Below are 115,343 nucleotides of genomic sequence, written 5' to 3' on the forward strand. Positions count from 1 at the left end.
AACGGACTTAACACCTTGCTGAGCCCAATCTTGTAGCAGCTGGTCTGTATAAGGTTTCACCCATTCTTGTTTTCCAAAACGTGACTGGAAGCTAATTGCCCATTCATCATCTTTTAAATGTAAGGCTTCGGCCACCAGCTTTGCTGTGATGCGACAACGATCTGCATAAGGGTCACCTTTGTCTGCATATGGCTGTGGAATACCATGAAAAGACATCAACAGTTTTTCAGATTTGCCATGCTGCTCTTGGTAGGCTAAAACGCTTTCTGCCAAGGCTTGAATAAACATAGGATGCTGATAATAGTCTTTAATAATGGTCAAGCCAGGCAAATTCCGCTGTTTGGGAATCCATTTGGCAAACGCGTCGTATAACGGCGCTGTAGATGTTGCGGAATACTGAGGAAATAAAGGTAATAAAATGACATGCTCTTGCGGGTTAGCCGCCAGTTTTTCTAAAACTGCATCAATACCCGGATTTCCATAAGTCATTGCTGGCAATACAGTTAAATCAAACTGTTTATTTTCACGCTCTAAATAAGCCTGCACACGTTTGGTTTGTTCAAACACAATTTCACGCATTGGCGAATCTGCGGACCATACCGAAGCATAGGCATGCGCCACTCTTTTGGGGCGAAAAGGCAAAACAAACAGATTTAAAATCATCCACCAGATCAGTTTCGGTATTTCAATCACGCGTGAATCAGATAAAAACTGTTTTAAAAAACGGCGCACCGCAGGCACAGTCGCCTCATCTGGTGTGCCTAAATTCGCTAAAATGACAGTAACTTTCGGTTTTTGTTCAAACGACATGTGTAAATGCCTTTCAGTTCATCTTATGACACTAATGTAACAGTTTTCATTGTCATATATAAATTGAATCGCTCTAAGCTTTTAATCGAACGCCCCGATGATTCCATTTATAGCTCAGCAATATCTTTTGAGCTTTAGTGGTTAGTTTCCATAGGCCATATGATTGTTCAGTCTGGGTTGGAACAATCCAGCCTTGTGATTGCATTTGATTTTTAATTCGGAACAGTGCCTTGTGATTAATCTGTGCACAGGCAACCGCATGCGCACGAGGTAATTCCTGACGAGCATCTTCTAAGCCAGCCTGATTTAAATATTCATTCAGACAAGCTGCAAAATTCTCTTCTGGCATCGCTGTTTCAAAGCGCTTTGCCAGCACACTTAATAACTGAGACCACGTCATTTGTCGTTGACGTTTAAGCTCTTTAAAGTTGCCATCCTGAAATGCTTGAATCTGATATTCAAATGCAAAAATATCTTGCGGTGCAACTTCATTTAACTGTGTAGATGGCTCGGTTACTCGCTGTTCTAACTGTAAAATTTTACTTTTTAACAGCCTAATTTCATCTTGTAACTGCTGAGCTTGATGAGCAGGAACCCAACCTTGTCCTATATGTTGCTCAACCATTAAAGGAATATTTAAACGGACAGCCAACTCCAATTCACGTGGAGTTTTAAAGTAAAAAATATGCTTTGCTTCGTGTAATAACTTTTTTCTAAATGCGAGAAATTTATCTTTAAGTTGTGGATGTGTTTCTTGTAAATCTATTTCACGATTTTCAGGCTGCTCATGCATGAAAACAATAATCGGTTTCGCCTGACTTAACGCATATTCATATTCTAAAGACAGATAACTCACACCAGAAATCGCTTGTTCTCCATACTGGCTGCCTAAAAGTAGGATTACATAATCACATTCATCAATCTGTCGACGTGCAAGTGTAGTGGTTAAAGGTGTTCGATGCTCTAATCCCCAAGCAAAGAAACCCATCCCCACCAAGGTTTGAGACAAAACCATTCGCTCTGGCTGCATATCGCGGCCAGACGTTGAAATAAAAATCTGATAGCGTGTATCGAGCATAACAACACCCTTTCGCCCCATGACCTGTACGTGACTTAAAATCAGCCAAGATCATGAACCGCCCCAAATAAAATAATAAATCTAAAAAACACTACTTTCTAAACGATGCAAAAAAACTAGTTCAGATTATGAAGTGTCCAAGTTAACTCTTGTGGAATCATATGTTGTAAAACAGGTTGCAGTGCCTCAGCATTATTTCCGCTGACATAACATTCAATACGTGCAACATTCTGACCTATTTGGTCACATAATAACGCATTTTTTATTAAAATACGGGCTGTTTGTCGGGCTACTGCTAATCCCGAATCAACCAGTGTGAATTGGTTATCAAAAAGATGATGAATTGCTTCATTTAAGAAAGGATAATGAGTACAACCGAGCACTAAATAGTCTGCACCTTGCTCAGCGGCAGGCTGTAAAACCTCTTTTAATGCGTTTAAACATGCCTCCCCCATTTGCTGCCCTGCTTCCACACAAGGAACAAGTTCGAGATTGGTTAAAGTCATCACTTTAACACCTGCTGGAACAGCAAACTTTTCAACAACATCTTTAATGAGTTGTCCTCGAAAAGTAGCAGGTGTCGCCAATACAGCAACCACTTTAGAGCGTGTTTGCAAGACTGCAGGTTTTAATGCTGGAACTAACCCAACAATTGGAAAGTGTTCACCATAATGCTCGCGTAAATGATCAAGACTAAATGCTGAAGCAGTATTGCATGCTACAACCGCAATTTTGCAACCCTGACGGTATAACCAATCGACAGCACGAGCAGTGAGTTCCCTAATTTCATCATCGGAACGTGGACCATAAGGAACGTAAGCAGTATCGGCATAATACACAATACGTTCGTTTGGCAAATATCTGGCAATTTCTGCTGCAACTGACATTCCTCCAATTCCCGAATCAAAAATACCAATTGGAGCATCAGCAGATGCGTTAGGCATAGGTTCTAGATCGGTAAATAGAGGTTGTATGGCTGTCATGGCTGTACTGAAGTGTCGGAAATTTTCACTTCCTAAAGCTTAAACCTCAAGTGCCTAATTGCAAGAGCAAATTACCACTTTTTAACTCTAAAATGGTTTCACCATTCTCTTTTTCAATGAGTGTTCCATAGTTCACTAAATGATAAAAAGACTGGCGTTGAATAAGGGCATTAATTCCAAAACGCACATGCACATAAGGACGCAATTCCCCGTCATATTCACGCATAAAAATTGGATGTTCAGCATCGACCAAAATCACATCTTGATTAGTCGTAGTCAGTTGTAAAAACTGATCACCTGAAATTTCAACCTGATCTACCTGATTGACTAATAAAGGTTCATCTTCGACCTCAATTTCAATTTGTTCTACGGGGGTTTTCAGGTAGAATTTACCCTCTTCTTTCCATAGGACTTTGGTAAATAGATCTAATAGGGCTTGGCGCTTAATCAATTGACCTTCGTGCCACCATTCTCCATTGGCTTTAACCGTCAAATCCATTTTGCCGCAATGCTTTGGATGCCACTGCTCTAAAGGTGGAATTGACCTTTTGTGACTTTGCTGTACACCTTTTAAGTATTGTGCAATGTTCATTAAGTTTTTATCATCAGATAACGGTATTTTTCCCATATCCGATGGGGAATTATTTTGATTTACCATAGTTTATGCCTTGCTGACGAAAAAATATGACGACTCAGCCAATTGGCTAGATCATGGTTTAAAACTATACTAGCCAAAACGATAAAAGGCACAATAGCATATTTGCGCCTATGGATTAAAACACTCACGGCAGCACCGAATTTCTGAATATGACGGTTGCCACCTTTAAGTATTGAGGAGTCCTACATGGAACACATCGAACGTGAATCGATGGAGTTTGACGTTGTCATCGTAGGTGCAGGACCTGCAGGTCTATCTGCTGCGATTAAGATCCGTCAATTAGCGATTGAAAATAACTTACCCGATCTTTCTGTTTGTGTAGTTGAAAAAGGCTCTGAAGTAGGTGCGCATATCTTGTCTGGTGCTGTGCTTGAGCCACGTGCCATCAACGAACTTTTCCCGAACTGGAAGGAAGAAGGTGCGCCTTTAAACGTACCTGTAACTGAAGACAAAACTTTCTTCTTGTTATCAGATACCACATCTAAAGAAGTGCCTCACTGGATGGTTCCTAAAACCATGCATAACGATGGCAATTATGTTATCTCTTTAGGTAACGTGGTTCGCTGGTTAGGCCAAAAAGCTGAAGAATTAGAAGTATCTATCTTCCCGGGCTTTGCTGCATCTGAAGTGCTTTACCACGAAGACGGTACTGTAAAAGGTATTCAAACTGGTGACATGGGTATTGGTAAAGATGGTGAACCAACACATAACTTTACACCAGGCTATGAACTTCACGCTAAATACACCCTCTTTGCTGAAGGTTGCCGTGGTCACTTAGGTAAACGCCTGATTGCAAAATATAACCTCGATAAAAATGTTGATCCTCAGCACTACGGTATCGGGATTAAAGAGCTTTGGGAAATCGACCCTGCAAAACATAAACCGGGCTTAGTCATGCACGGTGCAGGCTGGCCATTGGCTGAAACAGCTTCTTCTGGTGGCTGGTGGTTATATCACGCTGAAAACAACCAAGTGACTTTGGGCATGATCGTGGACTTGTCGTATGAAAATCCACACATGTATCCATTTATGGAAATGCAGCGCTGGAAAACTCATCCACTGATTAAACAGTTTTTAGAAGGTGGGAAGCGTATTTCTTACGGCGCACGTGCTGTAGTGAAAGGCGGTTTTAACTCACTGCCTAAATTGACTTTCCCAGGCGGTTGCTTGATTGGTGATGATGCAGGTTTCTTAAACTTTGCAAAAATCAAAGGCTCACACACTGCCATGAAATCAGGCATGTTATGTGGTGAGGCTGTGTTTGAAGCCATTGCTGCCGGTGTAGAAAAAGGCGGTGACCTTGCCATTGCACGTGTTACTGAAGGCGAAGATTTATTCACTAAAGAATTAACTTCATACACTGACAAATTTAACAATAGCTGGTTAAAAGAAGAGCTTTACAACTCTCGTAACTTTGGTCCAGCGATGCATAAATTTGGTCAGTGGATTGGTGGTGCATTTAACTTTATCGACCAGAATGTCTTTAAAGTGCCATTTACTTTGCATGACTTGAAGCAAGACTTCGCTGCATTGAAAACGGTTGATGCAACCAGCTTCAAGCTAAACTATCCAAAACCAGATGGCAAGTTGACTTTTGACCGCTTATCTTCTGTGTTTATTTCAAACACGGTTCATGAAGAAAACCAGCCAGCTCACTTGAAGTTGACCGATGCTTCAATTCCAGTGAATGTGAACTTACCGAAATGGGATGAGCCTGCACAACGCTACTGCCCAGCTGGTGTTTACGAAATCATGGAAAATAATGATGGCTCTAAACGCTTCCAGATTAACGCAGCAAACTGTGTTCACTGTAAGACCTGTGACATTAAAGACCCATCTCAAAACATCACATGGGTAACGCCAGAAGGTGGTGGTGGTCCAAACTATCCGAATATGTAATAGAACAGCCACCTTCTCTGCAAAAGCATGGCTTTTGCACTTGCGGCAGGACAAAGCGCTGCTTTGTTCTTCCTGCCTCAGGTGGGGGTGGTCCAAACTATCCGAACATGTAATATAAAAAGCCCCGATTATTCGGGGCTTTTTTAATCTAGAAAACCTTATCCTTTCTGTACCAGATAACGGTATTCTTTATGGTTCTGGTCATCCAGAACTTCTTCTTTTAGCAATAACTCATGCCCCAAATGCATACAAAACTTTGGAATATCCCACGAAGTCGAAGGGTCAGTTGCTAATACTTCAACAACATCTCCTGATTTTGCTTTACGAATCGCTTGATGCAACATCATGACAGGTTCAGGACAACGTAAACCACGTGTATTAATTTGGACAGTAGGTGAAATGGATTGTTCCGACATGACAAACTCGAACAAATAGAATTTTCACATTTTAGCATAAACAAATTACTGAGCTGTTAACTGTAACTGGCTTTTACATAACAATATGCGTTTTGTCTTTTAGCTTGTTTTATAGATGCATAAGCATCTTTTCTTCGGTATGATTCAAAGTATTCATTTGATAGATTGAGTCTTTAGGAAAGATCATGCAAGAGGAACCAAGTCCGTCGTGGGGAATGCGCGGCTTACGAAAATGGTTAGGTACAGCACCAGAAACCCGTGATGAATTATTAAAATTAGTCCAAAATTCACGTCGCTTTTTAGAACCAGATACTGTTGCCATGCTTGAAGGTGTTCTTGACCTTCCTGCTACAAAAATTCGTGAAGTCATGACACCACGAACAGCAATGATCAGTTTGCAAGAAGATGATCAGTTACTTGATATTCTTGATGTACTGGTCGAGTCTGCTCACTCACGCTTTCCAGTCTTCTCTTCTGATCAGCCTGATAATGTTGTCGGGATTTTGCTCGCAAAAGATTTGTTGCCATTTCTAACCGAACCGAATACCAAAGTCGATATTCGAGTTCTTATGCGTCAACCCTTATTTGTTCCAGAAAGTGCACGTTCCGATCAGGTACTACGCATGCTGAAACATACTCAGACTCACATTGCCATTGTGATTGATGAATATGGTTCAACAGCGGGTATTGTTACTCTTGAAGATATTCTTGAAGAGATCGTTGGCGAAATCGAAGATGAACATGACACTGCGGATGAAGATGCTCAGTACATTGTTCCTGACAATGACCATACGGTAGCAAATGCATGGATGGTGCAAGCACTTACACTAATCGAACATTTCAATACTGTTTTAGATGCTGATTTTTCTGACGATGAAGTAGAAACTGTCGGCGGTTTATTGCTTCAAGAGATTGGTCTGGTAAGTGATTTACAAGGTCAAACTGTTGAGCTTGGAAATTGGTTATTTACAATTGTTGAAGCAGATGCCCGCACTATTCATCTGATTCGAGCTGTACGTCAATGAGAGCATACTTTGAAAAGCTGTTAGATTCTTCGCAACAACAAAAACAGCTTCCTTTAATTTTTCCTTTACTCATTGCTTTATTTTCAGGTGCCGTATTCAGTTTTTCACTGGCACCTTATTATTGGTGGTGGTTAGCAATATTATCACCAGCCCTACTCTATGCATCATTACATAAACGTTCAGCCAAACAAGCATTTGCTATTGGCTTAAGCTATGGCTTCGGTTTATGGTTTGTAGGCGCTTTCTGGCTCTACACGTCCATCCATGTCTATGGCGATACCAATGCATTTCTAAGCGTTTGTATGATTGCCATTATGGCCCTTGTGATGGGCCTGTTTACCGCATTCCAGACTTGGGTTTACCGACGTTTCTTCCCTGAAACACCACTGACTTTCGCACCACTCTGGATTGTTTTTGAGTGGGCAAAAACTTGGGTATTTACAGGTTTTCCATGGCTGTTTGTAGGTTACGCGTTTACCGAACGTTTACTAGATGGTTATGCGCCTTTATTCGGTATTTATGCAATTTCCTTTGTCGTCATTGTATTAGCCTGTGCTTTAGTTGAAGTTCTACGTAAGCGTATTTTTTGGGTTATCCCTTCTGCCCTGTTGGTTTTAGGCGCATGGGGAGCATCATATATACAGTTTGTAAAACCTAAAGCTGCCAAGCCGCTTAGTGTTTCTCTCATTCAAGGTAACATTCCACAAGATTTAAAATGGCTAACCGAATATCAAGTTAGAACATTAGAAATTTATGCAGGTTTGACTCAATCTGAATGGGGTCGTGATTTGATTGTATGGCCTGAATCTTCAATTCCACTCTTCCAAACTGACATTGAACCATTTTTGGATGCAATGGATGCACAAGCTAAAAAGAACCACACTGCATGGGTAACCGGAATTCCTTACTGGGATGTTACCAAATCACATGAAGTCGGTAGTCCACTGTATTACAACAGCATTATGGCTTCTGGAAGCGATGCCAGTGGTCTATATAAAAAGCAGCGTCTTGTACCGTTTGGTGAATACATCCCTCTTTCAGGTTTACTCTCTTGGGTACTACCGGCCATGCAAAATGATGTGAGCATGAGCGGTTTTACACGTGGTGCAAGTGACCAAAAACCACTTATGATTAAAGGGCATGCGCTTGCTGCTGCAATTTGCTATGAAGTGGCTTATCCGAACCTCACCCGACGTAATGCAAAAGACAGCGACTTTTTAGTGACTGTATCTAATGACGCTTGGTTTACTGGCACTGCTGGACCATTGCAACATTTACAAATGGTACAAATGCGAGCTAAAGAAAATGGCCGCTGGTTTATCCGTGCAACCAATACGGGTGTAACAGCGTTTATTGATCAAAATGGTCATATCACTGAACAAGCACCGATCGATAAAGAGTTTGTCTTGAGAGGTGATTTACCAGCCATGCAAGGTCAAACCCTTTATAACCGTTTAGGTGATTATCCAATTTTAGGATTTGCAGTATTACTGCTGATTTTAGGTTGGGTTTATCGTCCACGTAAAGTTGACGTTTCTTTTAAATCCCGCCGCTAACTTACAATAACTTTGTACCCAGAGGCACTTCAAACTCTGGGATACAAAGGGCTACATCACCATCTGCATTATGAAATCCTGTCACCAAACATTCTGACTGAATAGGTCCGATTTGTTTTTTAGGGAAATTCACTACAGCAACCACCAACTTACCAACTAAATCTTGTGGCTGATAGAGTTTAGTAATCTGCGCACTCGATTTACGTACCCCTAACTCTTCACCAAAATCTACATGCAAAATATAAGCAGGTTTACGTGCCTTTTCGAAAACTTCAGCTTCAATAATTTTACCCACGCGAAGCTCTACTTTTAAAAAATCATTCCACTCGATTTGTTCCATTTACTTTTTCTCATGTTCTTAAACATCTGATTTGAAGCATATAATATGTACAAATAAAGAAATACCCTCTTTTTATTTCCAGTTTGAAAAATTCATGCTAAATTAAATCTGCTCATCAAAAAGCCGTAAACGTTTACGTCAATCAACGTGCCAACATACCTCCAACAATGCTTGGAGCTATTTGTTCAAAATATTTTTATATTTTTGAATGGCACTGGCGTTTGTTGGTTTACGGAGTCAAAAATGCAAAACTCAAAATCTTTGTTTAGTTTTAAAAAACTTCCAAATCGCTATACATCTATCGTTTTACCCTTTCTTCTATCGATCATTATGACGTTTGTGGTTTCAATGATTAGTACATTACGAAGTTTGGGATTAGAAGAATTTTCCATTTATGTATGGATGTCTGCATGGGCTATTTCTTGGTTAATTGCTTTCCCAACGCTACTTTTCATCCTGCCTATCGTTCGTAAAATTACAGCAATGCTAGTACAACAGCCTGCTTAAATTAAAAAAATAAAACGTAGATATTCAGTCTACGTTTTATCTAAAAATTTGGTTTTAAAATATTATTAAAAAGCGATCGATAATTGCAAAGATAAATAAGCAACTAAACTCGATAAAAAGACCATTGGTACATAACGATAGGCTTTAAAAAGCAATTGCTCATATTTAGTGGAGATTTGTTTAGCTTGCCAGACACTCGCTTTTAATGCAGTAAAGAAGCTCACCATTAACCATGCACTCACAATACTTAATGCAAAGAAACCAATCATAATTTGGCTACTTCCTTCGGTATTAAGCCATAGCTTTAAAAAAACTTCGGCAATCGGCAATAAACCCAAAATCAATAGGACAGACTTCAGCATTACCCAATGAAACTGAGTCAGTTCATCTACTATGAGAAATGCTTTCATTTAATCTCTCCTTTTAATGTAATAAAGTGCTTTTTATTTATTATGCAAAGCTTTTATTTAAATATATAGCTTATTTTTCTCTACATTTTAACTTTCTTGTAACTATTAAATATGGGAATAATTCTTATTATAAGTCTCAAATATAATTATTAACTTTATTTCATATTTTTCATAAACTTACTATATTTTTTGTGATTAAGAAAGATTATCAATTCGTATTTATCGGTTTATATTTTTAAACGAATTGATAATCTCCATTACATTTTAATTAAGGTTGGTAATAAATATCTGCATCATTACCTTCACCGCCCTCTTTGCCGTCTGCACCAAACGAGTACAAATCAAAAGCTCGGCTATCTGCACCTGGAATTACATATTGAACATCATTTTTCCAACTATCTTTAGGATAACCACCTTTAACATATCCACCCGGCATCCAGTTTTTTGCTGTAGCAGGCTGATTCACTAAAGCATCTAGTCCACCTTCTTGCATTGTTGGGAAATGACCGTTATCGAGCTTGTACTGATCTAAAGCACCAGCTACACCTTTTAATGTAATTTGGGTTGTATCAATTTTAGCTTTTTCACTACGCCCCATAACATTTGGTACGATGAGCGCTGCTAACACGCCTAAAATTACAATCACAACCATAACTTCAATGAGGGTAAAGCCTGAGGCACGTTTCATTCGAACACCGTTCGAACGTGCTGCACGTCCGAAAGCTACGCTTGAGGAGCAGTCATTTAATAAAGAGCTATGCTCGGAATGGCACGTTGGCTCAAACTGATTTGAAACCGCAGATTCACTATGTTGTTCCATCGCTGTTTCGCTTTGAATATTTTTTACTTTCATCATTATCTCTAATATCAAAGTTATTAAATCATATTGTTCATATTTACGATTGGCAGCATAACCGCGATTACAATAACCAGTACAATGCTTGCCATTAAAACCAGCATAAGCGGTTCAAGTAATGCCAGTAAGGTTGAAATAAATGTTGTAACCTCACGGTCTTGCATGGTCGATGCTCGTTCTAACATGCGGTCGAGCTCACCTGATGCCTCACCACTTCGAATCATTTGTACCATCATTGGTGGGAAATAACCACTGCGCTCAAGCTGCGTACCCAAGTTACCACCTTCTGTAACACGCTCAGCCGCATGGGCAATTGAATCGCGGATGACCCAGTTATTGGTCACTGCTGCACCAATTTTTAATGCGTCCACCAACGGTACGCCTGAACGGGTCAAAATAGATAAGGTACTTGCAAAGCGTGCAGAATTAATACCACGTGACAGTTTACCGAATAATGGCAATTTGAGTGTTAATCGATCAAAAGCATAATGCCCAGCCGTTGTTTTTAAAAACCGTACAAATGCGACAATTCCCACAACTGCAAAAATAATAATAAACACCCACGCATGACGAATAAAATCGCTCGCTTTCATTAAAGCGACCGTAATCCACGGTAGTGCATCTTTGTTCTGATCAAAGGTTTTAACAATTTCTGGCACAACAAAAGTCATTAAGCCCATGACAATAGCAAATGACATCAGCATTAAAATGATCGGGTAAATCATGGCACCCTGAACTTTCTTTTGCATGGCAAAACGGTTTTCGGTGTAATCCGAGAGCTGATCTAAAATCAGATCTAAATGTCCAGAACGCTCACCTGCAGCAACTGTTGCAATATAGAGGTCTGGAAAACGTCCAGATTGCTGCATACCTTGAGCCAATGAGTGTCCTTCCATGACTCGCGAACGAACAGACGATAAAAGATTTTGCACATGCGCTTTTTCACTTTGCTTGCTCACCGCACGTAAAGCTTCTTCTAAAGGAATTGCGGCTGCAACCAAAACAGAAAGTTGTCTGGTCATGAGTGCCAAATCATAGGCACTGAACTTTTTTTGAAATAACCCCTGACTCTGATGTTTATCTTTTTGTTCAACAGGGTCAACGCTAATTGGTGTCCATGCTTTATCGCGTAATTGTTGGCGAATCTGGCGTGCTGAGTCTCCCTCAAGCACTCCTTTTTGCTGCTTCCCTGAAGCATCAATGGCAGTAAATTGATATGCAGGCATGGTAATGTTCTAATTTTCCAAAAATAATAGTCGCTGCTGTTGCATCTATGCTACGCAATCATTCATATTCATTCTATAGCCTGTGTAGAATACCCAAGTCCTCTTCACGACGCTATGCCGTTTTTTAAAATTGACGAAATGAGCCTCTATGACCATAACGCCAAAGCCTGATTCAGTTGTTTATCGTGTGCGTGTTGCCGTACCTGTGCATCTGTACGACACTTTTGACTATACACTCACCGAAGCACAATATGAACGGGCTCAAGTAGGCTCACGCGTCGCTATTTCATTTGGGCGACAAAACCTGATTGGTATCATCACTGAAAAAGTGAATCCACATGAGCCATTTACAGGCAAATTTCAGCTTAAAGCCATTTCTGAACTTTTAGATGAACAACCTATTTTAGATGAACAAGTTTTAAGTTTATTGACATGGTCCGCACAATATTACCAATTCCCAGTTGGCGAGGTCATGCAAACCGCCCTTCCGGCTATACTGCGTCAGGGCAAACCGATGGACGTTTTGTTCCATCTCTGGAAAATTACTCCATGCGACAATGTTGAGGCACTGCTTAAACGTTCGGTGAAGCAACAAGATGCTTATCAGATTTTAAAGCTACATCCTGCTGGAACAACAGAGAACATTCTCAATTTAAGTAGCGTAGAAACTGCAACACTTAAAGCGCTAGAAAAGAAAGGTTTAGTTGAGTGTACGCTTGAACCACACGACTTTAGCCCTACACCTGTTCAATTGGCACAAATGCCGCTCACGCTAAATGAAGACCAAAAGCAAGCAACCCAACAGGTTATTAAAGCACAGCATCAATACCAAGCATTTTTGCTAGATGGCTTAACTGGTAGCGGTAAAACCGAAGTTTATCTACACATCATGCATGAGGTGCTAAAGCAAGGTAAACAAGTACTGGTTTTGGTGCCTGAAATTGGTTTAACTCCTCAAACCATTTCTCGTTTTAAGTCTCGTTTTAATTGTGATATTGCTTTATTGCATTCTGGCCTCAACGACTCCAAACGTTTACAAGCATGGCAACAAGCACAGACCGGAAAAGCATCTATTATTTTAGGGACACGCTCTGCCATCTATACACCGCTGCCACGTTTGGGCTTAATCATTTTAGATGAAGAGCATGACCTGTCTTATAAACAGCAAGAAGGCTTCCGTTACCATGCACGTGATGTCGCACTGTACCGAGGGCACTTACAAAGCTGCCCTGTGATTTTAGGTTCGGCAACACCAAGTATCGATAGTTATTATTTGGTCGAAACTGGCAAGTTAACTTCACTGCAACTCAACAAACGTGCTGGACATGCACTTTTGCCCAAAATGCATTTGATTGATCTTAAAATTGTCAAAAAACAGCATGGAATTAGCCAGCCTCTTATTGAACAAATCAAACATACATTAGCTAGAAAAGAACAGGTTTTAATCTTTTTAAACCGTCGTGGCTATGCACCTGTACTGGTCTGTGAAAGCTGTGGATGGCAAGCCAATTGTCCACATTGTGATGCACATTTTACTTTGCATACCCAGCCTTATTCTTATTTACATTGCCACCACTGTGGAACCATTCATCGCTTACCAGATCATTGCCCTGAGTGTCAGCAAAAAAGCTTAAAAACTTTAGGTGCAGGAACCGCAAAGGTTGAAGAGCACTTACAAGAACTATTTCCAGAGCATGACGTGATTCGGGTTGATCGTGACAGTACCAGTCGTGTCGGAAGCTGGCAAAAAATCTATGATCGTATTCATCAAAACAAACCAACAATTTTGCTCGGCACTCAAATGTTGGCAAAAGGTCACCATTTCCCACATGTGACTTTGGTTGCCATTTTAGATATTGATGCGGGTTTACTCAGCGTAGATATCCGTGCACCAGAACGTACTGCGCAATTGATTGTTCAAGTGGCTGGCCGTGCAGGCCGTGGTGAGCATAAAGGCCATGTTTATTTGCAAACATTAAGACCCGATCATCCGTTACTCACCACTTTAATTGAAAAGGATTATCGTGCGGTTGCCAAACAAACATTGGCTGAACGTAAAGTTGCTTTGCTACCGCCTTATCGCTATGCAGTACTGATACGTGCTGAGTCGAAAGATCGGGACTATACCTTGCATTTTTTAAATGAAGCTGCTGAGCAACTTCGTCAAGTCGCTGGTGAGATTGTTGATATTTGGGGACCTATTCCAGCCCCTATGGAGCGTAAAGCTGGGCGGTATCGTGCACACATGGTGATTTTATCTGCCGACCGCGCTCGTCTACATTTTTACTTAAGACAATGGTGGTCTCAATTGGTCCATGCACCAAGGCAGCATCAACTCAGGCTATCAATTGATGTTGATCCGCAAGAATTTAATTAGATGATTTGAATATCCATGGTGTGAAGACGTCTTTTTCGTTTTACACTTAAAAGAGACTAATACATTCGAGGCAATGGATGTCATTCCTACTGCAAGCAACTATCTTTCTTGGAGCTTCTCTGATTTTAGTCCCTCTTGGCAAACGCCTAGGGATTGCAACAGTTTTAGGTTATTTATTTACAGGAATACTTCTGGGTCCTAGTGTTTTAAATATTGCTCATGACCCTAAAGCAATTATGGAACTTGCCGAATTCGGTGTCATTCTATTGATGTTCCTGATTGGCTTAGAATTAAGACCACAGCGTTTGTGGGAAATGCGTGACTCTATTTTTGTAATGGGAAGTCTGCAAGTCCTGATTAGCGGTGGCGTTCTTATGCTGATCGTACTCTTTCTATTTCAACAGCAACTTGCTGTCAGTTTTGTGATTGGTTTTGCGCTGGCACTGTCTTCTACAGCCTTTGTATTACAGCTTCTGACTGAAAAACAGCAGCTCAACACGACCTATGGTCAGCAGTCTTTTTCAATTTTATTATTTCAAGATATAGCTGCGATTCCGTTACTTGCAATTATTCCATTACTCGCAGGAACAGAATCTACCCATCATGGTGTGGCTTATTTTGCGGCTATCACCGCAACATTCACTGGTCTATTTCTATTTAGTCGTTATGTGATGCGTCCATTTTTCCGTTTTGTTGCCAAAAGTGGAGCAACTGAACTCATTACGGCGGTAGGATTATTTATTATTCTAGCTGTCGTTTTGCTGATGGATACATTAGGAATTAGCACGACATTAGGAGCTTTCCTCACAGGCGTATTATTAGCAGATTCTGAATTTCGCCATGAGGTTGAAGCCAGTATTGCCCCATTTAAAGGCTTACTGCTTGGCTTATTCTTTATGACCGTGGGTATGACTACTCAACTGTCACTATTGATTGAAATGCCGTGGCTTATTATTGGTGGAGCAATCGGCTTACTGGTGATCAAAACGCTGATATTGACCGCCATTGCACGCTATAAAAAGTATAGTTGGAATAACAGCCTACTATTAGGAACTTGTTTAGCTCAAGGCGGTGAGTTTGCTTTCGTCATTTTAAGCTTAGCTAAAAGTGAAAAGATTTTAACTCAAGCTTTATTAGAACCTGTGACTCTTATTGTGACTTTGTCGATGGTACTCACACCAGTGATTTACTGGTTGATGGCATACAAGGTCATTCCGCTTTTTAATAAAGAACGCCCGCCTGAGTACGATGAAATTCCTCAGCAGGACAACCCGATTATCATTGCTGGTTTTGGTCGCTTTGGACAAATTATTGCGCGTATTGCCCGCCTGCAACATCTAGGGTTTACCGCAATTGACAACAATCTTCATCAAGTTGATTTTGTCAGACGATATGGCGGATCACTTTATTATGGTGATGTGACCCAACCAGATTTACTGCGTTCTGCGGGTATTGAAAAAGCCAAAGTATTTATTTTAGCGATTGATGATGTTGAAGATTCTATGAATGTGGCACGTCATCTCAGATTAAATTATCCCAACTTAAAGTTATTGGCTCGCGCTCGTGACCGCCATCATGTACATCTTTTAAGAGATTTAGGTGTTGAATATATTTGGCGTGAGACGTATTTATCTTCATTAGGAATGGCTTATCAAGCCTTACGAGAACTCGGTATCTCTGACGAGCAAGCGTATAACAATATCGAAATCTTTCGGGATTATGATGAGAAATTGCTCATACAACAGCAAAGTATTTATACTGATGAACAAAAGATCTTTGAAACGCATCGTAACGCTTTAGCCGAACTTGAACATCTATTTGAAAGTGATGCCCAACAACAGGCCACATCGAAACACGATGTGAATTTAAAGCGTCATTTACAGCCAAATCGCATCGACATTACACGAGATCATCTAGAATAACTTGAGATTTCAAAAAATGGCTATATTAAGGACTTATTCACATTGCCTAAATAATTGGACAATGGACACCAAGCTGTCCTTTGTCCTACTTGCGGCTTCGCTGCATTCCCTAAGCTTGCTTAAAACTAAATTGTTATAATCTACTTAGGGCCCTGGAGAATATTATGTCTGATTTACGCCAACGCTTTTATATAGAGAACTTTCCAGTTCGTGGGGAAGTAGTTCATCTAGAAGAAGCACTACAAACTATCTTAGCTCAACGTGACTATATGCCTGCCGTTAAAATTCTGCTAGGTGAAATGTTGAGTGCGACTGCATTACTTGCAAGTACACTAAAAATCAAAGGCCGTATCAGCTTGCAAATCCAGGCTAGCGGCACCTTTAAATGGGCAATGGCTGAATGTAATCATTTAGGTGAAGTTCGTGCTTTAGCCGATTATGAAACCGATCCACGCTTCATTGAAGCAACAGACAGCAGCACAGTTCTCGGCGCTTTAGTTAACCCAGTTTTATTTATCAATATTGAACCGGAATTTGGCGAGCGTTACCAAGGCATTGTACCTCTTGATCAGGCAAATTTAGCGGGTTGCCTCATGCAGTATTACGACTTATCTGCACAAATTCCAACTCGAATTGTGCTAGCGAGTACTGCTAAGCGCTCTGGTGGTTTACTCATTCAGCTTTTACCACGTCATGATGACGAAGAGCAAAAGCTGGTTGATGAAGATTTATGGCCACGCTTGACCATGTTGACCGAAACATTAAAAGCTGAAGAGCTCACCAATTTAGATGCAACCGAAATCTTATATCGTTTATATAATGAAGAAGAAGTTCGTTTACCAGAAATTGAAACACTCAAATTTGGCTGTACATGTTCAAAAGAACGCTGTGCTAATGCGCTGATTCAAATTGGTGTAGACGCTGTTCATGAAACATTAGAAGACCAGAACCCTATTCGTATGGATTGCCAGTTCTGTAACACGCAATATACCTTTACCGCTGAAGAAGCTTTAGCGTTATTTGGTGAGCATTTGAGTTAATCGTTAAGCTTTATAAAAAGGCGGATATACCGCCTTTTTATTTATCCTTATTTTTTTAATGATCATTTTCAATATCTTATTTTAAATAAGATAATATAAGATTACTTTATAGCCCAATAAATAAGATACTTATATTCCATGAATTATTTTGATTATTTTCTATTTTTTTTTAGCGTCATTATTATGATTGCTACCCCCGGCCCTGTCATGATTTTAGTTGCAAGCGCTGGACTTAAAGGTGGATATAGAAAAGCACTTGAAACGATTTTTGGGACCAATTTAGCCTCACTTATTTTAATTTTTATTTCGGTACTCGTTTTAAAGGGAGTACTGAGTGTTAACGATAGTTATCTCAATATTATCCGTATCTTAGGCTGTCTATATATTGGATATTTAGGTTTCACTATTCTTAAAGAAGTGATTCAGGCGCCTCATCAAGAAGCAATACAAACAGTTTCAGCACAAAATGGTGGCTTCAAAAAGGGCTTTTTTGTCGGAATCTCCAACCCCAAAGATATTATTTTTTTCTCGGCTTTCTTTCCGCAATTTGTTTCTATTACACCACAGCTCAACCTAAGTTTAACCATACTCACGCTGACATGGATTGTTTTAGACTTCTTAACTTTATCTCTGGTTTATGTATTTTTCCGCCGTCTTTCTAATAGCCATTTATATCCAAAAATATTAGGACTTTGCGGCCTATTACTTCTATTGATTGCTATTTACGGCTTGTACCAAACTTTTATCTAACTAATGAGAGGTATAGGTATAGTCTTAATTTATCTATACCTCTTTCTCTCAATTTTATTTTTTAATAGAACAACTCTTATACAATCTAGCTTATTGAAAACTCTAAAAATCGTTTCATAATGAAATAAACCACACCATCCTGATAAAACATTATGGCTAAAAATTATTATGAAGAATTAGGGGTTACACGCAAAGCCTCTGCTGATGAAATTAAGAAAGCTTATCGAAAATTAGCTCGTAAATATCATCCTGACATCAGCAAAGAAAAAGATGCCGAAGAAAAGATGCAGGCAATTAATGTTGCCTACGACACGTTAAGCAATGCAGAAAAAAAAGCTGAATATGATCAGTTGTTAGATCATCCACAAGGTTTTAATAACTTTGGTCAGGGTGCTGCGCAAGGTGGTTTTGATGGAGCACAGTTTTATCGCCAAGGCTTTACAGGTGGTGAGCAAGCAGACTTTAGCGGTTTTGAAGATTTATTTGGTCGCTTTGGTGCAGGATTTGGTGGTGGTCAACAGCAACATCAGAGACAACAGCGTAGTTATCGCGGTGAAGATCAACATGCCAGCATAGAAGTCGATCTTGATATTGCCTATCATGGATCAACGCAACAAATTACCCTGCAAATTCCGACCGTGAATGCTTATGGCGAACCTGAAGTTCAACGTAAAACCCTTCAAGTCAAAGTACCAAAAGGTATGAAAGAAGGTCAGCAAATCCGATTAAGTGGACAAGGACAAAGTGGTATCAATGGCGGTGCTAACGGCGATCTCTATATTGAAATCCAGTATAAAGATACAGACCGCGTTCATGTCGAAGGCAGTGATGTATATTTGACTGTAGATGTCGCTCCGTGGGAAGCAGCGTTAGGTCAAGGTATTGAAGTAAAAACACCAGCTGGACCTTTAAACGTTAATTTACCTCACAATGCAAAACAAGGACAACAGCTACGTTTAAAAGACAAAGGGATACCTAATAAAACACCAGGGCATCTATACTTAATCTTAAATATTGTATTTCCACCTGCACATTCTGAAAAAGAAAAACAAGCATATCAGCAACTGGCAGAAGCCTTTGCTTCATTCGAACCTCGTTCATCTCATTAGGGAGCAAGATTATGACAACCATTCATTATCGAGAAATTGTATATGACGGCCATACCTTTAGTGCTGAGGTCGTTGATGAACAATCCACATTTGATCTACAACAATTCGCTCAAGCTTGTGGTCAAAGTCCAGACTGGATTATTCAGTTAATTGAATATGATATTTTATCGGTCAATACCGCACCTGAAACCCATCAGTTTATGGGCGAAGATGTCTCTCGTGCTCGTAAAGCTTATCGTCTACAACGTGACTTTGACGCAAGTTTGGCAGCAGTTGCAGTGATGTTAGATTTGATTGATGAAGTACAGCAATTAAGGAAAGAGTTGAAGCATTTTCATTAGATTAGATAGTCACGACGGAGTCCTACTGGCACTCACTATCTATTCCGTCAGCTAATTACGTTACTTTTGTTTTGGCATGAGTAGCGAGGCCAAAACCAGAGATATTGAAGTGCGTACTAAGGTCAAAGTTATATTTGAACGCAAGCTACGCACTTCGCTTGTCTTGCGCTCGAAGCAAACGATGTTTGCTTTTTCTCACTCAGGTTGTGGATGACGCTTAGCTCAAGCAAATTTGGAACAAAATTCAATAAAAAAATGAAGAACTATTTCAACCGAGTAATCTTCTCCACTTCCTTCAATGTCTGCTTAATCGGTTCATATTCCAAAAACCAAAATAAATTCATCCGATCTTGACGGTGTTGCTGGGCCAACAAATCAATGACACTTCGTTCACCTCGCCCCACCAAATGCTGCCGATAGAAATAGTACAACAGTACAATGGTGCTCAGCAGCATGACCCCGAGCATAATCCAGAAACCAACTGGCGATTTAAGACCAGGAATAAACTCAAAATTCATTCCATAAATACCCGTTAAAAGGGTAAGAGGTGCAAAAACGGCGGTGATAATGGCAAGAATCCGCATGTTTTCATTGGTCTGGTTCGCAATGGCTGAAAAATGCAGATCAATTGCAGACTGAATTGCGCTACGCAATCGCAAAGTATGTTTTTGAATACGTTCAACATGACTCATCAAATCATTTAAACGCACCAGTAAAATATCTTGTGAATTGTGGATATGCTTACCAACGACATGATGGTAGTTTTCTACGATTTCATCTCTAAACTCTTGCAAGCTTTCAATTTGCTCCTCGCACAGATTTTCCACTTGCTGAAATGCCATATTTTCATGGAATAGTTGATGCCATTGTTTAAAACGACGATTACCCTGAAGCAATTGCTGTTGCCAATGCTCGACTCTTCTCGTCAATGGCGAGCGGATATCAAGATAGCCATCAATCATACTGTTTAACAGCCGTAACGATAAATCAATCGGTGAATTTGGTAATTTACGGGTTTTATTTTGTTCTTCTAAAGTTCTACATAAAATATTATCAAGACGTTGAATATAATTTTCAATCGACTTGTTTCCCTGCTCACGCACACTAATCAGCACATCTGGCATCAAAATAAAGCTAATTGGTGTAGTCGCCAAACCAAAAACACTGTCTTGGGATTCAGCAGGTTTAATTTCATCATCAGGCGTAACCAGCTTTTTAAAAATCAGTAAGTCATATTCTTCAAGCGTGTCAAAGGCGCAAGGATGTTCAATATTCGAGATATCCCGCATATGAAACTCATTAATAACTACGCCTGAAAGCTTTTGAATCTCTTGTTGCCATTCTTCATTATGATTGACCACATCCGTTCTGAGACTATCAATCCAGAAAAACTCTAGAACATGTTCACTATGCTGTTCACGGCTTAAAAAGACATAGCCGTCACTTTGATGGCGATAAAAGTAATAAACCTGCATACCACAACGATCTGTTTTTGTATTACTTGCATCATGCCATAAAAAAAGTCCGCATCAAGCGGACTTTTTCATGTCACTAGAACAATTATACTTGTTCAATGTCTTTCATAGTCAATTTAATACGACCACGATTATCAACATCAGCAACTTGTACTTTCACTTCCTGACCTTCTTTAAGAACATCAGTTACATTCGCAATACGTTCATTTGAAATTTGCGAAATGTGAAGAAGACCATCAGTACCCGGCATGATGTTTACAAACGCACCGAATTCTACAATACGGATTACTTTACCGTCATAGATCTTACCTGGTTCAACTTCAGCAGTAAGTGCTTGAATTTTTGCAATCGCAGCACGAGCAGCAGCTTTAGTTTCACCAAATACGCGAACTGTACCATTGTCTTCAATATCAATTGCAGCTTTAGTTTCTTCAGTAATGGCACGAATCGTTGCACCACCTTTACCAATAACATCACGGATCTTGTCTGGATTGATGTTAATGACTTCAAATGTCGGTGCATGAGCGCTGATTTCAGGACGAGCACGTGAAATGACTTTATTCATTTCGTTAAGGATGTGCATACGACCAGCAAATGCTTGGTTTAATGCAGCTTCCATAATTTCTTCAGTAATACCTTCAATCTTGATGTCCATTTGAAGTGCAGTAATACCGTTTTCAGAACCTGCTACTTTAAAGTCCATGTCGCCTAAGTGATCTTCGTCACCTAAGATGTCAGAAAGTACTGCAAAACGCTCACCTTCTTTCACTAAACCCATTGCGATACCAGCAACTGGTGCTTTAAGTGGAACACCCGCATCCATAAGTGATAATGATGCACCACATACAGAAGCCATTGAAGATGAACCGTTAGATTCAGTAATGTCAGATACAATACGAATAACATACGGGAAGCGGTCAGCAGCAGGAAGAACTGCTTGAACACCACGACGTGCTAAACGGCCATGACCAATTTCACGACGTTTAGGACCAGATTCACGACCAGTTTCACCTACAGAGTATGCAGGGAAGTTGTAGTGCAACATGAAATTGTCAGTTTTAGTACCTGACAATGTATCAACCATTAGTGCATCACGAGTATTACCCAAAGTTGTTGTTACCAACGCTTGAGTTTCACCACGTGTAAATAATGCAGAACCGTGAGCACGATCTAATACGCCAACTTGAACGTCGATACCACGAACAGTTTTAGTATCACGGCCATCAATACGTGGTTTACCTGACAAGATGTTGTCACGTACTGTACGGTATTTAAGGTCTTCAAATAATTCGTTTACTTCGTCAGCAATACCAGTTTCGTCATTTTCAGGAACGAACTGAGCTACAGCTTCTGCATAAAGTGCATCAAGTGCTGCATAACGATCTTGTTTAACCGCAATCGTATATGCTTCAGAAATTTTAGCTTCGAAAGCTGCTTTTAATTGCTCAAGAAGAGCTTCGTTTTTGCTTGGAGCAACCCAAGTTGATTCAACTGCACCAGCAGCAGCAGCAAATTCTTTAATTGCTTGAACAGCAATTTGCATTTCATCATGACCGAAAAGTACAGCACCTAACATTTGGTCTTCTGAAAGTTCTTTCGCTTCAGATTCAACCATCAGTACCGCAGATTCAGTACCCGCAACCACAAGATCAAGATCACTTTCTTTCAATTGTTCGTGGGTTGGGTTAAGAATGTATTCGCCGTTGATTAAACCAACACGTGCGCCTGCAATTGGACCACGGAATGGAACAGCTGCAATTGACATTGCAGCTGAAGCACCGATCATTGCAGCAATGTCAGCATCCATAGTCTTATCAGAAGAAACAACAGTCGCTGTCACTTGGATTTCGTTATAGAAACCTTCTGGGAACAATGGACGAATTGGACGGTCAATAAGACGTGAAATTAAAGTTTCAGCTTCAGACTGACGACCTTCACGTTTACCATAACCACCTGGGATACGACCCGCAGCATATTGTTTTTCTTGATAGTTAACTGTTAACGGGAAGAAGTCCTGACCCGCTTTTGCTTTAGGTTGAGCAACTACTGCAACTAAAACAGTTACGCCGCCCATTGTAACTAAAACTGTATTTGCTTGACGTGCAACACGACCTGTTTCTAAAACAACAGTGTGTTGACCATATTGGAATTCTTTACGAACGATATTAAACATTGACATGTATTGTATTTTCCTAATTTTATTCTAGTGAGACCCCTAAGGTTTGGCATTCAGACTACACCGATTGGTAGATAAATGACAAAGCTTAGAAGCCATCACACTAGGCCAAAAATTTTAAATAATGTTAAAAGTTAAACGCAAAGAAGGAGCGCACAAGCGCCCCTTCTAAACATCACTTAACCTAAAATTAAGTGAAACTCTCTTTTCAGCGATAAAGCATTGCGACATGCGAAATAGCGAAAACAAAGTGAAAATCGAATTAACGACGTAAACCTAAAGCACCGATCAAAGCAGTGTAACGACCGTGGTCTTTACCATTTAAATAGTCAAGCAATTTACGACGTTGGTTAACCATACGAATCAAACCACGACGACTGTGATGGTCGTGTTTGTGAGCTTTAAAGTGACCTTGTAAATCATTGATTTGAGCAGTCAATAAAGCTACTTGTACTTCTGGTGAACCAGTGTCATTTTCAGCGCGAGCAAATTTAGCAATGATCTCTGCGCGGTCTGCATTAGTTAAAGCCATTCGATTTCTCCGAGATGCTTAAAAAAAGTAAACGATATGAATCAGTTGAGGCAACTGACTGCCGTGCATCACTACAGCAAGTCGCCTATTTTAAGGTATCTATAGGTGGATTGCAAAATAGTTTTCAGTAACTTGTCATTTTAGACACTGACATGGGCATATTAACCCTGCACACTAGCCTTGAATAAAAAGAAAGAAGCGCGAGGAACGTGTGAAAATTTTTTCAACCAACACTTGTCCAGTACCGGACAATATTGAGCAAGTTATTCGTCGTAAAGATGAAGTTGCTGCTGAACAGGGTGGAATGACTGAGCGCCAGATTCAAAAAATCTGGAACAGTGTAGAAGCATTATATAAAACTGGAAATTATCCACTCATTACTTTTTGTCTACGTCGACAAGGTAAAGTTTTGCTGAACAGAAGCATTGGATATGCCCAAGGGAACTCTCCAGCAGGACTACAGGAGAATGCCTTGATTGCGACTCCAGATACACCTGTTTGCCTGTTTTCAGCATCAAAGATGATCACCGCCATGTTAATTCATCTATTAGATGAAAAAGGCGAAATCAATTTGCTTGATCCTGTGAGCTACTATATTCCGGAATATGGCGTAAATGGTAAACGCCGTGCGACTATCTTTCATTTACTAGCACATCGTGGCGGCATTCCCTATATAGACGGCGATGTCACACCCGAATTACTCTTTGATAAAGATCAAATTTTAAAACGTTTATATGCCGCCAAACCTGTGTCTCCTGCTGGTAACCACCTTGCCTATCATGCTGTTACAGCGGGTTATATTTTAGGAGAAGTGATTGAGCGGGTGACTGGGCAAAATTTACGTGAATTTGTGCATCAAACTATCGAGAAACCGATGGGAATGCCTTATTTCAACTATGGTTTAAAACCAGAGTACCGCTCAGAGGTTGCTTTAAACTGTGCAACGGGCCTACACCCTCGCCTTGGTACCGACCACTACCTAAACCATGTGTTAGGTGGAGGGTTGCAACTTGCAGTTGATGTCACAAACGACAACCGTTTTATGGACACAATTTGCCCAGCCGGAAACATCTATACCAGTGCAGAACAAGCTGGACGCTTCTTTGAAATGCTTTTAAGTGGAGGAAGCCATGGCGGTCAGCAAATCTTCAGTGAGAAAACGATTTTCAGGGCAACACTGCCAACTACAGGCGTTAACATTGATCGTACTTTATTAATTCCAATGCGCTATGCCTTAGGTCCAATGTTAGGTAGTAACCCTGTAGGTCTTTTTGGTCCAATGACAGGACAAGCTTTTGGTCATTTAGGGTTCTCTAATATTTTATGTTGGGCCGACCCTGAAAGAGATATTAGTGTATCTCTGTTAACAACGGGCAAATCTGTAGTGGGAACACACCTTCCTGCTTTAGCCAACGTGCTTTATCAGATTTCAACGCAATGCCCCCGCATCCCTAGAGATCAGCGCCGATCTTTGTTTGGTAGCGACTCACACGAAACTAACTTAGTGTAAAAGCAAATAAAAAACCCAAGCATTTCTGCTTGGGTTTTTTGCGCTGTAGTTTTTGTTTATCGTGTTATTTCTGTTTTTATTATCGTTGGTGAGATGCTAGTCACATCCTTCTTGTTGTTTTAACTCACTTCCAGTGTCTTTGTTTCTATTTCCCTATGTGATGTATTGTGACACATCCAATTATGAAGAAAAGTAGTATTTCTCTTATCATCATGTAAGTAAAAACGTACAGGTCTGTATAATATTTAGTAAATAACCATTTTTAACATTTAACGTACAGTTCTGTATAACATATAACTTAACAATTCACAGGAAAAATGGCTGTTTAAAAATCATATTATAGATAAATATATTGATATAAATTTTTAAAAGAAAACATATTAAATAGAGGTCTAAAACAGATCTTTTTTTATAATTTTTTAGAAGTAAATAAAATCGAGAATATAAAAAAGCCCTGTAGTCTCTCCCAAAACTACAAGGCTTAGCGGCTGTAAGTTTCCTCTTTATACACCTACATCATTGTAAGTTCGCAGTCTCTCGACTTAAGCTATTATTATTGTGCGATTTTGCCCGACATTCCGTGCCAAGCTCGTTGTGCGTTTATAATCTCAAAAACGTGGGGTGTACTCTAGCAGCAAATATCTCGAATCTATGTAAGCTTTTTCTTACAAGGGTAAAAATATTAAGTTTGTCTTAACGAACTAACCGATTAACTTTCTGAACTAAACCACTTTTTCGTGTAGTACGAACTGTAAATGCCTGAACTAAAGCTTCTGGATGAACCAAAAGACTCACTACTTTTTTAGCTCGTGTAATCGCAGTGTATATTAGCTCTTGGCTTAATAAGTTCTTTGCAGCCTGATCAAGAACCACAGCAGTATGTGTAAATTCAGACCCTTGCGACTTATGAATTGTTAAAGCGAATGCACTTTGAATACTTTTAGGTAATCGGTTTGCCGCCACCCATTTATTTAAACTTGGAAAATATACTTCAAATTGCTGTGGCTGGGTTCTATGTTCAAAACACAGGCCAATATCTCCATTTGAAATACCAAGTTGATAGTCGTTATAAGTCATCATCACCGGACGACCTACATACCAACCACCCACTGTAACTATTGATAAATGTTGTTGTAACCAGCGCTGCGCATACTGGTTTAACTGTTGTAAGCCAAATGGGCCATGACGGACCGCTGTTAAAATACGGTAGTCATCAAATGCTCTTACTACGTTTTGAACCTGTTCAATCGAGCGTTCTTCTTTTAAATAATTTTTTAGGCTCTTTACATAGCCTTGGAAACCTAACATGAGTTTCTGATAATAAATTTCGACTTCTGTGTGATTCCCTTCTGGTAAATACTCAAGTTGAACCACATCTGGCATGTCATTTTGTAAAACTATAGGCTTTAATTCAGAAACCTCAACAATATCAATTTCAAACTGCTGCAAAACCACTTCATGATTTTGTTGATAGGTTTGTGCCTGAATAAATTTAGCAACTTGCCCAATCAACGCCCCTTCAGCAAAACGGCGACTGGTTTGTAATTGTACTCTGTTGTCGGCTAGTGCCTGTATTTGTTGCAAGTCAGCAAGTACTGCACCTACATCAACGGAAGCGAGCTGATTTGCATCTCCTAATAAAATAATTCGACAAGACTCTGGCACAGCCTCAAATAAAAGAGTGGCTAGACTTAAATCCAGCATGGAAGCCTCATCCACCACAATTACATCGTAAGGAAGCGGTTGTTTTTGATTAAACCGTGGTGTTTGGCTATGCCCCATCCCTAATAATCGATGAATCGTTTGTGTTCCCTGATTTCTGAGCTCTTCACTCATTAATCCAGACTCAAGCAATTTAGGGTCATTAAACGAGTTCTGTAAGGCCTCTTGCATGCGCTGTGCTGCTTTACCCGTTGGAGCAGCCATCGCTACACGAATATGCGGAATTGCTTGGCTCAGCACAGCAATAATACGTGCAAGTGTATAGGTCTTACCTGTACCCGGCCCACCCGTAATAATACTCAGGCTCTGCCGAGCAACCATTTGTAAAGCTGCCTGCTGATGAGGGTCTGTAAGTAGGCTTATATAGTCATCACAAGATACAGGCTGAATTAATTGTTGCTTTAATCGACAAATTTGTTCTGCAAGGCGTTGCTCTAGGTGCCAATATCGGTATAATGCCAACCCCTGCTCATCGTAGACGCATGGTGCAACTTTTGAAGTCGCTTGATCGGCTGATATAGCAAGTTGACCAAGTGCTGCAATTTGCTCTGGACTGACATCGATACAGCTATCACCTTGCAAGCTAGCTTCAATAAGCTGCTGTAAATAAGAAGCGGTATCTGGCACTTGTGATTGCTCAGTAAATGGAGCCTGATTTAAGAAGTTACTCCACGTTGTTAACCAGCTTAAATCAGCTTGTTCAGGGCTATTTAGATTGTCCACACACTTATCCACCTAGTTTTCCACACGCTTGTCCACATGGTTATAGACAGGCTTATCCACATGTCAAGTATTTGTTAATCTTAAAATTACCTAACTTATCAGCATTTTTCATGCGATTTTATCCTCAGCAAAATACCCCAAAATGGCATCAAGACGCAGAATAAACTCAATACTAGGTTGCCAGTAATAATACCCCTGCTCTGCTTCACCATTCATACCACGCAAATAAAGATAAGTCGCCCCACCTAAATGTTGCTCAATTTGGTAATCCTGCATTTTGACTTGCAAATAGCGATGTAATGCCACCAAGTATAGACCTGCCTGTAGCCAGTAACTTGCCAAAGACATGCTTTGTGCAATGTTATCGCTACGATAATCTGCAAGATCTTCTCCTAAATAATTACTTTTATAATCGGCAATGTGATAGCGCTGTCCATCAAAATAAACCAAATCGATAGAACCATTGAGATAACGGGCCGAACGTGCTTCAAGTAACTCCGGCATATTCAAACCATATTCAGCAAAGAGTTGCTGAACACGAGTCATGGCTAAAACCCGATCCGACAATGCCAAATAAAAAGGAAACTCCGACAAATGCTGCTCTGGTTGAAGTTGGTTCAATCGGAAGCCCTGATAGAGTGGCGTTCGTAAAACATCTTGCAACCACTGTGCAACTGACTGATAAAGCAGATTCTCGGCGTCTTCTTCCTCTGGAAAGCTCTCTTTATATTTACTGAGTAAATCTAGCCAGAGACTACTATAGTCATTTTTAAAACGACGACGTATTTCTATGACCCAGTCATCTGAACATTGAAAATCGATATGCTCAAAAATTTCATGCAGGAAATTACCAGCAAGCGTTCCTCGTGGAAAATTATTCTTTATCCAGTCAATCGGCTGAGCACTGATTGTTTCAACAGTGTTGACCAAGTCCAGCTCATCTTCTGCTAATACAGCATCATTGCTCTGACTCGCCAATAAATCTGTGCCAACCTTATGTTTTAAATGCTGCGCCAAGTAACTGAAACTGGTTTTACCACGAGAATAAAAACGTTGCTCAGGAAAGCGTTGTGCTTGTAGTTCAATAATACTGGTTTGCTTAGCTAAATGAATTGCTTGAGGCATCTGCTCCAAAACCATTTCATCTGTGCAGCAATGGTGCTGAAAAGGCTCATTCCTATTTTTCCAGAAAGCTAAGCCTGAAACTGATTTACCGTCAGCATCTTGTAAAATGGCATAGACGCGGTGGCTTGCTCGCGTTAAAGCCACATACCAAAGACGATTCTGTTCAGCTAATGCCCGCTCTTCGTGTTGTTTAAGTTCAATTTCATTCAAATATGTCTTGTCAGCAATCGCAACTACACGTTGAGTTAACATCTGGCTTGAGTCTGGCTGGACTACATCTTGGGTCGAAAAATTCAGAGTTTTATTATTTTCTCGAAACGGCTTGTCTGCCCCCAACAAAAAAACAATCTTAAACTCCAGTCCTTTTGACTGGTGAATTGTCATGAGCTGAACACCAGCTTCACTCGACAATTTACGTTCTAACTCCCAATCACGGTCAAGAGGAGAACGCAACTGTTTGAGATACCAATGATAGAGGTTTTGCGCGCCTGAGTATTTCTCGCTGTGCTGACTCAAAATTTCAGTCAAATGACGCAAGTTCACCACAACCCGTTCATTATCTTTACTTTGAGCAGCCACCAAATTTTGCCAGATATCAAACTGGCTTAAACATTGTTGCCATGCAACTAAAAAGCCCTGACTAGACCACAGCTCTCTAATGCTATCAAAACCAGTCATGAACTGGCTTAAGCCTTCTGCTGTCTGCTCAAGTTGCAACAGTTGCTTCAAGTCCATGGCAAACAGACGGCTAATTAAAGCCCGCTTCACTTTTGCCTCATCGTAAGGATGAAGTATTGCTGTCAATAAAGCACCGACGTCTTGAGCAATCGTGCAATCAAAAACACTTCGTTTCGATGGACGATTAACCCGAATGCCTAAACGCTCTAGCTCATATTGAACTTTATCAAGCCCATCATGATTACGAGACAATACCGCAATATCATCTTCGTTTAAGGTTTGAGTCTGAGAGTCTTTTTGAAAATATAAATGACCCTCATGAGAACGGTTGAGTAAATCCCGAATCTTCCATGCAACTTGCTGAGCCTCTGTTTCTTTGTCTTTGAGCATCAACCAGCGCAAAGGATGAGAATTATGATTGTTGTGTTCAATCAGTACAGGATGAGGTCGAGTACCTGCCCGAATCGGGTCATATTGAACCTGTTCACCAAAATCGATTTGTCGTTGAAATAACGCATCGACGACTTCAACCAGATCGGCTACCGAACGATGGTTATGAATTAACTTATATTCGCGGCCATGTTTGGCTTGAATATCTTTATAGGCATTTAAGAAGGTGAGCATATCCCCACCACGGAAACCGTAAATTGCCTGTTTTCGGTCACCCACCATAATCATGCAGCCTTTTTGATAGCGCTGCGGATGCCGCCAAATACTAGCCAGCATATCGTCTTGATCTTGGTTAGTGTCCTGAAATTCATCGACCAAAATTAAGGGATAACGCGCCTGAACAAATACTGCAAAACGTTGTCCCTGCTCGCCCTTTAAAGCATCAGACAGTGTACGGATTTGCTGAGAAAAGGTCGTTTCGCCTTTATTTTGTAAAACCTGTGGTAGTCGTTTTTTAACTTCGACACATAAATAGGCTTTTAAATAAATATGAAGCTGATCGAACTGTTCGGCGTAGTTTTTCAGTACACCAAAGAGTTGCTGAATCTGCTGAATGCAGGGGTGTTGATAGAATCCATCTGAAATTTCGGCTGGACATTTCTTAAAAACTTTTTGATCGGCAATTTGGCCTAAAAATTTAAAAACAAGTTCTCGCTGTGCTGATAGTGACCCATCAAAAACTAAAATACTGTCGCTTTGCGTTAAAACTTGCAGAAGCTGCGGTAAACATTCACTAAATAGTTTATTAAAAGCGCCGTTTCGAAATACCGTACCGCTCACATGCTTATAGTGTTCGCCATCAAGCTGGTAATAGTGCTCTAAAAGGCTTAAGTCAATTTCTGTGGCTAACTGTTTGAGCTGAGCAAGTTGTTCAAATTGAATTGTTGGTTTTTCGGGAAGTTTAAAATGTGCAGAACTAAAATTAAGTGAGTCTTCGACCAGTTTGACAAAACTATCAACACTCTTAAGTTCACCTGCCAGATACAAGGCATCAATTACGGTTTGATGTTGAGACTGTATCCACTCTCGGAGCACATCATGAATGAGTTGTCGGCTATAGGTTTTTGCATCATCGGTAATTTGAGCACGTTCAATTTTGCCACTCTCAAAAGCAAACTCACGTAATAGTTTTTGGCTAAAGCTATCGAGTGTTCCAACAAATAGCTCATCGAACTGATCTATAACTAATTTTAAACGCTCACACGCATAGGCAATACGCGTCGCAAAGCTTTTTAAAATATGTTGGAGTAACAAATCAGGCTCTTGCTCGGCCTGCATAAGTAATTCATGTTCTGTAAAACTGCGCTTCGTCTCTAAATAACGATACGTTTCGACCAAACGGGCACGAATACGGCTTTTTAACTCGGCAGCGGCAGCACGGGTAAAAGTGGTCGCAATCACTTGTCGAGGCAAGTATTTTTCAAGAAAAATACGGACCATCAAGCTCGATAAAGTATAAGTTTTTCCTGTACCTGCTGAAGCTTCAATTAAGTGTAATCCACTAAAATCAATATCAATAATAGGTTGATAAGACACCTGTACTCTTGAGTTCATGTCTTACTCCGAATGTTGAAATTGAAAAACTGGATGATACAGATCATACGCAAATTCATCACAAGCATGTTGAAGCAAAGCTTGTGCATCTTGTTCTTGTAAAATAAAGCTCCAGTCTTGATGCAACTTGCAAGCTTCATTTTGAGTCATGTCCATGGTGGTAAATGACCCTGTTTCATTCCAGTATTTTAACAGCTCAGCATAACTCTTCTCATCCAGTTTTGCTTTTTCTGCCTGATTTGCTGTTTCCCACTGATATGCTTTGGCTTTTTCTAGTGGTTTTAATAATAAGGCTGCTGGCAAAACTAGTGGCTGTTGTTGAGCATAACGCCAGATTTTAAACCATGGCTGTAAATATTGCCGAGCTTGCTCAGAACTTACGCCGCTACAAATAACGGTTTGATCGCTAAAAACTACAATACGGCGTTTTTCAGCGCCAGCACTTCCCTCATTAAGATAGGCCAACCAAAGTAGATGTTCCAACCAGACTTTCGCACGTCTTTTTGCCCGAGCACTCGACGGCTCCATACTGACCCAATCCTGAGTTTCAGACTTTGGAACAGTAATATTCATATGAAGCTGTTTGGCAATTCGCCAAACTCGCTGAGTCGTTTCAGTTACCGCTGGTGCATAATGATGGAGGCGTTCAAGCAAGCACTCTTGTTCAAAAATACCTTGCTGCCACGCGCTATATTTGACTTTGCCTACAGGCAATTGATCAAGTAATACCTCAGGTTGTGCTTGTTGATCGGATTGCTGTAAAAAATGTCGAATCGCATAACGTCCTAAACCATCTAGTAACAAGGGTTCATTTTGGTCAAGCAGTCCAACACTTCCTAAGTTTTCAACACCCAAAGTTTTCAAATATAGTCGTGCGGGGAATGTCACATCCTGTATCCATTGCTGGCTATCTAAAACCAACATGTCAGGCGCTTGCAGCGGATAGGTCGTATTCGCCCAAGGTTGACGGTTTCCTGAGACTTGCTGAATTTGTGAAGCAACCTTAAACCAATGATCTTGGTAACGAACACCACTTTTTTCTACAGTAAAACCTTTCGGATCAAAGGGCTGTAAATGATGGAGGTGATAAAGCTGTTTTAACTGAGCTGGAATCTCAATCCCTTCAACAACTACATTTTCAGATACATCGTCTTCGGCTTTTACAATCAAGGCAAGGTGTTCACGGAACTCTTGAAGAATACTAGAAGGTTCTCTCACCTCGCCATCATTCACATCAAACCCGTTATAAAACAGCCATAAATTTTCTTGGGCTAATAATAATGCATCTAAAAAAGCTCCCTGATCATCTTCAAGACGAGAGCGGTCGCCTAACTGTTGGCGCAATGCATCCATTAAATCAAATGGAACGTGTGTATCACGGTTTGGAAATTGCCCTGCATCAAGATTTAACATGACCATTAAGCGATAAGGTAGCGGCCGAATATGTCCAATTTGGGCAAAGGTAATCTGCCCAGTCGGTTCCGCTTGTGCACTTTGGCTTTCTAAGGTCCGTTGAATTTCTTCAATAATATAAGGTAGAGGCAACGTAATTTTGCGCAAAGTTCCTGTTTCTGTCTCTGCGTAATAGCTTGCGAGCGTCAACATTCGCTCTTGTTTTTTGACAATTTCCCGAACAGCTTTTAAAGCAGCAACACCCACCTGCTCAAATTCGACAATATCTTTACCCAGTACTTGGAGCCAATATTCAACCGTATAGACTTGCCCCTGTTCATGTAGGGTTAACCAATCACGGCGCTCATTCAAATCTTGATAAATCTGGATGAGTGTACCAATCAACTCAAAATCAACTGGTTGAACTTTGGCATAACTCAGCACTTGATTAAATGTTTCATGTACAGGCACAGCAATGCCTAGAGCCAATCGCTCTAAAGCAAATTTAAAACTATATCGATAATCGTCATCACCCTCACACAAACTGCGCTTGAGATGCTCTGCATCAAGTCCTCGTTTAAACCCAGCATCGGCAAGTAAATTTAAAATTCGCTCAACCTGAGCATATTCAAGTTCGTATCGTTGCTGAGTCGCATGCAAGCTTAACCAGTCAGCAAAATCATCAAAGCTAAAACGCCCTTGCATCAGCTGAATACGCCCAATCACGGCACGCCAAGCATTTAATGCATCAAGTGATGCAACTCCTGCAATTTTCACTGGCAAATGCACACCCTGCTCAGTGGCAGTTGCAGGAAATACACTCCGAATTAAAGGCTCTATGTCGGTCAAATTAGGAACTAAAACTAAAATATCATTTGGGCGACGCGGCTGCTCATGTGCTTTGGCCAACCAACCAATCAGTTGCTCTTTAAGTACTTCAAGCTGACGTAAAGTAGAATGGCAAACATGGATCTGAATAGAGTCATCGTCTGGAGCAAGCTCATATTGCTTAGCTTGGGGTTCAACCAAATGCAAAATATCGGATTGAACTTTACCGAGTAAACTTTCAGGGAAATCATCCACAAAAGCATCAACCCATTTACCCTCTTCACCCGTAGATAAATTTGATAATAGCGAAAAGTGGTCGCGGGCTTGTTTACCTAATCTTGTTAAAAGTGGATGTCTGGACTCACGTGCTTCAGCATTAAAGTTGAGTGTAAATTTATTAAAGAAATCGCTAATTTCAGCATCCGTTGCCTTAGGGTTTTTCGCAATAAAGCGCTCTTTCACCCCTAAGTCATAACGCTGTTTCCACAGTGGATCAACGCTATCTGCCCAATATTCTTGCGAAGGGTTATAGTGCAAAATTAGCACATCAATATATTGCCCTAAACGGCGCAAGAACTGTAACTGGCTTGGCGGTAAATCCAATAATGTAAAGATCACCACCTGATGAGGTAATCTTGAAATAGCCCATTTACTGCGATCTGGATGTTCGATCTCTTGCCAAAACAACGCATCAATTTGCTGCATTTGCAAAAAGTCATCATGAAAATGTTGCTGCCACAACCATCGCTGCCAACGTTCTAGCTCTTGAGTTTGATGCAATGCAAAAGCAGTAACCTCTTCGTCTTTTTGCACAATATATTTTTCAATATCGAGCGCTCGCCCTTGCCCCCAAGCAGCCAACCAGTTCTCTGGACACGTACAACTATTTTCACAACCACGCTGACACTGTCCACGATAAATCATGTAGTTACTAAATAGGTCGGCAACCTGCTCAGCCACCCAATACAGCATTTTTTGTTTTTTTAGTTGTTTATCTATGCCTTGCTCAAGCCGGTCTGCGCTGTCATAAATGCGCTGAACAATAGAATGGAGAGGATGTGAGGTATCTATGCTAATTGCATCAGGTTGTATAAATTCATACAAAGCCTGATGAACCCGCCATTTAAAAATTAAACGGGGGATGTTCGCTTTACGGACCTGTTCTTTATGGGCAGTTAAAACTTGCTGATAGGCATACCACTGGAAACCTCGTACCCGTTGATGAAACTGGTAATTGGCACTCATGCCTTGCTGTTCTGCAAGTTTCTGTATTAGCCACTGCTCAACCGCAGGACTTGGAACAACAAAATGCTGTGTTTTCAAAACCTGTAAAGGATGCGTTGAAGTTTGCGATGTAGACGCTAATACACCTTGCAACAACACATCAATACGTTGGCTTTGAATAACATGTATCCCCATTTATTTCATATCCTGCTTGCATAATTTATGCACAAAATCATAAACATTCATTACTATACAACTGAATCTGACTATGTCACGTTGGTTTAAACACAGCATAATTTAACTTTAGGTGTCACTTACGCTTGGTTTAAATGACGCCATCAAGAAACTTACACAGGTAGACATTATGAAAATTGATAACATTCCTGACTATATTGATCCTAGCCTAAATCTGGAACAAATTCGCGATGAGTGTCATGACCTCATCAAAAAAAGAGCTTACGTCTCAGCAGGAGCGGCAATTGTACCCATTCCTTTTTTAGACGTGGTGATAGACTTGGGAATTTTGTCGTACCTTATTCCAGATATCAATTCCCGTTTTGGCTTAGCACCTGAGCACGTGAGTGTTTACGACCCAAAAACTAAAACAATTCATTGGGATGAATTACGTAAACGCGGTTTTGAATTTTCAGGTTTTGTAGTGGCACGTACTACTGTTAAAAAAACATTTAATGGTTTTTTGGGCAAAATCGTAACGAAACAAGTGACTAAATTTATACCGCTAGGCGGACAAATTGTAGCAGCAAGTTTAGGCTATTTCATGATGAAAAAAATAGCAGAAACTCACCTGAATGACAGTTACAATCTTGCAAAACGTATTCAGCAAAAAAGCCGTACCACTATTGTAAATTAGTAGATACCTTAATGGCTGAGAGCTTAATCTGCTCTCAGCTGTTTTAAAACTGCCTTTAATACTTCTAGACGTGCAGTATATTTATCATCAGTTGCAACAATATACCAAGGTGCGTATTCAGTGCTGGTTCGCTCAAACATATCTGCTGCCGCTTTTAAATAATCGTCCCACTTATCACGATTACGCCAATCCTCTGCGGTAATTTTAAAGCGTTTATGCGGTGCCTCTTCTCTTGCTTTAAAACGCTGTTCCTGCTCATCTTTGCTAATTGCCAGCCAAATTTTTACTACAATCGTTTGACTATCAAATAAATCTTTTTCAAAACGATTAATTTCGTCATAGGCACGCTGCCACTCTAAAGGCGAAGCAAAACCTTCAACACGTTCAACGAGTACTCGCCCATACCAAGTCCGATCAAAGATCGTGATTTTTTCAGCCTCATTAATACGGTTCCAAAAACGCCATAAATAAGGATGTCGTGCCTCGTACCGTTCAGGTGCTCCAATACAGTGAATATCATATTCACGCGGATCTAGGTTTTTAACAATTCGCTTAATTGCGCCGCCTTTACCAGCGGCATCCATCCCCTCAAAAGCAATCACGACATTGCGTTTATCAAAACGCATTGCATCAGCAATTTTTTTGCTGAGTTTATCGAGCTCTTTTTTATATTCAGCTTTTTCAAGTGGCTCATTAGAAGGTTTTAATAAACTCTCGGGAATTTGGGCTTGTTGCCATTTTCCTTTAACTTCAGTTTCATGGTCAGGAAGTTGACGCATGTGTTGCAAAAGGTACTGAGCAAAAAACTGGTCGCGTTGTGTTTCATCTTCGCCATCAATAATGTACCAATCGTCGGTAAAACGGCGGCGTAACTTTTGCAAGGTGTCATATTGTTTTTTATTACGCCAGTCTAGGCCGTGGAGCTTATGCCAGTGCTGCTCTGATGGATCGATCTTGTCCAAACGTTTTTGCAGTGATTTCCATGAAAGATCAAACCAGACTTTAACCACATCGACATAATTATTTTTCAAATCTTGTTCGAATGCCCGCATACTTTCTACGTAAGCATCAAATCGTGCCTCATCTAAGGGTTCAGACACATGAGTGGCTGTGACAAGCAAATCGCTATACCAATTGCCAAACATCACCACAATTTGACCTTCGGTAGGAATAAACTCCGAATACGATTGCCAAAACGCTTCGGTATCTGTCAGCACACGCGGCGCATCTGCTTTTACTCGTAAATATCTTGGGTCTAACCACTCGCGAAGTTGCTTAACCGCTTCCCCTTTTCCAGCCAGTTCAATACCACTCATTAAAATGAGTGTACTTTTAGCATTCGGCTTCCCTCGACTTTCTTTTAGAGCATATTGTGCTTCAATCAAATCGACTGAAAGCTGTTCTTCATCTCGAATTTCAAATTTTGGTTGTTGTTCACTCATAGTCCACGGCTCTAATCATTTATTGTTTAATTTCGATGATCTTTAACTTATGCGGTTAAATGATGAATTGCTATACAAATTATGTCATTGCGGCCAAATTCCATCTAAAAATTGACGCATGAATCATTTTTTTTACATCTTCTCGCCATAGTACAAGGTTACAATGCCTCTTATGATTTTTTGTAAATAGCCCAATATTAGAGTCTTACATGTCTAAACTCGCTGCTTTTGATGAACTTTTACAACAATATAAAACATTTAATTATCACGACAATCCGGTGCTTGCCCAACGTTTGCAAGATGTACAAACATGGCTAAAAGAGCGGATGAAAGATACACATCATGAATTTTTCAACTTGCCTGAACATAAACTCATGGCAGAGTATTTTTTAAATCGTTTATATGGTGGTCCAGAGTTTGATGCCCTTGCAGCGCAAATTGAACGCCTCTTGAAATATGCACATAAAGCCGAAAAAGTATTGCCTGAGAATGCGATTAAAACTGGAACTAAATCGGTAAGTTTGGCTGTGCTTGCCACTCAGCTTGATGAACAAGTGGCGATACAGCTTCTTGAGGATTATCCGGCTGATACGGTATTAACCGATGAAATCATGCGCTTAACCTTAACCAAGCTTGATCAGGCAGAAGCTCGTTATCAACAACTTGCTCTTCTTGATGATTTAGGTACAGCACTCGATAAATATATGCGCTCATTTATGATGTTTACGGCTTTTAAAATGTGTAAAGGCATTGCCCAAAAATATCACTTTGAATTGATGTATGATTTTATTCAAGATGGTTTTACTGCAATGAAACCGTTAAAATCAGCCGAGACGTTTATCAAGACTTTTACGGAAAAAGAACGCCAGATTATTGAAAATGTACATTCAGGGCATCCGAATCCGTTTAGAGTGTGATAAGGTCGGCACAGAGAAAAAATCAACCTTACGAAGTTGAGATTTTATTCATTATATTTGCATGATGATGCCTGTAAAAATAGACAAAATCTGTCATCATGCAGAACTTATTCCGTTTCACTTGAGTTTGAGTCTAGGAGAGACAATATGTCTAACGAAAACCAAAAGCCAACATCTCCAACTGAGCAGGCACAAAGTTCAGACAAAGTTAGCCCATTCCTAAGCTCACCTTTACCGCAAGGTACCCCTCAAGGGCAACAACAAACTTTACAACAAACCTTAACTGATACACCAGTTAACGGTTCTGTACCGAAATACAATTTACCGCGTGGTGCTGGCAATACTGGCAACGTGGGAGAAACCACACACTTTGGTTTCTCGACTGTTAAAACTGAAGATAAAGCTCAAAAAGTTGCAGAGGTTTTCCATTCAGTTGCAAGCAAATATGACTTGATGAATGACTTGATGTCATTTGGTATTCACCGCCTCTGGAAACGCTTTGCAATTAACATGTCAGGTGTACGCCGAGGTCAACATGTGTTGGACATTGCTGGTGGTACAGGCGATTTAGCAAAAGTATTCAGCCGTGAAGTTGGTCCTCAAGGCCATGTCGTTCTTTCAGACATTAACGAATCCATGCTCAATGTAGGCCGTGACCGTTTGATTGATGCAGGCTGTACTAATGTCGACTTCGTACTTGCCAATGCAGAAACTTTAGAGCCTTTTGCAGATAACAGCTTTGATCTACTCACCATTAGTTTTGGCTTACGTAACGTGACTGATAAAGATGCAGCACTTGCTTCTATGTTCCGTGTGTTAAAGCCAGGCGGTCGTTTACTTATTCTTGAATTTTCTAAGCCTGTATTTGAGCCATTCTCAAAACTTTATGATCTCTACTCATTCACTGCTTTACCAATTATGGGTAAATTAGTTGCCAATGATTCAGAAAGTTATAAGTATTTGGCTGAATCAATTCGTATGCATCCAGACCAACGCACCTTAAAAGGTATGATGGAAAATGCTGGCTTCCAGAACTGTGACTATCACAACCTTACTGCTGGTATCGTTGCCGTTCACCGTGGCTTCAAACTGTAAGGGTTAACGATATGTGGTCGATTCTGGCACTCGGTGCAGTCGAACGTATCATTCATCATCTGATCGATCTGGATGCGGTTACACGCATTCAGCTTAATCAGTTACAGGGCAAAATGTTGCGTGTCGCAATCGACAGTCCGCAACTTTCTGTCGATGTATTCTTTGACCAAGAAAAAGTACGTCTTGAACCTACCGCAACAGGGCACAGTGAAAAACCTTCTATTTTTGAACAACGCCCTTTTGATGAGCAATTCAAAATTTCTGAAGCTACAGCAACTTTGCATGTTAAAGATGTCATTGAGCTGATCAAACTATTGGTCAGCGATCCAGATCAGATTGGCAATATCCCATTGCAAGGTGATTATCACCTGTTACAGGATATTCAAAAAATCATGCAACAAGCTGAACCAGATTTAGCTGCGCACTTATCAAGATGGGTTGGTCCTCAACTTGCCCACGAAATTGGCAAGATTCAGCTTGCACCAAAACATTTAAAACGCTCTCTTCAAAGCCATCTGTTTTTTGCTGAAGATGCATTAAAAGAAGATAGCGGTCTATTTGCCCCTCGCTGGGAAATGGACGACTTAACTCAAGCAACGCGCAAGCTTAATCAAGACATTGACCGTCTAGAAGCAAGATTGCAGCAACTCAACGCACAACTACAACCCTCTCAAGACTAGGTAAGACTGTATATGATTCCGCACGTTTCACGTTTACTCGAACTTTGGCGTATTGCAGCGCACTATAGACTCGATACGTTGTTCCCTGCGGATGAATTACCAGTTAAAGCTCAACGTGCATTAAGTGTTATTAAAATGCACCCAGCCGCATGGTCTAGTCGTGAACGTAAAAATCCTTTAAAGCTCAAAGAAGCTTTGGAAGAGATGGGGCCGCTTGCAATTAAGCTTGGGCAATTACTGTCAACCCGACGTGATTTGATTCCACCTGAAATACTCGCTCAATTGGTCTTACTTCAAGATCAGGTAAAACCTTTTGATAGCAATGTTGCCAAACAACGTATTCAAGATTCGTTAAAAGCTGACGTAAATACCTTGTTTGCTCGCTTTGATGACCAGCCATTAGCTGCTGCGTCAATTGCACAAGTTCATACTGCTGCTTTGCACGATGGTCGTGAAGTCGTTATTAAAGTGACTCGTCCTGACATTCGCAACCAAATTTTGCAAGACTTTGAGATTTTGGCATGGTTAGGCAACACACTAGAAAGCCGCCTTGAAGCTGCGCGTGCGTTGCATTTAAGCGAAATTATTCAAGACTATCGCCAGATTATCTTAAATGAGCTGGACTTGAGTATTGAGGCAGATAACACCCGTCGTATGCGCCATTATTTTACTGGCTCAACCATGATGTATGTGCCTGAAGTCTACATGGACACCAAAGATGTCATGGTGGCAGAGCGTATTACAGGTGTTCCTATTTCAGATACGGTGACTTTCGACCGTCTAGGCATGGACCGCGCACAACTTGCAGAAAAAGGATTAACCATTTTCTTCACGCAAGTATTCCGCGATAACTTTTTCCATGCCGATATGCACCCCGGCAATGTCTTTGTAGAAACAATTAACCCAAGCAATCCACGCTTTATTGCGTTGGACTGTGCGATTATGGGTGAGTTATCTAAGCATGACCAGATGACCATTGCCCGCATGTTGCTTGCTGTCATGAATAGCAACTTTATGCAGCTCATTCAAATTGTGCATCAAGCTGGCTGGATTCCACCGGGTACAGACCAAGATGCGCTATCGCGTGAAATGCGTCGCACCGTTGGTCCAATGGTGTCTAAACCAATGGATCAACTTGATTTTGCTGGCATCTTAATTCAAGTGATGGATATTGCCCGTCGCTTCCATTTAGAGATTCCACCGCAACTCATGTTGTTGCTAAAGACTTTAGTGCATGTCGAAGGCCTAGGGACCGATCTTTATCCGCAGCTCGACATCTGGAAATTGGCAAAACCAATTTTGACTGAATGGGTCAAAGCCAACATGAACCCAGTCAAAAATATAAAAGAGTTAGGGCAGCAACTACCTGACCTGCTTTTAGGTGCTCAAGATTTCCCAAGCTTAATTGTTGATAGTTTAAATGGTTTAAAAAATCAGTCTGCTTGGCAAGACCGTCAGTTACGCGAAATGCAGCAACTTCGTTTGCAAATGGAACATCAACAACGCCGCAGTTGGATGTTCGGCAGTACTATGCTGATTTTACTAACCATCGCGATTATTAGCCCTTGGTTTGTTTCAGTTATTTTGATTGTGCTGAGTAGCTTATTAGCACTTTGGCGAATAATGAAATAACATTTAAATCCCTTGCAATCGCAAGGGATTTTTCTATGACAATAATTTAATTTTAAAAAATTTTTCTAGATCAGTGATAAGTTCATTGTTAAATTGAACCTATAAATACTTCAAAAGAATAAACAATGAAAACACCTCATTTTGCCATTATCGGTGCTGGTACAGCAGGTTTAGCAACTGCGATTTTGCTCGCCCGCGAAGGCAATAATGTGACTATTTTTGAACAAGTTGATGAATTATCTCCGGTAGGTGCAGGTCTTTTACTACAGCCTGCTGGGTTAGCCGTATTTGAGCATCTTGGTGTACTTGATGAAGCCTTAACACTAGGTGCAAAAGTCACAGGTTTAGAAGGGCAACTTCCTGATAAACGCCTTTTAGTAAATAGTCACTATCATGAAGCTTCAACGAATCTTTATGGTTTAGGTATTCACCGTTCTACTTTATGTCACGTTCTTACTCAAAAACTTTCTCAATATTCAAGTCACATTACTTGGCGTATGAACCACACAATTGAAAGACTTGAAGAACACCCTAATGAAATTCGGCTCTTTGGCTTTAATCAAAACCAAAAATTTGATGATTGCTTTGATGCGGTCTTAATTGCCAATGGCGCTCGTAGTCAATTGCGCCCAAAAGCCTGGGTAAAGGTCGATCAAGCTTATCCATGGGGTGCTGCTTGGAGTATCGTGCCTGAATGTTTAGCACTGAATCCCCAAATTCTGCATCAATTTTATGATCGTTCCAAAATCATGATGGGGATTTTACCTACAGGGGCAATCCCTTCTGAACCCGAGCAACGACTTGCGAGTGTATTTTGGAGCCTACCTACTGCACAATTACCTACATTTTTGAAAGATGAGCAGTCAAAACAGACTTGGTTAAACCAAGTTTCAGAGCGCTGGCCTGATGTAGCAGAATGGTTAAAACAGATTTTGTACAACAATCAAATTCAACCTAAATGGCTATCTGCCCAATACCGTGATGTCGTGATGACTCAATTTGGGCAAGGCCGAATTGGTGTTATTGGTGATGCTGCTCATGCTATGAGCCCTCAACTGGGACAAGGCGCAAATATGGCTTTACTGGATGCTTGGGCTTTTTCTCAATCATTGCAACTTGCCCAAAAGAACCAAAATATTGACTGGTCACTCCTCTGGCAGCACTATCATCAACATCGCCGCTCTTCCACCCAGTTTTATCAATTCCTCAGTCGCTTATTAACACCACTTTATCAATCTGACCATTGGTGGGCGGGAGGTTTAAGAGATCTCGTTTTCCCTTGGATGTATCAGATCCCTTATTTTCGAAAAGAAATGGCAATCACAGTTTCTGGCTTAAAAACAGGCCCATTTCAACAACTTGATTATCAGAAAATTGCTCAATATTGCGAAAAAGAAAATGTACTTAATTCAAAAAGTGAATCTCTTCCCGACTATTAACCTCACAAAAGAATAGCGAGTTATATATGAAAATCAGCCATCTTGATCATCTCGTTTTAACCGTTGCAGATATTGAAAACACCTGTAATTTCTATCAAACAGTATTAGGGTTTGAGGTCATTACGTTTAAAGGTAATAGAAAAGCCTTAAAGTTTGGGCATCAAAAAATTAATTTGCATCAACTAGGCAATGAATTTGAACCCAAGGCATTGCATCCAACTTCTGGATCTGCCGATCTGTGTTTTATTTCAGAAACACCAATTTCAGAAGTGGTTACACACCTTAATCAGTTAAATATTCAAATTGAAGAAGGCCCCGTCGAACGTACCGGTGCAATGCACCCTATTCTTTCAGTTTATATTCGCGACCCAGATCAAAATTTGATTGAGATTTCCAATATTCTCACTTCAGAAATATCTAAATAACGTACTGACAAGTAATGAGAGTAAGCTGTTTGTTAGCCTGACACAGAGAAAAAGCGTAAAGAATTTTTCCGCAAAGTGACTTTCATGCCGTACACTATACAAGCTATTTTTTAGCATCTGACTTAAATCAATTTATAGTTCATATTTCTTTGGTGATTCCTCATGAATAACACGCAATGGCTCGATGAAGTAAAATTTAACGAACAAGGTCTTATCCCTGCCATTGCTCAACATCATCAAACCGGACGCATTTTGATGGTGGCGTGGATGAACCGTGAGGCACTCGCTCTAACAGCGGAAAAAAATCAGGCTGTTTACTTCTCTCGCTCTCGCCAAAAACTCTGGCACAAGGGTGAAGAATCAGGCCATTTCCAAACAGTTTATGAAATTCGTCTGGACTGCGATGCCGATGTCATTGTGTTACAAATTGAACAGCACGGCGGTATTGCATGCCATACAGGTCGTGAGTCTTGTTTCTACCGTAAACTTACCCCACAAGGTTGGGAAATTGTCGATGCACAGTTAAAAGACCCTACTGCAATTTACGGTGAAAATGCTAAAACAGAAGCTCACGATCACGCCCACACCACTGAACAAGTTGATGTACTTGCTCATTTAGGTCAATTGATGCAAGAGCGTAAGCAAGCTGAAGCAGATACCTCTTATGTTGCCAGCCTCTATAAAAAAGGCATCAATAAAATTTTAGAAAAAGTCGGCGAAGAAAGTGTAGAAACCATTATTGCTGCTAAAGATTTTGCAGTTCAAGATTCAGAAGCTCACTTAAACGATCTCGTTTATGAAACAGCGGATTTGTGGTTCCATACTATTGTCATGTTGGGTTATTTCGATCTTAATCCACAACTTATTATTGACGAATTAGCTCGTCGTCAGGGTTTATCTGGTTTAGTTGAAAAAGCTAACCGCAACAAGGTATAAAATCACTCAGTGTCGAATATTGAAAAACCTAAAGCTACCTATGAGCAAGCGATTGCCATAGACAACGCCCGTCTTGGGCAATCATTTAAAGTGATTGCCTATGCTGGTACAGGTAAAACTACTACTTTACAAATGATTAGCGATGCCATGCCTGAGCGGCGCGGTATGTATTTGGCATTTAACAAAGCGATTGCTGGTGAAGCCCAAAACAAATTTCATCGTAATGTCGACTGCCGTACTTTTCACTCACTTGCCTTTCGTAGTGTGCCCCGTGGTGTAACTGACAAATTACGTCTACCGCGCTTAAGTCCAAGTTTTATTGCTAAAGAATATCGACTAGAGCCGATTACTTTACGACGAATGATGGGTGGGCGTTACGAGAAATATGTCTTGATGCCAAGCCGACTAGCAAGTCTTGTCGCAAATGCGGTGGGTTACTTCTGTTCAACGAGTTCCCAATACCCTGCACCTCGCCATATTCAAGCACCGAATTGGTTACATCCAGATGATATTATCGAATTACAAAAGCATCTTTATCCTGCTGTGGAACGTCGTTGGCTAGAGTCAATTGACCCGAATCATCAAGCCGGAATTGGCCATGATATTTACCTTAAACTTTGGGCATTATCTGAACCGAACATTCCTAGTGATTATGTGTTATTTGATGAAGCACAAGATGCCGACCCTTTAATGCTGGGTATTTTGCTTCGACAAAAAAATACGCAGGTCATTTATGTAGGCGATGCTCATCAGCAAATTTATGCATGGCGTGGCGCAATTAATGCTATGCAGCAATTACCATTACCTGAATCTCGTCTAACCACGTCTTTTCGTTTTGGTGAAACGATTGCTGACGTTGCCAATGCGTTGCTGGGCGGCTTAAATGAGACTGTTCCTCTACTTGGCAATCCGAACCAGAAATCAAGTGTAGTTAATAAACCTCACACTAAAATGCGTGACGCAATTTTATGCCGCACCAATGCCCGTGCGATGGAACTTTTGTTGGCAGGTTTAGTTCATGGCGATAAAGTGAGTTTGCAAGCAGACCATCAAAAACTAAACCGTTTTGTAGATGCTGCAAGCCTCTTGAAACAAGGCAAACGTGTCACCGATGTTCCTGAGTTAGCATGGTTCAATTCATGGCATGATGTTCATGAATACTGTGAAACCAATGAAGGTAGTGACATTAAACCTTTGGTTAAATTGGTTGATGATCACGGGACTGACCCATTAAAGAAAGCACTTGCAAAGATTACACCCATTGAGCAAGCTGATTATGTCATCTCTACAGCCCACAAAGCTAAAGGGTTAGAATGGAACCGTGTTCATATTGAAGATGACTATCAATTTAAAATTAATGGCTTAGAACACAAGATTACAGATGAAGAGTTAAGATTACTTTACGTTGCCTGTACTCGTGCTAAAGTAAGTCTAAATATCCATCATCTTTATGATCTGATACAACAATTAAAACTAAGGGCGCCTTTAAGTCTTCGTCAATCGGTTGGTTGAAGCGCTCATACTTAGGTGAGCCTATGAAACTTGAATCGATCCAATTTAAACATATTGCTTTATTTCACGATCTTAAAATACAGTTTCAATATGAAAAACAGCCTATTACCTTAATTTTAGGTGAACAAGCAACTGGTAAAAGTATGTTACTCAAACATACTTACCATGCTTTAACTTGGTTCCCTGCCCGTCTTAAAGATTTACGTAGCCCTGGTATTGTCATGCCTGATCAAGATATTACTCAGTCGCGCCTACAATCAAAAATCGAAGTGACCATTCAAATTCCAGCAGAAATTGGCCATTTACCAGAATCTACCTCTGCCCAACAGGTAGATTCTTCACTATGTAGCTGGAAACTTTTTAAAACTCTAAATTCAAGTGGCATTGGGATAAGCCAAGTTGAAACGCAGCAACTTGATCAAACTATGGCCCTTTATCAGCAAGTCACAAAAAAAGATCCACTACAAGGATTGCCCTTAGTCGCTTACTACCCAGCCGAGCGATTTGTAAATGATATTAATCTGCTGAATAAAAATTTACCCGGCATTACCCAATCCATTTCAGCCTATGACATTAGCCCACTGCCATTTACAACGTTTACCCGTTTTTTTGAATGGCTACGCGAAATTAGCGATATAGAAAATGCCCAAGCTGCACATCTCATACAACGTATTATTTCTAGACAATCAGATCAGCAAGATCAAACAGAACTATTAAATGATCTTAAAAAAGAGTTATCTGGGCAGCCTAAACAGCTCACCTCCCCGAATCTCTATGCACTCAAAAATGCATTAAAAATTGTTTTGCCTGAACTTAAAGACCTATATTTGCAATATCAACCTCGGCTCCAGCTCATGGTTGACTATGAAGGCCAAACCCTACCGTTTCAGCAGCTTTCCAACACCACAAAAACTTGGATTGCGTTAGTAGGCGATGTAGCCCGCAGGCTCTGTTTACTCAATCCGTTAAGTCTAAACCCCTGCCTTGAAGGTGACGGGGTTTTATTAATAGATCAAATTGATGCACAGCTCGACTCCACACATTGCACAGAAATCTTGAATCGGCTTCATCAGGCATTCCCACGCTTACAAATTATTGCAACAGGAAGTCGTGAGGAGTTACTTGAACATGCTTCCGACTACCAATCGTTAAAATTAGAAAATGGTAAAATTAGCCATCTTGATTTAAATACAACCAAGCAACAGCTTGAACACATCTATACATTGCTACAAAGAAGCGAACCATTAACGGCGCCTATAGAAGCACAACCTCTTAGCTTAATTGACCCAGCACCATCTCCAGCACAAATTGGTGTTTTATTTCAGCAAATCCAAAATCTAAATGAGCAACAAAAAAATGAATTATTACGCATGATTCATGCTGGAGATACACCAGAAGAAAGCCCTTCTGTTTAAATTTTATGACCCATTTACTCTATTTTTATAATGAAATTCGGTCTCACACAATATACAGTTTAAGCAGAATTTTTAGGCTCTAAAATCACTAGATGTTGTTACTACATGTAATAACATCAGATTTTTACTGCTTTTTTAGTGTACAATAAATTTCATTTTGCGTTTTTATTCTTCAAGTTGCGCAATACAACTTGTTTCTCGCTTTATTTTTCTAATTTGGTTGGGCTTTTCAGAATACAAGCCTTGGAAATCTCTTTGAATTCCTATCTGTTCTGAAATTAAAATTTCACTTTTAGGTCTCGGCCTAAATCACATATGGATACGAGTGTGCTACCGATAATTATCTTATTACCGTTAATATTAGGCACCACCCTTGTTTCATTGCTTCAACGGTTCTCGCGTGGAGTAACGGCTTTAGGGGCAATCGGAGTCAGTTTAACCAGTTTCGGTTTATTACTGGCTCAAGCAAAAACTGTGCTTGGTGGTGCAAGCATTCAACAGAGCTGGGATTGGTTACCTCAATTAGGAATTAATCTAAGCTTCAGACTCGATGCTCTTGGTTTACTATTTTCTCTACTTATTACCGGTATCGGTACACTCATTTATATATATGCCTACTACTATCTTGGGCCTAAAAATTCTTTAAGCAAACTATATGCTTTACTCATGCTGTTTATGGCAGCAATGCTGGGTATTTCGCTCTCTAATAATCTTATTATTTTATTAGTCTTTTGGGAGCTCACCAGTATTTCATCTTTTTTATTAGTGGGTTACTGGAGTCATTATGAAGCTGCTCAACGCGGCTCTCGAATGGCACTCACCATTACAGGGATGGGCGGTTTGGCATTATTGGGTGGATTTGTTCTATTAGGACAAATCACTGGAACCTATGAAATTAATGACATCATGGGCATGAAAGATGCCATTCAAGCCCATTCCCTATTTATTCCAATGTTATTGCTTATCTTGCTTGGCGCATTTACGAAGAGTGCTCAGTTTCCATTTCATTTTTGGTTACCCAACGCAATGGCTGCGCCCACTCCGGTATCTGCCTACCTACACTCTGCAACCATGGTAAAAGCCGGGATCTTTCTGCTTGCCCGCTTACTGCCAATTTTTGTAGGCGCTGCGATCTATCACAATATCGTGACGTTTGTCGGCCTATTTACACTTTGTATGGCCGCATGTTTTGCCATTTTCAAAGAAGACTTAAAAGGTTTGCTCGCCTATTCAACAATTAGTCATTTAGGTCTTATTGTCTGTTTACTAGGTATCGGTTCGCCTTTAGCAGTTGCTGCTGCCATTTTTCATATTATTAACCATGCGACATTTAAAGCAGCGCTCTTCATGCTTGCAGGGATTATTGACCATGAAACTGGTACACGTGATCTTCGAAAACTCAGTGGTATTTGGCAATTACTTCCTTTCACGGCCACATTAACCATGATCACCGCTGCTTCTATGGCAGGGGTACCACTCACCAATGGCTTTATTTCTAAAGAGATGTTCTTTACCGAGCTATTGGCGAATCTTTCAGGTTCAACGGTTATCTTTGCCAGCATTATTGCAACTCTGGCTGGTATCTTTGCAGTAAGTTATTCAATTCGCTTAGTGCATGGCGTGTTTTTTGATGGCCCAATTGGTAAACAAGTTCCAAATAAAGATGCACATGAACCCCCGATCGGTATGCGTTCGCCAGCCATTCTTCTTGCTGTACTATGTATCTTGGTTGGAATTTTACCTTCTTTATTGGTAGAACCACTGGTCAATAGCGTAACGAGAGCAAGCTTGATGCAACCAGAATTTGCAGGAACTCATCTTGCAATCTGGCACGGATTCAATGCTCCTCTCATTATGAGTATTATTGCTTTAGTGGGCGGCTCACTCTTCTATTTTGCTTTGGCAAAAGATGGCATGATTCGTAAAATTGACCTTGACCCACGTCTTGGCAGATTACAAGGCCGTATTTTATTTGATTTATTTTTAAAACATTTATTACTCACCAGCCGAAAAATCAAACAAAAAACTGAAAATGGCTCATTGCAAAGTTACTTGTTCTTGATCATTGCTTTTAGCATCATCATGGTAACCATGCCGCTACTCAATCAAGGGCTCACCACAGGCACACGTGAACTCACTCATGCCCCATGGATTGCCATCGTTCTCTGGCTAACCTTATTCTCGGGTTGCTGGATGATGCTATGGTTCCACCATGAACGTATTAAAGCAGTCCTCATTAGTGGTGCAATTGGTCTGGTTGTAACGATGGTATTTGTCACCATGTCAGCTCCAGATTTGGCATTGACTCAAATTACTGTGGATGTTGTAACCACTGTTCTTTTATTAATGAGTTTATCTTTACTTCCACAGCTAACGCCTTATGAATCTCTGCGCTCAAGACGTTTAAGAGATGCTGCTTTAGCCATTGTTGGAGGCTTAGGGATAGGCTGGATTACGTGGCTGATTTTAACCCGTGATCATAATTCGATTTCATGGTTCTTTGCCCAACAATCTTTACCACTCGGTGGTGGTTCAAATATTGTAAATGTCATTTTAGTTGACTTCCGTGGTTTCGATACCTTTGGTGAAATTACGGTACTAGGAATTGCGGCTGTTGGTTCACTTTGCCTTATGGATGGCATGCGTGTACATGGTACAACCATGACCCAAGGTCTCACCTACCGTTTTAATCCATCTCCGCTCATGTTCCGTATTACAGCCTCTTGGGTATTGCCATTAGCGCTTGTCGTGAGTGTTTATATCTTCATGCGCGGCCATAACTATCCAGGCGGTGGCTTCATTGCAGGTCTAATCACCTCAATGGCGTTAATCATCCAATATATTGCGCTAGGTCAAGACCAAACTGAACAATTACTCAAAGCAAAATCAGGGCGTCTTTACGAAGTCTGGATTGGTTCAGGATTAACGATTGCTGGGCTTACTGGTGTAGCAGCATGGTTCTGGTTACGCCCATTCCTGACCAGTGCTCACGTGTATGTTGAATTACCAATTTTAGGAAAACTACATTTGGCTTCAGCTGCAAGTTTTGACTTAGGCGTTTATATCACCGTTGTTGGTGCAACGATGTTACTTATCTCAGTATTGGGAGACTCTCGCCACTCAAGCATGGCTGGTCCTGTAGTACCACATCGGGAGGAATCATCATGATCAGTTTAGAATTCTTATTGGCTTCTGCTATTGGTTTACTTGTTGCCACAGGTATTTATCTGATTTTACGTGCTCGTACCTTCCCTGTTGTGCTTGGATTGGCGGTAATTGGCTATGCTGTAAACCTATTTTTATTTGCTATGGGCCGATTACAAATCAGCTCACCAGCAATTTTAACCGAAACAACAAAAATAACCGATCCACTTCCTCAAGCGCTGGTGTTAACAGCCATTGTGATCGGTTTTGCAACCACCGCTTTTATTGTACAACTGGCGCTGCGTAGCCGTTATGAGTCAGGTAGTGATCATGTTGATGCTAAAGAAGACATCTCTCCAACATACGACCCACGCGAGGATGAGCCGTAATGTTTGATTTTTTATCTTTCTGGCAAGAACATGCGCCTATTTTTAGCATTCTCATCCCGGCATTTACTGCTTTTATATTATTACTGCTCGGCAACCCTGGAGCCGGTGCTTTAAAAGACGACTGGCGACAACCATGGCGTCGTGGCATTAGTCTTATTTCCGCAATTGCTGGATTAATTAGCGCAATTGTATATTTGAGCTTTGCAAGCACGGGGCAGATTACCATTTACCAACTGAGTGAATGGTCAGCACCATTTGGCATTGTACTCGTATTAGATCGTCTTTCTGCTTTTATGCTGGTACTGACCTATGCATTAGTCGTCCCAGTGTTATGGTATGCAAGCGACAATTGGGATACCCGTGGTCGCTACTTTCATGCCATGGTTCATTTCTTATTAATGGGATTGTGTGGTGCATTTCTAACAGGCGACTTATTCAACCTTTTCGTCTTTTTTGAAATCTTGTTGATGGCTTCGTATGTTTTGCTTTTACATGGACAAGGTAAGCCACGTTTTCAGCTGGGTGTTCACTACGTCATTATCAATCTTTTAGCCTCTGCCCTATTCTTAATTGGCCTTGGTATGATTTATGGTAGTGTGGGTAGCCTCAACATGGCGGATGTTTCACGTCTTATTCCGACACTCGAAGCAGATCAACATAAATTAGCCGTAGCAGGTGCCTTACTTTTATTTGTCGTGTTTGGCATTAAAGCAGCTATGCTTCCTGTAGGTTTTTGGCTACCAAAAACTTATGCTGTTGCAAGTACACCTGTGGCTGCAATTTTCACCATTATGACCAAGGTCGGTATATATTCGATTTTGCGTGTGAATGGAACAGTATTTGATGATGCGCTTAGTCAAGAAATCTTGAAAAGCTGGTTGCTTCCTATTGGTTTGATTACTTCACTCTATGGAGTGATTGCAGCAATTGGAGCAGATCGGTTACGTCGCTTTGTCGGGTTTATGGTGCTTTCTTCAATTGGCACCTTGCTCATAGCTATTGCAATGTCGAATACACAAGCATGGTCTGGCGCATTATATTACTTAGTGCACAGTACGCTGATTGGAGCAGCTTTTTATCTATTTTGTGGATGGATAACCTCACAACGTGGAGATTTTAAAGATCATTTAAAAGTTGCCCCAAGAATCAAACAAGAAAAAGCTGCTGCATTTACTTATTTCATCATTGCGATGGTGATGGCTGGCTTACCACCTTTTAGTGGTTTTCTCGGAAAAGTATTCATTTTACAAGCGACAGTTGAAACCAGCTATCAAGCATGGATCATTGGCGTGGTACTTGTTGTAAGCCTATTAAGTATTATTGCTCTTACACGTGTTGGTTTTATCTTGTTCTGGCGAGCAACACCTCCTGAACAAGATCCAATCCATCCCGCTTATATTCTTTATCAGGCCTTACCAGAACGAGCACCACCACGTAATGATAAAGTCATCTATGTGTTACTTGCTGGCTTAATGGCTTATGTCGTATTTGCTGCACCTATTCAGCATTACACATTAAGTACTGCTCAGCAGATTCAAGACCATACGCTTTACCAGCGCACGATTCTTAAAGTAGATCAAAACGGTGAATTTATCAGCGTACAGCCTTACGATCCAGCTTATCTACCAGAAACTAAATATGGTGGTGAAGTTGAAGATCATAATGCTTACCTCATTCCTGATATTATTTCGAAAGATACCTTTAATGGTGAACATATTTCTGAATATAAACATCGACAAATTCAGCAACAGGACAAACTACAAACGCCTACCATTGTTGATGAAAGTCAATTGAAACCTATGGAGCCATAACAATGCAGTTATCTCATTTGCTTGAACGCTGGTTTCCACATCCATTTGTTTCAGTTCTTATTGTTTTGTTTTGGCTCATGCTGGCACATAGTCTTGATGCCAGTGACCTTCTGACAGCTGCACTTCTGGGTTTGATTATTCCTCGTTTAGTTAAACCATTTATTGCCCGAACGCCGCATATTCACTGGAAACCCGCAGTTAAACTATGCTTTGTAGTTCTTTGGGATATTATTATTTCTAACTTTAGAATAGCAAAGCTTGTTTTAGGGCCTACAAAAAAATTGCACCCTAAATGGTATCGTGTGCCTTTAGAAACAGAACATGAGCAGGTCAATACATTACTGGCGATGATCATTACGACAACGCCTGGTACTGTTTCTGCTGGTATTGATCAGGAACGTGGAGATATTTTGGTTCACGCCTTGAGCACGGATGATACCGAATCTGACATTCAAGACATCAAACAACGCTATGAAATTCCACTTATGGAAATTTTTGATGTAAAAAGCGAAACGGAGGCAAGTGTATGACAATACTACCCTATGCTCTAGGTATTAGCTTAATTGCCATTACAATCTCTATGCTACTTTGCCTTTTCCGAATGGTAATCGGTCCATCAATTGTAGACCGTCTTTTAGCACTCGATACTCTTTTCTTAAATGCGATTTGCCTCATTGTTGTTTTAGGCATTTACTGGATGACAACTTCTTTATTTGAAGGAGCTTTACTCGTTGCTATGCTAGGCTTCGTGTCTACAGCAGCTTTAGCTCGTTACTTCACAACTGGTCATGTTGTCGATTAAGGAGAGATCAAAATGCAGTTTGTAATGGAAATTATTGTTTCGGTCTTTCTGGTTTTTGGCGCTTTCTTTATGTTAGTCGGCTCAATTGGTATGGTCCGCTTACCTGACTTATTCATGCGCTTACATGCACCCACAAAATCGAGTACGTTAGGATTAGGCAGCTTTTTGATTGCCTCTATGATCTTTTTTGCTTTTCAAGGCCGCTTTGGTTTTGCCGAGCTACTGATCACACTTTTAGCTTTTATTACCGCACCGGTTTCAGCAAATTTAATTGCTCAAGCTGCGCTGCATTTACGTTTGCGCTCACTGAGTGGAGAAGTTCCTGAAGCAATTGAACGTCCTTTGCCTTGGGATCGTTATAAAATTGGACAGCGTTTCTCGCAAAATAAACCACCTATGGACCCTCCTAAAAAATAGGGGAAAAAGCCAACCAATAAAAAAGCCACCCGAAGGTGGCTTTTTTATTTTTAATTTATATTACTGTTCGTCATCTGACTCGCGTTTCGGTAAATCATTTACCGCTTTTTCGATCAGACCAAACATATAGTTACCATACGCATTAGTCTTGTCATAATGGAAACGCAATCTTGGCGTAATACGTGTCTTGATACGACGACTCAATTCATGACGCAAGAAACCAGAAGCTTTATTTAATACATCTAAAGTTTCTTTATTTGCTGCTTCACTTTGCTCATCACCAAGCTCACGTCCCATTACAGTGACATAAACTTCAGCATAACCCATGTCTGCACTGACTTTCACCGCAGAGATGGTCACTAGACCACCTAAGCGAGGATCTTTAAGCTCCTGACGGATCAGCTCAGACAACTCACGTTGCACTGAATCCGCCATGCGCTTTAAGCGTTGGCTACCCGCCATTAAAGACTCCGTTTAATCAATTGAACATCATACACTTCAATCTTATCTTTTACTTTGATGTCTTTATAACCTTTCACCGCAAGACCACATTCCATACCGGCACGAACATCTTCAACCACTTCTTTATAGCGACGAAGAGATTCAAGCTCACCTTGGAACACAACCACGTCATCACGTAATACGCGAATCGGTTTATTACGATGCAATACACCTTCAAGTACCATACAGCCTGCTGCTGCACCAAACTTACTTGAGTGGAATACTTCACGTACTTCAGCAACACCCAAGATTGTTTCACGATGTTCAGGAGCAAGTTTACCACTCATGGCATCTTTCACATCATCAATCAATTCATAGATGATGCTGTAGTAACGAATATCGATACCGTCTTGATCACTTCTCTGACGAGCAGTCGTATCGGCACGAACGTTAAAGCCCAACAATACAGCTTCTGAAGATTCAGCAAGAATCACATCAGACTCAGTAATCGCACCAACACCCGAACTAATTACACGAACTTTTACTTCATCAGTAGATAATTCATGTAAAGCTGCATTCAATGCTTCTAAAGTACCACGTACGTCAGTTCTTAAAACAACGTTCACTGTAGGAACATCTTTTTTGCCCATTGACGACATGATATTTTCAAGACGCATTGCGCTTTGACGATCAATACGTTTTTGACGCTCACGGTCAGCACGAGCATCAGCAACTTCACGTGCTTTCTTCTCGTCATTTACAACAAGAACTTCATCACCTGCCATTGGAGCATCTGGAAGACCCAGAATTTCTACTGGAATAGATGGTCCTGCTGATTTAATAGGCTTACCATTTTCATCAGACATTGCACGGACACGACCATATGATGAACCTGCAAGAACAAGGTCACCAATGTTTAATGTACCGTTTTGAACAAGAATAGAAGTTACTGCACCACGGCCTTTATCAACACGCGCTTCAATAACAACACCTTGAGCAGCACCTTCAGCAGATGCTTTTAATTCCATCAATTCTGATTGAATAAGAATTAAATCAAGGAGTTCATCAATACCTTGTCCACTGTGCGCAGAAACCTTAGCAATCGGAACATCACCACCCCATTCTTCTGGAACGATTTGTTTCGTTGTTAATTCATTTAACACACGGTCTACATCAGCAGATTCTTTATCCATTTTGTTGATTGCAACAATAATTGGAGTACCTGCTGCACGCGCATGGTCAATTGCTTCTGCAGTTTGTGGCATTACACCGTCATCTGCTGCAACAACCAATACAACGATATCCGTTGCTTTAGCACCACGTGCACGCATTGAAGTAAACGCAGCATGTCCCGGTGTATCAAGGAATGTAATGATTCCTTTGTCTGTTTCAACGTGATATGCACCAATATGCTGGGTAATACCACCTGCTTCGCCTGCCGCCACTTTCGAACGACGGATACGGTCAAGCAAGGATGTTTTACCATGGTCAACGTGACCCATAATGGTAACAACTGGCGGACGAGTTGTTTGCTCACCACGTGCTTCTTCAGCCGCTTCAAGCAAGTTATCTTCCGCTTGTGTATCAGAAACTAAAACAGGGTTATGGCCCATTTCTTCAACAACAAGTGCTGCTATATCTTGATCAATAGCTTGCTCTTGATTAACCAACTCACCCATTTTCATAAGTGATTTGATAACTTCACGTACTTTAATCGCCATTTTTTGAGCAAGATCGGCAACAACAATGCTTGAACCGATTTCTACATCATAAACTTGCTTTTTAACTGGCTTTTCAAATCCATGCTTATTTGCCTGACTTGATTTTAAACCACGTTTGTTATGGTTAACAAAGCTTTGCTCTTCTTGACCACGACGACCACCTTTTTTACCCGCACGAGGGTTAGTGGTTGCGCCACCGCGTTTAATTTCACGGTCTTCTTGCTTAAATGAATCTTCATAAGCTTGGCCAACTAGACCTGAAGCAAGTGGAGAATCATCAATCACACGAATTGTAGTAGTAGCTTCGTCATTTGAATACTTAGACGCCATTTTGCGCATTTGTTCAAGTGTACGTTGCTGAGCTTCTTCAGCCGCTTTACGACGCGCAGCTTCTTCAGTCGCTTTTAACTGAGCTGTTTGTGCTTCACGCGCTTTCTTTTGCTCTAATGTTTCTGCTGGTTTTGGTGCAGGTTTTACTGTACCACCACCACGTCTTTTCACGACTACAGCAGCTTTAGGAGCTGTCTGTGCAGCGCTATCTTGTTGATGAGCAACACGCATAGCATCTAAAGTTGCTTTTGCTTTTTGCTCTGTTTGAAGACGCGCGTTTTGCTGTGCAGTGTCACGCGTTTGCTGTTCTACACGTGTTTTAGCTTCAGCTTCTGCACGTGCTTTAGCTTCAGCTGCAATTTGTTCAGGGTTTGGTTTAGCAAAAACCTGTTTTTTACGTACTTCTACGTTAATTGTTTTTGCTTTACCTGAAGTACTTGCAACTTTAGCGGTACTGGTTGTTTTACGTTTCAACGCAATTTTTCCTGTGTTACCACTTTCCTGACCATGCACTTTTTTCAAATGATTGACTAAAGTATCCTGTTGTTCAGTGGTAATAATATCGTCTGCTGTACGTTGAGGCAAACCTGCTTCACGAGCCTGTTCTAGGAGCTTCTCAACAGGACGTTCTACACTGAGAGCTAACTCTTTAATCGACTTGTCCGTCATATTTCATCTCCTAGTTAAACCATGATTCGCGAGCTTTCATGATCAATTGACCTGCTTTTTCATGATCAAGACCTTCAATATCAGAGATATCATCAGTAGCCTGATCTGCCAAATCGTCGACAGTAATAATACCGCGCGCGGCAAGCGAGTAAGCGATCTCAGAAGTCATGCCTTCCATAGTTAGAAGGTCTGCGCTCGGTTCTTGAATATTTTCTTGCTGTTTCAAAGCATCAGTAAGTGCTGCTTCTTTTGCACGACTTTGCAATAACTCAACCAATTCAGCATCAAGCTCAATTTCGTCAAAAGTTTCAGCTGGAACATAAGCAATCTCTTCTAAAGAGGTAAAGCCCATTTCCACCAATGCCATTGCTAAATCTTCTTCAATATCGAGACGTGATACAAACATGTCAAGATATTGCTGAGCTTCATTTTGCTGACGAGCACGATACTCTTCTTCAAGCATCATGTCGAGTTTGTAGCCAGTTAAATCAGAAGCTAAGCGAACGTTCTGGCCTTGTGAGCCAATCGCACGAGCCAATTGATCGCTGGTTGCAAAAATAATATCGGCACTTCTTGCATCTTCATCAAGCACGATGCCTGAAACATCAGCTGGTTCTAATGCACTTGCAATGTACTGAGCTGGATCATCAGACCAGACCACTACATCAATACGTTCACCGTTTAACTCTTGTTGTACTGCTTGAATACGCGTACCACGCATACCAATACATGCACCGACAGGGTCAATACGATGGTCATTTGTTTTCACTGCAATTTTAGCACGAACGCCTGGTTGACGTGCCGCTGCTTTAATTTCAATAATTTCTTCAGAAATCTCAGGAATTTCTTTTTTCATTAAAGCAATTAACATTTCAGGCTTAGCGCGTGATAACAACAACTGAGCGCCACGACCTTCACGGTTCACATTGTATAAAATAGCGTTCATACGTTGTTTCGGGCGAAGAATTTCTTTAGGAATCATTTCTTCGCGCGCAAGATAAGCTTCTGCGTTGTCGCCTAAATCGATAATAAAGCCATCTTTGGTTTGTTTTTTCACTTCACCGTAAATCAACTCACCAACTTTAGACTCGTATGCATCAGCAACTAAAGCACGCTCAGCTTCACGAATTTTTTGTACAATAACTTGTTTTGCAATTTGTGCAGCGATACGACCAAACTCAATAGATTCTACTTCGAGTTCACGTACATCACCAATTGACCATTTAGATGGGTCAAGGTCAGAAATCGCATCTTGGCAAGCTGGCATTTCATGATCTTCATCTGCCACAACAGTCCATTGACGGAACGTACTGTAATCACCAGTTTTACGATCAATTTCTACACGAAGCTGAGCTTCTTCAGCATGCGTACCTTCGTAAAATCTTTTCTTCGTTGCGGCAACTAGAGCTTGTTCTAAAGCCTCGAAGATCGCTTCACGACTAACACCTTTTTCATTACTAACCGTTTCAACAACGGTAAGAATTTCGCGGCCCATAAGTCACCTACCGATTTCTTATAAAATTTAAATAAATTTAATCTTGATAGATCAAGTTTGCTTTATCGATATTGTTGCTGTCGATCTCAAGCACGTGCTGCCCATCAACTTCAACCTGAATTTCTTCATTTTCAAGGTCTACTGCGATAAGTTTTGCTTGAAATTTACGACGGTTTTCTACTGCTGCAATCAAACGCAAAGCAATTTGTTGTCCAATGTAGCCTTGTAACTGTTCTAGTTGAAAAAATGGACGATCCCAGCCCGGTGAAGAAACTTCTAATGAATACTCACCTGAAATTGGATCATGAACATCCAGCATTGCGCCGACTTGTTGTGTTACACGCACACAATCTTGTACACCAATACCACGGCCTTGTTCTACTTCGCCATCTTCATCAAGTACAGGCTCAGCATCTTCACTTACCGCTTTGTCGATATAAATACGCAATAATGAACGTTTGCCTTGTGGGAGAAATTCGATTCCCCAAAGGTCGACACCACATGCTTGTACTGCAGGAACAATTAAGTCATGCAATGCTTGGGATTTATTTGATAATTTCATTTACTCTCGTCATTCTCGTGCGATTCAATCGGTTGTTTTAACCGACACAGACCTACTATAGTGAAGCATGACTATTTGACCAATTGATGTCGAAACTACACGATAGCGATACGATAACCAATAAAAAAGGGCGTTAATCGCCCCTGTCTTGCACAGAAAACAATAGTCCACTGTGCAAAAAGGCCCACTTGTTTGTGAGCCTCTTTTAAGAAACTTGGTAGCGGGAGCTGGATTTGAACCAACGACCTTCGGGTTATGAGCCCGACGAGCTACCAGACTGCTCCATCCCGCAACAACGTGCAAAAATTATATACAAATATCAAATAAAGTCAATGTAAACTTACTAGATATTTGCCTGATTAAGTTGCACCTTAATCAAATTGGTAGCGGGAGCTGGATTTGAACCAACGACCTTCGGGTTATGAGCCCGACGAGCTACCAGACTGCTCCATCCCGCAACAAAAACAAACCACACGCATCAACTTTCTGGTTAAAAGCTGGTGCGGAAGGGGGGACTTGAACCCCCACGCCCGAAGGCACTACCACCTCAAGGTAGCGTGTCTACCAATTCCACCACCACCGCAGCTTGTGGGACGCATTCTAGTGCTTCCAACTGCAAAAGGAAAGCCTTATTTCAAATTATTGACTCGTTTTTGGTGCATTTGGTGAAGTTTCAGGCGATGTTGTTTGAATTGGTGCTGTCGTCTGTACAGTTTTTAAACTATATGCCTCACTAGTCTGTTTTTTCGCAAAAACAGCTAAGGTTAAACTAGTCACAAAAAACAATGCTGTTAACACAGCAGTAAGTCGAGTAAGGAAATTAGCAGAACCCGATGCGCCAAATACAGTTGCTGCTCCGCCGCCACCGAAAGAAGCACCAGCATCCGCACCTTTACCGTGTTGCACTAGAATCAAGCCAATCATCAGTACCGCTAAAATAATATGTACGATCAGTACAAAAGAGTGCATACCCTATCCTCGTTATTTACTTTGTGCAAAGGCTTCTACGATTTGATAAAAAGATGCTGCATTTAACGAAGCACCTCCAACCAACGCGCCATTAATATCTGGACATGCTGCCAATTCAACTGCATTTTCAGCTTTTACACTACCGCCATATAAAATCGCAATGTCTGAACCCGCAGAGGTAATCTGACTTAAACCTTCACGGATTTTAGCATGCATTGCCTGTGCATCTTGTGGTGAAGCAGTTTTACCTGTACCAATTGCCCAGATTGGCTCATAAGCAATTACAATTTGCTTTTGCCATTGCTCTGCAGTAACTACAGGAGCTATATCACAGATTTGTTGCAATACAACCTGCTCTGCCAAATCTTGTTCACGCTGTTCGAGACTTTCACCCACACAATAAATGACAGTTAAGCCTGCATTTAAAGAATTTTGGAGTTTTGCCTTCAAAATTTCAACGTTATCACCTAATAAATCACGGCGTTCGGAATGACCCACCAATACAAAATTAATTTGGCTATCTTTTAATAATTCTGCACTGACTTCACCAGTATAGGCGCCTGTACCTGCTACACGCGATACATCTTGTGCAACTGTATATACTGTTCTTGCAGCATCTTGCAATTGTGTTTGTACCATTGCAAGTGCAATAGAAACTGGAGCAACCCCGACATGGCAGCTTTCATCTGCAATTTGGTTTTGTTGCAATAGTTGTTTAAATTCTTCTATAAGTTGTTTGGCATTGGCACGCATTGGGTTCATTTTCCAGTTGCCAACTACCCAAGGCGTAATCGTCGAACCCGACATACGGCTCACCTTTCATCAAAAATGCAGCACATTCTACACGCATTTCCACAAATTTCAGATACTTTTCTTTAACAGGATTGCTCATATCTTTTCTACTATTTGAAAACAGTAATAAAAGTTTATTAAGCCTAAAGCCTTAGCTTTTAAAAATTAATGAATAAAAACTTCGACTGGTTCAAGCTTTAACAATCGGATCAAGACGAGAGCATCATTTTCTCAGGTAGTAATTTTAGATAACAAAAGTATAATTTTTTATATACCAATTATAAACATATGAGCACAGGTAGGCAGATGTCAGTCATACATACATCTCCAAAATTTTCGGGGTTTTTTCGGCGATTAGTCGAAGAAAAACATGTGTCGGCAGCGACCATGCAAACAGCATTAGATGCAGCAAAAAGAGCTAAACGGGATACGGTTGCGTACCTGATTGAAGAGGTTCATCTCTCCCCTTCTTTATTAGCTGAAACAATTTCTATTGAATTTGCTGAACCATATTTTGATCTGGATGTTTACGATACCAGCCAGATTCCTAAAGATTTGGTCGACCAGAAACTGATTTTAAAACATCGGGTCTTGCCTCTGGTACAAAGAGGACAGATTTTATATGTTGCAACCAGTAACCCAAGCAATATTGAAGCTATTGATGCTATTCGCTTCAACAGCAAGCTTATGGTTGAGCAGGTTATTGTCGAGCATCATAAACTTGAGAAAATTCTGGCGCAGCAATTTACTGAAGAAAGTAGTTTCGAGTTTAGTGATGAAGAGTTTGATCTTGATGTAGATCTTGATACCTCAACCGCTCCAGAAGAAGATGATGACACTCCTCAGGGCGATGAAGCACCTATTGTTAAATATGTTAACAAGTTATTAATAGATGCGATTCGTATGGGGGCTTCAGACTTGCATTTCGAACCGTATGAGAAATCGTATCGCGTCCGTTATCGGGTCGATGGCGTTTTGCGTCAGATTGCAAATCCGCCTTTGCAACTAGCCACTCGGTTGGCTTCACGTTTAAAAGTTATGTCTCAAATGGACATTTCCGAAAAGCGTGTTCCTCAAGATGGTCGTATCAAACTCAAGCTATCTAAATCTAAAGCAATTGATTTTCGTGTGAACTCTCTTCCGACCTTATTTGGTGAAAAGCTAGTTCTACGTATTCTCGATCCATCGAGTGCTATGTTGGGAATTGATGCTCTAGGATATGAAGAAGAGCAAAAAGCGCTCTTTATGGAAGCATTAGATAAACCACAAGGTATGCTTTTAATTACTGGTCCTACAGGTTCTGGTAAAACAGTATCCTTATATACGGGCCTCAACATTTTAAATACTGAAAGCTCCAATATTTCTACTGCCGAAGATCCGGTCGAAATTAACCTTGAAGGTATTAATCAGGTTAACGTGAACCCTAAAGTAGGTCTTACTTTTTCGGCTGCGCTTAAATCATTTTTACGTCAGGACCCTGACATTATTATGGTCGGTGAGATTCGTGATTTAGAAACAGCTGAAATCGCGATTAAGGCGGCTCAGACGGGTCACATGGTAATGTCCACACTGCATACCAACAGCGCCCCTGAAACACTTACTCGTCTACGCAATATGGGAGTTCCATCTTTCAATATTGCGACATCAGTCAATCTGGTCATTGCTCAACGTTTGGCACGTCGATTATGCCCTCAATGTAAGGTGCCTAGTGACATTCCTAAACAAAGCCTATTAGAAATGGGTTTTACCGAACAAGATCTAACACATCCCGATTTTCAAGTTTTTCAACCGGTCGGTTGTCCTGAATGTCGTGAGGGCTACAAAGGTCGAGTAGGTATTTATGAGGTAATGAAAGTCACACCTGAGATTTCCAAGATTATTATGGAAGATGGCAACGCTCTAGAAATCGCTGCTGCTTCTGAAAAATTGGGGTTTAGTAATCTGCGTCGCTCAGGTTTAAAGAAAGTCATGCAAGGTGTTACTTCTTTACAAGAAGTCAACCGCGTGACCAGTGAATAAAAGACAATTTAAAATAAGGATAATGTCATGACTGTCAAAAAGGCACAATTGATGCCGACTTTTGCTTATGAAGGGGTTGACCGTAAGGGCGTAAAAATCAAGGGTGAACTTCCGGCTAAAAATATGGCTTTAGCCAAAGTCACCCTACGCAAACAAGGGGTAACTGTCCGTAACATTCGGGAAAAGCGTAAAAATATTCTTGAAGGTCTATTTAAGAAAAAGGTATCAACGCTTGATATCACGATTTTTACCCGACAACTTGCAACTATGATGAAAGCTGGTGTGCCACTGGTACAAGGCTTTGAGATTGTGGCGGAAGGTTTAGAAAACCCAGCGATGCGCGAGGTGGTACTCGGTATTAAAGGCGAAGTTGAAGGTGGTAGTACTTTTGCATCAGCTTTAAGAAAGTATCCTCAGCACTTCGACAAACTATTTTGTTCTCTTGTAGAGTCCGGCGAACAATCTGGTGCGCTTGAAACCATGCTAGATCGTGTGGCAATTTACAAAGAAAAAAGTGAATTGCTCAAGCAGAAAATCAAGAAAGCCATGAAATACCCGGCAACGGTTATTGTAGTTGCTGTGGTTGTTACCATTATTTTGATGGTTAAAGTAGTTCCTGTCTTCCAAGACCTGTTTTCTTCCTTTGGCGCAGATTTGCCTGCGTTTACACAAATGGTTGTAAATATGTCGAAATGGATGCAGGAATACTGGTTCATTATGATTATTGTGATTGGTGCAATTATTGCTGCTTTTATGGAAGCTAAAAAGCGCAGTAAAAAATTCCGTGATGGTTTAGACAAACTCACGCTTAAGTTGCCTATCTTTGGTGATCTTGTTTACAAGGCGATTATTGCCCGCTACAGCCGTACTTTAGCAACCACTTTTGCAGCAGGTGTTCCGCTCATTGATGCGCTTGAATCAACAGCTGGTGCAACCAATAATATTATTTATGAACAAGCTGTAATGAAAATTCGTGAAGATGTTGCAACAGGTCAACAACTCCAATTTGCGATGCGCGTTTCAAATCGTTTTCCATCTATGGCTATACAAATGGTCGCAATTGGTGAAGAATCTGGTGCACTAGACAGCATGCTCGACAAAGTTGCCACCTACTATGAAAATGAAGTTGATAATGCCGTTGATGGCTTAACTTCAATGATGGAACCTTTAATTATGGCAATTTTAGGGGTACTCGTAGGCGGCCTAGTGATTGCTATGTATCTTCCAATTTTCCAAATGGGCTCAGTCGTGTAATGCAAGAAATTATTGCTTATTTTATTCAAAACTTAACTGCACTTTATATTGCAGTTGCACTATTGAGCCTGTGTATTGGTAGCTTTTTGAATGTGGTGATTTATCGCACCCCAAAAATGATGGAACAAGATTGGCAGCAAGAATGTCAAATGCTACTCGATCCTGAACAACCAATCATTGACCATGAAAAGCTAACATTAAGTAAGCCCGCTTCATCATGCCCCCAATGCCATCAACCGATCCGTTGGTACCAGAATATTCCTATCGTCAGTTGGTTGGTTTTAAAAGGTAAATGTGGGCATTGTGAGCATGCAATTAGCATGCGCTACCCAGCCATCGAACTATTAACAATGGTATGTTCACTGGTTGTGGTTATGGTGTTTGGTCCAACCATACAAATGCTTTTGGGGCTAGTACTGACTTGGGTCCTGATTGCCCTCACCTTTATAGACTTTGATACTCAGCTACTACCCGACCGTTTTACCCTACCTTTAGCTGCGCTTGGTTTAGGTATTAATACCTTTAGCATCTACACCACACCCACCTCAGCCATTTGGGGTTACTTAATTGGTTTTTTATGCCTGTGGATTGTGTATTACATATTTAAAGTAATTACTGGCAAAGAAGGCATGGGCTACGGCGACTTTAAGTTGCTTGCGGCATTAGGTGCATGGATGGGGCCATTGATGCTGCCATTAATTGTGCTATTGTCATCTTTACTAGGTGCAATTATTGGCATCATTTTACTAAAATTACGTAATGACAATCAGCCCTTTGCCTTTGGGCCGTATATTGCCATTGCAGGCTGGGTTGCCTTTTTATGGGGTGACCAGATTATGAAAATCTATTTGGGAGGTTAAGATGGCTTTTATTCTGGGAGTCACAGGTGGAATTGGCAGTGGAAAATCTGCTGCAACACAATGGTTTGAATCCCAAGGAATACAAGTCGTCGATGCCGACATCGTTGCTCGCGAAGTGGTTGAGAAAGGCCAACCTGCCCTTCAAAAAATTCAACAAACTTTTGGAGACTGGGTACTTCAACCTGATGGAAGTTTAGATCGCCGTGCCCTACGCGAGTATATTTTTCAAAATCCACAAGCACGTCAAACTCTTGAACAAATCACTCATCCTGCAATTCGCCAATCTATTATTCAACAATTACAAAATCCGCGTAGCGCTTATGTGATTTTAGTTTCACCATTGCTCTTTGAAACCAACCAGCATGAATTGGTTAATCACACGTTATTAGTTGATGCGAGTGAACAAACTCAAATTCAGCGTGCAAGTCAACGCGATGGGCAAAATCAAGAACAAATCCAGAAAATTATTGCGGCGCAAATGCCACGTGAGCGAAAACGCGAACTTGCCAATGACATTGTGTTTAATGACGGATTACTCGAACATTTACATCAACAATTAGAGCCTTTACATCAAAGTTATTTGAAACGTACAGACTAATCTGACTCATTTTGCTGTTTAATTTTTTGTGCCAAGCTATCTGGTCGAAACCATCGCCAAGGTTGTAAGGCACCCACTCCCATTCCAACTAAACCTACAACAATAGATGGGCTTAACGCCTCCCCTAACAGAGGTACGGCCAATATGGCTGCAATAAAAGGCGCCAAAGTGACGATACTTCCTGTTTTAAAAGCACCAAGTCGCTGAATGGCTGCCACATAAGTCAAAGTTGCAATAATAACGACAAATACACCATGAAAAATGCCTTGTATAGCTAAATGAACAGGACTGACTTCCATGAAATGCTTAGGCAAAAATAAAACATAGATGGGCAAATAAATAATTGCAGACCAAATCGCCACACTTGCCATTGAGTGCCATGCAGACAATTTCCACTGTTTAAGTAACACAGTGAAAATCCCCCACCAAATCGCACTAATAAAAAGGAGTAGATCACCTATTCCAAAAGCAGAAGCATTACCTTGCAGCATTAAAACACTCATGAGCCCTAAAGCAGTGATCATGATTGCCAGACTAGCCCATGTATGTTTATCAAATGGTTGTCTAAATAAAATATATGCTGCGAACGCAGTACAAATTGGGATACAGCCATTTAAAAAAATTGCAGCATGAGCGGCGGGAGCATAGAGAAAAGCGGTATAGACGGTGAGACAATAAATGACCCCGCCAATCAAGGCCAAAATAACCGCATGCTTACTCCATAAAAAGGCGAGATCTTTTTTATAGATCAGAATAGGCATTAAAATTAAGAAGGCTATAGCGAAGCGCAGTGCGGCAATATCCCAAGCACTGATGTGCCACTGTGCATTTAAACGGGCAAAAAGCGTAAACCCGCCCCAAATGCACATGGTCACCAATACAAAGAAATAACCTTGCTTACGGGGAGACATATCAAGATGACTTAAACTAGAAAGGCAGCTAAATTATACCTCAGAACGCTGGCGGCAAGCCTCATAAAGAGCCATACCAGTCGCTACACTGACATTTAGACTTTGTAAGTTTCCAGCCATAGGAATATAAACTTTATGATCACACTGTGCCTGTGTAATAGGACGCAAACCGGTATCTTCGGCTCCCATCACAATCACGACTGCGCCAGAAAAATCGCATTTTTGAAGTGGCAACGCACTTTCATCAAGCATGGTGCCAATCACACGCACATGCGTTGTTTCTTTAAGATGAGCCAATGTACGAGCTAAATTTGTGACTTGAATGAATTTAACTTTCTCGGCTCCACCTGCTGCAACCTTACGAGCAGTTGGCGTTAAACTTGCCGCACGATCACGAGGCACGATGACCGCTTGCACACCCATCGCAGCGGCAGTACGAATACAAGCCCCTAAGTTATGTGGGTCTGTCACTTGATCTAATGCCAACAACAAGGCATCTGGAGTTTCACTTAAGATTTGATCAAGATCTTGCTCATTTAAGACAGGATGCGGACGCACTGCTGCAACTACGCCTTGATGAAATGGTAGACCTGCAAGTTTTTCAAGACTATCGCGGCTTGCTTTTTGTACACTAATTCCAAAAGGCTCTGCCAATTGCAAAATCTTTTGCAAACGCTGATCATCCCGTCCTTTTAAAGTAAACAGGGTTAGCACACGCTCCGGCTCAAGTTCTAGCAATGACTCCACTGAATGAACGCCATAATAATATTCCTGTTTTGCCATGCATGACCTCTAACAACGTTTGAGCAAAAAAATAAAAATCCTGCAAAGCCAACTTCACAGGATTTCTTTGGGCATAGTGTACCCGATTTGAACAGGAATTTCTTAGCCTTCTAAATGGCACACGTAATCGAGGACTTCATCAGTTTCGATTTTAAAAACGCTATTTCCAGGCACGTAAAATGATTGGCCTGCACGGAACAATTCACTTTCATTACTGTCCGCAATTGTTACGCGACATTCACCTGAAATAATTTCCATACGCTCAGGGACATGCGTTTCAAAAGTTAAGGCTTGCTCAGTCGGCAAAATAACACCTAGTGTTTTTTTCGTTCCATCTTCAAATTGCACGGTATGGCTGATACATGCTCCACCAAAATAAACGTTTGATTTTTTGATGACCGTTACATGATCAAATTGGTTTGTACTCATGCACATTCTCCAGATAATGCCATATTTATATAAATTATGATGAATGTAGTTTAATTGTGCCTAAATAACTAATCAATCAGTTTTCATACGGATAGACTTGTAATTTCCACTGCTCGGCCTGAATTTTTTTGGCAAAAGCATGAGGTAAATTAATCTCAATATTTCGACTATTCGACACAATTGCATCGTATCTGCAAACTTCGACCTGATTTTCATCTAGGAGTACCCAACACACTCTTTGTGCTGTTGGATGGGTAACTGCTGTAGCAACCACCGGTGAACCGTCATTCATTCCTACATGAAAATTTTCACTGTCATTTTGCATTAACGCCAGATCATAAGCTGGAAAATCGATAGCATCTGAATCGAATTGCTGGCTATCGTGTATCAGCACACTCTGTTTTAAAGTCGGCCAAATACAATAACGCAAATAATGCTGATCCATCACCCGATTATCCAGATAACGTCCGGTGGCAACATAATCTCTGATATGTGCTTCAATATTATGAAAAATCCCCGTACATCCGCCCCACATTCCAGCCAGAATTAGTTCGGTATGAGAATAGTTATCTCGCATTAAATGAAACCATTTATCGCTCTTGAGCCACGCATCTACAGCCGCCTTTTCACGGTACGACACAATCGAGTCGGCATCACGTATAAGAAAACGCTTAATTGTTGGATCATCCATCACAAAAAACCGCCAAAATAGTCCAGATAGTTGTTTTTGAGAATCTGTAACTTGGATGACTTGCGCGCCCTTTTCTTTTAAGCGCTGTTGTACCAGCACTGGCACAGTATCATCGACATAGAACCGACACGTCCATTCTGGATAAATTTGTTTGGCTAACTCAGTATTTAAAATAGAGGTTTCACAATAACGAGGATTTGCTCCAAATAAAGAGAAAGCAATAATATTTTCTTGAGGGTTTGAACTAAACTCTGGGGGTGCATGATTCGGAATAGGCAAAACAGGTTCGTTCTTAGCCAATTCTTTTTTAGTTGTAATTGCCAAGCGTCCAAATTTTATTGTTTCTTCTTTTTTATTTAAATGATGACAAACTTCTGTTAATCCATCATATAAGTTTGTATTTACGTTAGATCCACTTGCCTGAATCGCTTGCAAATAGTGTTGATAGGCATCGTTATAACGGCGTAAGCGTAGCTCGGTATATGCCAAATCGGATAATGCTCCCGGATGCTTGGGAACTAAATTAACAGCCTGTTTAACATGTTGATAAGCTTTGGCATAATCGCCTTGTGCAGCTGCTTGTTTAAATGCATTAAAATGTTGATTTAAAATTTTATTCATTTCCGCAGGATTGTTTTTTTTATGACGGTTAATCATCCCTATCGGTGGTTTCGGTAAGCTTAATGTTTTTTTCATTGTAAATATCCGCAATCTTGCTGTTCTATAATTTCAGTTAGAATAATAGATCACTTGTAGCAAATTCAAAACTTCTCTATCTTTAACCCATAATTTGGCGCGTTGGATGCGTTTATGCTCACACATTTAACTTTAATTAATTTTGCATTAGCTGATCATTTAGCTATTGATATAGAACAAGGATTTAATGTTCTAACAGGCGAAACAGGTGCCGGAAAATCATTATTACTGGATGCACTTTCTGCCTGTCTAGGGGAACGTACCGATACGAATTATGTCCGTTATGGTTCAGACAAAGCGGATATCACCGCTGTTTTTACCTATAAAAACCATAGTCCTGAAGCTAAATGGCTGCAAGAACATGAGTTAGATGATGATTCTGGGGAAATTCATTTACGCCGTGTTATTTTTGCAACTGGCCGTAGTAAAGCATGGGTCAATGGTCGCCCAAGCAGTTTATCTGAACTTAAAGAATTAGGCCGTTTGCTTGTTCAACTCTATAGCCAACACAGCCAACAACAGCTTCTTGAGCCGCCTTATCCAAAGCATTGGCTAGACCGTTATAACAATTTCTATGTTGAAGCGAATGATGTACGCGAAGCCTATAGCATGTGGCAACGCACGATTCGTTTGCATCAAGCAGCCTTAGATGCACAAGCAACACGTTTGCAGCGTATTGGCACTTTAGAGCATCAAATTGAAGAACTTGAAGAGGTTGTCCAAACCGATTACAAAGAAATTGAGCAAGAATTTGATCGTCTTAGTCATCATGAACATATCATGCAAGACTGTAGCTACAGCTTAAATGTTTTAGATGAAGCTGAGCAGAATATTACTCAAGAAATGTCTTCGATTATTCGCCGTCTAGAATCTCATGCCGGGCGTAGTGATCAGCTTTCTGAGATTTATAATTCTTTACTGAATGCTCAAAGTGAAATAGATGATGCAACGGCGAACTTGCGTCAATTTATTGATCGTCAGAGCTTTGACCCCGAGCGAATGGAAGAACTCAACTCTAAACTTGAGGTTTTTCATCGTCTGGCACGCAAATACCGGACTCAACCAGAAACACTTAAAGAAGAATATGAAGCTTGGCAACGTGAGCTTGAGCAACTACATCAACTTGAAGACCCAGAAACACTGGCAGAGCAAGTTGAAAAATCGCATGAGGAGTTTTTAGAAAAAGCTCAGCATTTAGACAATATTCGTCGTGAAGCTGCCGCTCCGCTTGCTAAACAATTAACTGAACAAGTGAAACCTTTAGCGTTACCAGAAGCACACTTCGAGTTTAAGTTCGAACCATTAGAACAACCAGGGGCAGAGGGTTTAAGCTTTATTCAACTTTTATTTACTGCCAATAAAGGTATTCCTCCACAACCACTGGCACGAGTGGCATCTGGTGGTGAGCTTTCTCGTATTGCACTCGTGATGCAAGTCATGAATGCTGAGAAAACCGAATCCGAAGTTTTGGTGTTTGATGAAATTGATGTCGGGATTAGTGGCGGCACCGCAGAAGTTGTGGGACGTTTACTTGCCGACTTAGCGCAACATGTCCAACTCTTATGTATTACTCACCAAGCACAAGTTGCTGCACAATCTGATCAGCATTTATTAGTAAAAAAACAACAAACTGACTCAGCCAGCAGTACAATTGTAGAACTTGATGAAAATCAAATCATTTTTGAGTTAGCTCGCATGTCAGGTGGTGTTGAAATTAATGAAACAACCTTGCAGCACGCAAAACAATTACGCCAACTTAAATTTCAGGCTTCTTCAAATTAATAAAGAAAATGAGAGAAAAAGATTGGCGAAATCCGATTAACTCTTGTATGTTGATAAAAAGAACCTATATAGATAAAAGGGTCGAGAGGCCCTCTAGTGACATTTTTTGAGGGAGAACCGCTTAGGTGACCAAACAATACCTGACTCACCGTTGTCTGATTGCCCCGCCAGAAATGGCAGATGACTTTTTCGCAAACACTGTAATTTATCTTGCTCGTCATGATGAAGAAGGTGCTCAAGGCATTATTATTAATCGTCCTTCTGGTATTCAAATTAAAGAATTACTCAATGATCTCGACATTGAAGCTGACAATGTAAATCCACATGCGGTTTTACAAGGTGGTCCTTTGCGTCCTGAAGCTGGATTTGTTCTCCATACGGGGCAACCAACATGGCATTCATCTATTGCTGTAGGTGAAAATGTTTGTATTACCACCAGTAAAGATATTCTCGATGCCATTGCCCACAATGAAGGTGTCGGCCGATACCAGATTGCATTAGGCTATGCGAGCTGGAGCAAAAATCAGTTAGAAGACGAAATTACGCGTGGTGACTGGCTCATTTGTGATGCCGATATGGATCTGATTTTTAACCTGCCTTATGACGATCGTTGGGATGCAGCTTATAAAAAAATTGGTGTAGATCGTGCGTGGCTAGCATCTGAAATCGGACACGCTTAATGACCGAAATACAATCAAAATCGATTATGGCTTTTGACTTTGGCACTCAAAAAATGGGAATGGCGATTGGCCAGTCTTCGATTGAAAGTGCCAACCCTCTCCCTCTATTTGTCATGAAAGATGGTATCCCGAACTGGGGTCAACTCTTAAAAATCGTGAAAGAATGGCAACCTGATTTATTTTTGGTTGGTCTTCCCCTAAATATGGACGATAGCGAGTCAGAACTCTCTACACGTGCTCGCAAATTTGCGAGACGTTTACGTCATCAAACCAACATAGAAACGTTGATGGTAGATGAACGTTTAACGACACGTGAAGCGAGAGAAGAGTTAGGTTTTTACCAAGAACAAGGTCGAGCAAAAAAGCTATCAGCAGATAGTTTTGCAGCTGCACTACTCATTCAGAGTTGGTATCGAAATCCAGTCGGTTTAACACCCTAAGATTTTAAAAAAGAAGGAAGGCTAAAGCCTTCCTTCTTTTTTACTTCTCAACAATATGTACGGTAGCAGTTCGTCCCGAGACAAAAGCAAGCTGATTTTTCGGTGTTTCATCTAACACGATCTTCACGGGTACACGCTGTGCTAAACGAACCCAGCTAAAGGTTGGGTTTACATTGGCAAGAAGCTTAGAGCTACTTGAACGCTCACGATCTTCAATTCCCGATGCAATACCTTGTACATGGCCTTTAATTTTTTGGTTATCACCCATTAACTGTACAGTGGCCTGATCACCGACATGAATACGATTTAATTTGGTCTCTTCAAAGTATCCCACGACATACAGCTGTTTACGGTCAAGTAATGCAGCAACCGCTTGGCCTACTTGAACATAGTTACCTGGGCTCATATCAAAGTTAGATAAAGTACCATCAGCGGGAGCAATTACCGCAGCACGATGCATATTAAGCTCAGCCAAATGTAAATTACTCGTTGCTGCCTCAATCAAGGCCTGCTGTTGCTTAACAGTTGCTTCTGCCTGCTCAATTGCCGCTTGTAATTGCTCATGCTCTGCATGGGATTGATCACGTGTTGCAAAAACCTGATCTTGTTCTTGTTTTGAAATCGCCCCATCCATTAAGTTTGAATAACGGCTCGCATTTTTTTCAGCTAAACGAATATTGGTATCTGATTTAATCAGGTTTGCTTTTGCTTGAGCTAAGCCTGCTTGTGATTGAGCAAATGCTGCTTTCGCTTTTGCTAAATCAGATTTTGCTTGCTCTACATCCAAAGCTCGGCGAGACACATCAATTTTAAAGAGTACCTGCCCCTTCTTCACACTCTGGTTATCTTGAACCAAAACTTCTGTGACAAGGCCAGCTACATCCGAAGATACTTGAATAACGTCACCACGAACTCGACCATCTCGTGTCCACGGCGCTGCATTGTAGTAGTTCCACAAATGCACAATGGTATAGACCGCAACCATTAATGCGATAATCAAAATTACTGGACGGATGACTTTTTTCAAATCCACCTGATTCATTTCACTCACCTAACTCAATCTTTAATTTCGCAATCATCTCTATGCACCCACCCCAACAAAAATTTGATGTATCACCAAGAGCAATAAAAGGTAAAAACACAAATTAAAAATACTAGGTAATGCAATCCAGCCTTGTGCAATCCACTTGTTGGTTAAAACACTTAATCCACGGAAACATATATATGCCAAGAGGGCTTGAACGAGCAAAGAAGGCACGTAAATGCCATAAACATTAAACTCACCCATTTGCTGTGGCTCCTCTAAAGGTACTGTTTTCATTCATTTGATCTGATGAAACATGACACATGCTATAAGCAATATTGTTAAGTGAAATGAGTAATCTTTGTCGCATAATCATATCTTCAACATTTGAAGCAAGCTGTTTTAGTTCAAATAAAGCTTGATGGATTTTTTCCACTAAAGCCGCAGTATTGTCTGCATCATTTTCTTTAGCTCTAAACAGCTCATCCAGATTTTGTTGCAGATTTCCGATGTGATGAGCCAGTTCTGAATTTTGAGGGAACTGATTCGCCAGTTCTTGTAATCTACTTAAATCGACAATACTGCTCGACTCAATCAGTGCTTGATGAATTGAAGTTTTAATCTCGCCAGATTGCACCATTTTGCTGTTTAGAATCCCAATTCGGTCTAGCATGCTGCGTAAGTGAACTTTAAAATCAAGACCATATGGCAAATAAATCGCCTGTCTCATTGCACGATAATGCAAGGCCAAAATACGGCTGGCACTCGTGTCTGGAGACATTGCACGAACCACGTCAATGACAACTAAAGACACTAAGACACCCAAGATCATGGCAAAAGAACCATCAAGATAAGACACTGCATCCATGCTATAAGCATTGTGCAGGTTTAGGCCCATCATGGTATTAATACCCAAAACCATACCCACTGGCATAAGCATCTGGTTAGCCATCATAGAAACTGCAAACAGGAACATAGGTAATAAAACCAGTCCAAGTTCCCAAAATGTGGTGACATGAGGGAAAATACCAAATGCATAAACGAAGACTAAAACTGCTGAAGCGATACTGCCCCAGATAAAAATACGCAAAACTGGAACGGGATTATCTAAGGCCGTTAAAATACAGGCCGTTACTGCGCCCATTTGCGCCATCATAAATCCAGCTTTCCACCCCGAAATAATCCAGACCCCAGTCACAATAAATGTAATAAGGACTGCACTGATGCCACCTCGTATCGCCACACCATGGTCACGGTGTAAACTCGGATATTTGGTGGTCATTGGCGTAATGTTGTCAGGAATTTCTTTATTACCTTGCTGAATTCGCTGCCACAAGACTTTAACCGCTAAAACATTGCTAATGAAATGGCGCACATCCATTTTCATGGCTGCGACCAAAACTTGCTGATGTGTAGAAGCCGATTCCATCAAACTTGCAAAATCACTTTCAAACTCATCAGGTAACTGCAAAATATTTTCATCAATAATCAGATCTTTTTGCTCTAAAAACTGTACAACATGAGCCGAGAGCTGTTGCAGTTTTTCTGCATGAGTTTCGATGAATCGAAGTTCTTGAAGTTGCTTAATACGCTCAGACAAAGCCACCAGATTAGCAACCACCATTGAGATTTGATGAAGCATTTCCTGCAAGGGTTTGGTCATGCCATGCAACTCACCCTTTTCATAACTCAAATGTACTGCCAAAGCATGAATATCTGTGGTGTCGCGAGTAATGGTCGCTAAAAGTTGAGTATTATTCTGCTGCGGGTCAGCAGTTAATAAATTGGCAAACAGATTTTCTGTATCTTTCAGCGTTTTGATGACGCGTTGCTTAATCGCAGAACCAATGTGCATTGGAAGAATAGTGGCAGAAACCACAGCGCTTGAAATCACCCCAATCGAAATCTCTATGACCCGAGCTAAAGCAATATCAAAAATATTGTATTGATCAATATAGGTAATCGCATTGAAGACAATCATGGCTGTCGAATAACCCGCCAGCATAAAAGCATAACTGCGTGGAGTCCGGTCAAGTAAAGATACATAAAGCGCAAAACCCACCCACAACGACAACACCACGGTAAACAACCAAGGTGTATTAATTAGATGTGGCGTTAGTGTTAAGGCAATCACAGCCCCACCAATCGTCCCTACCACACGGTAGACACATTTAGAGGACACCATTCCCGAATAGGGATTGGCAATAATCAAGACCGTACCAATCGACCACATCGGGTTAATCAGATCTAATTCAAATGAAACAAATAACGCCAGCATTCCGGCAATAAATGTTTTTGTTGCAAAGATCAGATCAAGCCTACTCGGGCGAAACGCCAGTATTTGCTTTAATAACATGAACTCATCTCAAATACAGATTTGAACTGATGAGCATGCCCTTCAATGTTAAATTGCCTTTCTAGAGACAACAAAACTGTGCCATTTGCCTAAAAGCAAATGAGATGAGGAGCATCCTTCAATACAATGATTTTTCCACATCCTGCCTGATTGGCCCAGATGATTTCAATTTGGACGTTATTTAAACGGCCAAACTTTGGAAAGAAGAGGCATCAAGAAATTCGCCTAGAATCGACCAATTTCTCGATTAGATATTTTGTTTGGCAATTTTTTCAAAATAAAGCAATTTAGTCAACTAAAATATCTCTATTTGATAATTTGATATATTTTTTGATAATCGTATATGATGTATAAGCCAAGAGAAGTTTTCTCTTTGTCAGAGTAAAATACTCACATCAGGCATTTATTTTAGAATTGAGACAAATTTTCTTTTTTTCTGTTATAAGAACTCAAACATGACTCTTTGTTAAAGGATACGAACAAGACGCTATGGCAATTTCAAGTTTTGGCAAAATTTTAACCGTACTGGACCTATTTTCAGTTTCGCGTCCAATCATTAATGTCGATATTATTTGCGAAGAACTTGGCTTGTCTAAACCAACCAGTTACCGTTATCTGAAAGAACTGGTGTCTACCGATCTATTAAAACGCATTAATGGAACGTCTGGCGATTATACCTTAGGCTCAAAAATTGCAGTTCTTGACTATATTTCTCGAACTACTGATCCGTTAGTTCAAATCAGCACACCATTTATGCGAAATATTGTAGAGCGTACCGAACTCTGCTGTTTGCTCACTTATTTAAATGATGATTACTGTATTGATATTCACCATGAAATCTTCAAAGACACCGAATTACTGTCATATGGCCGAGGCTGCCCAAGACCTATTTACGTTGGGTCATCCCCAAAAACGATGGTTTCGCATTTAAGTAAACAACGGATGCAAGACTACTATCATCGTTACCAGCAAGAATTAAAACAATCAGGTTTTGCTGAAGATGAACCAAGCTTTATTCAGCGTATGCGTAAAATTAAAAAACAAGGATTCTATTTCTCACAAGGTGAGATTGACCCCAATGTTTCTGGCCTTGCCGTTCCAGTTCGTTTTTCGAACAAAGAGGTACCTTTAGCTTTAACTTTAGTTGCTTCTAAAAATCGTTTTGATTTTTTAAATGTTGAAAAGCTCACCGAAATTTTGCAAGAAAATGCAGCACTTATTGAACAACGTTTTATGGAGTTATCTGAAAAAGGTGAAATTTAAAACCCGACTTTATGATAATTTAACCTTTTCTTACATTTTAATGCATTGAATAGATCACAATATTCTCATATTATGATTTTAGCTCCTATTGATGATTCTTTTCATCAGCAGCTCATCAATAGAAGCATCCCCCTCAGAGGAATAAGCTCATGTTGCCATCATGGGCTTTTTTCTTGCCCAATTTTTGATGAAAGTCATGAAAACTGAAACTGCCTGAAAGTAAGATTAATACGCGGCTGTAAAATCTTTGTTGAGCGATTTAAACGATGTTGCCAATGTTGTTGCGTTTCACCACGCATCACGATGAGTTGGCCTGGTTGTAGCCACAATTCAACTTTCTCTTTACTTTGAATGTGTCTAAAAGAAAATTTACGGGTAGCTCCAAAACTTAAAGATGCAATCGTTGTAGTTTTCGCTAAAGAAACATCCGAATCACTATGCCAAGCCATCCCTTGTGTTCCATCTTCATAAAGGTTTGCCAAGCACGAGTTAAATTTTTCTGAAAGTCGCTGTTCTACCAATTGTTTGAGTTTGGCAAGCGCTCGATCCCAAGGCAAAGAATCACGAATGACACCCGAATATTTATATTGATAATAATTATCCCCATACCATGCCACTTTTCGAGGGGTGATAAAGTGCTTACCATACAACTTAGCCTCGTCATGTTTCCACGCGAGATGTTGGTAAAGATAGTGAAAATATTGTTCGGCTTCTTCTGAGCTTAAAATACAACCATAGTCCTGAACTTCACCATCATAAGGTAATAAATTTTCACAAGGCTCTGGAGCAAATAAATCCAAGGTCATTCGGTCTCTCCATGTTGCTTTGACATCTCCCAGGCTAACAATGCCAATTTACGCCCCTTTTGCCAATGATATTCTCCGACCATGCCTGTTGCACGTATCACCCGATGACAAGGAATTAAATATGCAATCGGATTTTGTCCAATCGCTGTAGCAACGGCTCGAACTGCTTTAGGTTTGCCAATCTGTTCGGCAATCTCTTGATAGGTCCGCAATTGCCCTTCTGGAATGGTCAGTAACGCTTCCCAGACTTGCAATTGAAATGGAGTTCCAGCCAAGTTAAGCGGAAGTTTTTGCTGTAAGTGTTCTGAGAAATCTTGTTCGAACCACTGCGCAATTTGTTGATGCCAAATCGGCGCCTGATTTTTTAATTGAGCTTTAGGGAACTGCTGTTTAATTATTTCTTCGATATTCTCACGAGTATCGATAAAGCGAACAGAACATATCCCTTTATCACTACTTACAACCAGCAACTCACCAAAGGGACTCGTTTCAATCGAATAATTAAGTGTAACCCCTTCACCTTGCTGTTTATATTCACCAGGCGTCATGCCTTCAAGCTGAATAAACAAATCATGTAAACGACCGGTACCAGACAAACCTGTGTTTAAAGCAGTGTCTAATAAGCTACGTTGCTGCATCAAATAATATTTAGCCTGCTGCAAACTCATATATTGAACAAATTTCTTCGGGCTAATACCCACCCATTCTTGAAACTGGCGTTGAATATAACCTGAACTTAAATTCATATGACTCGCAACATCGTCCAGACTAGGTTGCTGATCCAGATGTTCATATAAATATTCAATTACTGTGGCAATTACAGCAAATTGCCGAGAAGAAAGCATTTGCATGTGTCACCTCCTTAGCACTTATATCTTACATTAAAGTAGCTAAAGCTCGGTGACGACCCGATTCTTGCACTATCCGAAAATAAAAAAGCCTTTCATTATAGAAAGGCTTAATCATTCAATCTGAAATTAAGGTTGCTTCAAATAAGGCCAAGCTGCTCTTAGGTAAATAAACATTGACCATAAAGTAAGAATCACAGCGGTATATAACAAGGCATATGCCAGCATTTCTAAAGGCTGCCAATTAAGTAAAAACACACTGATGGCAATCATCTGAAAAGCTGTTTTATATTTGCCTACTGTCGATACAGCCACACTCGTTCTTGCGCCAAGCTCTGCCATCCACTCACGTAAAGCAGAAACTGTAATTTCTCTTGAAATAATGACAATTGCAGCAAAAGCCATTGATATGGTGGGATTCCACTGCACCAAAACAATCAGTGCAGCTGCCACCATAAGCTTATCTGCAACTGGATCTAAAAAACGGCCAAATGCTGAAGTCTGGTTTAAAGTTCGTGCCAAATAGCCATCAAACCAATCGGTAATAGCAGCAAACACAAAAATTGCAGTCAAGATAATATGACGACTCATACTTCCTTCTTGCTCACCAATACCCATTGCAGGCGGCCAATACGCAATCACCAAAAATACAGGAATAAGCGCGATACGCGCCAACGTTAGGATATTTGGGATATTCAGGATTCGCCCTGTGGTCATAAACACCGCCAATTTAGTCTTCAAGCATCTTGTAACAGACAAAAATACTTTCTTCAATATTGTATCTATCTGTAACAGCCACTTTATACGAAATATATGAATCGAGGAAGTAGACTGCTTAGGTAAATACCGTAACAGTTTGCCGTAAAATTGCAATTAAATGATCATTTTGATCCCATAAATGCGCATATTCTGTGGAATAACCTTCACCAGCATATTCAGTTACCACTTTATATTTAAACCAGTCACATAGTTGATGCTGGATCGGATGCACATAGGTGATGTGCCAAGTTAAAGAACTTGCAGGAGCAACTTGTTTAAACATCGGCAATACACCAGGTGGCCAAATATCCATCAGAACAATTAAATCTGGCAAAGTCATTTGACGATTTTCATGCTTCTCTGGGGAGAACCTTGACCATCCTCCAAAGTCAGCATACTGACTTCCTGTAACAGGATGATGACCTTCTGCCCAGCATACATCAAAATGTTGATAGCATTCTGGCATTTGTCTAGCAAAAGGAAGAGGCTGTAAGTCTTCTGGCTGTGCATAAACTGGAACCATAGGTTCTTGGCGTACTTCAATATTCGAAGTGCGAGGCACACCAAAGCTTGCAACCAAAATAGTTTGTACAGCACCATCTTGCCATAAACGAGTTTCAAGCGTAGTGACCGACTTTCCTTCCCTTAAAATTTCAATAGTCAACTGAGCAGGTCCCTGCTGTACAGGGCCAACAAAAGTAATGCTACAACTTAATAATCTTTTATTTGAGTCGTGAATATTTGAACATGCTTTTTGCATCAATAACCCTGCAACAAAGCCACCAAAAACCGTGCGGCCTTGCAACCATCCTTCAGGTATTTCAATCCATTCCTTTTCTTTTATTTCTTCAAATATTCGCAGTAATGACATTCCTTTCCCTAAAACGAAAGTGTTATTAGGAAATATCTTTCATCATTTTGATTGGAATGTGAATGGTCAATCATTGAGTAATTGGTGAATTATTTTGTCACTCGACCTTTAAGCCTATGCTTATTCGTGCAGAATTTTATAAATTGTTCTGGCCATCATCTCACCAAAACCAGGCACAAGTGTGAGCTCTTTTTCTGAAGCTTTCAAAACACCTTGGATCCCACCAAAATGAGTCAATAAATCTCGACGGCGTTTCGGTCCCAACCCCGGAATTGCTTCTAAAACTGATGTACTACGACGTTTATCACGTTTAGCTCGGTGTTTAGTAATTGCGAAGCGATGGGCTTCATCACGCACCTGTTGAATCAAGTGCAATGCTTTATTGTCTTCTGGTAATTGAATTTTCGTGCCATCAGTAAAATGTAGGGTTTCAAGCCCGGGTTTACGACCTTCACCTTTAGAGACCCCCACCATAAAAGCATCGAGCCCAAGCTCTTGCATGACATCCATCGCCATGTGAAGTTGACCTTTACCGCCATCAATCAACAACAGATCAGGCAATATGGCTTTTTTATAACGTCGTGTTAAGGCTTGGCGCATGGCAGCGTAATCATCGCCACCGGTAATATCTTGAATGGCAAATTGGCGGTAATCACGCTTACGAGCACCACCTTGGTCAAACACCACACATGATGCAATTGGAGCTTCACCCATGGTGTGACTAATATCAAAGCATTCAATACGATCGACTGGTCTTCCAATCACTTGTTCTAACTGATGAAAACGTTCATTGAGTTCTAAATGATTACTCAGCTGTCCCTTAATGGCATGTTGAACATTCATTTCAGCAAGCTCTAGCCACTCCGCACGAGTTTCTCGCACACTACTCTTAATTTGGACCTTCTTACCAAACTGCTGTGCCAATGCTTCTTCTAACTCTTTATGGTCAGGTAAAGCAATATTCACAATGAGTTCATTTGGAACTTCATCTGCAACCTGAAAGTAAAAGTTAGCCATAAAGTCACTGAGCATTTGACCAAGATCATCGCCAAGCATGTCTGGGAAATAACTTTTACCACCCAACATTCGCCCATTGCGTACATACATAATTTGCACACAAGTCACGCTAGCCTGATATGCAATTGCCAGAATATCCGCTTCACCCTTAACCTTAAAAACAGCCTGTTGTGCTTGTACTTCACGAAGCAAAGACAATCGGTCGCGGTAAAAAACAGCTTTTTCAAATTCAAGTTCAGCCGCGGCTTGCTCCATTTTAGCAATGAGCTCTTGATTTAACTCTTTGGTGTCGCCTTGCAAAAAGCGAATACTGTTATTAACGTCTTCTTTATAATCTTCGGGTGAAATCAGACCTACACAAGGTGCAGAGCAACGCTTGATCTGATATTGCAAACATGGGCGCTTGCGCTGTGAGAAGTAGCTATTTTCACACTGACGCACATTAAAAAGTTTTTGCAAAACAAGTAAGGTATCGCGAGCGCTATAGGCGCTTGGATAAGGTCCAAAGAACTTACCAATTTGATGCTTCCCTTTGCCACGACCGCTCGCAAGTCGAGGATAGGGCTTATCTGACGAAACAAAAATATAGACATATGACTTATCGTCCCGCAGCATAATGTTATAAGGCGGACGATGTTGTTTAATTAGGTTTTGTTCTAAAAGTAATGCTTCGGTTTCTGAACGAGTCACCAAAGTTTCAATATTATAAATTCTTGCAACCAAAGCCTGAGTTTTAGGATGCTCAATCGTTTTAACAAAGTAACTCGACACCCGATTTTTTAGGTTTTTTGCTTTGCCGACATATAACAATTCACCCTCTTTCCCTAGCATTTTATAAACGCCTGGAAGTTGGGTCATGTGGGCTAAAATTTTTTCAATGTGGGGACGAGCGTTTTGATTCACTATCGGCAGACATGGCTTAATACTGAATAGCTAATGTGATGTTTTCACCCCTACTTTTCAAGTGCTTTACTGTGCAAGAAGCCAAATTTGAAAAGAGATTTTGATAGGCCCCGACAGACTATGTCGTACTATTTTAAGAATCGAGACGATAGTAGCTATATTTCACATCTTTTTCTTTATAGACAGCATAAGTTTTTTGGCGAAAATCCGAGAACCAGCCATTGCCTGTATATCCCGCAATATGACCATATGTGTGGCCACTTGTCCGCTCAATAATATAGATATCACCTTCTTGAGGACGGTTAAAAGCAGGTTTAATTTTCTTATAGCCATTTTGTTCAAGCGTATGCCCCCAATCAGAGGCAGCTACTGGGTGCTTAGACACATCTGCACCTGCTGCTTGTAAAGCAATACGGATGTTTTTGGCACATTTTTCTTTGCTATGGTTGGCAGATATACTTTCAAGCTTACTTGAGAACTTGTGCAAATTAATATTTTGATCTTCAGATTGATGTCTTTTCGCATCAGATTTTTTATGTTTTTCAGTCGTCGAAGCTGCTTTACGTAACATCACTTTCGTTTTTAAATCGCTTTGAGAACTGTCTTCTTTTCTCACTTTGATATGATGAACATGTGCATGAACTGCGTGATGAGCATGAGCCATTTTAAAACCTACTTCCGCTAACCAGTCTTCGAAAAAACCGCGTCATTGTAGAATCAAAATTGCTTATTGGTTTTTAATAGTTGTAACAAATTGCCAGCACTGTGAAGTGAGTCACAAAACTTAATAAAGGTTACTTCCTATGAATACTAAAGAATTTGTCAAAGAACTTATAAATACTGTTTCAGATGAATATATCGATACTTATAAACATATTTATTCATCCACTTTAATGGATAATACAATTAAAAAAGATCCCTACTGGCTTGATGCTCTCACTTTTTATCAATCTTTATCTCAAAAGGATAAGGAAACTTTATTTAAGATTATTAAACAGACTACTATTGATACTACAAGTACAATTCTAGGTATTATTGATGGTCCTGTGAGCTTAGACGAGATTTCTGGTGAGTTTATGCTGACATATACAGAAAATGAGAAGACAGTAATTTTAAGTGGAGATCTACAAGATGAATTCCTTACCAAAATAAAAGATAAAGACAAATCACAAGAATAATATATATGGAATTATAGTTAGGAAAATAAAATTATGAGATTAAAACAAAAGTTTATTTATAGAAACTCGAAAAACGAGAAAATCAAATTAATACTCGAACCTTGGGCAGAAGAATATGATATTGAATCAAATTCTGAAGTGGAAATCATTGTTGAAGGCGATATAGAAAAAGGATATTTAATGATTGAATCAGAGACAGATCGTGTTGTCATCTATGGTTGGCAAGGGAGTCTTATTCAAGTTTTCAAAGATGGGGAACTTATTTACTAAAGATTTAATCTATATTTTATTAATAATCTATTCCTTATAACAGACTATTTTTAGCTTAAAACAAAAACGCCCTTTCGGGCGCTTTAATTAAAATACGTATGGTCGAACAAAAATCAGGAAGAAAATCCCAAGCATCAAGAACCATTTTAAGAAGTAATACAACTTACGGTTTTTAGCTTTTAATGCTTTGGCTTTAATACGAATTTGGTAGACATAACCAAACGCTTTATTTAAGCCACCTGTTTGGTCACCTGTTTCATTCGGTGAGCTTGCCGCAGTCATCACACTACGACCGAACCAATGGTTGAAACGTTCCATCCATTTCACTTTCATTGGACGTTCAACATCTGCAAAGAAAATGATACGGTTTTGATCGGTCTTATTTTCAGCATAATGAATATACGTTTCATCAAACACGACACTTTGACCATCACGCCAAGAGTATCTTTCACCATCAACATCAATAAAACAACGATCATCATTCGGCGTAATTAAACCCAAGTGATAACGCAATGAACCTGCATATGGGTCACGGTGTCTTACCAAACGGCTATCGGGTGCAAGCTCAGTAAACATTGCGGCTTTAATCGTCGGCAATGTTTTAAGAAGAGCTGTGGTCTTTGGACAAAGCTCAGCAGCAGACGGATGACTCGATTCGTACCATTTTAAATAAAAACGTTTCCAGCCTGTTTTAAAGAACGAGTTAAAACCTAAGTCGTTATAAGTACTCGATGCTTTAATCCCACCTTGATCATATAAAGCTTTCGCTTCATCACGAATCATTTCCCAATTTTCATCCAACACTTTTAAATCTTTAAAATGCTGAGTGTCGATATAAGGCTGATTCGGCACCTTTGAAAAGATGTACATTAAAAAGTTAATCGGTGCGAGTAAGGTTGAATGGTCAAAAAATTGACGATAAAACGAGTGACGCACTTTGCCGCGATGTTGGATATACAATGCTGATATCACAAAAATCGCTAATATGATCCACTTAATCATATTGCTACTCTTTTAAAAGATTGGGGCAACTTCACCTTATATTTAAGGCAATAGAAACCGGAGATTTATTTAATTGGCGCAAATTTTAACAAAATTGACTTATAAAAAGCCAATGTAAAAAATTAAGTCAAATGATAGAGATCATACTTTAAATAAAAAAAATAAATATACGTTATTTTTCCATAACTTTAAGGACTTAAAATTTATGCATATTCCTATTTTCTTTTATAGGCTATGACTTGAACAATTGACTTTTTTGACAAAAAGTTAAGCTTTAAAACTTAATCGTTTTTATATAAAAATTTGATAATTCCAATGCGTTATAAAGAAAAAATTAAATTAAAACAAATGACTTTGTTTTACACCTATCTTTATGATTTCTTTTATGCATTTACTAGAGATGAATTAAATAAAAAATAAGATGACCCTTGCGTCACGGCTTGATACAACTTGTCAGGTTTTTTTTAGATATAGTTATCGTAAGATTAGCGAAGCATAAATGTGTACCAAAGCTGTGCACACGCTTCATAACATCAATTTAGAAGTCCTCCAAAACCAAGGAGATCAGGCATGATCCACGCTGGCAATGCCATTACCGTCCAAATGCTTTCGGACGGAATTGCAGAATTCCGCTTTGACTTACAAGGTGAGTCGGTCAATAAATTTAACCGTGCAACAATTGAAGATTTCCAAGCTGCTATTGCTGCGGTAAAAGCAAATAATGATATTAAAGGCTTAGTTGTTACCTCTGGCAAATCAACATTTATTGTTGGAGCAGACATTACCGAGTTTGGTGAAAATTTCGCTCAAGGTGAAAAAGCGATTGTTGACTGGCTTATGCCTGTTCACGAAATCTTCAATAGCTTTGAAGATTTAGACATTCCAAAAGTTGTTGCTATTAACGGTATGGCGTTAGGTGGCGGTTTTGAAATGTGCTTAGTGTGTGACTATCGTGTGATGTCAGAAGCTGCACAAGTGGGCTTACCAGAAATTAAACTTGGTATTTACCCAGGTTTTGGCGGTAGCGTACGTTTAAGCCGTGTTATAGGTATCGACAACGCGGTTGAATGGATGGCGATGGCTGCTCCTAAAAAACCGGCTGCTGCATTAAAAGACGGTGCTGTAGATGCGGTTGTAGCTGCTGATAAATTACTTGATGCTGCAACAGATTTAGTTAAGCAAGCAATTTCTGGTCGTTTAAACTGGAAAGCAAAACGTCAAGAAAAACTTGATGCTGTAAAATTGAACCCGCTTGAACAAATGATGGCGTTCAACACAGCAAAAGGTGCTGTACTTGCTAAAGCGAATCCTGCTCAATACCCTGCTCCAAAATTATTACTTGACTCATTACAAGCAGGTGCAAGCCTTGCGCGTGACGAAGCATTAAAAGCTGAAGCTGAAGGTTTTGCTAAAGCAGCAATTACTCCACAAGCTGGTGCATTGATTGGTTTATTCCTCAATGACCAAATTGTTAAGAAAACTGCTAAGAAACATGAAAAAGGTGCTCACCCTGTAAATCAAGCAGCTGTACTTGGCGCTGGTATCATGGGTGGTGGTATTGCTTACCAAGCGGCAAGCAAAGGCACTCCAATTATCATGAAAGATATTGGTAATCCACAACTTGCTCTAGGTATGTCAGAAGCGAACAGCTTGTTAACTAAACAAGTTGAACGTAAGAAAATGAAACCTGCGCAAATGGGTGAAACCCTTGCACGTATCCGCCCTACTTTAAGCTATGATGAGTTTAAAGAAGTCGACATCGTGATCGAAGCGGTTACAGAAAATCCAAAAGTTAAAGAAATCGTTCTTGCAGACACTGAAAAGCATGTTCGTGAAAACACGATTATTGCGTCTAACACGTCTACAATTTCAATTACACGTTTAGCGAAAGCATTACAACGTCCTGAAAACTTTGTTGGTATGCACTTCTTCAACCCAGTTCACATGATGCCATTGGTAGAAGTGATTCGTGGTGAAAAGACTTCTGAAGAAGCAATTGCAACAACTGTTGTTCTCGCTCAAAAAATGGGTAAAACACCAATCGTTGTAAACGACTGCCCAGGGTTCTTGGTTAACCGCGTATTGTTCCCTTACTTTGGTGCATTTGACCTTCTTGTAAAAGACGGCGCAGACTTCCAGCAAGTTGACAATGTAATGTCTAAGTTTGGCTGGCCAATGGGTCCTGCTTACCTCATCGACGTTGTAGGTATCGACACTGGTGTACATGGTGCAGAAGTGATGGCTGAAGGTTTCCCAGACCGTATGAAGCCAGACTACAAAGGTTCAATCCAAGCAATGTACGAAGCTAAACGTCTTGGTCAAAAGAATGACGTTGGTTTCTACAAATACGAACTCGACAAGAAAGGCAAGAAAGCAAAAACTGTTGATCCAACAGCGTATGAAATCATTGCTCCTTTCGTAACGGGTGAAAAACGCGAGTTTGATAACCAAGAAATCATTGACCGCATGATGCTTGCTTTCTGTAACGAAACAGTTCGTTGCTTAGAAGACAACATCGTTGCAACTGCAGCTGAAGCTGATATGGCAATGATTATGGGTGTAGGTTTCCCTCCATTCCGTGGTGGTCCATGTCGTTATATCGACCAAACAGGTGTTGCTGAATATGTTGCGCTTTGCGACAAATATGCACACTTAGGTAAGGCTTATGAAGCGCCACAAATGTTGCGTGACATGGCTGCTAACAACAAAAAATTCTACGGTTAAGGAGCAACGTGAATGGCTACTTTAAATCCACGTGACGTTGTCATCGTTGATGGCGTACGTTCTGCAATGGGTAAAACCAAAAACGGTATGTTCCGCAATGTACGTGCTGACAGCTTATCTGCTGAATTAGTTCGTGCACTCGTTGCTCGTAACCAGTTTGATACCAATGAAGTTGAAGACTTAATCTGGGGCTGTGTAAACCAGACTCTAGAGCAAGGTATGAACATTGGACGTAACATCGGCTTATTGGCTGACCTACCAAAAACTGTGGCAGGTCAAACTGTTAACCGTCTTTGTGGTTCATCTATGCAAGCGCTTCATACTGCTGCTGCGCAGATTGCAACCAACCAAGGTGATATATTCATTATTGGTGGTGTAGAGCACATGGGCCACGTAGGTATGATGCATGGCATCGACCTTAACCCAGAAGCATCTAAACACTACGCTAAAGCATCTAACATGATGGGCTTAACTGCTGAAATGTTAGGTCGCATGAATGGCATTGGCCGTGAAGAACAAGATGCTTTTGGTGTTGAATCTCACCGCCGTGCTTGGGCTGCAACACAAGAAGGTCGTTTCAAAAACGAAATCGTTGGTGTTGAAGGCCACGATGCAAATGGTTTTAAAATCCTTTGCGACATCGATGAAGTGATTCGTCCAGATGCAAATCTTGAATCATTCAAAGCATTACGTCCTGTATTCGATCCGAAAGGCGGTACTGTAACTGCGGCTACATCTTCAGCTTTATCTGACGGTGCTTCTGCAATGTTGCTTATGTCTGCTGAGCGCGCACAAGCGTTAGGTTTAAAACCACGCGCTGTGATTCGCTCTATGGCAGTTGCAGGTTGTGATGCTGCAATCATGGGTTACGGTCCAGTTCCAGCAACTCAAAAAGCGCTTAAACGTGCTGGTTTAACGATGGCTGATATTCAAACTATCGAATTAAATGAAGCATTTGCTGCTCAAGGCTTATCAGTAATGAAAGGCTTAGGCGTTTATGACAAGCAAGACATCATTAACTTAAATGGTGGTGCAATTGCTTTGGGTCACCCACTAGGCTGTTCTGGTGCGCGTATCACCACTACGTTGTTAAACGTAATGGAACAACAAGATACTCAAATCGGTCTTGCGACTATGTGTATCGGCCTTGGTCAAGGTATTGCAACGATTATCGAACGTGTTTAATTCTTAAATACTTCGTAAAAGAAATCCCCGCTTATGCGGGGATTTTTTTATCGACCAGCTAATCCATTTTCGATTTTCTTCTGTAAATCTATAATATCTTGAATATTCACTTTCATCGTACCCTCACGATAAGCATCAACATTACTTCGATTAATGTTCAAAGGTCTTAACATTTCAAAGATACCATTGGTTGGGTCAGAGGATTGTATTCCTCCTGCTACCGCTAAAATATATTCTTGCAGAAACGGAGAAAGTTGAGACAAATCTGGCTGCGCCATGACTGGCTGATAATCTACTGTAGTCATGCCTTCAGGGACTAAAGCATTCTGTATATCATAATGAGTTTTATACTCACGATGTTGCAGAGCCTGACGCACTTTTTTATCTTCTTGAAATGGTACAAACCCCACCTCTTCACGCAGCTCAGATTCAGCCATAACGCGAATTGTAGGTAACGTAGCGACCTCTTCAGCTTGAACAGTCGGCAACCCCATAAAAGCAAATGCAGCGATCAAAGCTGATTGTTTTAGAAAGTTCATAACTTGCTCCAAAAATCAGTCACCCTATTCAAATTAAAAGATGATGATTAAATTAAAAGTATCTATAAATAGGCTACAACAAAGTCGAAGTCGATTCAGTAAGGCTCAGATAAACGGTAAATATAATTAAAATTTTTAATGTAATAGTAAGGTTCTTTATAAAAATATTTTAGAAATTAGCCTGAATGTGACTAAGTCAGATCATACTGTTAGATTTAAATATTAAGATCTTTTGTTTATAGTCAGACTTTTATAAATCCATTGAATTCAACAGAAATAATGAACTTTAAAATATTAAATCAGAACATTCTCATGAGCTGCCTGCTAGTCAGTTTATTTCTCACTGGTTGTACGAGTAATCGCGTTATTGGTGAAAGTACACGAGAGCTATTTACAAAATATGAGTCAGGCCATGAATGGATCACTTTAGTTGAGGATGATGTAATGGCATTCGGAAAGCCATCAATATCTCTCCCTAATGAACCGGAGAACAGTATTGTCATCGCAGGTAAAAAATATAGTTATGTCATTAGTAAAGGCGGTAACGATTTCATTCAATTAATTAACCAGTTAAATCCACAATATATTCAAATAAGTAATGATCTGGATTTTATTGCACCTGCTTCCAACAGTAACCATTTTAGCGGGCACATGAGATTTTCTTATAATCCGCCTCATGGAAAACTGAATGAAAAGGAACTAGCTTTATTCAAACAATATGGCGTGGTTCAGTGTGACTGCACAGAAAAATTAGAATCACATAAATTTGATCTTAATCTTGAAGGAACTGTTTATCCTCCTGTAAACAATCTTAAAACAATAACCCATTTATCTAAGCCCTATCACGTCAGAATCAAATATCTTCACGATAAAAGCGGAAAAGTGTCCTTATCAACTAAGGAGAAGTTAGCAAACTTGCCATTACTTCCTTTTGCCTTAACTTTCGATGTAATTGTATTACCTTCTAAAATATTGGGTGTCCTTTATCAGCCTTAATAAACTTTCAATGACAATAATGAGTTTTCAAAAAGTAAAATCCCCGATCAATACGGGGATTTTTATTAGTTCTCTAACATCTCTTTTAAAGAATTCACGACTTGTGGAAACGTCGTATAAGCTTCCCTTCCTAAAAAATGCCCGCCATTTGGTACTGTAATGTACGGCGCATCAATTTCTTTAGCGAATTGAATCGTAAGTTTTGGTGGAACCAAATCATCATTATCAGACAAATACACAAGCTTTTTCTTTATACGATGAAAGTAACTCGTGTCGACTTTGCTTTTTGTTATATAAGCATCGAGTGGAGAAAAATCTGAAATAGTTCCAGAAAATCCGGATACTAAAATCATTCCACCAATGTTTTGATAATCATGTCTTTGTAAAAAGTGCAGTAACGTAATCACTCCTAAACTGTGTGCAACAAAATAGGTATTTTCATCCACACTAGGGATCTGTTGATCTAAAACCTTCTGCCAAGCATCCACATCTGGATGCTCAGAATCTGGAAATGGAATTAAGGTAACCGTTGTATGTTCGTCTTCTATTTGATGTTTTAAATCTAAAAACCAATGATCATCTATAGAAGCTGAATAACCATGAAGTACAAATATTTGACGCATGTTGTTCTCCCGAAGTTCAATTGTTTTGGCATTTGCAACAAATGACATGAAGCCGAATAACACCAATAAAATGAGTTTTCTAATCATGGAACAAGTACCATTTTGAAAGATATAAACATGCTAAACTATGACACCGATGTTAAGGTCAACCCTATTTTATGAACCTTGCCAAAGTTGCCGAACTCACAAAAGTAAGCCCTCGTATGCTGCGTTATTATGAGAGTTTAGGGCTTATACAGCCTCATCGGGCGAGTAATAACTATCGAAGTTATACGCAAAAAGATATTGAAAATATTAAGAAAATTAAAATATTAAATGATGCAGGAATGAATCTAAAAGACATTCAGGTCTTGTTGCCTTGTTTTGATTTAGATGAACGCGTATTTACGCTGTGTTCAGTAGTTCAAGAAAAGCTGCAAACTGAGCTCGTGCACGTGTCCCAGCAGTTAATCAAACTACAAACTTCTCAAAGTTTATTACAATCTTTTTTAACTAAAGGAAAAGCTAAGAGCACCAATCCATAAATTTTGATGCTCACGTTCAATTTATTCTTTTAAATCTCCCTCTAATGCAGCTACGTTCCTTTTCTTAATTTTCTCAACTTTTGCATTCAGCTTTAAAACATCTTGGTAAAGCTGGTTAAATTTTTTGACTTGGGCATTTTCATGAAAAAAAATCATTTGGTCTTTCTTTTGCCATGGATAGTTTTTTAGAAGTTTAAACATTTCTTCTGCTTTATCTAAAATTTGCAGTTCAATCATAAAAATTGCGTGATCTTGATCAGCCTTTTGTTGAGACCCCAATTTCATTTCCAGCAGTTGCCTCATCTCTGCATCCACAGATAATTCCTGAACTTTTGCTAAGAAAGTTTTATGAATTTTTTCATATTGAGTTTGATATTTATCTGAAGCCGTACGAACATCGGCTAACATTTTTTCTGTTTCCACATACTTCTGTTTTTTATCAAGATCTAAACGATCAACATTTAAAAAAGTATCCCACTTGGCTGCTTTTAATTCTCTTAAATATTCATTACGTGCATTTATATTTTGAATCCAATAACTTAAGAGAAATTCTGAAATTTGCTTATAGTGACCTGCCAAACGTTTATCGTGAATATCAAGTTGGATGGGCTTAGACCAGTCTTGTGCTTGGTCATAAAGCTGGTTCATTTTTTCAGTCATGACCACATCAAACATTTGGCTACTGTCTTTGGCCTGTTGCTGTTTGATATGTTGATAGGTGAAAAAAATAATACTCGTGATAACAACCAGACTTGCAATTGCAATCAAAACTCGGCGCATACACACCTCCTATTTCCCTTCTTATAGTTTTGCTCTTTATAGTTATGAAATAGAGCTTATATCTTCTTTATATGCCATTTATTTCACAATACGCAACACTCTATTCGCTATTCAAAGCTTTAAATCCTTGTACATCATCCCTATTATGATGGGTAATTAAAATTTATGAGATTCTCCCATGCGTGTTGATGTCTGGTCTGATGTAGTTTGTCCTTTCTGTTATATCGGCAAAAAACGCCTTGAACATGTAGCTGCTGAAGCAGGTATTGAGCTTGAAATTCACTGGCATAGTTTTGAATTAGATCCTGATGCACCAGCAAAACATGACACATCCAATACAGAACGTTTGGCTAAAAAATACGGCCGCACCTATGAAGAGATGGAAGAAATGGAGCGCAATATTGCGGCCATGGCTGCCTCTGAAGGTATTGATTTCCAATGGCAAAAGGCTAACTCTGGCAATAGTTTCAATGCACACCGTATTATTCACCTTGCACAAAGCAAAGGCTTAGGCAACCAAGCAAAAGAAGCTTTTTTTCATGCTTATATGACCGAAGGTTTGGCAATTGGTGAACGTGAGGTTGTTGAAGAAATCGCTTCTCGTATTGGTCTTGATAATGCCGAAGTTGAATTTGTATTAGATACAAATGAACTATCTGACTTTGTTCGTCATGACGAAAAAATTGCGAAAGAGCAGTTAAATGTTACTGGCGTGCCTTTTTTTGTATTTGATCAAAGAATTGCGCTTGCAGGTGCTCAACCACGTGAAGTCTTTTTAAACGTCTTAGAGCAAGCACAGCTCAAAGCAAATGCTGAAGAAGTTGAACAGGATGATGCGGCTGTTTGTAATGATGAATCATGTGATATTCCACAGAAATAAATCAGCACAATTAAAAGTGTGATTAAATCGTATGTTTTATCACCATTTTAGCAATAGAGCGTTCTAAAAAAAGAACTATCCAATTGTTTAAAATCAGTTTATCATTGCCGCTTAGAATATTCGCGCTGTAATGTTCTGTTTTTTATGTGTTTAATGATCGGAATTTGAAGTTTCCTTGATCTATCATCCCCCTTAACTGGGGGATTTTTTTATGTAAAAATAATCGCTACTAGCTTAAACTTTTTAATTTATTTCAAATATGTAAGAAAAGTTAAATTTACTTAACTTTTGTGTCTCCCTCTTGATTTTATTAGAAAAATCAACAAAAGTGGAAACAACAACAAAACATAAAGATAGATATGAAAACATTTCACGTAATGCCGTACCGGCAGCTTTTTGCACTTTTAACGCTTGGGTTTGGTTCGGTGTGCATAACTCATGCAGAGGCAACTCATACTTCTTCAACTCAAATGGTCGAAGGTTCAAGCTCTGGAGTCCAAACCGAAGCCACAACGGATGAAAATCTTCTAGATCAGATTCCGCGCTGGGTAGATGCGACCCCCACCATTTTTCCAGAGCAGTCTAATCAACCTATTGTTCCACCTACCGAACAAACAGAAGATCAAACATGGGTTGACCGTAAACAAAAGAACATTCGTCATTGGGCCGATCGTACTTCTGAAAAAATTGATAACTGGTTTGGTGAAGTCGATCCACAGAAACCTGCTACAGCAACCATCCGCGTAATGGTCGATAACTATTGGAATGAATACGATAACTTTGAAATTAAGCCCAGAATTCGCGGTAGGATTAAGCTACCTACTCTAGAAAAACGTCTAAGCGTCGTGTTTGGTGATGACTCTTTAGATAACGAATTTGATAATAGCCCAGCCAATATTAACCAGAACCCGAATCAAGATTCAAATAAGAAGCTAGATGGTAAGCAAACTCGAGATGACAACAGTTCAATCGCATTACGTTGGTCAGATTTCTCGAAAAAATTGCCTTTTGAAACAGATGCTGACTTAGGTATTCGTTCTGGAGACGATATTTACGTTCGTTTAAAAGCATCGAGAGATTGGCAACTCCGTAATGATTTTAAGTTTTATGCTGAGCAAATTTATCGTTATGGCATAGACAGCGAAAACTACTTACGTACTAATCTTGAACTTACACATGCCAAACCAAACCACCCGATTTTATCGAATCAGTTCAGCTTAACCTATGCCGATGACCAAGACGATGATTTAGAATGGGAAAACCGGACTTTCCGCCAACATAGTTTCTTTGCAAATAACCGTTTTAACTACGGTATTTATACCAGTGGTTATTACAGCGACAATGACTTGCGCCTAAATAGTTGGGGGCCTTTTGTTTCATGGCGCCAACCCGTTTTGCGTGAATGGTTCTTTGTTCAGGGAGATGTAAATTACATTAATGATCACCGCGAAGATCGCAATCATTATGTAAGCACATTCTTACGCCTAGAAGCACTTTTCTAAACTCATTAAGATCACCTTGGAACCTCATCCAAGGTGATCAATAATAAAATTTTTAAATAAAAATTTAAGCTTCGCATCTTAAGATATTGTTCTAATTTTCAATTTTGATTCTTGTCTTTAGAAAAATGAATCAATTCTCTTCTTTCCCATTTCAAAATAGATCAACTTTCTTCATTTGTATTTATAGTTTGGGTATATTGGTTTTACTTCCTCATACTCAATTTTTTTATAATTCATCAAAACATCAACGGTCACGGCGTTACCCCTATTCTTCTACGAGTTTCACTAAAGTCAAAAGACAATCACTTTCTCGCTCTCCTTGTGAACTAGAAACAAGCAATGCTTTATCAGACGATGCTCTAATTCAAGAGCTTATAGCTGTATTTGGGAATGATACGTTATGGAAGCGTGCAACACAGCCTAAACAACCTTATAAAGCCTTGGGTAAGAAAAAAAAGAAGGCTTCATCAAATCAAATTGAACCAATTAATCCACTCACTGCAAGCTGGACCACCATTTCAACCTGGATGCCTTTTGAAAATAATCTTGATTTAGGTTCAAACTCAGAAAGTGATGTCTATGTACAATTTTTGGCCAAGAAAAAATGGAATTTAAGGCATAACATTAGTTTGGATACTGAACAGGTCTTTCGCTATGGTTCGACCAGCCGGCACTATACTGAAACTACCTTAAACCTAACGCAGAAAATGCAAGATAACACATTATTTTCAAATAAATTTAATGTAAACAAGAGCGAAAATGAAGATTACAACTGGGGAAATTGGACTTTTCAACAATTTGAGTTTGTAAAAGATAATAGTCTGACTTACGGTGTTTATAGTGGTGGTGTATATACCAAAAATGATATGCGACTAAATAGCTGGGGACCTTATATTTCATGGCGCCAGCCTGTGTGGCGAAATTGGCTTTTTATGCAAAATGACCTTAACTTTTTTAACCATATTGATGATGATCCGAAACATCAACTCAGCGTTCAAATGAATCTAGAAGCTAATTTTTAGTCAGAAATCACCAAGTTGTGGATAACTCTTTCTTTATCCACAAAAAAGCCCCTGAAGGTTCAGAGGCTTTTTTTTATACCGAATTATTTCAGCAATAAGCTATTAATACGTTTTACATAAGCTGCCGGGTCTTCTGGTAAACCACCTTCAGCAATAACGGCCTGATCGAAAATCACATTTGCCAAATCATCAAAATGTTCTGAACCTTCAAGTTTTTTCACTAATGGATGTTCAGGGTTAATTTCTAAAATTGGTTTGATTTCAGGAACTTCTTGCCCCGCTTGTTTTAACATACGGATGAGTTGAGGTGATAACTCACCTTCGCTTGTTACTAAACACGCAGGAGAATCGACCAGACGCGTAGTTACGCGTACTTCTTTGGTTTTCGCTTTCAATGAATCACTTAGCTTATCAACAACAGGTTTGAACTGTTCAGCTGCTTGCTCAAGTGCTTTTTTCTCTTCAGCATCTTGCAAGTCACCTAAATCAACCGCGCCTTTAGAGACATTCTTTAATGGCGTACCTTCAAACTCTTGAACAAAGTTCATTGCCCATTCGTCAACACGCTCTGCCATTAATAATACTTCAATGCCTTTTTTCTTGAACAACTCAAGCTGTGGCGAGTTTTTCGCTGCCGCTAAACTATCAGCAGTCACATAATAGATGGCTTTTTGGCCCTCTTTCATACGTGCCTTATAGTCAGCGAAAGAAGTCGTTACTTCATCATTTGTTGAAGTCGCATAACGTAATAATTTTAAAATACGTTCGCGGTTACCAAAGTCTTCGCCCAAGCCTTCTTTAATAACTGAGCCAAACTCACTATAGAAGGTCTTGAATTTTTCTTGGTCTTTTTCATCTTCCGATTTAGCCAAACCATCAAGCACAGTTAATACACGGCGTGCATTACCTTCTCGAATCGTTTTTACATCACGGCTTTCTTGCAACAACTCACGGCTGACATTCAGTGGTAAATCAGCACTGTCCACTACACCTTGAACAAAACGTAGATAATTTGGAATTAAATTATCCGCATCGTCCATAATAAAGACACGTTTCACATAGAGCTTAATGCCCGCTTTTGCTTCACGAGTAAAAATGTCATGTGGCGCTTTACTTGGAATATAAAGTAATTGGGTATATTCGGTACTACCTTCAACGCGGTTATGCGCCCAAGCTAGTGGTGCATCAAAGTCATGAGTTAAGTTTTTATAAAACTCAATGTACTGCTCTTCAGTCACTTCACTCTTGTTACGTGTCCATAACGCACTTGCCGAGTTGATCGCTTCCCACTCGCCAGTTTTGACCATTTGACCGCCTTTAGACTCTTCGCCTTCAGCCGCCTCTTCCTCTTGCCAAACTTCTTTTTGCATTTCAATTGGCAAGCTAATGTGATCAGAGTATTTATTAATGATCTGCTTAACTTTATGAGATTCTAAATAATCCAGCGCGTCATCACGCAAGTGAAGAATGATGTCGGTACCACGTGAAGCCTTATCAATTTGCTGGACTTCGAACTCGCCTGTACCACCACTAATCCAACGCACCCCTTCAGATGCATCTAGACCTGCACGGCGTGATTCCACCGTAATTTTATCGGCAACAATAAAACCTGAGTAAAAGCCAACACCAAACTGACCAATCAACTGAGCATCTGCTTTTTGATCACCAGTCAATTTTGACATGAAATCTTTAGTACCCGATTTTGCAATGGTACCCAAGTTATCAATCGCTTCTTGCTGGTTTAAGCCAATACCGTTATCAGAAATCGTTAAAGTCTTATCTTCTTTATTTAAAATGACTCGTACATGTAAATCTGGATCATTTTCATAATATTCAGGATGATTAATTCCTTCAAAGCGCAACTTATCACATGCATCTGATGCATTAGAGATAAGCTCGCGTAAGAAAATCTCAGGGTTAGAATAGAGAGAATGCGTCACTAAATGTAAAAGCTGTGCAACTTCCGCTTGGAAACTATAATTTTGTGATGCTTGTTCACTCATAAATCACTCCTTAAATTTTGAAGTCTGTTTGTTCTCGAATGCTTTATGAATGGAGTACTTCTAGAATTTTTCAATCCTGAATATTAAAAATTTTTACTCTAATTAAAATGGGCCATGGCTTAGCACTCTATCTTGCAATATTGTGTCTAACTGCTTTTGACGTTGTTGATAAGCTTTAGCAATACAACTTACACCAGCAGCACAAGCATTTCTTTTTTTCAGCCATTGGTATTGAGCATCTTTCTGGCTATCACGCCCACCCATTGGTAAAGCATGCAGAACAATTTGATAGGTTGTTGCCATTTTTACATCTGCATCATTTAAAGAACGGTTTTTACATATACTTTTTTCCGTTTTAGTTTTTGCAGCATCACACGAGAAACTTGCAGCTTGCAAACTCTGTGCAAAGGCAATACCACTAAAAAGAGCCAAATACATCGCTAATTTTTTGTTCATGATTTTATTTCCATGTTTTGTAATGAATAAAAATTAGTTTAGAAAAAAATATGCATAAGATGTGTAGAAAACTGTCTGTTTTATGCTTTTTTTAGTGCAAGTAAAACTCATAAAAAAACCTCACATAAAATATATGTGAGGTGCCTGAGTCTAGGTTTATTATTATATTGTTCTATTTATTATTATGCTTAAAATTTATAGCTATAACCTAAAGTGTAAACAAATGGATTAATATCTAAATTAAATCTAGTCCCATCATTTAAAGTAACCTTCGGACTTAAATCAGCATAACGAACATCTACAAATACTCCCCAGTTTTTAGCATCAGCAGGCTGGAAATTAAAACCAACTTGTCCTGCTACACCAAAATCTTCTTTCACATCTTTTACAATGCCATCTTCATCCCAAGCAATAAATGCTGTAGCACCAACACCAATATACGGCGTGAAACGAGTCGAATTTTTAAAATTATATTTAGCAGTAATGGTTGGTGGTAACTGTTTAAGACTCGCTACTTTATTTCCATTTAGCAATACATCATGGTTAATTGGTGTTGCTAATAATAATTCAGCCGAAAATGGAGATTGGCCAAAAAAGTATTCTACTGATGGTGTAAATGCATATTCATTGTCTGCTTTAACTACAGTGTTTTCAGCAAGTGTCGTATCTTCCGAAGGAGCGACAACACTACCACCAAATTTCACTTGCCAGTTACCAGCAAAAGTAAAAGAAGACATCCCCATTAATGCAACAACCAAAGCTTTTTTGAACACTTTAATATCTCCAAACTTATTTATATTTATAATAAACATGTATTTTAAAATCATGCAATACTCATTATAAAATTATTTTATCTTTTATTTTTAAATATCTGTTTTAAATAAAATTATATATTAACCAACTATTTTAATTGGTTTTAAACCCAACCTTATTAATCAAGATTATTTTATATCACCAACCATTTTAATATACTTTTTAATTCTGAGTATTTTAATATAATTTATTTTAAATACATCTTTTATTTATTCAATAAAAAAACCTTCTTAATTTAAATCTAAAGATCATCATTAAGAAGGTTAATCATTCAATATTTTATAAAAAACCTATAAAACCATTGCAGCAATCCAGCCAAAAATTAATAGCGGAATATTAAAATGAATAAATGTAGGTACAACCGTATCCCAAATATGATCATGTTGCCCATCTACACCTAAACCAGCTGTTGGCCCTAAGGTTGATTCAGAAGCTGGTGAACCTGCATCGCCTAATGCTGCTGCCGTCCCAATAAGGGCAATAGTCGCTAATGGTGAAAATCCAAACTGTACGCATAAAGGTACATAAATGACAGCAAGTACAGGTACACTTGAGAAAGATGAACCAATACCAATTGTGACAAATAAACCAATACAAAGCATTAAGAAAGCCGCAAGTGCTCGGTTATCTCCGATAATATCGACTACACCGTTCACTAGCTGATTAATATCTCCCGTATGGGTCATTACCGATGCGAAGCCCGCAGCGGAAATCATAATGAAACCCACCAAGGCCATCATCCGCATGCCTTGTACAAAGACATCATCTGCATCTTGCCACTTAAAAATTCCGGCGGTAGATAGAACAGCAAAACCGACTAAACCACCCAAAATCATTGAACCGGAATAGAGCTGTGCAGCGAGTGTCAGACCGATTGCAAGGAGTGCCATAAAAATGGTTTTCTTCGCAATCACTGGTGCCTGCTCTGCCTCATGCTTTAACTCTTCAGCATCTGCTTTTAAGTCAGCTGTTTCGACTTGAGTAGTTGCACGAAGAGGCTTATCTAAATCAATCGTTGTGGTTGGCGTAATAGCGCGATCGGCATAAATCCTTGGTTTCCGGTAGCTAATAAATACAGCAACCAAAGTACCTAAAACCATTCCTAAAACTGGAATGGCCATGCCAATTGACATCATCCCACGCTCTACATGCAAGCCGTACGCCGCACCGACCTTGTTGATATTTCCCATCAAAATTTGTTCAAGGAAAATTGCACCAAACCCAACTGGAAGGAAAATATAAGTTCCGACTAAACCTAGCGTAAGCACACAGGCTGCTGCTCTACGGTCTAACTTTAAATGGTTCATTACCCGTAATAATGGCGGAACGAGTACAGGAATAAAGGCAATATGAACCGGAATAAGGTTCTGAGAGAAAATAGCTGAAATAAGTAAAATACCTAATAGTAGATATTTCACTTTAGTTTGACGGCTTTTTCCCGCTTCCATTCCCAACAAACCAATAAGTTTATGAGCAAGTAAATCAGGTAAACCAGATTTTGAAAGTGCTAGAGCGAATGCTCCTAGCACTGCATAGGCAAGTGCGACTTCAGCACCATCACCAAGACCAGCGTTAAAGGCATCAACGGTTTGAGAAAGGCTTAAACCTGCTACGAGGCCGCCTACAATGGCAGAAACCACTAAAGTCAGTACGACAGAAACGCGTGCCAGTGATAATAAAAACATCACTGCAATCGCAATAACGACAGCATTCATGAATAAATTCAGAGCAAAACAAAAGGCGATATTCTATCAGATTCAGATCTATGAAGCCGAAAATATCGCCGAATTAACTGTTTTATGCAGTCACTCAATCATTAAGCTTGAGCCTTAATAAACTGACGAATATGATCTGCAATTTTCGCAGGCTCACTCAGAATTGCCCAGTGATTTGCTTCAAGCTCTACATATTCAAATTTTTCTACCCACTTTGGCATAGCCTCAGTGATATATTCAGGGCTCACAAAAGTATCATATTTTAAAATAACCGCTTTAACTGGACATTGCGCATAACGTTGACGTGGGCCAGTTAAACGAGGAATAAAATTGGCACGATATAAATTAATGCCATATTTACCATCAGCATTAATATTATTATTTAAAGGTAAATTACTTTTCCTCTCCAACTGAGTCAGAACTTTCCCCCATTTTTCAGGGCTAAAAAGAGACCACACTGTTGGCGCTAGTAATGGAAGATGGAATGCACCGATATACCATGATTTAGTTAATATTTTTAAAACATGGCTTGGTGCAGATTTAAATTTGTCACGTAAGAATAAAGCTGCATGATCAAGACATGGCCCAGAAATTGTTGTATATGACAATAAACGCCCTTTAAATTTAGGCTCTGTTGCCGACTCCCAAGATTGGATCGAACCCCAATCGTGTGCAGCCATATGAAATTGACGATTTGGTAATAATTCATCAACGACTTCTTGTAAGTCTAGAGATAAACGCTCTAAACGGTAATCACGAATACGTTTTGGTATAGATGACAAACCCGCTCCACGTACATCATAGGTGACAATGTAGAAGTCATTGATTAAATGTTCAATGATTGATTCCCATACTTCTTGATTGTCAGGATAACCATGTACTAAAACCAACGGTGTATTTTTTTCGTCGCCCCATGTCTTGGCACAAAGCGTTTGTTGGTCACTTGTTGTTACTGTATGAACTTTTGGCTGCATAATCATTTCCTATCTTGTTTTTCAATCGATCATGTCGTTAGTCGGATAGAGCATTGCCATCAATATAAAAAAGATGATACTTATCTAGTATGAATACTGTTTCAATAAAAAAAATTGACTATTATGGCTATTTTAAGAAGACTTCAGAACAATCCTACGATTTCAAAATTTCTATTTAATCACTACCCTCCTTATCGAGGAGCAGGGATTTATATTGAAATCATGAATTTAGAACTTTGTCATGTACGAGTAAAAATGCCTCTGACTTGGAAAAACCAAAATTTGGTTGGAACGCATTTCGGGGGCAGTATTTATTCAATGGTTGATCCATTTTATATGATGATTCTGCTGCATCATCTCGGATCAAAATATATTGTTTGGGATAAAGCTGCTGAAATTAATTTTCTTTCCCCTGGTCGAAGCACTGTGCATGCAGATATTCGAGTCGACTTGGCTGAAATTGAGCAAATTCGTGAACTTGCCGACAACTTCGAACCTGTTTTAAGAACCTATCATTTAAACATTTTTGATGAAACTGGAGTAAGAATTGCTGAAGTTCAAAAAACGCTTTATATCAGACGTAAAAAAGCAAAACCCTTTCAACAATAAAAATAAGCGCTGAATAAGCGCTTATTTTATTAATTTGCTAAATTTTTATTTTTTCTCTTCAATCGCTGCACCAGCACCACCACCAATCGCACCGCCAATTGCAGCACCAGAGTCACCACCCAATATTGCTTTACCTACCACAGAACCGATACCCGCTCCGATCGCACTCTTAGTCGTGGTTTGCTTACTACCGCCTTGGGTATTTGAACCAACACCAGCACCTACTGCTGCGCCTAAGCCTGCACCCACACCACCGCCTACATGGTTACCTAAACCACCACCTAGTGCACCACCTGCTGCTGCTGCACCAATACGCTGGTCAGATGGACTCATATTTTGACAACCTGTAAACATAAGCGTAGACAGCATCACAGCAGAAACTAATCCAATTGTTTTTTTCATGACCATACTCACTATTATCTGTTCTAATAAAAAGCATAATCCTCTTTTATGAGGAATTTGATCAGATTGTGTTATTCGTCTGTCCTAATCGATTGATATTTTGTAAAGCTCTTCCTTTTATACCTACTCATTGAAATTTTAATTATAAAAAAGGCATAAAAAAGAAGTCTCTAATAAGATAAAGACTTCTAAGGTTTAAACATTATTAAGGGTACTTTTAGTACTTCCCTTTCTTCTCTTCATAGGCTGCGCCTGCACTACCACCTAGTGCTCCACCTGCAGCAGCACCAGTGTCGCCACCAATTACTGCTCCACCTAATACCGCACCGACACCAGCACCAATTGCGCTATTACGAACGGTTTTACTACTAGACCCTTTTGCATTAGCTGCAACACCTGCACCGAGTGCCGCTCCTAAACCTGCACCAATATTACCGCCCACATGTTTACCGACGGCACCACCTGCACCACCACCAATCGCAGCTGAACCAATACGTTTACTTTCTGGGCTTGCATTCTGGCAACCAACAAATAAAGTTGTTGACATCAACCCAACACTAACAATCATCATCATTTTTTTCATTAGATTTACTCCAGTCTTCATAAGCAGGTAGCCTAATATGTTTTTGTGGAGGGTTTATCCCGCTTAAGTAATAAAATAATGGCTCTTCAATATGTTTTTGTAATTACCACTTTTAATTGTTATAAATAAAAAAGGCACCCTTAGGTGCCTTTTTTAGTGCCAGTCCAAACTTAGAATTGTTCTGAGTTTAATGCTTGGCTGAATGCTTGGTCTACTTCGCTGAAGTCATTGTGAAGCTCATGTTCAGCAGCTTCTGCTTCTTGACGACGACGTTCTAGGTGATATGCAAGACCAGTACCAGCTGGAATCAAGCGACCCACTACAACGTTTTCTTTCAAGCCACGTAAATCATCTTCTTTACCTGTTACAGCCGCTTCAGTTAACACACGAGTTGTTTCCTGGAACGATGCAGCAGAGATGAACGAGTCAGTAGAAAGCGATGCTTTAGTGATACCCATCAATAGACGTTCGAACTTCGCAGGGAACTTGTTCTGAGCCAAGACAGCTTGGTTCTCTTGTACCATGCGGATGTAATCCACTTGCTCGCCTTTGATGAAGCTTGTATCGCCACCATCGGTGATATCAACTTTACGCAACATTTGACGTACGATAACTTCAATATGTTTGTCGTTGATTTTTACACCTTGGAGACGGTATACGTCTTGAACTTCGTTCACGATGTAGTTAGTTAATGCAACTTCGCCTTTCAAACGTAAGATGTCATGCGGGTTTTGTGGACCATCAGAAACAGTTTCACCACGGTTCACATGCTCGCCTTCAAACACGTTGATTTGACGCCATTTTGGAATCAACTCTTCGTAGATCTCAGAACCATCATCAGGGCTAATTACCAAACGGTTTTTACCCTTAGTCTCTTTACCGAAGCTTACAACACCTGAAACTTCAGCAAGAATTGCATGTTCTTTCGGCTTACGTGCTTCGAACAAGTCAGCTACACGCGGAAGACCACCGGTAATATCACGAGTACGTGATGTTTCTTGTGGTACACGACCAATAACGTCACCCACACCAATCGTTTCGCCATCGCGAACAGTTACGATTGTGTTTTGTGGCAAGAAGTAGAACTGTTCGCCGCCATCTGTTGTATCCAACACGATCGCAGGACGTAAATCTTTACCAGAAGCAGGACGAGCTGTTACAGGTAAGATTTCAACAGTAGTCATACCAGTTGCATCATCAGTTTTTGATGTTGCAGTTACGCCATCAGCAATTTGGCTGAAACGTGCTTTACCAGCAACTTCTGTTACTAATGGATGTGTATGCGGATCCCAAGTCGCCACAATACCGCCAGCTTCTACAGATTCACCATCTTTCAACAAGATGCTTGCACCGTAAGGAAGTTTATAGCGCTCGCGTTCACGACCTAAATCATCGGCAATACCAATTTCACCTGAACGAGAAACTGAAACCAAGTGACCTTTTGCATGCTGTACAGTTTTCACGTTATGGAAACGTACAGTACCTTTGTTACGTACTTGAACACTGTTTGCAGCAGAAGTTCGGCTCGCAGCACCACCAACGTGGAACGTACGCATCGTTAACTGTGTACCTGGTTCACCAATAGACTGTGCTGCCATTACACCTACTGATTCACCTGGGTTAACCAAGTGACCACGTGCAAGGTCACGGCCATAACATCTAGCACATACACCAAAAGCAGATTCACAAGCAATTACTGAACGTACTTTGACTTCATCCACACCCGCTTCTTCAAGATGAGCTGCGATTTTTTCGTCAATTAACGTACCGCGAGGTAATACAACTTCATCATCAGATGCACGACGTACATCTTCAGCAGTTACACGACCTAATACACGGTCACGTAATGGCTCGATAACATCGCCACCTTGAATGAATGGAGTCATTACTAGACCACCCGCTGTACCACAGTCAGGCTCAGTAATTACCAAATCTTGTGCTACATCTACAAGACGACGTGTCAAGTAACCAGAGTTCGCAGTTTTTAATGCTGTATCGGCCAAACCTTTACGCGCACCGTGTGTTGAAATGAAGTACTGAAGTACTGTCAAACCTTCACGGAAGTTCGCTTTAATCGGCGTTTCGATAATCGAACCGTCTGGTTTTGCCATCAAGCCACGCATACCAGCAAGCTGACGAATCTGTGCCGCACTACCACGGGCACCAGAGTCAGACATCATATAGATGCTGTTGAATGATTTTTGCTTCTCGTCTTCACCTTGTTTGTTTTTCACAACGGTATAAGACAAGTTATCCATCATTGCTTTAGCAACTTGGTCGTTTGTACGCGCCCAGATATCGACAACTTTGTTATAACGCTCACCAGCAGTTACGAAACCTTGTTCGAACTGTTGTTCGATTTCACGAACTTCTGTTTCTGCTTTATCAATAATTGTGTGCTTAGTAGGTGGAATTAACATGTCTTCCATACCTACAGATACACCTGAACGAGTCGCTTGACGGAAGCCCAAGTACATTAATTGGTCAGCAAAGATAACTGTATCTTTCAAACCAAGTTTACGGTAACAAGAGTTGATTAACTTTGAGATATTCTTTTTAGTCATCTCAAGGTTGATCATGTCAAAGCTTAAGCCTTGTGGAACAACTTCCCAAAGCAAACAGCGACCTGGTGTTGTCTCAACAATAATAGTGCCGTGTTCACGCTCACCATCTTCATTGATAACAGTTTGATGCACACGTACTTTAACACGAGCATGAATCGCAACCTGACCAGTTGCAAGTGCACGGTTTACTTCGTGAGTATCAGCAAACACCATGCCTTCGCCTTTAGCATTTATTGCATCACGTGTGATGTAGTAAAGGCCTAAGACAACGTCCTGAGAAGGAACGATGATCGGCTCACCATTTGCTGGTGACAAGATGTTGTTTGTTGACATCATCAATGCACGAGCTTCTAACTGTGCTTCAAGTGTCAATGGAACGTGTACCGCCATTTGGTCACCATCGAAGTCGGCGTTAAACGCAGCACAAACGAGTGGGTGAAGACGGATGGCCTTACCTTCAATAAGAATAGGTTCAAATGCTTGAAGACCTAAACGGTGAAGTGTTGGCGCACGGTTCAACATTACTGGATGTTGACGAATTACAGAAGCAAGAACGTCCCAAACTTCTGGAGTCTCACGCTCAACCATTTTCTTCGCAGCTTTAATGGTTGTTGCCTGACCTGAAGCTTGTAGTTTCGCGAAAATGAATGGCTTGAATAATTCAAGTGCCATTTTCTTCGGAAGACCACATTGGTGAAGACGTAAAGTAGGACCTACAGTAATTACCGAACGACCAGAATAGTCAACACGCTTACCTAGTAAGTTCTGACGGAAACGACCTTGTTTACCTTTGATCATATCTGCCAAAGATTTTAACGGACGTTTGTTAGAACCAGTAATTGCACGACCACGACGACCGTTATCAAGCAATGCATCTACAGACTCTTGTAACATACGTTTTTCGTTACGTACGATAATGTCTGGTGCTGCAAGATCAAGAAGACGCTTCAAACGGTTGTTACGGTTAATGACACGACGATATAAATCGTTCAAGTCAGAAGTCGCGAAACGACCACCTTCAAGTGGAACTAATGGACGTAAATCAGGTGGAAGTACAGGAAGTACATTCATCACCATCCATTCTGGCTTGTTGTTTGAATCGTTGAACGCTTCCATCAATTTCAAGCGCTTAGACGCTTTTTTCAACTTCGTTTCAGAAGTTGTTTGAGGAATTTCTTCACGTAAACGTGCGATTTCAGCTTCAAGATCGATATCTTTTAATAAGTCCTGAATCGCTTCTGCACCCATTTTCGCAGTGAATTCATCACCGTGTTCTTCAAGTGCATTGAAGTATTCTTCGTCTGTTAAAAGTTGATACTTTTCAAACGGAGTCATACCTGGGTCAGTTACAACGTATGATTCGAAATACAATACACGTTCGATATCACGAAGCGTCATATCAAGTAATAAACCGATACGAGATGGTAACGATTTTAAGAACCAGATATGTGCAACTGGAGAAGCGAGTTCAATGTGACCCATACGTTCACGACGAACTTTCGCTGTAGTTACTTCAACGCCACATTTTTCACAAATGACGCCTTTGTATTTCATACGCTTGTATTTACCACACAAGCATTCGTAATCTTTTACTGGACCAAAAATTTTGGCACAGAACAAACCGTCACGTTCTGGTTTAAAAGTACGGTAGTTAATTGTCTCAGGTTTTTTAACTTCACCATGAGACCATGACTTAATCATTTCTGGTGACGCAAGACCAATACGGATACGGTCAAACTCAATTGGTGCATGACCATCTGAGTCCGTTTTCTTACGCATGATATCGAGCAAGTCTTTCAATTTTTTTCTCCGTGTGTCGGGAAGCAACGCTTACCCGACTGGGTCACAAATATTGTTTTTTCCTAAAAAATCGTGAGTCTTACGACTTAGTCACCATTTTTCAGTTCAATGTTGATACCTAAAGAACGGATCTCTTTGGTCAATACGTTGAACGATTCAGGCATACCCGGATCCATATAATGGTTACCATCTACAATATTCTTATAGATGCGTGTACGACCTTCAACGTCATCCGACTTAACAGTTAACATCTCTTGAAGTGTATATGCTGCGCCGTAAGCTTCGAGTGCCCAGACCTCCATCTCACCGAAACGCTGACCACCGAATTGTGCTTTACCACCAAGCGGTTGTTGAGTAACAAGTGAGTAAGAACCTGTTGAACGCGCATGCATTTTGTCATCAACCAAGTGGTTCAATTTGAGCATATACATGTAACCTACAGTTACAGGACGATCAAACTGTTCACCCGTACGACCATCAAACAATACTGTTTGACCAGTACGCGAAATATCAGCTAATTCAAGTAAGTCTTTAATTTGACTTTCTTCAGCACCATCAAATACAGGAGTAGCTAAAGGCACACCAGCACGTAAGTTGCCTGAAAGTGCTAAGACTTCAGCATCAGTTAAGCTATCAAGATCTTCTTGCTCGCCGCCGACTTTGTTATAAATCTTGTCTAAGAATTCGCGAAGTTCTAAAACTGTGCGCTGTTCTTTCAACATTTTTTCGATTTTATCACCAAGCCCTTTAGCTGCCATACCCAAGTGAGTCTCAAGAATCTGACCCACGTTCATACGAGATGGTACACCCAATGGGTTCAATACGATATCTACCGGCACACCGTTAGCATCGTGTGGCATGTCTTCAACAGGTAAAATGTTAGATACAACACCTTTGTTACCGTGACGACCAGCCATTTTATCACCAGGCTGAATACGACGTTTAACTGCTAGGTAAACTTTAACAACTTTCAGAACACCTGTTGTTAACTCATCACCAGTCGAAAGCTTACGTTTCTTCTCTGCAAACTTCTCATCAATTTCTGCGCTCTTCTCTTTCAAGAACACTTGAATTTGAGATAAACGTTCAGCAATTGCTTCATCTGTAGGTTGGATTTCAAGTAAGTCAACAAGCTCTAAACCAGACAACATACCGTCAACGAGCTTGTCGCCACGTTTAGTCGAACCACCACCGTTAGACTCTTGGCCGTTAAGCAAACGAATTACACGCTCACGAGCTGCTTCTTCAAAGATCTTGTATTCTTCTTTCAAGTCTTTACGGTAAGCGTCAAGTTGTGCTTTTTCAATTGCCATCGCACGGTCATCTTTCTCTAAGCCATCACGCGTGAAGACTTGAACATCGATAACTGTACCTTTAGTACCAGATGGAACACGTAAAGATGAGTCTTTAACGTCAGCCGCTTTCTCACCAAAGATTGCACGAAGCAATTTTTCTTCAGGAGTTAACTGAGTTTCACCTTTAGGCGTTACTTTACCAACAAGGATGTCACCAGCAGTAACTTCCGCACCAATATAAACGATACCAGATTCATCAAGTTTAGAAAGTGCAGCTTCACCTACGTTAGGAATATCGGCAGTAATTTCTTCTGCACCTAACTTAGTATCACGCGCTACACATGATAATTCTTGAATATGAATAGAAGTTAAACGGTCTTCTTGAAGTACACGCTCAGATAATAAAATCGAGTCTTCGTAGTTGTAACCATTCCACGTCATGAACGCTACACGCATGTTTTGACCAAGCGCAAGCTCACCCATATCTGTTGACGGACCGTCTGCCAAGATGTCACCGCGAGCAACTTTGTCGCCCAAATTCACGATAATATTTTGGTTGATACAAGTGTTTTGGTTAGAACGTGTATATTTAATGAGATTGTAAATATCTACACCAGCCTCACCTGCAATCATTTCATCTTCGTTTACACGAATAACGATACGAGAAGCATCTACATATTCAATCGCACCACCACGGTTTGCGATCACACATACGCCCGAGTCACGTGCAACGTTCGCTTCCATACCTGTACCTACAAGCGGTTTATCCGCACGTAGAGTAGGAACCGCCTGACGTTGCATGTTTGAACCCATCAATGCACGGTTCGCGTCATCGTGTTCAAGGAATGGAATAAGCGATGCAGCTACAGATACAACCTGCTGTGCAGATACATCCATATGCGTCACTTTTTCAGGTGGCATACGTACAAAGTCACCTTGGTGACGAACAGAAACAAAATCTTCTGTTAAGTTACCATCTTTATCTATCGCAGAATCGGCCTGTGCAATAACAGTACCTACTTCTTCAATAGCAGAAAGGTATTCAACAGCATCAGTTACTCGGCCATCTACCACTTTACGGTAAGGTGTTTCCAAGAAACCAAAATCATTTGCTTTTGCATAAACAGAAAGCGAGTTGATCAAACCAATGTTTGGACCTTCCGGCGTTTCAATTGGACATACACGACCATAGTGAGTTTGATGTACGTCACGTACTTCAAAGCCCGCACGTTCACGTGTTAAACCACCAGGTCCAAGCGCTGATACACGACGCTTATGTGTAATCTCAGATAATGGGTTGTTTTGATCCATAAACTGAGACAATTGGCTTGAACCAAAGAATTCTTTGATCGCAGCTGCAACTGGTTTTGCGTTAATGAGATCTTGCGGAGATAAATTATCTGTTTCTGCTTGGCTTAAACGTTCTTTAACAGCACGTTCAACACGAACCAAACCAACACGGAATTGGTTTTCAGTCATTTCACCAACAGAACGTACACGACGGTTACCCAAGTGATCGATATCATCGACTTCACCTTTACCGTTACGGATTTCAACTAATGTACGTAATACATCGATGATATCTTCGTGCGATAAAATACCTTCTACTTCACGTGACTTCTGGTCAGTACCAACTTCGTATGGGCGACCCAAACGACGGTTGAATTTCATACGACCTACTGGAGATAAGTCATAACGTTCAGAAGAGAAGAATAAGTTATTAAATAAGTTTTCAGCAGCTTCTTTTGTTGGTGGCTCGCCTGGGCGCATTACTTTATAGATTTCAACTAATGCTTCTTCACGACCAGATGTTGTGTCAGCACGTAATGAGTCAGCAACAAATGAACCACGGTCAATATCGTTCGTAAACAAGATATTGAACTGTTTAACACCGCCTTCTGCCAGTTTCACCATAACTTCATGGCTTAACAATGTATTTGCAGCAATCACATCACCATTACGTAAAGTAATATCTTCGGCAGTGATACGCTCATACAGGTACTCATCAGGAACTGATAGCTTAGCTAAACCAGAAGCTTCCATTTGACGTACGTGACGTGCATTAATACGTTTACCTTGCTCAACAATGATTTTACCGTCATTGTCTGCAATATCAAATTGCGCCATTTCGCCACGCAGACGATCTGGAACGAGGTCAATTTGATAGCTACCCATATCAAGATATACAGGCACTTTTTCATAGAACAAATTCAAAATTTGTTCATTGTTATAACCCAATGCGCGCAACACAACAGTTGCTAATAATTTACGACGACGGTCAATACGTACATAAACTAAATCTTTTGCATCAAATTCAAAATCTAACCATGAACCACGGTAAGGAATAATACGTGCAGAATAAAGTACTTTACCACTTGAATGTGTTTTGCCTTTATCGTGATCAAAGAACACACCAGGTGAACGGTGTAATTGAGATACGATTACACGCTCAGTACCATTGATCACAAAGGTACCATTATCTGTCATGAGTGGCATTTCACCCATGTAGACTTCTTGTTCACGTACGTCTTTAATAGATTTAGTTTCGCGATCTTTAATAATCAAACGAATTTTTACGCGCATTGGTGCCGCATAAGTCGAACCACGTAAAATACATTCACGCACATCAAACTCAGGCTTACCAAGGCTATACTCAACAAATTCTAAAGCAGCATTGCCAGAATAACTTTCTATAGGGAAAACTGAACGAAATGCGGCTTGGAGACCGATATCTTCGCGGTTTTTTGGAGATTTGCCACCTTGCAAGAACGTTCTATACGAATCGACCTGGATCGAAAGTAAGTACGGTGCTTCCATTACTTGGGGCAATTTACCAAAATTCTTACGGATCCGTTTCTTTTCGGTATATGAGTATGCCATCTGGAGTCCTCGGAAAGTAAACCAAGCCCGCCTGCAGAACGGGCTCAGAAGGAATTACACAGGCCGATATGGCCACCACTGTTTACAAATGCTGCAATTTTTAGTGGTATTAAAACGCTTAACAATATTTTTTAAAAAGAAAAATATTGGTAAACATTTGAAATTACTCTGATTATTCTAAAACACGACAATTATTGTACAGAACAAACAAAAATCGAGCCGATTATTGTAACGCAAAAAGGCTGATGACCCAAGAGCCATCAGCCATTTTATGGAGCCGATTTAAAAACCGACTCCTTTTACAATTACTTAAGTGTAACTGTAGCACCAGCTTCTTCAAGTTTCTTCTTAAGTTCTTCGCCTTCTTCTTTAGAAATGCCTTCTTTAAGAACTTGTGGAGCACCTTCAACTAGGTCTTTAGCTTCTTTAAGACCAAGGCCAGTTGCTTCACGAACTGCTTTAATTACAGCTACTTTGTTAGCACCAAAAGAAGTCAACTCAACGTTGAATTCAGTTTGTTCTTCAGCAGCAGCAGCAGCAGGAGCAGCAGCTACAGCTACAGCAGCAGCAGATACGTTGAATTTTTCTTCAAAAGCAGAAATAAGTTCAACAAGTTCAAGAACAGTTTTTTCAGCAACTGCGTTTAGGATTTCTTCGTTTGTTAAAGCCATGAGATTAACTCCAAATGGGTATTGAATGGTGTGGAAGTAGATTTAAGCTTAAGCAGCTTCTGACTCGTTTTTCTCTTGAAGCGCTGTAAGTAAGCGACCCAATTTCGAAATAGGAGCTTGAAGAACAGATGCGAGCATAGTAAGCGCTTTTTCTTGGTTTGGAAGGTTTGCGATAACGCTAACTTCAGCACCTTGATAAAGTTTGCCGTCAAATGCAGCAGCTTTTAATTCAAATGCTTTATTAGTTTTAGCAAATTCTTCAAACAAGCGTGCAGCTGCACCCATATCGTCTTCAGAAGTTGAGAATGCTAAGATTGTTGGGCCAACAAGGTTGTCATTCAAGACTGCAAATTGCGTATCTTGAAGAGCACGTTTAGCCAAAGTATTACGTACAACGCGTGTAGCAACACCTAGTTTACGAGCTTCAACACGAAGAGCAGTTAATTGCTCAACAGTTAAACCTTGATAGTCAGCAACAACGGCAGCGAACGCTGTAGAAGCAGTTTGAGCCACTTCAGCAACGATCTGTTTTTTGCTTTCAATAAGAAGAGCCATTGTAAAACCTCCTAACGGTGATTTATGTACTCAAAAAAGTACACTCCCAATTCGCAAGTCAACAAAGATTTGACTTACACGCGGAGGAGGAATAAATCACACCACCGCGTCTACGCAGGCTGGGCTATTAAGAAGATATTCAAAAGAAGTCTCTTCGCCTGTGGTCTTTGACGCTGATAAATTTACATTTATCAATTCAAAGTCCGCCTGATGAGTGAGGAAACAAAGCATTACTTTGAATGAGTATAAAAAATCTATGATTTTTTATACTCTGCCCTCAATCAGGACTTTAAAATTCTTGACCAAGTTTTAAACTTAGTTAGAAACGTTGCTTACATCAACAGTAAGACCAGGACCCATAGTTGAGCTCAAAGTGATCTTTTTGATGTATACACCTTTAGAAGTTGCAGGTTTTAACTTTTTCAAGTCAGCAACTAAGGTTTCAACGTTTTGACGGATAGCAGCAGCATCAAAGCCTAACTGACCGATCGCAGCATGGATAATACCCGCTTTGTCTACACGGTAACGAGCCTGACCAGATTTAGCGTTTTTAACAGCATTCGCTACATCAGGAGTTACAGTACCAACTTTAGGGTTTGGCATTAAACCACGTGGACCAAGGATTGTACCGAGCTTACCAACAACACGCATAGCGTCAGGAGCAGCGATTACAACATCAAAGTTAAGGTTTCCACCTTGGATGCTTTCAGCAAGGTCATCAAAACCCACGATGTCTGCGCCAGCTTCTTTAGCAGCTTCTGCTTGCGCGCCTTGAGCAAATACCGCCACACGTACAGTTTTACCAGTACCAGCAGGTAATGTAGTCGCACCACGAACAACCTGATCAGATTTACGCGGGTCTACACCAAGGTTTACAGCTACATCTAAAGATTCTTTGAACTTCGCAGCAGGTAAGCTGTTAAGAACTTGAACCGCTTCTTCCAAAGTGTAAACTTTGTTTGCTTCAACAGCAGCAGCAATGGCTTTTTGACGTTTAGTTAACTTTGCCATGTCTTATAGCTCCACTTCCAAGCCCATAGAACGTGCAGAACCAGCGATGGTACGTACACGTGCGTCTAAATCAGCACCAGTTAAATCCGGTTCTTTAGTAGTCGCAATTTCTTCCAACTGAGCACGAGTCAACTTACCAACTTTAGTTTTGTTTGGTACAGGTGAACCTTTTTGGATACCAGCAGCTTTCTTAAGAAGAATAGAAGCTGGTGGAGTTTTCATGATGAATGTGAACGACTTGTCGTTGTACACAGTAATCACTACAGGAATTGGAAGACCTTGTTCAACTTTTTGTGTAGCAGCATTGAATTCTTTACAGAATGCCATGATGTTTACACCACGTTGACCTAATGCAGGACCAATTGGTGGAGATGGATTTGCTTTACCAGCTGGAACTTGCAGCTTGATATAGCCGTCAATCTTCTTAGCCATTTTAAAATACCTCTGGGTACAAACGCCGCTAGGCTCCCCAATGTTTACGCTACACTTTTATTACAACAACAATGCCCGATAAAATCGGGCGTTTTTCAACCAATTAAGATTAAATCGTTTTTTCGACTTGGCGAAATTCGAGTTCAACCTGAGTTGGTCGATTAAATACGTTAATCGTCAACGTTAAACGTGACTTCTCGTATTGAACTTCTTCCACAACACCTTTAAAGTCTGTGAATGGACCGTCAATAACAAGTAATTCTTCGCCTGGCTCAAACATCGTCTTAGGACGTGGTGCTTCACCAGTATTACGTACACGCGCAAGAATCGCATCCGCTTCACGCTGAGTGATTGGTGCTGGTTTTTCAGGTGTACCACCGATAAAGCCTAGAACCTTTGGACATTCTTTAACGATATGCCAAGTATCATCATTCATTTCCATTTCAACTAACACATAGCCAGGAAAGAATTTGCGCTCAGATTTACGTTTCTTACCATCCTTCATTTCTACCACTTCTTCGGTAGGAACAAGGACATCACCAAAGCTATCAGCAACAGCGCTACGCTGGATTCGTTCTGTAAGTGAACGTAACACTTGTTTTTCATAGCCAGAGTAGGCATGAATAATGTACCAACGTTTCATAGCTCTTTTACCCGATAATCAACTTAATTAACCAACCCAAACCATAGTCAAAGCACCATAAAACCAATGATGCAACAACTACAACCAATAGAACCTGCCACGATGTGGTGACTGTTTCTTGTTTTGTTGGCCAAGTTACTCGACGCAATTCGACTCGTGCATCTTTTAGCAAACGAACGAAGCCTTTACCTTGATGGGTGGCGTATAATAAACCTAAAGCCACAACGATACAAGCAAAAATTGCCCCAACGCGCACCCAAATATTGTTTGCAGGTGCCCAATGCGCTGGTAAATACTGATTCGCCATAACAGCTAAAACCAATAATGCAATCGCAATCACCCATAGAACAATATCTAGAGGCGAACCAGAACGAACAACTTCAGCAGAATTATTTCTTTGAGGAATTGGCGCGTCGCTCAATGCGTCACGCGATTTATCATTCGACATTTTTGTACTCGTCGTAGAACTCGCGACTTATTATATGAACAACTAAGCCAGCATCAAGCTTTTTATTTCAAAATATGGCAGGCCAGGAGGGACTCGAACCCCCAACATTCGGTTTTGGAGACCGACGCTCTACCAATTGAACTACTGACCTATAATGCAAGTTGAGAGCCAAAGCCCTCAACCTGAGACGTAATCCGTCACTATATTATGCTTATGCAGTTACTTTCGCAACAACACCAGCACCTACAGTACGACCACCTTCACGGATCGCAAAACGTAGACCTGGGTCCATTGCGATTGGGTGGATTAATTCTACTGACATTTCAACGTTGTCGCCTGGCATAACCATTTCAACGCCGTCTTGTAATTGGATTGCGCCAGTTACGTCAGTTGTACGGAAGTAGAACTGTGGACGGTAACCGTTAAGGAATGGAGTATGACGACCACCTTCTTCTTTAGAAAGTACGTATACTTCTGCATCGAATTTAGTGTGCGGCTTGATTGTACCTGGTTTAGCAAGTACTTGACCACGTTGTACGTCTTCACGCTTAGTACCACGTAGAAGAACACCACAGTTCTCGCCTGCACGACCTTCGTCAAGCAATTTACGGAACATTTCTACGCCAGTAACTGTAGTTGTTTGAGTATCACGGATACCAACAATTTCAACTGATTC

At 40.2% G+C, this 115,343-nt stretch carries 100 protein-coding genes, 4 tRNA genes and 1 pseudogene (2 of these 105 cut by a window edge); 45 read left to right on the forward strand and 60 right to left on the reverse strand.

Translation table 11 applies throughout. The annotated features are described in order from the left end of the window. The 4 genes from hemH to F936_RS03775 form a co-directional block, all read right to left on the reverse strand. On the reverse strand, positions 1-810 hold the 5' portion of the coding sequence (hemH, locus tag F936_RS03760) for a ferrochelatase (protein WP_005045033.1). It extends 207 nt beyond the left edge of the window; 810 of the gene's 1,017 nt are visible here — the first part of the coding sequence; the start codon lies at positions 808-810; its stop codon lies beyond the left edge, outside the window. Positions 811-883: 73 nt separating this feature from the next. Then, the gene (locus tag F936_RS03765; protein WP_005045035.1) at positions 884-1,888 is read right to left on the reverse strand and encodes a DUF4062 domain-containing protein; all 1,005 of its coding nucleotides are present in this window, start codon (positions 1,886-1,888) and stop codon (positions 884-886) included. Positions 1,889-2,004: 116 nt separating this feature from the next. Next, the gene (gene murI, locus F936_RS03770) at positions 2,005-2,871 is read right to left on the reverse strand and encodes a glutamate racemase (RefSeq protein ID WP_004640924.1); all 867 of its coding nucleotides are present in this window, start codon (positions 2,869-2,871) and stop codon (positions 2,005-2,007) included. 46 nt (positions 2,872-2,917) lie between these two features. Beyond that, complete coding sequence (locus F936_RS03775; protein WP_004640922.1) at positions 2,918-3,529, reverse strand: DUF1285 domain-containing protein; 612 nt, start codon at positions 3,527-3,529, stop codon at positions 2,918-2,920. A 186-nt stretch (positions 3,530-3,715) separates the two neighbouring features. Between F936_RS03775 and F936_RS03780 the strand changes: the two genes are divergently transcribed. Beyond that, positions 3,716-5,428: an electron transfer flavoprotein-ubiquinone oxidoreductase gene (locus F936_RS03780; protein ID WP_005045037.1), complete on the forward strand. Its 1,713-nt coding sequence runs from the start codon at positions 3,716-3,718 to the stop codon at positions 5,426-5,428. 158 nt (positions 5,429-5,586) lie between these two features. Here the strand turns inward: F936_RS03780 and tusA are convergent, their stop codons facing one another. After that, a complete protein-coding gene (gene tusA / locus F936_RS03785) occupies positions 5,587-5,844 on the reverse strand; it encodes a sulfurtransferase TusA (protein WP_004640919.1) in 258 nt (85 codons plus the stop codon). Positions 5,845-6,029: 185 nt separating this feature from the next. On the opposite strand from tusA, the gene F936_RS03790 reads away from it, so the two are divergent. Together F936_RS03790 and lnt are read left to right on the forward strand one after the other, a co-directional pair. Further along, positions 6,030-6,869, forward strand: coding sequence for an HlyC/CorC family transporter (locus tag F936_RS03790; protein ID WP_005045040.1), 840 nt, complete (start codon positions 6,030-6,032; stop codon positions 6,867-6,869). Then, the gene (gene lnt / locus F936_RS03795; RefSeq protein WP_005045044.1) at positions 6,866-8,425 is read left to right on the forward strand and encodes an apolipoprotein N-acyltransferase; all 1,560 of its coding nucleotides are present in this window, start codon (positions 6,866-6,868) and stop codon (positions 8,423-8,425) included. Before F936_RS03790 ends, lnt begins: the two co-directional genes overlap by 4 nt. Position 8,426: 1 nt before the next feature. Here lnt and F936_RS03800 read toward each other — a convergent pair whose 3' ends face one another. After that, a complete protein-coding gene (locus F936_RS03800) occupies positions 8,427-8,765 on the reverse strand; it encodes a tRNA-binding protein (RefSeq protein WP_003654647.1) in 339 nt (112 codons plus the stop codon). 243 nt (positions 8,766-9,008) lie between these two features. Here F936_RS03800 and F936_RS03805 point away from each other — a divergent pair, with 243 nt between their 5' ends. After that, positions 9,009-9,272, forward strand: coding sequence for a DUF2798 domain-containing protein (locus F936_RS03805; protein WP_003654645.1), 264 nt, complete (start codon positions 9,009-9,011; stop codon positions 9,270-9,272). Positions 9,273-9,337: 65 nt separating this feature from the next. On the opposite strand, the gene F936_RS03810 is transcribed toward F936_RS03805, so the two are convergent. From F936_RS03810 to gspF, 3 genes are all read right to left on the reverse strand, one after another. Further along, positions 9,338-9,682, reverse strand: coding sequence for a hypothetical protein (locus F936_RS03810; RefSeq protein WP_003654643.1), 345 nt, complete (start codon positions 9,680-9,682; stop codon positions 9,338-9,340). A gap of 268 nt (positions 9,683-9,950) precedes the next feature. Continuing rightward, on the reverse strand, positions 9,951-10,535 hold the full coding sequence (gene gspG / locus F936_RS03815) for a type II secretion system major pseudopilin GspG (RefSeq protein ID WP_005045047.1): 585 nt from the start codon (positions 10,533-10,535) through the stop codon (positions 9,951-9,953). Positions 10,536-10,558: 23 nt separating this feature from the next. Continuing rightward, entirely contained in the window at positions 10,559-11,764 is a 1,206-nt protein-coding gene (gspF, locus tag F936_RS03820) for a type II secretion system inner membrane protein GspF (protein WP_005045048.1), read from the reverse strand. A 148-nt stretch (positions 11,765-11,912) separates the two neighbouring features. Between gspF and F936_RS03825 the strand changes: the two genes are divergently transcribed. From F936_RS03825 to F936_RS03850, 6 genes are all read left to right on the forward strand, one after another. Then, positions 11,913-14,141 carry a primosomal protein N' gene (locus tag F936_RS03825; protein WP_005045049.1) on the forward strand — a complete coding sequence of 743 codons (2,229 nt, stop codon included), beginning with the start codon at positions 11,913-11,915 and terminating at the stop codon, positions 14,139-14,141. 77 nt (positions 14,142-14,218) lie between these two features. Beyond that, the gene (locus F936_RS03830) at positions 14,219-16,063 is read left to right on the forward strand and encodes a monovalent cation:proton antiporter-2 (CPA2) family protein (RefSeq protein ID WP_005045051.1); all 1,845 of its coding nucleotides are present in this window, start codon (positions 14,219-14,221) and stop codon (positions 16,061-16,063) included. Between the two features lie 164 nt (positions 16,064-16,227). Then, positions 16,228-17,103 (forward strand): Hsp33 family molecular chaperone HslO, encoded by an 876-nt coding sequence (hslO, locus tag F936_RS03835; RefSeq protein WP_005045052.1) that lies wholly within the window; start codon positions 16,228-16,230, stop codon positions 17,101-17,103. 138 nt (positions 17,104-17,241) lie between these two features. Next, positions 17,242-17,853: a LysE family translocator gene (locus tag F936_RS03840; protein ID WP_005045055.1), complete on the forward strand. Its 612-nt coding sequence runs from the start codon at positions 17,242-17,244 to the stop codon at positions 17,851-17,853. A 152-nt stretch (positions 17,854-18,005) separates the two neighbouring features. Further along, the gene (locus F936_RS03845) at positions 18,006-18,962 is read left to right on the forward strand and encodes a DnaJ C-terminal domain-containing protein (RefSeq protein WP_003654631.1); all 957 of its coding nucleotides are present in this window, start codon (positions 18,006-18,008) and stop codon (positions 18,960-18,962) included. Positions 18,963-18,973: 11 nt separating this feature from the next. Next, complete coding sequence (locus F936_RS03850; RefSeq protein WP_003654629.1) at positions 18,974-19,303, forward strand: chaperone modulator CbpM; 330 nt, start codon at positions 18,974-18,976, stop codon at positions 19,301-19,303. A 263-nt stretch (positions 19,304-19,566) separates the two neighbouring features. On the opposite strand, the gene F936_RS03855 is transcribed toward F936_RS03850, so the two are convergent. The 3 genes from F936_RS03855 to rpsO all read right to left on the reverse strand — a co-directional run bounded on the left by F936_RS03855 (position 19,567) and on the right by rpsO (position 23,486). Beyond that, on the reverse strand, positions 19,567-20,778 hold the full coding sequence (locus tag F936_RS03855) for a magnesium transporter CorA family protein (RefSeq protein WP_005045058.1): 1,212 nt from the start codon (positions 20,776-20,778) through the stop codon (positions 19,567-19,569). 85 nt (positions 20,779-20,863) lie between these two features. After that, positions 20,864-22,951 carry a polyribonucleotide nucleotidyltransferase gene (gene pnp, locus F936_RS03860; protein ID WP_171061271.1) on the reverse strand — a complete coding sequence of 696 codons (2,088 nt, stop codon included), beginning with the start codon at positions 22,949-22,951 and terminating at the stop codon, positions 20,864-20,866. Positions 22,952-23,216: 265 nt separating this feature from the next. Then, a complete protein-coding gene (gene rpsO / locus F936_RS03865; protein WP_002114951.1) occupies positions 23,217-23,486 on the reverse strand; it encodes a 30S ribosomal protein S15 in 270 nt (89 codons plus the stop codon). A 211-nt stretch (positions 23,487-23,697) separates the two neighbouring features. Here rpsO and F936_RS03870 point away from each other — a divergent pair, with 211 nt between their 5' ends. Next, entirely contained in the window at positions 23,698-24,996 is a 1,299-nt protein-coding gene (locus F936_RS03870) for a serine hydrolase domain-containing protein (protein ID WP_005045063.1), read from the forward strand. Positions 24,997-25,689: 693 nt separating this feature from the next. On the opposite strand, the gene recD is transcribed toward F936_RS03870, so the two are convergent. The 3 genes from recD to F936_RS03885 form a co-directional block, all read right to left on the reverse strand. Then, a complete protein-coding gene (gene recD / locus F936_RS03875) occupies positions 25,690-27,441 on the reverse strand; it encodes an exodeoxyribonuclease V subunit alpha (protein WP_005045065.1) in 1,752 nt (583 codons plus the stop codon). A gap of 108 nt (positions 27,442-27,549) precedes the next feature. Beyond that, positions 27,550-31,248 carry a UvrD-helicase domain-containing protein gene (locus F936_RS03880; protein WP_005045067.1) on the reverse strand — a complete coding sequence of 1,233 codons (3,699 nt, stop codon included), beginning with the start codon at positions 31,246-31,248 and terminating at the stop codon, positions 27,550-27,552. Positions 31,249-31,251: 3 nt separating this feature from the next. Continuing rightward, positions 31,252-34,887: an exodeoxyribonuclease V subunit gamma gene (locus tag F936_RS03885; protein ID WP_005045069.1), complete on the reverse strand. Its 3,636-nt coding sequence runs from the start codon at positions 34,885-34,887 to the stop codon at positions 31,252-31,254. A 169-nt stretch (positions 34,888-35,056) separates the two neighbouring features. Here F936_RS03885 and F936_RS03890 point away from each other — a divergent pair, with 169 nt between their 5' ends. Continuing rightward, positions 35,057-35,563 carry a hypothetical protein gene (locus F936_RS03890; RefSeq protein WP_005045071.1) on the forward strand — a complete coding sequence of 169 codons (507 nt, stop codon included), beginning with the start codon at positions 35,057-35,059 and terminating at the stop codon, positions 35,561-35,563. Between the two features lie 23 nt (positions 35,564-35,586). Here the strand turns inward: F936_RS03890 and pap are convergent, their stop codons facing one another. Next, a complete protein-coding gene (gene pap, locus F936_RS03895) occupies positions 35,587-37,005 on the reverse strand; it encodes a polyphosphate:AMP phosphotransferase (RefSeq protein ID WP_005045073.1) in 1,419 nt (472 codons plus the stop codon). Between the two features lie 209 nt (positions 37,006-37,214). Between pap and F936_RS03900 the strand changes: the two genes are divergently transcribed. The 15 genes from F936_RS03900 to F936_RS03970 all read left to right on the forward strand — a co-directional run bounded on the left by F936_RS03900 (position 37,215) and on the right by F936_RS03970 (position 53,619). Next, positions 37,215-37,922, forward strand: coding sequence for a DUF8198 family protein (locus F936_RS03900; protein WP_005045076.1), 708 nt, complete (start codon positions 37,215-37,217; stop codon positions 37,920-37,922). Between the two features lie 147 nt (positions 37,923-38,069). Further along, positions 38,070-39,017, forward strand: coding sequence for a bifunctional demethylmenaquinone methyltransferase/2-methoxy-6-polyprenyl-1,4-benzoquinol methylase UbiE (ubiE, locus tag F936_RS03905; RefSeq protein WP_004640878.1), 948 nt, complete (start codon positions 38,070-38,072; stop codon positions 39,015-39,017). 11 nt (positions 39,018-39,028) lie between these two features. Then, positions 39,029-39,697 (forward strand): ubiquinone biosynthesis accessory factor UbiJ, encoded by a 669-nt coding sequence (locus tag F936_RS03910; RefSeq protein ID WP_005045078.1) that lies wholly within the window; start codon positions 39,029-39,031, stop codon positions 39,695-39,697. A gap of 12 nt (positions 39,698-39,709) precedes the next feature. Continuing rightward, positions 39,710-41,329 (forward strand): ABC1 kinase family protein, encoded by a 1,620-nt coding sequence (locus tag F936_RS03915; RefSeq protein ID WP_005045080.1) that lies wholly within the window; start codon positions 39,710-39,712, stop codon positions 41,327-41,329. A gap of 125 nt (positions 41,330-41,454) precedes the next feature. Next, positions 41,455-42,768, forward strand: a complete 1,314-nt coding sequence (locus tag F936_RS03920) for an FAD-dependent oxidoreductase (RefSeq protein ID WP_005045083.1) — start codon at positions 41,455-41,457, stop codon at positions 42,766-42,768. A gap of 26 nt (positions 42,769-42,794) precedes the next feature. After that, a complete protein-coding gene (locus F936_RS03925; protein WP_005045085.1) occupies positions 42,795-43,193 on the forward strand; it encodes a VOC family protein in 399 nt (132 codons plus the stop codon). Positions 43,194-43,355: 162 nt separating this feature from the next. Then, entirely contained in the window at positions 43,356-44,129 is a 774-nt protein-coding gene (gene hisIE, locus F936_RS03930) for a bifunctional phosphoribosyl-AMP cyclohydrolase/phosphoribosyl-ATP diphosphatase HisIE (protein WP_005037164.1), read from the forward strand. Positions 44,130-44,138: 9 nt separating this feature from the next. After that, entirely contained in the window at positions 44,139-45,641 is a 1,503-nt protein-coding gene (locus F936_RS03935) for a UvrD-helicase domain-containing protein (protein ID WP_004640865.1), read from the forward strand. A 23-nt stretch (positions 45,642-45,664) separates the two neighbouring features. Continuing rightward, positions 45,665-47,056, forward strand: a complete 1,392-nt coding sequence (locus tag F936_RS03940; RefSeq protein ID WP_005045088.1) for an AAA family ATPase — start codon at positions 45,665-45,667, stop codon at positions 47,054-47,056. Positions 47,057-47,371: 315 nt separating this feature from the next. Next, positions 47,372-50,224, forward strand: a complete 2,853-nt coding sequence (locus F936_RS03945; RefSeq protein WP_016801896.1) for a monovalent cation/H+ antiporter subunit A — start codon at positions 47,372-47,374, stop codon at positions 50,222-50,224. Next, entirely contained in the window at positions 50,221-50,589 is a 369-nt protein-coding gene (locus tag F936_RS03950; protein ID WP_003654595.1) for a Na+/H+ antiporter subunit C, read from the forward strand. Before F936_RS03945 ends, F936_RS03950 begins: the two co-directional genes overlap by 4 nt. Next, positions 50,589-52,400: a monovalent cation/H+ antiporter subunit D gene (locus F936_RS03955; RefSeq protein ID WP_005045093.1), complete on the forward strand. Its 1,812-nt coding sequence runs from the start codon at positions 50,589-50,591 to the stop codon at positions 52,398-52,400. The genes F936_RS03950 and F936_RS03955 overlap by 1 nt, the downstream gene beginning before the upstream one ends. Positions 52,401-52,402: 2 nt before the next feature. Further along, positions 52,403-52,930, forward strand: coding sequence for a Na+/H+ antiporter subunit E (locus F936_RS03960; protein ID WP_005045095.1), 528 nt, complete (start codon positions 52,403-52,405; stop codon positions 52,928-52,930). Beyond that, positions 52,927-53,202 carry a monovalent cation/H+ antiporter subunit F gene (locus F936_RS03965; RefSeq protein WP_003654591.1) on the forward strand — a complete coding sequence of 92 codons (276 nt, stop codon included), beginning with the start codon at positions 52,927-52,929 and terminating at the stop codon, positions 53,200-53,202. The genes F936_RS03960 and F936_RS03965 overlap by 4 nt, the downstream gene beginning before the upstream one ends. Before the next feature lie 12 nt (positions 53,203-53,214). Beyond that, on the forward strand, positions 53,215-53,619 hold the full coding sequence (locus F936_RS03970; protein WP_004640856.1) for a Na+/H+ antiporter subunit G: 405 nt from the start codon (positions 53,215-53,217) through the stop codon (positions 53,617-53,619). Between the two features lie 60 nt (positions 53,620-53,679). Here F936_RS03970 and F936_RS03975 read toward each other — a convergent pair whose 3' ends face one another. From F936_RS03975 to tpiA, 9 genes are all read right to left on the reverse strand, one after another. Continuing rightward, positions 53,680-54,081: a ribosome-binding factor A gene (locus tag F936_RS03975; RefSeq protein WP_003654587.1), complete on the reverse strand. Its 402-nt coding sequence runs from the start codon at positions 54,079-54,081 to the stop codon at positions 53,680-53,682. Then, positions 54,081-56,780: a translation initiation factor IF-2 gene (gene infB, locus F936_RS03980; protein WP_003654586.1), complete on the reverse strand. Its 2,700-nt coding sequence runs from the start codon at positions 56,778-56,780 to the stop codon at positions 54,081-54,083. Before infB ends, F936_RS03975 begins: the two co-directional genes overlap by 1 nt. A gap of 10 nt (positions 56,781-56,790) precedes the next feature. After that, positions 56,791-58,275 (reverse strand): transcription termination factor NusA, encoded by a 1,485-nt coding sequence (gene nusA / locus F936_RS03985; RefSeq protein WP_003654584.1) that lies wholly within the window; start codon positions 58,273-58,275, stop codon positions 56,791-56,793. Positions 58,276-58,312: 37 nt separating this feature from the next. Beyond that, on the reverse strand, positions 58,313-58,837 hold the full coding sequence (gene rimP, locus F936_RS03990; protein ID WP_003654583.1) for a ribosome maturation factor RimP: 525 nt from the start codon (positions 58,835-58,837) through the stop codon (positions 58,313-58,315). 215 nt (positions 58,838-59,052) lie between these two features. Continuing rightward, positions 59,053-59,129, reverse strand: a tRNA-Met gene (locus tag F936_RS03995). Between the two features lie 89 nt (positions 59,130-59,218). Next, a tRNA-Met gene (locus tag F936_RS04000) sits at positions 59,219-59,295 on the reverse strand. 40 nt (positions 59,296-59,335) lie between these two features. Beyond that, positions 59,336-59,420: transfer RNA gene (locus tag F936_RS04005), tRNA-Leu, on the reverse strand. Between the two features lie 56 nt (positions 59,421-59,476). Further along, positions 59,477-59,806 (reverse strand): preprotein translocase subunit SecG, encoded by a 330-nt coding sequence (gene secG, locus F936_RS04010; protein WP_003654581.1) that lies wholly within the window; start codon positions 59,804-59,806, stop codon positions 59,477-59,479. A gap of 12 nt (positions 59,807-59,818) precedes the next feature. Further along, positions 59,819-60,613 (reverse strand): triose-phosphate isomerase, encoded by a 795-nt coding sequence (gene tpiA / locus F936_RS04015; RefSeq protein WP_005045099.1) that lies wholly within the window; start codon positions 60,611-60,613, stop codon positions 59,819-59,821. A gap of 291 nt (positions 60,614-60,904) precedes the next feature. On the opposite strand from tpiA, the gene pilB reads away from it, so the two are divergent. The 4 genes from pilB to coaE are packed head-to-tail and all read left to right on the forward strand — an operon-like array spanning position 60,905 to position 65,329. Further along, positions 60,905-62,617, forward strand: coding sequence for a type IV-A pilus assembly ATPase PilB (gene pilB, locus F936_RS04020; protein WP_005045101.1), 1,713 nt, complete (start codon positions 60,905-60,907; stop codon positions 62,615-62,617). Positions 62,618-62,644: 27 nt separating this feature from the next. Next, entirely contained in the window at positions 62,645-63,871 is a 1,227-nt protein-coding gene (locus F936_RS04025) for a type II secretion system F family protein (protein WP_003654576.1), read from the forward strand. Continuing rightward, entirely contained in the window at positions 63,871-64,731 is an 861-nt protein-coding gene (locus F936_RS19620; protein ID WP_005045105.1) for a prepilin peptidase, read from the forward strand. Before F936_RS04025 ends, F936_RS19620 begins: the two co-directional genes overlap by 1 nt. 1 nt (position 64,732) lies before the next feature. Beyond that, entirely contained in the window at positions 64,733-65,329 is a 597-nt protein-coding gene (gene coaE, locus F936_RS04035; protein WP_005045107.1) for a dephospho-CoA kinase, read from the forward strand. Here the strand turns inward: coaE and F936_RS04040 are convergent. From F936_RS04040 to F936_RS04055, 4 genes are all read right to left on the reverse strand, one after another. Continuing rightward, positions 65,326-66,240 (reverse strand): DMT family transporter, encoded by a 915-nt coding sequence (locus F936_RS04040; protein ID WP_005045109.1) that lies wholly within the window; start codon positions 66,238-66,240, stop codon positions 65,326-65,328. The two genes, coaE and F936_RS04040, sit on opposite strands and share 4 nt — an antisense overlap. Before the next feature lie 33 nt (positions 66,241-66,273). Then, the gene (gene rlmB / locus F936_RS04045; RefSeq protein WP_005045110.1) at positions 66,274-67,023 is read right to left on the reverse strand and encodes a 23S rRNA (guanosine(2251)-2'-O)-methyltransferase RlmB; all 750 of its coding nucleotides are present in this window, start codon (positions 67,021-67,023) and stop codon (positions 66,274-66,276) included. A 102-nt stretch (positions 67,024-67,125) separates the two neighbouring features. Next, on the reverse strand, positions 67,126-67,452 hold the full coding sequence (gene ppnP, locus F936_RS04050) for a pyrimidine/purine nucleoside phosphorylase (protein WP_003654567.1): 327 nt from the start codon (positions 67,450-67,452) through the stop codon (positions 67,126-67,128). A gap of 76 nt (positions 67,453-67,528) precedes the next feature. Next, positions 67,529-68,839, reverse strand: coding sequence for a tetratricopeptide repeat protein (locus F936_RS04055; protein ID WP_005045113.1), 1,311 nt, complete (start codon positions 68,837-68,839; stop codon positions 67,529-67,531). 114 nt (positions 68,840-68,953) lie between these two features. Between F936_RS04055 and recN the strand changes: the two genes are divergently transcribed. From recN to ruvX, 3 genes are all read left to right on the forward strand, one after another. Next, positions 68,954-70,621: a DNA repair protein RecN gene (recN, locus tag F936_RS04060; protein WP_005045114.1), complete on the forward strand. Its 1,668-nt coding sequence runs from the start codon at positions 68,954-68,956 to the stop codon at positions 70,619-70,621. A gap of 125 nt (positions 70,622-70,746) precedes the next feature. Further along, entirely contained in the window at positions 70,747-71,301 is a 555-nt protein-coding gene (locus tag F936_RS04065; protein ID WP_003654562.1) for a YqgE/AlgH family protein, read from the forward strand. After that, positions 71,301-71,741, forward strand: coding sequence for a Holliday junction resolvase RuvX (ruvX, locus tag F936_RS04070; protein WP_005045115.1), 441 nt, complete (start codon positions 71,301-71,303; stop codon positions 71,739-71,741). The genes F936_RS04065 and ruvX overlap by 1 nt, the downstream gene beginning before the upstream one ends. Before the next feature lie 40 nt (positions 71,742-71,781). Here ruvX and F936_RS04075 read toward each other — a convergent pair whose 3' ends face one another. The 4 genes and pseudogenes from F936_RS04075 to F936_RS18605 form a co-directional block, all read right to left on the reverse strand. Beyond that, on the reverse strand, positions 71,782-72,783 hold the full coding sequence (locus tag F936_RS04075; protein WP_005045117.1) for an HlyD family secretion protein: 1,002 nt from the start codon (positions 72,781-72,783) through the stop codon (positions 71,782-71,784). Positions 72,784-72,822: 39 nt separating this feature from the next. Next, positions 72,823-73,029 (reverse strand): DUF1656 domain-containing protein, encoded by a 207-nt coding sequence (locus F936_RS04080; protein WP_004640831.1) that lies wholly within the window; start codon positions 73,027-73,029, stop codon positions 72,823-72,825. Then, positions 73,022-75,121, reverse strand: coding sequence for an FUSC family protein (locus F936_RS04085; protein ID WP_005045119.1), 2,100 nt, complete (start codon positions 75,119-75,121; stop codon positions 73,022-73,024). The genes F936_RS04080 and F936_RS04085 overlap by 8 nt, the downstream gene beginning before the upstream one ends. Beyond that, positions 75,112-75,243 (reverse strand): annotated as a pseudogene (locus tag F936_RS18605) (hypothetical protein). The gene F936_RS04085 and the pseudogene F936_RS18605 overlap by 10 nt, the downstream one beginning before the upstream one ends. A 367-nt stretch (positions 75,244-75,610) precedes the next feature. Here F936_RS18605 and F936_RS04090 point away from each other — a divergent pair. After that, entirely contained in the window at positions 75,611-76,384 is a 774-nt protein-coding gene (locus F936_RS04090) for an IclR family transcriptional regulator (RefSeq protein ID WP_003654555.1), read from the forward strand. Positions 76,385-76,578: 194 nt separating this feature from the next. On the opposite strand, the gene F936_RS04095 is transcribed toward F936_RS04090, so the two are convergent. The 6 genes from F936_RS04095 to F936_RS04120 all read right to left on the reverse strand — a co-directional run bounded on the left by F936_RS04095 (position 76,579) and on the right by F936_RS04120 (position 82,252). Then, positions 76,579-77,190, reverse strand: coding sequence for an alpha-ketoglutarate-dependent dioxygenase AlkB family protein (locus F936_RS04095; protein WP_004640827.1), 612 nt, complete (start codon positions 77,188-77,190; stop codon positions 76,579-76,581). Then, positions 77,187-78,041 (reverse strand): methylated-DNA--[protein]-cysteine S-methyltransferase, encoded by an 855-nt coding sequence (locus F936_RS04100; protein WP_005045121.1) that lies wholly within the window; start codon positions 78,039-78,041, stop codon positions 77,187-77,189. Before F936_RS04100 ends, F936_RS04095 begins: the two co-directional genes overlap by 4 nt. A 126-nt stretch (positions 78,042-78,167) precedes the next feature. Then, entirely contained in the window at positions 78,168-78,755 is a 588-nt protein-coding gene (gene pgsA, locus F936_RS04105) for a CDP-diacylglycerol--glycerol-3-phosphate 3-phosphatidyltransferase (protein ID WP_004640822.1), read from the reverse strand. A 118-nt stretch (positions 78,756-78,873) separates the two neighbouring features. Further along, on the reverse strand, positions 78,874-79,668 hold the full coding sequence (locus F936_RS04110) for a thioesterase family protein (RefSeq protein ID WP_005045123.1): 795 nt from the start codon (positions 79,666-79,668) through the stop codon (positions 78,874-78,876). 120 nt (positions 79,669-79,788) lie between these two features. After that, the gene (gene uvrC / locus F936_RS04115; protein ID WP_035362051.1) at positions 79,789-81,588 is read right to left on the reverse strand and encodes an excinuclease ABC subunit UvrC; all 1,800 of its coding nucleotides are present in this window, start codon (positions 81,586-81,588) and stop codon (positions 79,789-79,791) included. 133 nt (positions 81,589-81,721) lie between these two features. Continuing rightward, the gene (locus F936_RS04120; protein ID WP_005045126.1) at positions 81,722-82,252 is read right to left on the reverse strand and encodes a CHAP domain-containing protein; all 531 of its coding nucleotides are present in this window, start codon (positions 82,250-82,252) and stop codon (positions 81,722-81,724) included. 139 nt (positions 82,253-82,391) lie between these two features. On the opposite strand from F936_RS04120, the gene F936_RS04125 reads away from it, so the two are divergent. Beyond that, positions 82,392-82,766: a hypothetical protein gene (locus F936_RS04125; RefSeq protein WP_005045131.1), complete on the forward strand. Its 375-nt coding sequence runs from the start codon at positions 82,392-82,394 to the stop codon at positions 82,764-82,766. A gap of 33 nt (positions 82,767-82,799) precedes the next feature. Beyond that, on the forward strand, positions 82,800-83,036 hold the full coding sequence (locus F936_RS04130) for a hypothetical protein (RefSeq protein ID WP_005045135.1): 237 nt from the start codon (positions 82,800-82,802) through the stop codon (positions 83,034-83,036). Positions 83,037-83,123: 87 nt separating this feature from the next. Here the strand turns inward: F936_RS04130 and lpxO are convergent, their stop codons facing one another. Next, a complete protein-coding gene (gene lpxO / locus F936_RS04135) occupies positions 83,124-84,038 on the reverse strand; it encodes a lipid A hydroxylase LpxO (RefSeq protein ID WP_003654540.1) in 915 nt (304 codons plus the stop codon). A gap of 570 nt (positions 84,039-84,608) precedes the next feature. On the opposite strand from lpxO, the gene fadB reads away from it, so the two are divergent. Together fadB and fadA are read left to right on the forward strand one after the other, a co-directional pair. Further along, a complete protein-coding gene (fadB, locus tag F936_RS04140) occupies positions 84,609-86,762 on the forward strand; it encodes a fatty acid oxidation complex subunit alpha FadB (protein ID WP_005045139.1) in 2,154 nt (717 codons plus the stop codon). 12 nt (positions 86,763-86,774) lie between these two features. After that, entirely contained in the window at positions 86,775-87,947 is a 1,173-nt protein-coding gene (gene fadA, locus F936_RS04145) for an acetyl-CoA C-acyltransferase FadA (protein ID WP_005045141.1), read from the forward strand. 47 nt (positions 87,948-87,994) lie between these two features. Here the strand turns inward: fadA and F936_RS04150 are convergent, their stop codons facing one another. Further along, positions 87,995-88,486, reverse strand: coding sequence for a hypothetical protein (locus F936_RS04150; RefSeq protein ID WP_005045143.1), 492 nt, complete (start codon positions 88,484-88,486; stop codon positions 87,995-87,997). 279 nt (positions 88,487-88,765) lie between these two features. On the opposite strand from F936_RS04150, the gene F936_RS04155 reads away from it, so the two are divergent. Next, positions 88,766-89,482: a YidX family protein gene (locus F936_RS04155; RefSeq protein WP_016801760.1), complete on the forward strand. Its 717-nt coding sequence runs from the start codon at positions 88,766-88,768 to the stop codon at positions 89,480-89,482. A 65-nt stretch (positions 89,483-89,547) separates the two neighbouring features. Here F936_RS04155 and F936_RS04160 read toward each other — a convergent pair whose 3' ends face one another. Next, positions 89,548-90,192 (reverse strand): RBBP9/YdeN family alpha/beta hydrolase, encoded by a 645-nt coding sequence (locus tag F936_RS04160; protein ID WP_016801761.1) that lies wholly within the window; start codon positions 90,190-90,192, stop codon positions 89,548-89,550. A gap of 71 nt (positions 90,193-90,263) precedes the next feature. Between F936_RS04160 and F936_RS04165 the strand changes: the two genes are divergently transcribed. Then, a complete protein-coding gene (locus F936_RS04165; RefSeq protein ID WP_005045149.1) occupies positions 90,264-90,629 on the forward strand; it encodes a MerR family transcriptional regulator in 366 nt (121 codons plus the stop codon). Between the two features lie 21 nt (positions 90,630-90,650). Here the strand turns inward: F936_RS04165 and F936_RS04170 are convergent, their stop codons facing one another. Further along, on the reverse strand, positions 90,651-91,409 hold the full coding sequence (locus tag F936_RS04170; protein WP_005045150.1) for a hypothetical protein: 759 nt from the start codon (positions 91,407-91,409) through the stop codon (positions 90,651-90,653). A 178-nt stretch (positions 91,410-91,587) separates the two neighbouring features. Between F936_RS04170 and F936_RS04175 the strand changes: the two genes are divergently transcribed. The 3 genes from F936_RS04175 to F936_RS04185 all read left to right on the forward strand — a co-directional run bounded on the left by F936_RS04175 (position 91,588) and on the right by F936_RS04185 (position 94,813). After that, positions 91,588-92,289, forward strand: a complete 702-nt coding sequence (locus tag F936_RS04175; protein WP_003654526.1) for a DsbA family oxidoreductase — start codon at positions 91,588-91,590, stop codon at positions 92,287-92,289. Positions 92,290-92,648: 359 nt separating this feature from the next. Continuing rightward, positions 92,649-93,791, forward strand: coding sequence for a hypothetical protein (locus tag F936_RS04180; protein ID WP_005045152.1), 1,143 nt, complete (start codon positions 92,649-92,651; stop codon positions 93,789-93,791). A gap of 125 nt (positions 93,792-93,916) precedes the next feature. Then, the gene (locus F936_RS04185; protein ID WP_005045154.1) at positions 93,917-94,813 is read left to right on the forward strand and encodes a hypothetical protein; all 897 of its coding nucleotides are present in this window, start codon (positions 93,917-93,919) and stop codon (positions 94,811-94,813) included. A gap of 83 nt (positions 94,814-94,896) precedes the next feature. On the opposite strand, the gene htpG is transcribed toward F936_RS04185, so the two are convergent. The 5 genes from htpG to F936_RS04210 form a co-directional block, all read right to left on the reverse strand. Beyond that, positions 94,897-96,816 carry a molecular chaperone HtpG gene (gene htpG / locus F936_RS04190; protein ID WP_005045156.1) on the reverse strand — a complete coding sequence of 640 codons (1,920 nt, stop codon included), beginning with the start codon at positions 96,814-96,816 and terminating at the stop codon, positions 94,897-94,899. A 102-nt stretch (positions 96,817-96,918) separates the two neighbouring features. Continuing rightward, complete coding sequence (locus F936_RS04195; RefSeq protein WP_005045158.1) at positions 96,919-97,272, reverse strand: lysozyme inhibitor LprI family protein; 354 nt, start codon at positions 97,270-97,272, stop codon at positions 96,919-96,921. A 188-nt stretch (positions 97,273-97,460) separates the two neighbouring features. Continuing rightward, complete coding sequence (locus F936_RS04200) at positions 97,461-98,045, reverse strand: OmpW/AlkL family protein (RefSeq protein ID WP_026070293.1); 585 nt, start codon at positions 98,043-98,045, stop codon at positions 97,461-97,463. 330 nt (positions 98,046-98,375) lie between these two features. Then, positions 98,376-99,800, reverse strand: coding sequence for a Na+/H+ antiporter family protein (locus F936_RS04205; protein WP_005045162.1), 1,425 nt, complete (start codon positions 99,798-99,800; stop codon positions 98,376-98,378). Between the two features lie 101 nt (positions 99,801-99,901). After that, the gene (locus F936_RS04210; protein ID WP_080026185.1) at positions 99,902-100,780 is read right to left on the reverse strand and encodes an alpha/beta fold hydrolase; all 879 of its coding nucleotides are present in this window, start codon (positions 100,778-100,780) and stop codon (positions 99,902-99,904) included. Positions 100,781-100,897: 117 nt separating this feature from the next. Between F936_RS04210 and F936_RS04215 the strand changes: the two genes are divergently transcribed. After that, positions 100,898-101,383 (forward strand): DUF4442 domain-containing protein, encoded by a 486-nt coding sequence (locus tag F936_RS04215; protein ID WP_005045166.1) that lies wholly within the window; start codon positions 100,898-100,900, stop codon positions 101,381-101,383. 45 nt (positions 101,384-101,428) lie between these two features. On the opposite strand, the gene F936_RS04220 is transcribed toward F936_RS04215, so the two are convergent. The 12 genes from F936_RS04220 to tuf all read right to left on the reverse strand — a co-directional run. Continuing rightward, positions 101,429-101,785: a hypothetical protein gene (locus F936_RS04220; protein ID WP_003654509.1), complete on the reverse strand. Its 357-nt coding sequence runs from the start codon at positions 101,783-101,785 to the stop codon at positions 101,429-101,431. Between the two features lie 217 nt (positions 101,786-102,002). After that, entirely contained in the window at positions 102,003-102,368 is a 366-nt protein-coding gene (locus tag F936_RS04225; RefSeq protein WP_005045169.1) for a hypothetical protein, read from the reverse strand. Between the two features lie 170 nt (positions 102,369-102,538). Beyond that, positions 102,539-106,732, reverse strand: a complete 4,194-nt coding sequence (gene rpoC / locus F936_RS04230; protein ID WP_003654505.1) for a DNA-directed RNA polymerase subunit beta' — start codon at positions 106,730-106,732, stop codon at positions 102,539-102,541. 86 nt (positions 106,733-106,818) lie between these two features. After that, entirely contained in the window at positions 106,819-110,907 is a 4,089-nt protein-coding gene (rpoB, locus tag F936_RS04235) for a DNA-directed RNA polymerase subunit beta (protein ID WP_003654504.1), read from the reverse strand. Between the two features lie 305 nt (positions 110,908-111,212). Continuing rightward, positions 111,213-111,578, reverse strand: a complete 366-nt coding sequence (gene rplL, locus F936_RS04240; RefSeq protein ID WP_003654503.1) for a 50S ribosomal protein L7/L12 — start codon at positions 111,576-111,578, stop codon at positions 111,213-111,215. Positions 111,579-111,626: 48 nt separating this feature from the next. After that, a complete protein-coding gene (rplJ, locus tag F936_RS04245) occupies positions 111,627-112,133 on the reverse strand; it encodes a 50S ribosomal protein L10 (protein WP_003654502.1) in 507 nt (168 codons plus the stop codon). A 315-nt stretch (positions 112,134-112,448) separates the two neighbouring features. Beyond that, a complete protein-coding gene (gene rplA / locus F936_RS04250; RefSeq protein ID WP_003654501.1) occupies positions 112,449-113,144 on the reverse strand; it encodes a 50S ribosomal protein L1 in 696 nt (231 codons plus the stop codon). Between the two features lie 3 nt (positions 113,145-113,147). Continuing rightward, positions 113,148-113,576, reverse strand: coding sequence for a 50S ribosomal protein L11 (gene rplK / locus F936_RS04255; RefSeq protein ID WP_003654500.1), 429 nt, complete (start codon positions 113,574-113,576; stop codon positions 113,148-113,150). 109 nt (positions 113,577-113,685) lie between these two features. After that, complete coding sequence (gene nusG, locus F936_RS04260; RefSeq protein WP_003654499.1) at positions 113,686-114,219, reverse strand: transcription termination/antitermination protein NusG; 534 nt, start codon at positions 114,217-114,219, stop codon at positions 113,686-113,688. Between the two features lie 7 nt (positions 114,220-114,226). Beyond that, positions 114,227-114,667 carry a preprotein translocase subunit SecE gene (gene secE / locus F936_RS04265; RefSeq protein ID WP_004640737.1) on the reverse strand — a complete coding sequence of 147 codons (441 nt, stop codon included), beginning with the start codon at positions 114,665-114,667 and terminating at the stop codon, positions 114,227-114,229. A 75-nt stretch (positions 114,668-114,742) separates the two neighbouring features. Beyond that, a tRNA-Trp gene (locus F936_RS04270) sits at positions 114,743-114,818 on the reverse strand. A 60-nt stretch (positions 114,819-114,878) separates the two neighbouring features. Then, positions 114,879-115,343 carry the 3' portion of an elongation factor Tu gene (gene tuf, locus F936_RS04275; protein ID WP_004640736.1) on the reverse strand. Its footprint extends 726 nt past the window's final position, so 465 of the gene's 1,191 nt are visible here — the last part of the coding sequence; its start codon lies beyond the right edge, outside the window; the stop codon is at positions 114,879-114,881.

Source organism: Acinetobacter calcoaceticus DSM 30006 = CIP 81.8 (assembly GCF_000368965.1).
Lineage (GTDB): Bacteria > Pseudomonadota > Gammaproteobacteria > Pseudomonadales > Moraxellaceae > Acinetobacter > Acinetobacter calcoaceticus.

Excerpts from the sequence above, each read along its gene's own strand:
- F936_RS03765 (WP_005045035.1), bottom strand. The coding sequence starts at position 1,888 with ATGCTCGATACACGCTATCAGATTTTTATTTCAACGTCTGGCCGCGAT.
- murI (WP_004640924.1), bottom strand. The coding sequence starts at position 2,871 with ATGACAGCCATACAACCTCTATTTACCGATCTAGAACCTATGCCTAAC.
- F936_RS03775 (WP_004640922.1), bottom strand. The coding sequence starts at position 3,529 with ATGGTAAATCAAAATAATTCCCCATCGGATATGGGAAAAATACCGTTA.
- F936_RS03780 (WP_005045037.1), top strand. The coding sequence starts at position 3,716 with ATGGAACACATCGAACGTGAATCGATGGAGTTTGACGTTGTCATCGTA.
- tusA (WP_004640919.1), bottom strand. The coding sequence starts at position 5,844 with ATGTCGGAACAATCCATTTCACCTACTGTCCAAATTAATACACGTGGT.
- F936_RS03790 (WP_005045040.1), top strand. The coding sequence starts at position 6,030 with ATGCAAGAGGAACCAAGTCCGTCGTGGGGAATGCGCGGCTTACGAAAA.
- lnt (WP_005045044.1), top strand. The coding sequence starts at position 6,866 with ATGAGAGCATACTTTGAAAAGCTGTTAGATTCTTCGCAACAACAAAAA.
- F936_RS03800 (WP_003654647.1), bottom strand. The coding sequence starts at position 8,765 with ATGGAACAAATCGAGTGGAATGATTTTTTAAAAGTAGAGCTTCGCGTG.
- F936_RS03805 (WP_003654645.1), top strand. The coding sequence starts at position 9,009 with ATGCAAAACTCAAAATCTTTGTTTAGTTTTAAAAAACTTCCAAATCGC.
- F936_RS03810 (WP_003654643.1), bottom strand. The coding sequence starts at position 9,682 with ATGAAAGCATTTCTCATAGTAGATGAACTGACTCAGTTTCATTGGGTA.
- gspG (WP_005045047.1), bottom strand. The coding sequence starts at position 10,535 with ATGAAAGTAAAAAATATTCAAAGCGAAACAGCGATGGAACAACATAGT.
- gspF (WP_005045048.1), bottom strand. The coding sequence starts at position 11,764 with ATGCCTGCATATCAATTTACTGCCATTGATGCTTCAGGGAAGCAGCAA.
- F936_RS03825 (WP_005045049.1), top strand. The coding sequence starts at position 11,913 with ATGACCATAACGCCAAAGCCTGATTCAGTTGTTTATCGTGTGCGTGTT.
- F936_RS03830 (WP_005045051.1), top strand. The coding sequence starts at position 14,219 with ATGTCATTCCTACTGCAAGCAACTATCTTTCTTGGAGCTTCTCTGATT.
- hslO (WP_005045052.1), top strand. The coding sequence starts at position 16,228 with ATGTCTGATTTACGCCAACGCTTTTATATAGAGAACTTTCCAGTTCGT.
- F936_RS03840 (WP_005045055.1), top strand. The coding sequence starts at position 17,242 with ATGAATTATTTTGATTATTTTCTATTTTTTTTTAGCGTCATTATTATG.
- F936_RS03845 (WP_003654631.1), top strand. The coding sequence starts at position 18,006 with ATGGCTAAAAATTATTATGAAGAATTAGGGGTTACACGCAAAGCCTCT.
- F936_RS03850 (WP_003654629.1), top strand. The coding sequence starts at position 18,974 with ATGACAACCATTCATTATCGAGAAATTGTATATGACGGCCATACCTTT.
- F936_RS03855 (WP_005045058.1), bottom strand. The coding sequence starts at position 20,778 with ATGCAGGTTTATTACTTTTATCGCCATCAAAGTGACGGCTATGTCTTT.
- pnp (WP_171061271.1), bottom strand. The coding sequence starts at position 22,951 with ATGTTTAATATCGTTCGTAAAGAATTCCAATATGGTCAACACACTGTT.
- rpsO (WP_002114951.1), bottom strand. The coding sequence starts at position 23,486 with ATGGCTTTAACTAATGCAGACCGCGCAGAGATCATTGCTAAATTTGCT.
- F936_RS03880 (WP_005045067.1), bottom strand. The coding sequence starts at position 31,248 with ATGAACTCAAGAGTACAGGTGTCTTATCAACCTATTATTGATATTGAT.
- F936_RS03885 (WP_005045069.1), bottom strand. The coding sequence starts at position 34,887 with ATGGGGATACATGTTATTCAAAGCCAACGTATTGATGTGTTGTTGCAA.
- F936_RS03890 (WP_005045071.1), top strand. The coding sequence starts at position 35,057 with ATGAAAATTGATAACATTCCTGACTATATTGATCCTAGCCTAAATCTG.
- pap (WP_005045073.1), bottom strand. The coding sequence starts at position 37,005 with ATGAGTGAACAACAACCAAAATTTGAAATTCGAGATGAAGAACAGCTT.
- F936_RS03900 (WP_005045076.1), top strand. The coding sequence starts at position 37,215 with ATGTCTAAACTCGCTGCTTTTGATGAACTTTTACAACAATATAAAACA.
- ubiE (WP_004640878.1), top strand. The coding sequence starts at position 38,070 with ATGTCTAACGAAAACCAAAAGCCAACATCTCCAACTGAGCAGGCACAA.
- F936_RS03910 (WP_005045078.1), top strand. The coding sequence starts at position 39,029 with ATGTGGTCGATTCTGGCACTCGGTGCAGTCGAACGTATCATTCATCAT.
- F936_RS03915 (WP_005045080.1), top strand. The coding sequence starts at position 39,710 with ATGATTCCGCACGTTTCACGTTTACTCGAACTTTGGCGTATTGCAGCG.
- F936_RS03920 (WP_005045083.1), top strand. The coding sequence starts at position 41,455 with ATGAAAACACCTCATTTTGCCATTATCGGTGCTGGTACAGCAGGTTTA.
- F936_RS03925 (WP_005045085.1), top strand. The coding sequence starts at position 42,795 with ATGAAAATCAGCCATCTTGATCATCTCGTTTTAACCGTTGCAGATATT.
- hisIE (WP_005037164.1), top strand. The coding sequence starts at position 43,356 with ATGAATAACACGCAATGGCTCGATGAAGTAAAATTTAACGAACAAGGT.
- F936_RS03940 (WP_005045088.1), top strand. The coding sequence starts at position 45,665 with ATGAAACTTGAATCGATCCAATTTAAACATATTGCTTTATTTCACGAT.
- F936_RS03945 (WP_016801896.1), top strand. The coding sequence starts at position 47,372 with ATGGATACGAGTGTGCTACCGATAATTATCTTATTACCGTTAATATTA.
- F936_RS03950 (WP_003654595.1), top strand. The coding sequence starts at position 50,221 with ATGATCAGTTTAGAATTCTTATTGGCTTCTGCTATTGGTTTACTTGTT.
- F936_RS03955 (WP_005045093.1), top strand. The coding sequence starts at position 50,589 with ATGTTTGATTTTTTATCTTTCTGGCAAGAACATGCGCCTATTTTTAGC.
- F936_RS03960 (WP_005045095.1), top strand. The coding sequence starts at position 52,403 with ATGCAGTTATCTCATTTGCTTGAACGCTGGTTTCCACATCCATTTGTT.
- F936_RS03965 (WP_003654591.1), top strand. The coding sequence starts at position 52,927 with ATGACAATACTACCCTATGCTCTAGGTATTAGCTTAATTGCCATTACA.
- F936_RS03970 (WP_004640856.1), top strand. The coding sequence starts at position 53,215 with ATGCAGTTTGTAATGGAAATTATTGTTTCGGTCTTTCTGGTTTTTGGC.
- F936_RS03975 (WP_003654587.1), bottom strand. The coding sequence starts at position 54,081 with ATGGCGGGTAGCCAACGCTTAAAGCGCATGGCGGATTCAGTGCAACGT.
- infB (WP_003654586.1), bottom strand. The coding sequence starts at position 56,780 with ATGACGGACAAGTCGATTAAAGAGTTAGCTCTCAGTGTAGAACGTCCT.
- nusA (WP_003654584.1), bottom strand. The coding sequence starts at position 58,275 with ATGGGCCGCGAAATTCTTACCGTTGTTGAAACGGTTAGTAATGAAAAA.
- rimP (WP_003654583.1), bottom strand. The coding sequence starts at position 58,837 with ATGAAATTATCAAATAAATCCCAAGCATTGCATGACTTAATTGTTCCT.
- secG (WP_003654581.1), bottom strand. The coding sequence starts at position 59,806 with ATGCACTCTTTTGTACTGATCGTACATATTATTTTAGCGGTACTGATG.
- tpiA (WP_005045099.1), bottom strand. The coding sequence starts at position 60,613 with ATGTCGGGTTCGACGATTACGCCTTGGGTAGTTGGCAACTGGAAAATG.
- pilB (WP_005045101.1), top strand. The coding sequence starts at position 60,905 with ATGTCAGTCATACATACATCTCCAAAATTTTCGGGGTTTTTTCGGCGA.
- F936_RS04025 (WP_003654576.1), top strand. The coding sequence starts at position 62,645 with ATGACTGTCAAAAAGGCACAATTGATGCCGACTTTTGCTTATGAAGGG.
- F936_RS19620 (WP_005045105.1), top strand. The coding sequence starts at position 63,871 with ATGCAAGAAATTATTGCTTATTTTATTCAAAACTTAACTGCACTTTAT.
- coaE (WP_005045107.1), top strand. The coding sequence starts at position 64,733 with ATGGCTTTTATTCTGGGAGTCACAGGTGGAATTGGCAGTGGAAAATCT.
- F936_RS04040 (WP_005045109.1), bottom strand. The coding sequence starts at position 66,240 with ATGTCTCCCCGTAAGCAAGGTTATTTCTTTGTATTGGTGACCATGTGC.
- rlmB (WP_005045110.1), bottom strand. The coding sequence starts at position 67,023 with ATGGCAAAACAGGAATATTATTATGGCGTTCATTCAGTGGAGTCATTG.
- ppnP (WP_003654567.1), bottom strand. The coding sequence starts at position 67,452 with ATGAGTACAAACCAATTTGATCATGTAACGGTCATCAAAAAATCAAAC.
- F936_RS04055 (WP_005045113.1), bottom strand. The coding sequence starts at position 68,839 with ATGAAAAAAACATTAAGCTTACCGAAACCACCGATAGGGATGATTAAC.
- recN (WP_005045114.1), top strand. The coding sequence starts at position 68,954 with ATGCTCACACATTTAACTTTAATTAATTTTGCATTAGCTGATCATTTA.
- ruvX (WP_005045115.1), top strand. The coding sequence starts at position 71,301 with ATGACCGAAATACAATCAAAATCGATTATGGCTTTTGACTTTGGCACT.
- F936_RS04075 (WP_005045117.1), bottom strand. The coding sequence starts at position 72,783 with ATGAATCAGGTGGATTTGAAAAAAGTCATCCGTCCAGTAATTTTGATT.
- F936_RS04080 (WP_004640831.1), bottom strand. The coding sequence starts at position 73,029 with ATGGGTGAGTTTAATGTTTATGGCATTTACGTGCCTTCTTTGCTCGTT.
- F936_RS04085 (WP_005045119.1), bottom strand. The coding sequence starts at position 75,121 with ATGTTATTAAAGCAAATACTGGCGTTTCGCCCGAGTAGGCTTGATCTG.
- F936_RS04090 (WP_003654555.1), top strand. The coding sequence starts at position 75,611 with ATGGCAATTTCAAGTTTTGGCAAAATTTTAACCGTACTGGACCTATTT.
- F936_RS04095 (WP_004640827.1), bottom strand. The coding sequence starts at position 77,190 with ATGACCTTGGATTTATTTGCTCCAGAGCCTTGTGAAAATTTATTACCT.
- F936_RS04100 (WP_005045121.1), bottom strand. The coding sequence starts at position 78,041 with ATGCAAATGCTTTCTTCTCGGCAATTTGCTGTAATTGCCACAGTAATT.
- pgsA (WP_004640822.1), bottom strand. The coding sequence starts at position 78,755 with ATGACCACAGGGCGAATCCTGAATATCCCAAATATCCTAACGTTGGCG.
- F936_RS04110 (WP_005045123.1), bottom strand. The coding sequence starts at position 79,668 with ATGTCATTACTGCGAATATTTGAAGAAATAAAAGAAAAGGAATGGATT.
- F936_RS04120 (WP_005045126.1), bottom strand. The coding sequence starts at position 82,252 with ATGGCTCATGCTCATCACGCAGTTCATGCACATGTTCATCATATCAAA.
- F936_RS04125 (WP_005045131.1), top strand. The coding sequence starts at position 82,392 with ATGAATACTAAAGAATTTGTCAAAGAACTTATAAATACTGTTTCAGAT.
- F936_RS04130 (WP_005045135.1), top strand. The coding sequence starts at position 82,800 with ATGAGATTAAAACAAAAGTTTATTTATAGAAACTCGAAAAACGAGAAA.
- lpxO (WP_003654540.1), bottom strand. The coding sequence starts at position 84,038 with ATGATTAAGTGGATCATATTAGCGATTTTTGTGATATCAGCATTGTAT.
- fadB (WP_005045139.1), top strand. The coding sequence starts at position 84,609 with ATGATCCACGCTGGCAATGCCATTACCGTCCAAATGCTTTCGGACGGA.
- fadA (WP_005045141.1), top strand. The coding sequence starts at position 86,775 with ATGGCTACTTTAAATCCACGTGACGTTGTCATCGTTGATGGCGTACGT.
- F936_RS04150 (WP_005045143.1), bottom strand. The coding sequence starts at position 88,486 with ATGAACTTTCTAAAACAATCAGCTTTGATCGCTGCATTTGCTTTTATG.
- F936_RS04155 (WP_016801760.1), top strand. The coding sequence starts at position 88,766 with ATGAACTTTAAAATATTAAATCAGAACATTCTCATGAGCTGCCTGCTA.
- F936_RS04160 (WP_016801761.1), bottom strand. The coding sequence starts at position 90,192 with ATGATTAGAAAACTCATTTTATTGGTGTTATTCGGCTTCATGTCATTT.
- F936_RS04165 (WP_005045149.1), top strand. The coding sequence starts at position 90,264 with ATGAACCTTGCCAAAGTTGCCGAACTCACAAAAGTAAGCCCTCGTATG.
- F936_RS04170 (WP_005045150.1), bottom strand. The coding sequence starts at position 91,409 with ATGCGCCGAGTTTTGATTGCAATTGCAAGTCTGGTTGTTATCACGAGT.
- F936_RS04175 (WP_003654526.1), top strand. The coding sequence starts at position 91,588 with ATGCGTGTTGATGTCTGGTCTGATGTAGTTTGTCCTTTCTGTTATATC.
- F936_RS04180 (WP_005045152.1), top strand. The coding sequence starts at position 92,649 with ATGAAAACATTTCACGTAATGCCGTACCGGCAGCTTTTTGCACTTTTA.
- F936_RS04185 (WP_005045154.1), top strand. The coding sequence starts at position 93,917 with ATGAATCAATTCTCTTCTTTCCCATTTCAAAATAGATCAACTTTCTTC.
- htpG (WP_005045156.1), bottom strand. The coding sequence starts at position 96,816 with ATGAGTGAACAAGCATCACAAAATTATAGTTTCCAAGCGGAAGTTGCA.
- F936_RS04195 (WP_005045158.1), bottom strand. The coding sequence starts at position 97,272 with ATGAACAAAAAATTAGCGATGTATTTGGCTCTTTTTAGTGGTATTGCC.
- F936_RS04205 (WP_005045162.1), bottom strand. The coding sequence starts at position 99,800 with ATGAATGCTGTCGTTATTGCGATTGCAGTGATGTTTTTATTATCACTG.
- F936_RS04210 (WP_080026185.1), bottom strand. The coding sequence starts at position 100,780 with ATGATTATGCAGCCAAAAGTTCATACAGTAACAACAAGTGACCAACAA.
- F936_RS04215 (WP_005045166.1), top strand. The coding sequence starts at position 100,898 with ATGGCTATTTTAAGAAGACTTCAGAACAATCCTACGATTTCAAAATTT.
- F936_RS04220 (WP_003654509.1), bottom strand. The coding sequence starts at position 101,785 with ATGAAAAAAACAATTGGATTAGTTTCTGCTGTGATGCTGTCTACGCTT.
- F936_RS04225 (WP_005045169.1), bottom strand. The coding sequence starts at position 102,368 with ATGAAAAAAATGATGATGATTGTTAGTGTTGGGTTGATGTCAACAACT.
- rpoB (WP_003654504.1), bottom strand. The coding sequence starts at position 110,907 with ATGGCATACTCATATACCGAAAAGAAACGGATCCGTAAGAATTTTGGT.
- rplL (WP_003654503.1), bottom strand. The coding sequence starts at position 111,578 with ATGGCTTTAACAAACGAAGAAATCCTAAACGCAGTTGCTGAAAAAACT.
- rplJ (WP_003654502.1), bottom strand. The coding sequence starts at position 112,133 with ATGGCTCTTCTTATTGAAAGCAAAAAACAGATCGTTGCTGAAGTGGCT.
- rplA (WP_003654501.1), bottom strand. The coding sequence starts at position 113,144 with ATGGCAAAGTTAACTAAACGTCAAAAAGCCATTGCTGCTGCTGTTGAA.
- rplK (WP_003654500.1), bottom strand. The coding sequence starts at position 113,576 with ATGGCTAAGAAGATTGACGGCTATATCAAGCTGCAAGTTCCAGCTGGT.
- nusG (WP_003654499.1), bottom strand. The coding sequence starts at position 114,219 with ATGAAACGTTGGTACATTATTCATGCCTACTCTGGCTATGAAAAACAA.
- secE (WP_004640737.1), bottom strand. The coding sequence starts at position 114,667 with ATGTCGAATGATAAATCGCGTGACGCATTGAGCGACGCGCCAATTCCT.